A 113170-nucleotide genomic window follows, 5' to 3' on the forward strand; every position below is an offset into this window, starting at 1 on the left:
TGTTTACCGTGTTTTTCCAACACGAAAATAGGTTCCGTTACAAGTTTTTCGATATTGTTCAATTTTCAAGGTCCTGTGAGCGCCTCAGCCTTTCGGCTGACGACTCGATTATTTTATCACAGAAGTGATTTTTTGTCAAGCTCTTTTTTTCGAAGCTGTCGAACTTCCTGAACTTGGAGCGTCCCGAAACCTCTCAAATCTCTTTGGTGTTTCTTGACGTCTATTGGTTCTTTTCTTCGGCTTCTTGCTGAGGCTTCGGAAGTCATTCTTTTGCCTCAGCGCTTGGCGCTCACATATAGTACCATATTCAAGGGGCTTTGGCAAGTCTTTTTGCAAAGTTTTTTGTCATTTTTTGTTCTTTGTATGCAACAGCCAGTTTTTCGGCATAAACGATCCGAGTTTTGGCTATATTTCAGGTTTCTTCCTATTTATATATAGAAAACTCCCGGCAGCACACACCGCCGGGAGTTCGAGTCTCAATTCATTTCTTCTTGTTTTACCTGCCGCAGAGTCAGCCAGACGGCTGCTGCCAACATGGGCAGCATTCCGATCAAACCAATGGGCGTCGGGCCCAGCACATTATAGTAGGCATCTGCCGGGTAGGTCAACACCGTAAACAAAGCTGCCACCGCATTGAACGCCCCATGCGCGATGGCTGACACCCAGATGCAGCCGGTCTTTTCGTAGAGCCAATCCAGCAGGGTGTTCAGTGCAAAGCAGACCACGCACCACACCACAAGGCCCAGCACCGGGGCGCCCAGATAATTGGTGCCATATTCATAGCCGGTGAGCAGCATGATAGGCCAATGCCACACGCCCCAGATGACGCCGCCCAGCAGACGGCCATTGAGCAGACCGAAGCGTTCCTTGAGCTGGGGCATCATATATCCGCGCCAGCCCGCTTCTTCCCCTACTGCAAACAGCATATTGATGGGCGGGGCCAGCGTGATCGCGAACAGACCCGTTTCCAGCATGTAGCTGAGGCTGGATACACCCAACTGGCTGCGCAGAGTCTCGGCATCCATCTCGCCTCCGTAGGCTGTCACCAGCCAGCTTCCGGAGAGGTCCAGCCGGGACGAAAACACTGCAAAGTAGAGCAGCGCCGCCAGTACGGTGAACACCGCCGGGCCAAACCACGCCGCCAGCCAGTAGCGGCGCTTGCCCCGCACTTTCCAGCCGATGCCGGTGGGCTGATGCAGAACAATCCGTTTCGCTGCCAAGACCGCAACAAGCGGGCAGAACATGCTCACGGACAGCAGGGCGCGGTAAACCGCGGCATTGCCGTCCCGCAGGAGCAGCAGACTTCCATACACCTGACACAGCCATGCCAAACCAAAGGCAAGGAGGAAATAGAGTGCAAAGCTCTGTTTTTCTTTCGTACTCATACAAACTTCACCGCCGTTCCGTAAGCAATGACCTCTGCCGCGCCCTGCATGACGCTGGCAGAAGCGTAGCGCATCCCGACCACGGCATCAGCACCCAGCTCCTCCGCATTTTTGACCATGCGGCCAGTGGCGATCTGCCGGGCTTCGGTGAGCATCTCGGCGTAGTCGGTCACTTCGCCTCCTACCAGAGTGCGGAACCCGGCCATAATGTCGTGGCCGAAGTTGCGGCTCTGCACGGTGCTTCCCCGCACCACGCCCAGCGCTTCCAGCTTTTTGCCCGGAACTTCGTTAATAGTTACGATAAGCATCTTCTTCTCCCTTTCCGATCTCCTTGAGTCGATCCACCAGAACCTTCAGCGTTCCTATGATGCACGCCGCCGGGATGCCGAACAGCACCACCAACAGCGGCAGCGGCGGCACATCCTGCGGGTCGACGCAGAACGACCACGCCATGATGCCGATGGTCAGCAGCATGATCGCAGTAAACAATCCGGCTCCCACCAGCGCACCCTTGATGCGCTCGGCTTTCCGGTCCACCTGTTCAATATCCACAAATGTTACCCCCTGTTCCTCTTTTGCGGCAAGGCGCGCCAGCGTCTGCTCCACATCCAGTTCATTGAGGCTGACCGGCTCTTTCTGGAGCAGCGTGCAGAATTCCACTGCTTCGTTGAGGTCGGCGCGGCGGGTGTTCAAGCGTTCCAGCTGGCGGGTCATCCCGTCGGCCAGAGTACACTCTCCCTCCAGCATCTGCCGGATCTCCGCCAGCGGCACGTCCAGCTTGCGCAGCAGCTTGATCCGGCGCAGACGCTCCACATCCGCCGCCGAGTAGCTGCGATATCCATTGCCCGGCTCCCGACCGGGGTGGATGAGCCCTTCTTCCTCGTAAAAACGGATGTTCTTTTTGGTCACGCCCACAGCGGCTTCTACTTCGTTGATCTTCATCGGTTCCGCAGCCTCCTTACACGCTTACTTTACACCCTCCAGAAGGGGGAAGGTCAACAGCTTTTTGAAAAAAATCCCCCAGTCTGCTTCGCAGACAGCCCCCTCGGAGATGGGGCCTGACAAAAGGCTCCCTCTTAGAGGGAGCTGGCGAGCGAATGCGAGACTGAGGGAGTGGATTCAAATTAAAAGTAACATTTGATCTGGAACCGGTCCGCATTGTCCTGCTTTTTTTCCACCACGATGTGCTCATGGTTGAAGTCAAAGTGGACCGGGGTACACAGCTCCGTATTGCGGGTCAGGCGCAGCAGCTCCTGCACCCGCTTTTTCTCCTCCGGCACGTAGAACAGGTAGCTGACGCCCTCCTTCTTGGCGCGGCCGGTGCGGCCGATCCGGTGGGTGTAATGTTCGTTGTCGCCGGGGACATCGTAGTTGATGACGGCATCCACATCCGAGACGTCGATGCCGCGGGCAGCCACATCGGTGGCCACAAGGATGGCCAGCTTGCCGTCCCGGAAGTTCTGCATGATCTGGTTGCGCTCTTTCTGGGAGAGGTCGCCGTGGAGGCAGTCCACCGAGAAGCCGAGGCGGGCCAGCTGGTTGGCCAGCGTGGCGGTGTTGAACTTGGTATCACAGAAGACCATGACCCGCTTATAATGTTCGCCGATGATGATCTGGGCCAGATCGGACAGCTTGTTGCGGCCGGAGGTCTCCAGCATGTACTGGGTGATCTTGGGCTGGCTCTCCTCCTTGGGCTGGACGGTGATTTCCTCGGCGTTCTTCTGGTACAGCCAGCCGATGTCCATCACCTCGCGGCTGATGGTGGCCGAGAACATGGACAGGTGCTTGCGGGCCTTCATCAGTTCGATGATATGGCGGACATCCTTATAGAAGCCCATGTTCAGCATCTCGTCCGCCTCATCGAGGACGATCTGGGTCACATGGGAGAGGTCAATGCTGTGGTGTTTGTAGTGATCCATCAGGCGGCCCGGCGTCGCCACCACGATCTGACACCCTTCTGCGAGGCGTTTGGCCTGTTTTTCCATATTGGCGCCGCCGTATACGCATGCGACCTCCACGCCCGGCATAAAGGCCGTGAGAGCCGCCAGCTCGTCGGCGATCTGCTGGGCCAGCTCACGGGTGGGGGCCATGATGACCGCCTGCGGCACTTTCCGGGCCGGGTCGATCTGCTCCGCCACCGGGATGCCGAAGGCGCAGGTCTTGCCGGTGCCGGTGGGGGCCTTGGCGATGACATCCCGCCCCGCCAGCATGACGGGAATCGTCTTTTCCTGAATCTCAGTCATTTCCGCAAAGCCCATCTGTTCCACAGCCTTGTGGATCGCTTCGCTGCATTGCAATTCACTGTACAGCATGTTCCTTCTCCGTTCCGTTCTGATTTTCTTACAGTATACCATGAAATGCGCCGCTTGTCAGTAACAAAAAGAGCCGTGCTCCGGTTTGGGGGGCACAGCTCTTGGATTTGAGTTCCTATGTAGGAAATCAGGCAGTCTCTTCGACGCTCTTGTCAGCGGCACGGCCGGCTTCGAGCTTCTGCTTGAAACGGCCGCTTGCCTTGAAGCCGGGGATGGAGGTGGACTCCAAACGGCTGGAGACCTTGGTCTTGGGGTTGGTGTAAGCCTTCGGCTTGCGGGGGCGCATCTCGAAACGGCCAAAGCCGGCGATGGTCACCTTCTCATCTGCGCGCAGACAGTCAGCGATCTGGTCAAACAAAGCGTCCATCGTGGTCTCGACCTGCGCTTCGGTAAAGCCGGTCTTGCGTGCCACAGTCTCAATCATCTGGGAACGAGTCATGTTTATCGATATCCTCCTGGAACGTCCAAAAGTAACGTCTTTTGGCAAATTTTGCGTTGTTGATTATAACAAATGCGGCCCTCCATTACGATGGATTGCGCACGAAACGCATCTTTTTGCGCACGAGTTACCTTGAAGCGGTCAATTTTTATGATACAGCGTTGCAATATCCACCAGAGGGATACCCTTCAGGTCATGCTCGCTGCGCAGACATTCCACCAGTGCATTGGCGGTATCCACGGCGGTGATGCAGGGGATGCTCAGCTCCACGGCCTTGCGGCGCAGCCGGACGGAATCGCGCTTGGGGTCGCGGCCCTTGGCGCTGGTGGAGAAGACGTAATCCACCAGACCGCTCTGGAGCAGGTCCACGATGTTAGGCGACTCGCCGGACATATTGCGCACCTCGTTGCAGGGGACCATGTGCTTGTTCAGCCAAGCGCAGGTGCCGGAGGTGCCGTACAACTTATAGCCCATGCTCTTGAGCTTCCACGCGATATCCACGAATTCCGGCTTGTCGCTGTCCTTCACGGTGAAGATGCAGCAAGAGGCCGGGCCGGGGGTCTTGAAGGTGTAGCCCGCGCCGATGAGGCCCTTGAGCAGGGCGTCGTGGAAGTTGGGGGCAATGCCCAGCACCTCGCCGGTAGACTTCATCTCCGGGCCGAACTGGGTATCGACGCCGTGGAGCTTTTCAAAGCTGAACACGGGCACCTTGACGGCCACATAAGGCGCATTGGGGTGCAGACCGGTGCCGTAGCCCATATCGGTGAGCTTCTCGCCGAGGCAGCAACGGACGGCCAGATCCACCATCGGCACGCCGGTGACCTTGGAGATGTAAGGCACAGTGCGGGAGGAGCGGGGGTTGACCTCAATGACATAGACCTTGCCGTTGGAGACCGCGTACTGGACGTTCACCAGACCGGTGACGTGCAGTTCGCGGGCGAAGCGGCCGGTGTAATCCACCATGGTATCGATCTCGGCCTTGGTCAGGTGCTGGGCCGGGTAGACGCAGATGGAGTCGCCGGAGTGGACACCGGTGCGCTCGATCTGCTCCATGACGCCGGGGATCAGGAAGTTTTCACCGTCACAGATGGCGTCCACTTCGCACTCGGTGCCCATGATGTACTTATCCAGCAGGACGGGGTGGTCCATATCCACGTGCTCGGTGATGACGCCCATGTACTCGATGACGTCGGCCTTGGTGTAGGCGACGATCATGTTCTGGCCGCCGAGGACGTAGGAGGGGCGCATCAGGACGGGCAGACCGATCTCATCGGCTGCGGCAAGGGCCTCTTCCAGATTGAAAACGGTGCGGCCGGGGGCGCGGGGGATGTTGCAGCGCTCCAGCAGCTCGTCGAAGCGCTCGCGGTCCTCGGCCTCGTCGATGGCGTCTGCCGGGGTGCCCAGAATGGGCAGACCGATCTCGTCCATGTGCTTGGCCAGCTTGATGGCGGTCTGGCCGCCGAACTGGACCACACAGGCGTCGGGCTTTTCGGTGGCGATGATGTTGTCCACGCTCTCCGGGTTCAGCGGGTCGAAGTAGAGGCGGTCGCCGGTGTCAAAATCGGTGGAGACGGTCTCCGGGTTATTGTTGACGAGGATGGCCTCGCAGCCGTGCTTTTTCAGCGTCCAGACGCAGTGGACCGAGCAGTAGTCGAACTCGATGCCCTGACCGATGCGGATGGGGCCGGAACCGAAGACGAGGACCTTCTTTTTCTTTTCGGGGTTCTGGGCTTCCTTCTCGGCGATGAACGCGGCGGCCTCGTTGTCGCCGTCGTAAGTGGAGTAGAAGTAGGGGGTGTTGGCCGAGAACTCGGCGGCGCAGGTATCGACCATCTTGAAACCGGCGCGGTAGTTCTCGATGGGGAGCTTGTCCACCTGTGCCAGACGCTTGATGGTCTTATCTTGGAAGCCGTACTTCTTGGCTTCCTTGTACTGCTCCACGCTCAGAGTGCCGTTGCACTTGGCCAGACCCTTTTCGAGGTTGGCGAGGTGCTGCATCTTATCGAGGAACCACCAGTCGATCTTGGTGATGTTCCAGATGGTCTGGTGATCGATGCCCCGCTTGAGGGCCTCGTAGACGCAGAAGACGCGCTCGGCATCCTGCACATGCAGATGTGCCACGATCTCGTCATCGGTCAGCTCCTCGAAGGGCTTGTGGGTCAGGGTATCCATGCCCAGCTCAATGGAGGAGACGGCCTTCATCATGGCGGCCTCGAAGCTGTTGCCGATGCTCATGACTTCGCCGGTGGCCATCATCTGCGTGCCCAGAGACTTGTCGGCGTAGACGAACTTATCGAAGGGCCACTTCGGGTACTTGACCACGATGTAGTCCAGCGCGGGCTCGAAGCAGGCGCAGGTCTTGCCGGTGACGTCGTTGGTGATCTCGTCCAGCGTATAGCCGATGGCGATCTTGGTGGCCACCTTGGCGATGGGGTAACCGGTGGCCTTGGAGGCCAGCGCAGAGGAGCGGGACACACGGGGGTTGACCTCGATGACCGCGTAATCGAAGCTGTCGGGCTTCAGGGCGAACTGGCAGTTGCAGCCGCCCTCGATGCCCAGCTCGGTGATGATGTCCAGCGCAGCGGTGCGCAGCATCTGGTACTCGTGGTCGGTCAGGGTTTGGGACGGAGCCACGACCACCGAGTCGCCGGTGTGGATGCCGACGGGATCAAGGTTCTCCATGTTGCAGACGGTGATGACGTTGCCCTTGTGGTCACGCATGACCTCGTACTCGATCTCTTTCCAGCCGGCGATGCACTTTTCCACCAAGATCTGATGGATGGGGGAAAGGCGCAGACCGTTGGTGCCGATCTCGATCAGCTTTTCGCGGGTCTCGCAGATGCCGCCGCCGGTGCCGCCCATGGTGAAGGCCGGGCGGACGATGACCGGATAGCCGATGCGGTCGGCACAGGCCAGTGCGTCCTGCAGCGTCTCCACCACCTCGGAGGGGATGATGGGCTGGTGCAGCTTTTCCATGGTCTCCTTGAACAGCTCCCGGTCCTCGGCGCGGTCGATGGTCTCCGGCTTACAGGCCAGCAGACGGATGCCGGTGCGGTCGAGGTAGCCGGAACGGGCCAGCTCCATGGAGAGGTTCAGACCCATCTGGCCGCCGAGGTTGGGCAGCACAGAGTCCGGCTTTTCGATCTCAAGGATCCGCTCCACCACCTCAAGGGTCATGGGCTCGATGTAAACATGGTCGGCCACGTCCGGGTCGGTCATGATGGTAGCGGGGTTGGAGTTGAGCAGAACGGTCTCGATGCCCTCTGCCTTCAGCGCGCGGCACGCCTGTGTACCAGAGTAGTCAAACTCTGCGGCCTGACCGATGATGATGGGGCCGGAGCCGATGACCAGTACCTTTTTGATTCTGGGGTCCTTAGGCATTTCAGCGTGCCTCCTTTTTTGCAGCTTTGACGTTGTTCAGGAAGCGGTCAAACAGGAACTCGGTGTCCTTGGGGCCGCCGTTTGCTTCCGGGTGGAACTGGACGGTAAAGCAGTTCCACTTCTTGTACTTGATGCCCTCGCAGGTGCCGTCGTTGGCGTTCACCTGTGCCACCTCGCCCATCTCGGCGGGCAGCTCATCCCCCACCACCGCGTAGCCGTGGTTCTGGCTGGTGATGAAGGTGCGGCCGGACTCGAAATCGGTGACGGGCTGGTTGGCGCCGCGGTGGCCGTATTTCAGCTTCATGGTCTTGGCACCGGCGGCCAGCGCAGAGAGCTGGTGGCCGAGGCAGATGCCGAAGGTGGGGATGCCGAGGTCAAAGATGCGGCGCAGGTTCTCGATGACCTCCACCGGTTCGGCGGGGTCGCCGGGGCCGTTGGAGAGCATGATGCCGTCCGGGTTTAGAGCGGCCACTTCCTCTGCCGTAGCAAAGGCGGGCATGACCGTCACCTTGCAGCCGCGCTTGACGAGGCAGCGCACGATGTTCCGCTTGCAGCCGTAGTGCATCAGCACGATGTGGGTCTCGCCCTTTTCGTTGTAGACTTCGGGCTTTTCGCAGGTCACGCTCTTGACGGCGTCGGTCACCGCATAGGCGCGGATGGTCTCCAAGAGCTTGTCCGTCTCAGCCTTGTTGGCGGGGTCGGCGGGGTCAAAGGTGGTCAGGATGGCACCGTTCATGACGCCGCTTTCCCGGATGATGCGGGTCAGGTGGCGGGTGTCGATGCCCTCGATGCCGATGGTATCGTTTTTCTTCAGGAAGCTGTCCAGCGTTTCCTCACAGCGCCAGTTGGAGGGGGTGGTACAGGCTTCGCGCACGATGTAGCCCTTGGCCCAGATCCGGTCGGACTCCATATCGTCCTTGTTCATGCCATAGTTGCCGATGAGGGGGTAGGTCTGGGTGATGATCTGGCCATAGTAGCTGGGGTCCGTCAGGGTCTCTTCAAAGCCCACCATGCCGGTGGCAAAGACGACTTCGCCCACGGTGACGCCCTCTGCGCCAACCGACTGGCCCGCAAAGACCATGCCGTTCGCCAAAAGAAGATAAGCGTTCATAGGTACTCCTTGTTTCAACACAGATGCGCGGCCTTTACAGGGTCTGCTTTGCTTCCTGCTTCATCTTGCGGCTGCCCAGATGGACCAGCGGCAGCTTGCCCTCCTTGCAGATGGGGCACTCTTCGGGGGCGTAGTTGGGCAGGTCCAGCTTGAGGGCGCTGGCCACGATGGGGATGGGCGACGGAGCTTCGGGCTTGGTGCGATCCACCACGCAGGTGATGCCCACGCAGATGCCGCCGTTCTCCTCGATGACGCGCTTGGTCTCCAGAGAGGAGATGCCGGTGGTCACCACGTCCTCCGCGATGAGGCACTTCTCACCCGGATGGATGGCGAAACGCTTCAGGGTCATCACGTTATCGACGCGCTCGGTGAAGATGGCACGCTTGCCGGTCTGGCGGGCCAGCTCATAGGCGTAGACGATGCCGCCCATGGCCGGGCCGACGATGACGTCCACATCCATCTTTTTGACCTGATCGGCCACAGCCTTCATGACCTCGGCGCAGCGGTCGGGGTACTGCTGCAAATAAGCCATCTGGCAGTAGGCGCTGGAATGGCGGCCGGAGGAGAGCAGGAAATGGCCCTCCAGAAATGCGTCACAGCTCTTCAGAATTTCAAGTGCTTCACTCATTGTACTTCTCCCTCTCTTTTCAACAGTTCGTGTTTTTTCGTACTTATCACGCAGTATTGTACCACGCTTTTTATGGAAACGCAAATTTATTCATTCAATTTTATTATTTCGTGAATATTTGCATTTTTATGCGTTTATTTATTGCTTTATTCGGCGTTCCGGGCACAGCCGCGGATCTCGTCCAGCGTCTTGACGCCGTTTTTGTCCATCCATGCGGCCATCTCGTCGGCGATGGTCTCCATGGCGCGGGGGTTCGCGAAGTTGGCCGCGCCCACCTGCACGGCGGTGGCACCCGCCATGATGAACTCCAGTGCGTCGCGGCCGGTGGCGATGCCGCCCAGACCCACCACCGGGATGTTCACCGCGCCCACTGCCTGCCAGACCATCCGCAGCGCGATGGGCCGCACCGCCGGGCCGGACAAGCCCGCGAAGATATTGTTGAAGACCGGCTTGCGCTTTTCCAGATCAATGGCACAGGCTTGGAAGGTGTTGGTCAGGCTGATGGCGTCCGCACCGGCAGCTTCTACCGCCTTGCACATCTCCGGGATGTTCTCGGCTTGGGGGCTGAGCTTGACCATCAGCGGCTTTTTGCAAGCGTCGCGGACCATCCGGACCACTTCGCCCGCCGCCTCGGCCTTGACGCCGTAGGCCATGCCGCCCACCTTGACGTTCGGGCAGGAGATGTTCAGCTCCACGATGTCCACGGCGCTCTCGCTCAGCAGGGCGGCACCCTCGACATACTCTTCCTCGCTGTGGCCGCCGAGGTTGGCGATGGCCACCGTGCCGTATTTCTGCTTGAGTTCCAACATCTCGTTCAGCTCCACGTCAATGAAGTGCCGGACGCCGGGGTTCTGCAAGCCAATGCTGTTGATCAGGCCGGAGGGCGTCTCCCACAGGCGCTCACCCTTGTTGCCGTACTGGCCGTGCAGGGTCAGGCCCTTGCCGGAGATGCCGCCGATCTTGGAAAAATCGGCCAGCTCCTCGTACTCGACGCCGTAGCCCACGGTGCCGGACGCGCCGATGACGGGGCTGTTCATCACAAAGCCCAACAGGTTCGTTTTCAGGTCTGCCATCAGAAGAACACCTCCGTTGCATCAAAGACCGGGCCATTCTTGCACACGCTCTTGCCCTCGCCGCCCTTGGTCTCGCAGGTGCAGCCGAGGCACGCGCCGATGCCGCACGCCATCTTCTTTTCGAGACTGACGAAGCAGGGGGTGCCCCTCTCGGCGCAGAGGCGGGCGGCGTTCTTCATCATGACGGTGGGGCCGCAGATGAGGACCGCGTCGTAATCCGCCGGGTCATAGAGCTGGGTCACGAAGCCGTGGAAGCCCACTGCACCCGTGTCGGTGGAGACTTTGACAAGGTTCGCGATGGAGCGGTACTCCTCCATGCAGTAGGGCGCATCCCGGAAGCCGAAGAAGACGTCGGGTTTGACGCCCGCTGCCGCCAGCTCGCGGGTGACCTGATACATCGGCGCGGTGCCGATGCCGCCGCCCACGACGGCGATCTTCCGGTACTGCTTCACCAGCGCCGGGATGTCAAAGCCGTTGCCCATGGGGCCGGTCAGCTGGAAGCTGTCGCCCTTTTTCAATTGGGCGATCTTCTGGGTACCCTCGCCGATGACCTGATACAGGAACTCGATGGTCTGGGTCTTCGGCTCCCACTTATGGACACTGATGGGCCGGGAGAGGAAGGGTGCTTCGTCGGCTCCCCACGCCCGCAGGGTAAAGAACTGGCCCGCATGGGGCAGATGCTCGCGGTCCGGCCAGAGGGCGCGGAGCAGACGGATGTCCCCCGCCACGACCTCGTGGCTCAGGACGGTGGCCTCACAGCAGGCTGCACGCATGGGCAATGGCCTCCTTCATGTTCACGCACTCGTTGTAAGCGGCCTCGTCGAAGGCGACGCCGGGCTGCTTCTTGTAAGCCAGCAGGATGCCGCGGCTGGAGTTGACCACGCCGCCGTTGCCGCGGGTCAGGTACTGGGCGATATCCTCGGCCTTGCCGCCCTGTGCGCCGTAGCCGGGGATCAGGAAGAAGCTGTCCTGATACTTGGCGCGGATCTCGGTGGCCTCCTCGATGTGGGTGCCGCCGATGACCAGACCGATGGAGGAGTAGCCGTGCTCGCCCATGTAGTCCTTGCCGAGGGCATTCAGCTTGTCGCCCACCAGATCGTAGACGTGGCGGCCGTCGGCCAGCTTCTCGTACTCAAAGTCCTTGGCACCGCCGTTGGAGGTGCGGCAGAGGACGAACATGCCCTTGCCCTGCTTCTCGGCGTAGGGCAGGTAGGGGCTGATGGAGTCGAGGCCCATGTAGGGAGCCAGCGTGACGAAATCGGCCTCAAAGTCGCCGGTGAAGTGACCCATAGCGTACATCTCGGCCGTCTTGGCGATGTCGCCGCGCTTGATGTCGGCGATGACGGGCACGCCAGCCTCGCGGACAGCCTTCAGGGTGTCGGCGTAAGCCTTCAGGCCCTCCAGACCCAGCGACTCATAGTAAGCGATCTGGACCTTGTAGCAGCCCGCAACGGCCTTGGTGGCGTCGATGAGCTTCTTGTTGAAGCGGACGATGTTCTCGCCCTTGGACAGGGTGCTGTCCACAAAATCCGCAGGCAGGTAGCCGAAATCGGTGTCCAGACCCACGCAGACCGGGCCGCGGGCCTCGACTGCTTCGTACAGTTTATCCATGTTCGTCATTTTTGGTTCCTCCGTTGCTTTCTGATTTCTTTCGGTTTTCTCTATCGAATACTCCCCCAGCCGCCTTGGGCGGCAGCCCCCTCGGTGAGGGGGCCTTTTGCCTCCCTCCGAGAGGGAGGTGGCATCGCGCAAGCGACGCCGGAGGGAGTCAGTCTGCTTGGTACGTCAGCTCGCCGCCCTTGATGGTCGCGCACACCTTGCCGTACAACTGCACACCGTCGTAGGGGCAGTTGTGGGATTTGGAGTGGAGCTTCTCCTTCTCCACGGTGTAGGGGGTGTCCAGATCGACCAGCACGAAGTCGGCGTCGCAGCCCGGCTCCAGTCGGCCCTTGGCCAGACCCAAGATCTCCGCCGGGCGGGTGCTCATCAGGTGGACCAGCAGCTCCAGCGGCAGACCCTCCTCCTTGCAGAGCTTGGTGTAGCAGACGCCGAAGGCCGTTTCGCTGCCCACCATGCCGGCCATGCCCTTGAGCTTGTCCTCCTCAGAGTGGGGGGCGTGGTCGGTGGCGATGGCGTCCACCACGCCGGTGCGGATGCCGTCGATGAGGGCGCTCACATCGTCCGCCGTGCGGATGGGCGGGTTGACGCGGTAATCGCAGGTGTCGTTCGTGAACCACAGGTGGTGGGGCGTCACCTCGCAGGTGACGGGGGCCCCCCGCAGCTTTGCCATCTGGATGGCGTCCAGCGCGCCGCGGGTGGACACATGGCACATGTGGAGCTTGGTCTGGTAGTACTCGCTCAGCCAGCAGTTGCGGACCGTTTCGATGTCCTCGGCCAGCCGGTAGTCCCACGGGCTGATCTCCATATCCTCGGCGTGGCTCATCACGGTGATGTCCCGCTGGGTGCAGATGGCGAAGGCCCGCGCCATGGTGGCATTGTCCTGCACGCCGTGGCCGTCCTCGGTGATGAACTTGACCGTGGCGGGCAGGGTCTTGAGGTGATCCAGCGTCTTGCCGTCGAAGTTCTCGGTGATGGAAACCGTCTGGTTCACGTCGCACAGGCCGATCTCCGCCGCCTTCTGCTCCACCATGGCCGCCTGTGCCGCCGAGGAGCAGACGGGCTTGGTGTTGGGCATCAGGTTGACGAAGGTGTAGCCGCCCGCCGCTGCGGCGCGGCTGCCCGTCTCGATGTCTTCCTTATATTCGAACCCCGGCGTGCGCCAGTGGCAGTGCAGATCGACGAAGGCGGGCAGAATGGTCAGCCCCCCGGCGTCGAGCACGACTTCGTTTTCCCCGGCCAGAGCCTCCAAGCCCTGACCGACGGCCGCGATCTTTCCGTCCCGGACATAGACCTCAACGGCCCGGCCCTCTGCGTTGACAGCGTTTACAAGCAGCATGGTAAAACCCTCCCTGTGTTTGGTGTGCGCTCCAATGGGCAAAAAAAAGAACTTTTCCTCAAAGGGAAAAGTTCAGACCACGAAAAAAGGAAACACCGAACCCACCGCAAAAACGGCTGCAAACTGCTTTTTCAGATTTGCGTACATTTTGGGCAGCATTCCGGCGTCTCCTTTTTTCGTGTGTTTTATTTTCATTATATTTTATCATAGAAACGCGAAATGTGTCAATGCTTCCGGGCTTTTTTCTTTGTAAAAAGGTTTCGCTCCGAACTCGGCAAATTTTAGCTACTCTACCGAAAAATCAAAATCCCTCTGGGCAGGCGGAATTTTGGAGCGCAATTCCTAGCAAAACGCTGTACATTAAAGTTTGGATGTGTTATCATAATACCCAGAAGAGAGTACCGCCGCAAGAGGGGCGGGGTTTTGGAAAAAGGGAGGTTTCCCCATATGGGTTTATTGGAGGATGCACGGAACATCCAGCGCAAGGACCCCGCCGCACGCAGCGTGCTGGAGGTCGTTCTGCTGTACCCCGGCTTTCACATCTTGGTCTACCACCGCATCGCGCACTGGCTGTATGAACACGATCACTTTTTCTTGGCCCGCTGGGTCAGCCAGCACGGCCGTCATAAGACCGGCATCGAGATCCACCCCGGCGCAAAGATCGGCAAGTGCCTGTTCATCGATCACGGCATGGGCATCGTCTTCGGCGAGACCACCGAGATCGGCGACAACTGCACCATCTATCACGGCGTCACGCTGGGCGGCACCGGCAAGGACACCGGCAAGCGCCACCCCACCTTGGGCAACAACGTCCTGATCGGTGCGGGCACCAAGGTGCTGGGCCCGGTCTACATCGGCGACAACGCCCGCATCGGCGCGGGCAGCGTGGTGCTGAAGAACCTGCCCGCCAACTGCACCGCCGTCGGCGTGCCCGCCGAGGTCGTGCGGATCAACAACAAAGCGGTCAACCCCGCCGACGACCTTGACCAGCAGGACCTGCCCGATGTGGTCGCCCAGCGCATCACCGATCTCGACCGCCGCATCAGCGCCCTCGAACATTCCGAGCAGGGCGATGTGCCGCCCTCGATCCACGAAATTCAGAAGCGAAACCAAAAATCATAAGTTGCAAAACAAAAGAGGCTGTTGCACAACTCCTTCCGTCATCGCTGACGCGATGCCACCTCCCTCAATGAGGGAGGCTTTCACAGCTTACCGTTACGCCAAGGCTCCCTCCGAGAGGGAGCTGGCACGGCGAAGCCGTGACGGAGGGAGTTCGTTGCAACAGCCTCTTCGATTTTTAGCAGGTTTTTCCTTCGCACAGGGCTTTGACTTTCTGTGCGGCGGCGCTCACGAGCTGGCTGACGGGCTGTTCGGGCACGCCGACCACATAGTTTTCGCAGTGGTTGATGGGCACGAGCACCCGCTTGGCACCGCTCTGGCAGACGGCGGCGGCCATCGCCGGGGTGATCTCGCCCAGCAGGGCGTCCGCGATGACGATGCCGATAGGCCCCACGATGACGTCCGCATGGCGGCAGTTGACGACCACGGCGTTCTCGCCGGTGGCCGCGCGGGCCGCGCCCGCCTTGAGCATCGCGTTGGCAGCCAAGCTGTTGGTGCCAACGGCGGTCAGCTCCGCCTCCGGGCAGGCCGCCGCGATGGCCGCCACCAGCTGGCGGCCCAGTCCCCCGCCCTGCCCGTCAATGACCAGAACGTTTGCCGCCATCAGAAGTCGATCTCCTCAAGACGCAGCAGCGCGAGGATGTAGATCTTCATGGCCTCCAAGAGCTTGTCGATGGGGGCAGACTCGTTGGCACCGTGCATCGGGCCGCCGAAGGAGGGCAGCTGGACGTCGTTGTGCTCCGGGCCGAAGCTGACGGCATAGGGGAAGTGGCGGGCGTAGGTACCGCCGCCCATGGTGAACGGGGTGGCGTTCTCGCCGGTGACCTCGTTGTAGGTGTCGATGCAGGCCTTGATGGCGGGGGTGTCGGCCTCAATGTAGAAGGGCTTGGCGCTCTCGACATTCTCCAGCGATGCACCGGAGCCGATGGCGGCGCGGATCTGCTCGGCCATCTTGTCGCCGGTGGTGCAGGTGGGGTAACGGCTGTCCATGGTCTGCACCATCTTGCCGTCCTGCATGTAGATGCGGCCGCCGATGACGGTCAGTGGGCCGAAGGGGCCGTCGGCACAGGCCACGCCGATGCCCTCACCGGCGGTGGAGGCGTGCAGCTTTTTCAGCGCTTCCAGATAGGCGCGCTCGGCGTCGTTGCACAGGCCGTTGTCCAGCAGGTAGTTCACCACCAGACCGATGGCGTTGACGGTACCCTGCGGAGATGCCGCATGGCCGGACTTGCCCCAGCCGCGGATGCGCACGCCGGTGCCCTCCGGCTCCAGCGTGATGTTGGGGGCATTCTTCAGCTTGGTGATGTCGGTCTCGACCAGTGCGCTGGCGCGGTCGGGCACGGCATTGTTGGCCACGCCGCCCACGAACTCCTTGATGACGCCGTTGCAGACCGGGCTGACCAGCTCGGCACCGAAGTGGCCCTTCTCACCGTTGCAGACCGGGAACTCGGCGTCCGGGGTAAAGCAGAAGGCCGGGGCCGGGTAATTCTTCAGGTAGTACTCCACATCCTGCATGGAGGTCTCCTCGTTGTCGCCCACGAGGGCGCGGATGGGATAGCGCAGCGGATAGCCCTGCTCCTTGAGGAACTTCAGGGCATAGAGGATGGTGATCATCGGGCCCTTATCGTCGGCCACGCCGCGGCCGATGAGCCAGCCGTCCCGGACCTCCATCTTGAACGGGTCGCCCGTCCAGCCGTTGCCTTCGGGCACCACATCCACATGGCAGATCGTTGCCAGATACTTCTCGGCATCCGCGCCGGGCAGCTCCGCATAGCCGATGTGATTTTCGCAGTTGCGGGTGGCAAAGCCCATCCCTGCCGCCAGCTCCAGCGTCTTGTCCAGCGCAGCGCGTGCGCCCAGACCATAGGGGGCACCCTCGGCAGGGGCACTCTCGACACTGTTGATGGAAACGAGCGTCTCAATATCCTTGAGCCACCGGTCCTTGTTCGCCGCAATGAATGCGTCGATCTTCTGGTTCAAAGCCTGATCCATGGTTGGTTCGTCCTTTCTTTGTCGTAACAGACACTTCGTCGTCTATTCTAACACACTTCCCTAGAGATTGCCAGTGGTAACGAACAGTTCCCCCGGCCGCACGAGGGGAGTTTCTCCAGCAAGTGTCCGACGGGTGGGACCCTGTTGCCGAAGGCAATAGGGCGGGGTATGGAATCCCCGACTCACTTGCGGGAGAAAGCTCCCGGAGATGCGGCCACTCTCAGCCTACTGCAAACAAGCCGCTTGCCGCGCCCAGAACCCCCATGCTGGCCAGCCCCATGATGATGCCGGCCAGCAGCACACCGCCCATGCAGGCAATGAGGACGTCCTTGAACTTCATGTCGAGAATGGACGCCGCCAGTGTGCCGGTCCATGCGCCGGTGCCGGGCAGCGGGATGCCCACAAAGAGCAGCAGAGCCGCGGTCAGGCCCTTGCCCGCCTTTTCCTCCAGCTTGCGGCCGCCCTTTTCGCCCTTGACGATGAAGAACTTGCAGACCGGCCCGATGACCGGCTTGTGGTAGCCCCAGATGAGGAACCGCCGGGCAAACAAATAGATGAAGGGCACCGGCAGCATATTGCCCAGCACGCAGATGATATAGGTGGGCAGCACCGGCAGCCCCAGACTCAGACCGATGGGGATGGCACCGCGCAGCTCCACCACGGGCACCATGGAGACGAAAAAGACGATCAGATAGTTTTTCAGCATGAAAAGCTCCTTTATAAACAGGTGTTACAGGTCGATGACCAGCTCGACCGGGCAGTGGTCCGAGCCGAAGATCTCGTTGTGGATCTCCGCCGCTTGGATCCTGTCGGCGATGCGGCGGGAGACGAGGAAGTAGTCGATGCGCCAGCCCGCATTCTTCTCGCGGGCATGGAAGCGGTAGCTCCACCAGCTGTACTTCACCTCGTCCGGGTGGATGACGCGGAAGCTGTCGGCAAAGCCCGCCGCCAGAAGTTCGGTCATCTTGGCCCGCTCCTCGTCGGTGAAGCCCGCGCTCTTCCGGTTGGTCTTGGCGTTTTTGATGTCCATTTCGGTGTGGGCCACGTTCAGATCGCCGCAGAGGATGACCGGCTTTTTCGCGTCCAGCCCCAGCAGATAGGCCCGGAACGCGTCCTCCCACTCCATCCGGTAGTCCAGCCGCTTCAGCCCGTCCTGACTGTTCGGCGTATAGCAGTTGACGAGATAAAATTCCGGGTATTCCAGCGTCAGGACCCGCCCCTCGTGGTCGTGCTCCTCGATGCCGATGCCCATCGTCACGGCCAGCGGCGGCTGTTTGCACCAGCACGCTGTGCCGGAGTAGCCCTTCTTCTCGGCGGAGTAGGTGTACTCGGTGTAGCCCTCCGGGGCGAAATCCGCCTGACCGGGCTGCATTTTCGTCTCCTGCACCGAGAAGATGTCGGCGTCCAGCGCCGCAAAGCTTGCGGCAAAATCATGGGTCAGACAGGCCCGCAGACCGTTGACGTTCCAACTGATGAGTTTCATCTCGTCGCTCCTTTTGATGTTATGCTTGATATTTCGTCTTCCATGCACCGCTGTGGAAGCGGGCAGTAAAGCAGATGACACGGCAGGTCCAGTCCACCACCATGGCGATCCAGACGCCCACAGCGCCCCAACCCATCCGCACACAGATCAGGTAGCTGAAACCCAGCCGCCAGACGGCCATGCTCAGGATCGAAACGACCATCGTGAATCTCACGTCGTTGGCTGCGCGCAGGGCATTGGGCAGCACGAAGGAGGCGGGCCACAAAAAGAGGCCGCAGCCAGAGTGGATCTGTACCAGCAGAATGGCCAGCTCCATGGTCGCGCCGGAAAGCGCATAGATGCCCACCAGCGGCTTCACCAGCAGGAAGATCGCGCCGTTGGAAAGGCCCATGGTAAGGTAGGCCCAGAGCAGCAGCTTGCGGGTGTAGTAGACGGCCTGTTCGTTGTCCCCCGCGCCGACGCAGCGGCCCACCACCGTGATCATGGCCAGACTGATGGCCTTGCCGGGGATGACGCCCATGCCGTCGAGGTTGTTGGCCACGGCGTTGGCCGCGATCTGCACTGTGCCAAAGGTGGAGATCATGCTGACGACGAGGATGCGGCCCGCCTCAAACAGGCTGTTCTCGAAGGCGGACGGGATGCCGATGCCCAGAATGCGCCGGGTCAGGCCGCCGTCCAGCCGCAGGGTCTTGGGGACGTTCAGCAGGCTGTCTTCTTCCTTTTTATAGCACTTGCGCAGGATCAGGGCCGCCGCCACCACGCGGGAAACGACGCTGGGCCATGCGACGCCATCGACGCCCATTTTCAGGCCGAAGATGCAGACGGCGTTGCCCACGATGTTGATGATGTTCATCAGAAAGCTGATCTGCATGGAGATCTTGGAGTTGCCCATGCTGCGGAACAGCGCCGCGCCGCCGTTGTACAGCGCAAGGAACGGGTAGCTCAGGGCGATGATCTTCAGGTAGAGCACACCGGCTTCCAGCACGTCGGCATCAATGGAGCCGTAGAATAAGCGGATCATGGGCCGGGCCAGCACAAAGCAGACCACGCCCACCAACACGCCGAACAAGCCGCTGAGCAGGAGGAGCTGGCCGGCGCTCTGGTCGGCGTGTTTCTGCTCCTTGGCCCCTAAGTACTGGCTGACCACCACCGCGCCGCCGGTGGCCAGCGCCGCAAACAGCACGATGATGAGGTTGTTGACCATATCCACCAAGCTGACACCGGAGATGGCCGCTTCACCGCAGCGGGAGACCATCATCGTGTCCGCCATGCCCACCGTGACTTCCAGCAGCTGCTCCACCAGCAGCGGCCCGGTCAGAACGAGCAGGTCGCGCTCGGAAAACAGCGGTTTCCGTCCGCCGAACCGAGGCGCATTTTTCAGTTTCGTTGCTTCCATTCGTTTTTCCTCTTTTTGGATTTGGGCGCAAAAATCCCGCTTCCCACCTACTTTGCTGCCAAAAGGCCGCAAATGCACATTTTACCATGCTTGTATTCATCTTAGCACAGCCCGTCTGCCTTGTAAAGAATCCTTCCACAGATTTCAGTGATTCTTTTCATCGGCACGTGGTTTTGCCAGCAGTTTCCAGCGGAGCAGAGCTTGTTTTATCACTTTTGCCAAGTTGAAGCTTTCAATTTTGTGCGTTGTGACAAAATATCGAATTTTTGCTCGATTAGGAGAACTTTTTTCAAAAAAGCTCTTGCATTTTCTTCTGAAAAGTGCTATCTTGTATCCAACAAGAGCGGCAGTAGGATACAAAGGCTGCGACGAGCTTTGCACCTCCCCGCTCTTGGGTTCATCCTTCTAATTATTATGCTATTTTCTTCATTTACCTTCTTATCATTTACCCTGTCCCGCAAGGGACGGAAAAAGCGCCTCCCCAACCTGCATGGGGAAGCGCTTTTTTCCGTTTTGAGGTTCTTATTCAAGGATAGACCTTACTCCATACAACCTCTCCGGCAATGCGAAGCATTGACGGAGAGGTTGTACGAAGGATCACTTCTGAAGCTGTCCAAACGCCCTTCGTACCTCTCCCGAAAAATACAGCGTCCCCAGCGCGCAGACGGGGCCGCTGCCGCCCAGCTCCACAGCGCGGGCCACACCCGCTTCGATGGACGGAGCCGGTTCGGCGATGCCGCCGCGCACACGGATGTGCTCCGCCAGCGTCTCGGCGGGCATAGCGCGGGGGGTGTGGGCCGCCACTGTCACGAACTGCTTTGCCAGCGGCAGCAGCAGGGCCAGCATCTCGTCCACATCCTTGTCCGCCATGATGCTGAGCAGGAAAACGAAGTTCTGGCCGGGGAAGCGGTCCTTCAGGCTCTGCACCGTGGCCCGCATCCCGTGGGCATTGTGGCTGCCATCCAGCAAAAAGGCGGGCGAATGCCGCAGCAGCTCGAACCGGCCCGGCCAGCTCACCGTCTCCAGCCCCTTGCGGATGGCTTCTTCCGGGATGTTCCACCCCCGTTCCCGCAGCACCCGCAGCGCCGTGATGGCGACGGCGGCATTCTTGGGCTGGTAGCTGCCGATGAGCGGCAGCCGCACCCCGTGGAGACCGTCAAAATCGAAGGTCACCTCGTCGAGACCGCCGCCCTCCACGGTCAGCTTGGAGAAGTCCACGATCCGCAGCGGGGCGTGCTGCTCCGCTGCCACGCGGGCAATGACGGCGTCGGCTTCGGGCACGCCGCCGTAGCTCACCACCGGGCTGCCGGGCTTGATGATACCCGCCTTGGCCGAGGCGATGTCGGCGATGGTGGGGCCCAGCTCCTTGACATGATCCATTCCCAGCGCCGTGATGACCGCACACTCCGGCGGGTCGATGACATTGGTGGAGTCCAGCGTGCCGCCGAGGCCCACTTCCAGCACCACGATATCGCACTGCTTTTCGGCAAAGTAGAGCATTCCCAGCGCTGTGATGACCTCGAACTCAGTGGGGACGTCCGCCATCGCGTCGGCGGCGGGCCGGATCTTCTCCACCAGCCGCACCAGCTCTTCGTCGCCGATCTGTTCGCCGTCCACTTGGATGCGCTCGTTGAACCGGTTGATGAAAGGCGAGGTGTACAGCCCCACGCAATAGCCCGCCGCCCGCAGACAGGACGCCAGCATGGCTGCGGTGCTGCCCTTGCCGTTGGTGCCCGCCACATGGACGAACTTCAGCCTCTTGTGGGGGCTGCCCAGCGCGGCCAGCAGGGTGCGGGTGCGGCTCAGGCCGGGCTTGTGCCCCGCCCACTGCACCGCGTGGATGTATTGCATTGCTTCTTCGTAGTTCATAGCGCTCGACCTTATCTAAAAGATTCTGTGTGTTCAGGTTTTTGCTTTGATCATCGCTGCCAGTGCCTTATTCTCCAGCAGGATGCGGACCAGCACGGTGTTGACCGCGCTCAGCACGATGGCGTTGGGGATGCGGGCCGCCAGCACCGGCCACTGGTATCCATAAAAAATGTGAAGTGCCAGCGAGTTGATGACCACCGAGCCCACCAGATGCCCGGCCAGTATGCTGATCTGGAGCCGCAGTCCCAGCCGCAGACTGCTGAGCTTCTGGAACAGCAGACCCGACACCAGACCCACCGAACCGGCTCCCAGCGTGATGAGCGGGTTGATGGAATAGCCGGACAAGGTGCCGCCGATCAGATCAGCCACCGCTCCCACGGCGAAGCCGCCCGCCGGGCCGAACCAGACCGCCGCCAAGTGGGTGGGCAGCGCGCCCAGATTGAACCGCAGGAAGCCGGTGGAAACGGTCAGCACGCGGGCAAAGATGATGCTCATAGCCGTCAGAAGGGCCAGCATCGTCAGGGTACGGACGGATAATTTGGAATGATTCATCGTTCATCCTCCATTCAGGATAAGCAGAGGTGGACGCAAAAACGCCCTCCCCTGTGACGAACCGCACAAAGGAGGGCGTGAATCCAACAAATTTCACTTCCAAACGAAGCCGCGCAGACGGCCTCGCCTGCACCCAAGTCCATGCAGCAGCGGGATGCAGACCACGCACCGCGGGTCTCCCTTCGTCCGCAGCACAACTCCCCGTTGATGCGGCACTTAACGCGCGTGGCCTTACTCTGTTGATAGTGTTATTATATGCTTTTTTTCGCCCTGTTTCAATCGCCCCCTTGCAACAGGATCACTAGTTTATCTCGTGGATTTTTAGCAGATATGTCTAATAGCTATGGAACCTATCTGCGTTGCTTTCCGTCGAATTTTATGTTATTCTGTAAATGCCGCTCCACTCCGGCCCATTTTCTATGGAAAGGAGGTGAGGTCGATGGAAACGATCCTTAATTTCCTTCTGTCCGTCGTAGCAGGTGTCGCAGCTGACGCCATCTGCAAGTGGCTTGACGAACAGTTCCGCAGCGGCAAGCACTAACCCTTAGGCAAACAGGAAGCCCCTCGGTATTAGCGGTACCGGGGGGCTTCTTGCTGTTTTGTGAGGCCGATGGATTCCTCAATTTCCTTGTACCCTTATTATACGCGCCTATGCGAAAATGTCAAGACGTTTTCGGTTTCCTTTGACTGTACCGATAAAAAGTGATAAGATGGAGCAAACATCACTCAGAAAGGACGTATCCGTCTATGAAATTCAGCGAGATGAACTACACCCGCCCCGACATTGACGCGCTGCTGGCCCGCTGCAAAGAGCTGGCCGCCAAGGCCGCCTCTGCCGCTTCCGGCGAAGAACTGGTCGAGGCCTACTACGAGCAGAGCCGCGCCTTTGCCGACTACAACACCGCCGCCAATCTGGCAAACATCCACTACACCTGCGACACCCGCGACGCCTATTGGAAGGCTGAGCAGGACTTCTTCGATGCCAACGGCCCCGCCGTGCAGAATGCCAGCGTCGAGATCAGCCGGGCGTTTCTGGCCAACCCCCATGTGGACGCGCTGACCAAAGCCTTCGGCACCACCTGCGTAGCCGGGATGAAGAACGCCGTCCTCGGCATGGACGACCGCACCGTGGAGCTGCAGAAGGAGTACAATGCCCTCGTCAGCCAGTATCAGCAGGTGTACGGCGGTGCACTGGTGGAGCTGGACGGCAAGCAGCTGACCATCCCCCAGCTGGGCCCCTACAAGGAAAATCTGGACCCCGCCGTCCGCCGTGCCGCCTACGAGGCCGAGGCTGGTTACTTCGACGCCCACCGCGCCGAGCTGGATGAGCTGTACACCAAGATCGTCAAGAACCTGAACGAACAGGCCCGCATCCTCGGCTACCACGACTACAGCGAGCTTTCCTATGTGCGGATGAACCGCATCGGCTACGGCCCGGAGGAGATCAAGCGCTTCCGGGATCAGGTCGCCAACGATGTGGTGCCCCAGCTGCAGAAGGTCATTGAGCTGCGCCGCAAGCGCACCGGCATCGAGCACCCCACCTTCGCCGATCTGCCCGTCACCTTCAAGGACGGCAACCCCTCCCCCATCAAGGGCTACGACGCCCGGATGGCTGCGGCCCGCACCATGTACCATGAGCTGAGCCCGGAGACCGCCGAGTTCATCGACTTCATGCAGGACAACGAGCTGTTCGACGTGGAGAGCCGCCCCGGCAAGATGTCCGGCGGCTATATGACCAGTCTGCCCGCCTACAAGGCCCCCTTCATTTTCGCAAACTGGAACAACACCTCTGCCGACGTGGACGTGCTGACCCACGAGTGCGGCCACGCCTTCGAGGGCTACGTCGCCGAGCGGAACCCGAAGATCCCCGCCGACCTCGAATGCCCCGGCATGGAGAGCGCCGAGATTCACTCCATGGCCATGGAGTTCCTGACCGCGCCGTGGCACCACCTGCTCTTCGGCAAGGACACCGAGAAGTACGCCCTCGTCCACGCCGAGGACAGCTTCCTCTTCCTCGCTTACGGCTGCGCTGTGGACGAGTTCCAGCACCTGATGTACCAGAACCCCGACCTCACCCCTGACGAGCGGAACAAGGTCTGGCTGGATCTGGAGCACAAATACCGCCCGTGGATCGACTTCGACAACCTGCCCTTCTACGGCCGCGGCGCGGGCTGGCAGCGTCAGCTCCACATCTATGAGTGCCCGTTCTATTATATCGACTACTGCCTGTCCACCATGGCCGCGCTGCAGTTCTTCCTGCTCAGCCTGAAGGACCACAAGGACGCATGGCAGCGCTATCTCAAGCTGGTCCGCCGCGCGGGCACAGCCAGCTACTCCGAGCTGTGCGAGACGGCGGGCCTGAAAGTTCCCTTCACCGACGGCTCCATCAAAGCCATCGCCGAAGAGATGGAAGCTTGGATCGCCGCGCACCAAGCATAAACCTCTGGGGGAGTTGGCGCGAAGCGCCTGAGAGGGCAAGGACGCTGACAAATGCTATTATCATAATGATGAATCCGTCCCCCTGCGGACGCAAAAAAGGAGCGGTATTGCTATGGCAGAAAAAGAGATCAAGGGCATCCAAAAGTTTTTTGAAGAGTTCAAAGCGTTCGCCATGCGCGGCAACGTGCTGGACATGGCCGTCGGCGTGGTCGTCGGCTCGGCGTTCACGGCCATCGTGAACTCGCTGGTCGGCGACATCATCTCTCCCCTCATCGGCCTGTTCTTCAACGCCGACTTCTCGGACGTTGTGATCCAGATCGGCGATGTCGGCATCGGCATCGGTTCCTTCCTCAACGCCATCATCAACTTCCTGATCGTGGCGTTCGTGCTGTTTGTGGTGCTGAAGGCATTCAACGCCCTCTTCAACAAGAAGAAGGCCGAAGAGGAAGCTCCCGCAGAGCCGACCACCAAGGTCTGCCCCTACTGCCAGAGCGAGATTTCCATCAAGGCCGTCCGCTGCCCCCACTGCACCTCCAAGCTGGAAGGTTTCCCGGAGATCCACGATTGATCTTTACGTTTTAACGAAGCAAAGCGCCCGGCAGCTCCATCTGAGCCGCCGGGCGCTTTTTGGGGCGATGCGTAGACCGTGCCGCCCCCTCCTCCCTGCCGTCTCAGCAAGGAAAAAAGGGGGCGGAGTCTTTTATTTTTAGGGTATTCCGGCCTTACTGCACGCCGGTCAGCTCAGCGAGCTTATGATAGATCTCGGTGTTGTCGAACACGCCGCGGAACTTCTCGGCGCCGACGCCCTTGGCATAGATGTTGACCATTGCGCCGGTGTGGGCGTAGGTGGTGTGGTCCATGCCGGACTTATGGTTGATGGTATGGCAGATGGCCATAGAGAAGGGGATGTAGGTGCCGTAGAGTTCATAATCCTGCTGGCTCATCTTGCTCTGGGAAGACGCGCCGACCTCCAGCGTCCGCTCGTAGGCCTTGCGCAGGTTCTCCACCTCGTAGTCGGTCAACAGCAGCTTGCCCGCGCTGGCAGCATCGGGGTCAGTGGGCAGGGTCAGGCCGAAGTTGGCCTTGACGTCGGCCATGGCCGCCTCAAAGGGGGTCTTGTTGGCGATGTAATTTTCCACGTAGGTGGAATCAAATTTCGCATAGGACATCTTCTGGTGGGTCAGGTTGGTCAGGAAGGTGTCGTAGTTGGTGGTCTTGTAGCCGATGGCCATGCCGCCCGTCTCGTGGTCGGCCGTGACGAGGATCAGGGTCTCGTTGGGGTGGGCGTTGTAGAACTCCTCGGCGGCCTGAACGGCGTTGCTCATCTCCAGCACGTCGTGGATGGAGGCGGCGGCATCGTTGGCGTGGCAGGCCCAGTCGATCTTACCGGATTCGGTCATCAGGAAGAAGCCCTTCCTGTTTTCCAGCAGCTCGATGCCCTTTTTCACGTAATCGGTCAACTGCCACTCGCCGTTGGCGGCGTCCATGGCGTAGTTCATCGCCTTGCCGTCGGCGAGGTTCTCGGCGATGATGAGGGTCTTGCCAGCCCCGGCCGTCAGCGCCGCCGCGCCCGCCTGTGTGGTGACAACGTTGTAGCCCGCCTGTGCGGCGACCTCGTGGTTGTTGGGGCCGGTGCCGTCGCCGTTCACCTTCTGGAACTCGCCGCCCGCAAAGTATTCGAAGCCGGAATTGGCCAGCTCTACGCCGATCTGGTAGTAGTTCTTGCGGGTGCTCTGGTGGGCGTAGAAGGCGGCAGGGGTGGCGTGGTCGATGTTGACGGTGGACACCACGCCGACCTTATAGTTTTTCTGCTTGTGCAGCTTCTCGGCGATGGTCTCGTAAGGCACATCGCGGGTCCACGGGCACATGTTGATGACGCCGCTCTCGGTCTTATTGCCGGTGGCGATGGAGGTCGCGGTGGACGCGGAGTCCGGGCAGAAGGATGTGCTGTCGTAGGTGGTCACGCTGCCGACTTCGGGGAAGGAGGTGAAGCTCAGCTCCCCCTCGGTGATGGCCCCGTTGTTCTCGGTGGTGCCCTTATAGAAGCGGGCAGACTGGATCTGGGCAGTGCCCATACCGTCGCCGATGAACAGGAAAATGTACTTTGGTTTCTTCAGAAAATCCAGCAGACCGTTCTCTTCTTCCGCAGCGCCGACGGCATCCGGCTGGGCTGCGCTGGCCGCCACCGGGGCAGCACTCAGCAGACCGGCAGCCGATGCCGCAGCACCGACCTTCAGGAAATTGCGGCGGGTGATCTTGTTCTCTTTCATACGGAAATCCTCTCTTTTGGTGCCCCTTGGGCCCTTCTTTCATGCTTCTCTCGGAACGGTTTTATTGTACCGAACTTCCCCGCCGCCCGAAACCATGGAGAGGAAAAGCTTGTGTAAAAGCTTCGCGCCGCCGACGCCGCAATTGTAAAGAGAGGATATCTCTTGTAAAATTGAAACCACCCAACCACTGATCCCCAGCAAACAGGAAGCCCCTCGGTACTCGCAATACCGGGGGGCTTCTTGCTTTGCTTTTGTGAGATCAATGGACTTCTTACCTTTGTGCCTTTGTTATACGCACCTGTGGGCAAAAAGTCAAGGAGTTCCTTTTGTCTCGCTCTTACTTATTATAGACGTCCTCTTTCAGCAGCCCTTCGCTCTTGGCGACGCAGATGCTGGCGACGGCATCGCCGACGACATTCAGGGAGGTGACCAGCATCTCGATGGGGCGGTTGATGGCAAGGATCAGGGAATAGGCCAGCAACGCGCCGTCATTGACGAAGCCCATGCCGGACAGGATGGTGAAGAGGATGACCGCCCCTGCACCGGGAGCTGCCGGGGTGCCCACCGAAGCCAGCAGCGCCAGCAGCGCTACGACCACCAGTTGACCGGGCGTGACGGTATAACCGGCGCAGCCCGCAATGAACACCGTAGCGATGACCTGCATGATGGCGGTGCCGTCCATGTTGATGGTCATGCCCAGCGGCAGAACAAAGGAGGCAATGCTCTCATCCACGCCGAACTCTTCCTCGCTGACCTTGATGTTCAGGGGCAGGGTCGCAGCGCTGGAAGAGGTGGAGAAGCCGAAAACGGCCACGTTTGCGATCTTTTTGATGAACTTGATGGGGTTCAGCTTGGCGCCCAGTGCCACGACCAGCGGATAGGCCACCACAAGGAAGACCAGCAGCAGGATCACCGTGACCACCACATAGACCAGCGCGGGCTTGAGGTAATCGATGCCGTAGATGGCAAAGGTGCGGGTCAGCAGCACGAAGACGGCGAAGGGCGCGAAGTTGCTGACGATGAAGTTCAGGAAGACCACCACCACATCGTTGACCTCGCCCAGCAGACGGCGGAGGGTGGCGGTGCGGCTCTCACCGAGGGTATTCATGCTCAGCCCGGTGGCCACAGCAAGGAAAACTGCGCTCAGCACCGCACCGTTGCTGCCAAAGGCCGTGATGATGTTGGAGGGGATGATGTTCAGCACCACATTCAGGGGGTTCGAGCCGGTGGAGCCGGTGGCCTCGGTCAGGCCCTCAATGTGGGTATTGAACAGCCCCATGGAATAGGTGGTGTAACCCACGACGCCCGCCAGCAGCAGCGCCAGAAAAGAGCACAGCAGGAACCAGAACAGGGTCTTGGCCGAGATGCGGCCCATGGTGCGGGTGTCCGCAATGCTGCCGATGGCCAGCGCAATGGAGGTGAAGACCATCGGGATGATGACCAGCTGCAGCGCCTTGATGAAGAGCTGGCCGATGATGTAGAAGAGGCCGAAGGCGCGCTCGGCCCCTTCCGCCGTGATGTCTTGGAACAGGAGGTTGTTGATGGTGGCCCACACCTCTGCGCGGCCGCCGGAGATCAGGCTCTCCCGCAGGAACATGAAGGCAATGCCGGCTGCCAGACCACACACCAGCGAGATGGCCATTCGCTTGGCAAGAGATAACTTCGGTTTTTTGGTTTTCGTTTCCATGATATACTTCCTCACTTTTTCTAGATTTGCTCAAAAAAACACCCGGAAGAAAATCTTCCGGGCGGAAACACTTACGCCTTGAACTTCAACAGCGGCACGCCGACGGCGGTATCACCGGCGGCAACAACACTCATTTCGGGGAGATCATCGCCATTGGTCACGATGATGGCCGTTGCGGTGGGATGGCCAGCGGCACGGATGGCGTCCAGATCCACCTTCAGCAGCGGGGTGCCGGCCTTGACCTTGGTGCCCTCCTTGACGAGAGAGGTGAAGCCATTGCCCTTCATCTCCACGGTGTCCATGCCAACGTGGATCAGAAGCTCGATGTTGTCGTCGCTCATCAGGCCGACGGCGTGGAGAGTTTCCGGCACCTGCGTCACAGTGCCGTCGAACGGAGCATACACGGTGTCGCCGGTGGGCTCGATACCGCAGCCGCCGCCAAGGATCGCCGAAGCAAAGGTCTCATCCGGCAGCTCTTCCAGCGGGATGACCTTGCCTTCCAGCGGCATCATGACGGTCATTTTCTCGCCCTTGAATTTCGTCTCGGCAGCCTTGCCGCCAAACAGCTTATCGAAAAAGCCCATAGTCCATTTCTCCTTCTCTTTCTGCGCTGCATCCCAGCGCGATCTTCATCTAAATAAAGATACCATACCGCGCCAAAAAAAGCAAGCCATTTTCTGCACAAAGCCTATGAGATCTTTGGCGCTCACAGTAGCTCCAGCAGCTGTTCGATCTCCTCCATCTTGGTGGCCCAGCTGGTCGCGATCCGCATGACGGTGTGGGCGTCGTCGTACTTCTCCCAGAAGCCGAACTTGGCCTTGCCCTCCAGCGCGGCCAGCTGCTCGTTGGGGAAGACGATGAAGAGCTGGTTGGTGGGGGAATCCATGAAGAACTGGTACCCCTTCGCCGCAAGGCCCTTCTTGAGGGCGTTGGCGGTGGTGATGGCGTTCCGGCTGATCTTCTCATACAGGCCGTCGGTGAACAGGACGTCGAACTGCAGCCCCAGCAGGCGGCCTTTCGCCAGCAGCGCGCCCTGCTGTTTGACCATGGTCATGAAGTGGGCCGGCGCACCGTGGGGGAAGACAACGGCCTCGCCGCAGAGAGCACCGACCTTGGTGCCGCCGATGTAGAACACATCGGCCCACTTTGCGAGGTCCGGCAGGGTGACGTCCGTGCCATCCGCCGCCAGACCGTAGCCCAGCCGTGCGCCATCCACGAAGAGGGGCATCTTGTACTCCTGACAGACCGCGTGGAGAGCTTCCAGTTCGGCCTTGGTGTAGAGGGTGCCGTACTCGGTGGGGTGGGAGAGATACACCATGCCGGGGAAGACCATGTGGTCATGGTTGCTGTCGGCGTAGAAGGTGGCGCAGAAATTCCGGACCGTGGCGGCGTCCAGCTTGCCGTTTTTGTGGGGCAGCCCCATCACCTTGTGGCCGGTGAATTCGATGGCCCCGGCCTCGTGGCCGTTGACATGGCCGGTGGCTGCTGCCACAACGCCCTCCCACCGGTGCAGCATCGACGCAATGACGATGGCATTCGTCTGGGTACCGCCGGAGATGAACGTCACGTCCGCTTCCGGGCACCGGCACGCCGCGCAGATCTTTTCCTTCGCGCTGGCGCAGTAGGGGTCGGTGCCGTAGCCGGGCACCTTCTCGAAGTTCGTTTCCATCAGCTTCTGCAAAATGGCCGGATGGGCACCTTCGCAGTAATCGTTCTCAAAATAAAGCATTTTCCCTCGTCCTCTCTATTAAAGGTATCTTTATTATGAGCTTTCGGGCGGAAAATGTCAATTGCGGCCGATTCCCCTTTTTCCTCCGGTCAAGAATCTTGATTCCTTAGCTGTTTCTTAAATAAAAATATGGTATACTTTTAGAGTGGGATCGAATACAGTTCAGGAGGGATCACATTCCATGAAGCAGACCATCCGCAAAACAGACATCCTCGTGCTGCTGGGCGTATTTGCGCTGGCATTCCTCGTGATGTTCGGCATCCAGCGCATCAGCGGCCGCATCGACGGCGTGGCGTCCATGGTATTTGTTCTGGCGGTATTTTTAATATCAATCTATACTGACGGTTACTTCTGGGGCGTCATGGCATCGCTGCTCAGCGTGCTGGCGGTCAACTTTGCGTTCCGTTCGCCCTACTTTGCCTTCAACTTCACCCTGCCGGAGAACCTGTTTTCCGGGCTGGTGATGCTGGTGGTCTCCATCATGACCAGCACCCTGACCACCCGGATCAAGATGCAGGAGCAGCTCCGGATGGAGAGCGAGACTGAAAAAATGCGGGCCAACCTGCTGCGGGCCGTCTCCCACGACCTGCGCACCCCGCTGACTTCGATCTACGGGGCTTGTTCGACCGTCATTGAAAATTATGACTCTTTGGACAAAGAGCAAAAAGTTAAACTTCTTGGCGAGGCTTGTTCGGACGCCCAGTGGCTGAACCGGATGGTGGAGAACCTGCTCTCGGTCACCCGGTTCGACAACGACAAGGTGGCGGTGCAGAAGACCCCCACCGTGCTGGAAGAGCTGATCGACACGGTGCTGGTGCGGTTCCAGAAGCGCTACCCGGACGTGAACGTAAAGCTCGAACTGCCGGACAGCTTCATCGTCATCCCCATGGACTCGATGCTGATCTCGCAGGTGCTGACGAACCTGTTGGAAAACGCGGTGCTCCACGCCGAGGGGATGACCCAGTTGACGCTGAAAGTCTTCACGGTGGGCAGCCACGCTGTGTTCGAAGTAACGGACAACGGCTGCGGCATCCCCAAGGAACGGCTGAAGAAGCTGTTTTCCGGGATGCTGCCCGCCGAGGACACCGCCGACCACGGCAAGCACAGCATGGGCATCGGGCTTTCGGTCTGTGCCGCCATCGTAAAAGCCCACGGCGGAGAGATCAAGGCCGAGAGCCGCCAAGGCGAGGGCACGACCATCCGCTTCTGGCTGGAAACCGAATCCATTGAGACGGAGGAAAATCAAGATGAGCAATAACAAATTCAAAGTGCTGGTCGTAGAAGACGAGGCCAATATCTGCAGCTTCATCTATACCCTGCTGGAGACCAACGGCTACCAGACGTTTGTGGCCCCCTCCTGCGAACTGGGGCAGTCGATGTTCGGTTCCTGCAACCCAGACCTGATCATCCTCGACCTCGGTCTGCCTGACCGGGATGGCGTGGAGCTGATCCGGTATGTGCGCCAGAAGTACCTGACCCCCATCATCGTGCTGTCGGCCCGCACCACCGAGGCGGACAAGATCGAGGCGCTGGACCTCGGTGCCAACGACTACATCACCAAGCCCTTCGGCACCGGCGAGCTGCTGGCGCGGGTGCGGGCGGCGCTGCGCACCAACCGCTACAGCTCCAACCCCACGGGCACCTTCCGTGCGCAGGACCTCACCATCAACTACGAGCGCCGCAAGGTCTTCGTGGGGGAGGAAGAGATCAAGCTGACCCAGACCGAATACAACATCGTCGCGTTTTTGTCCGAGCACGCCGGCCGGGTGATGACCTACCCCGCCATCGTCAAGGCCATTTGGGGCGACACCGACTGCGGCAGCACCAAGAAGCTGCAGGTCAACATGGCCAACATCCGCCGCAAGCTGGGTAGCCGCCCCGGAAAGAACACCTACATCTTAAATGAGCTGGGCGTGGGCTACCGGATGATCGACGAAGACCGCGACTCCCATACCGAGGAGGACGCATGATCCTTGCGCTGATCTTATTTGCGCTGATCTACATTCTGATGCTGGCTTTGCCGCAGCAGCGGCCCTTTGTGGCGCTGGGCGGCAACCTGACCCCCATCGGCGCTTCGGCCAACATCGCAGCCATCGGCATCCTGCGCAAAAACGGCGAGACCGTCCGCACCAAGGACTTTCTGCGCATCGGCATTCCCTTCACGCTGGCCGCCGTGCTGACGGGCTACGGCTGCCTGTGGTTGGTGTGGGGGTAAGCACCCGTTTGTCTCAAAAAACAACGTAGGGATAGTCAATTATAACAAACTCCCGCAAAAAAGTTTCTATGTGCTAACTTTATGCAAACTACTTGCATTTTCCAAATTTCGTGCTACAATAACGGCAGCAATACGGAGCGTCCCGCTCCCTCAAACCGGCCCTTTTGGGCCATACAAGCAACACGAAAAAAGGAAGGTATATCGATATGGTCAACATGAAAAAGATCGCCCTGTTCGCCGCTGGCACCCTGTTTGGTTCTGCCGGTTTCAAGCTTCTGTCCAGCAGCGATGCCAAGAAGGTCTACACCCAGACCGCCGCTGCCGTTCTGCGCATGAAGGACTCCACCATGGAGACCGTGAACAAGGTTCAGGAACAGGCCGGTGACATTCTGGCAGACGCAAAGGCTATCAACGAGGCCCGCGCTGCCAAGGCTGAGGCCGCTGTCATCGAGGACGCTGCTGAGGAGACTGCATCCACCGAGGCTGCCGAATAATCCAAGGCCCTATGGGAGCCGCCTGCGGGCGGCTCTTTTTCATGGTCAGAAAGGGAACGAGTATGAAATGCACCATTTTGCATGAAGGCCGGGGCCGGATGCGCGTCCATGTCTGCAACGTGCGGATGACGCTCCACCGCGCCGATGTGCTGGAAGCTTATCTCAACCACCACGACGCCATCGAAAAGGCCACCGTCTACGAGCGGACCGGCGACGTGGTACTTTATTATAATGGCAAGCGTGCCGACGCCGTCCGGGCGCTGAGCACCTACAAGTTCGACCGGCCGGAGCTGGACGCCCTTGTGACCTCCGCCGACAGCCGGAAACTCAATCAGGAATATCAGGAAAAGATGTACAGCCTTGTGGCAGGCCACTGCTTCCGCAAGTTGTTCCTGCCCGCCCCCATCCGCGCGGCCTACACCATCTGGCGCTCCATCGCCTTTGTGTGGAAGGGCGTCAAATGTCTGTTCCAGCGCAAGCTGGAAGTCGAGGTGCTGGATGCGCTGAGCATCGGCGTCTCGGTGCTGCGGGGCGATTTCAACACCGCCGGCTCCGTCATGTTCCTGCTGAACCTCGGCTCCCTGCTGGAAGAGTGGACCCGCAAGAAGAGCCTCGATGATCTCGCCCGCAGTATGGCGCTGAATGTGGACAAGGTGTGGGTGCGCAGCCAAGGCACCGAAGTGCTGCTGCCGCTGACGAAGGTCCAGCCCGGCGACGAGATCGTGGTGCGCTCCGGCAACATGATCCCGCTGGACGGCACCGTGATCGAAGGCGAAGCCATGATCAATCAGGCCGCGCTGACCGGCGAATCCATGCCGGTGCGGAAGATCGAGGGTGCCACCGTCTACGCGGGCACCGTCGTGGAGGAGGGCGAGTGCGTCTTCTTGGCCAAGGCTGCGGGCGGCTCCAACCGCTACGACAAGATCGTGGCCATGATCGAGGAATCCGAGAAGCTGAAGTCCAGCACCGAGAACCGTGCGCTGGAACTGGCCGACAAGCTGGTGCCGTGGTGCCTCGCGGGCACCGTGGTCACCTACGCGCTGACCCGGAACGTCACCCGCGCCATCTCCATCCTGATGGTGGACTTCTCCTGTGCGCTCAAGCTCTCGATGCCGCTGGCCGTCCTCTCCGCCATGCGCGAGTGCGGCACGGCCCACATCACCGTCAAGGGCGGCAAGTATCTGGAAGCGCTGGCCAAGGCCGACACCATCGTCTTCGACAAGACCGGCACCCTGACCCGCGCCACCCCGCAGGTGGTGGACGTCGTCCCCTTCAGCCAGAGCGAGAAGGACGACGTGCTGCGCCTTGCCGCCTGCCTTGAGGAGCACTTCCCGCACTCGATGGCCAACGCCGTCGTCCGCGCCGCCAAGGAGCGGAACCTCGCCCACGAGGAGGTGCACTCCGAGGTGGAGTACATCGTGGCCCACGGCATTGCCAGCCGGGTCAGCGGCGAGCGGGTGGTCATCGGCAGCTACCACTTCGTCTTTGAGGACGAGCACTGCATCATCCCCGCCGACGAGCAGGAGAAGTTCGACTCCCTCGCCCCGGAGTATTCTCACCTGTACATGGCTGTCTCCGGCCAGCTGGTCGGCGTCATCTGCATCGCCGACCCCCTGCGCCCGGAAGCCGCTTCCGTCCTGCACCAGCTGCACAAGCTGGGCATCCGGAACACCGTGATGATGACTGGTGACAGCTACCGCACCGCCGAGGCCATTGCCAAGCAGGTGGGCGTGGACCAGTTCTACGCCGAGGTTTTGCCGGAGGACAAAGCCAACTTCGTCCAGAAGGAAAAGGCTGCGGGCCACACCGTCGTCATGATCGGCGACGGCATCAACGACTCCCCCGCCCTCTCCGCCGCCGACATCGGCATCGCCATCAACTCCGGTGCTGCCATCGCCCGCGAGATCGCGGATGTGACCATCAAGGCCGACAGCCTTGAAGAACTGGTCTTCCTCAAGACGGTAGCCAACGCCCTGCAGCACCGGGTCAGCGCAAACTACCGTTTCGTGCTGAGCTTCAACTCCACCCTCATCCTTTTGGGTGCGCTGGGCATCCTGCAGCCCGCCGCTTCGGCCATGCTGCATAACCTCTCCACCCTCGGCATCAGCCTCAAGAGCATGACGAATCTGGTGCAGACGCCCTCTTCCGTGCCGCAGATCGCGAAATAAGATTTCTCCCCCCAAAACGCCGAAAGCCCCCTGCACATACCGCGTGCAGAGGGCTTTCTTTCTATGCTTTCTCCGGGGGAAGAAATTACAGGATGTCGATGTACTCGCCGGCCAGCGCTTTATTCATGCTGCGGACGGCGCAGAACTTGCCGCACATGGAGCAGGTGTCGCTGTGGTCGTCTTCGGGCAGACGGGCGTCGCGGATGGCCTTGGCGGTCTCCGGGTCGATGGCACAGGCGAACTGTGCGTCCCAGTCCAGCACGCGGCGGGCGTCGCCCATCTTGTCGTCGATGTCGCGGGCGTGGGGGATGCCCTTGGCGATGTCGGCGGCGTGGGCCGCGATCTTCGAGGCCACGATGCCCTGCTTCACGTCGTCCACGTTGGGCAGAGCCAGATGCTCCGCCGGGGTGACATAGCACAGGAAGGCGGCACCGCTGGCGGCAGCCACGGCACCGCCGATGGCGGCGGTGATGTGGTCATAGCCGGGGGCGATGTCGGTGACGAGGGGTCCCAGCACGTAGAACGGGGCGCCCATGCAGATGCTCTTCTGCACCTCCATGTTGGCGGCGACCTGATTCAGGGGCACATGGCCGGGGCCTTCCACCATGACCTGCACGTTGTGGGCCCAAGCCCGCTTGGTCAGCTCGCCCAGACGGACCAGCTCCTCGATCTGGCAGACATCGGTGGCGTCGGCCAAGCAGCCGGGGCGGCAGGCGTCGCCCAGAGAGATGGTCACATCGTGCTCTTCGCAGATGTCCAGAATTTCATCGAAGTGCTCATAGAACGGGTTCTCGTTGCCGGTCATGCACATCCATGCGAAGACCAGCGAGCCGCCGCGGCTGACGATGTTCATCTTCCGCTTGTGCTTGCGGATCTGGTCGATGGTCTTGCGGGTGATGCCGCAGTGGAGGGTGACGAAATCCACACCGTCCTCCGCGTGGAGGCGGACCACGTCGATGAAGTCCTGTGCGGTCAGGGTGGCGAGGTCGCGCTGGTAGTGGATGACCGAGTCATACACCGGCACGGTGCCGATCATCACCGGGCACTCGTGGGTCAGCTTCTGGCGGAAGGGCTGGGTGTTGCCGTGGCTGGACAGGTCCATGATGGCTTCAGCGCCCATGTTCACGGCGCTCATGACCTTCTGCATCTCGATGTTGTAATCCTTGCAGTCGCGGGAGACGCCGAGGTTGACGTTGATCTTGGTGCGCAGCATGCTGCCGATGCCCTCCGGGTTCAGGCAGGTGTGGTGCTTGTTGGCGGGGATGGCGACCTTGCCCTCGGAGACCAGCTGCCGGATCTCTTCGGTGGTGCGGTACTCCTTCTTGGCGACGATCTCCATCTCCTTGGTGACGATGCCCTTGCGGGCGGCGTCCATCTGGGTGGTATAGGTTTGCATAGTCAGTTCCTCCAGTTTGGTCTAAAATACTCTCTACCATTTATATACAGAGGGGCCGGATATTTCAGATGATACTGGATTCCGGCGCCTCCGCAAAACAACATTGCGGTCTTCATGAAAATCTCCTTGCATGAGTTTTCTAACGCGGCCGAAGGTGGTGCCCCCGGTCGGCCGCGACTCCCTCAGTCTGCTTCGCAGACAGCCCCCTCAAAGAGGGGGCCTTTCAGCCTCCCTCCCAGAGGGAGGTGGCATCGCGCAGCGATGACGGAAGGAGTTATAGCATCTCCGCTAACCTTCTCAATTCCCTGCACTCCTCTTCAATATCCTCCGCCGCGAAGATGGCGCTGACCAACGCAACGCCCGCTTCGCCGCAGTGGGCGAGGGAGAGCAGGTTCTGTTTGCTGATGCCGCCGATGGCCACGACCGGCACGGGGACGGCGGCGCAGATGGCCCGCAGCGTCTCCTTGGGCAGGGCGGTGACGTTCGTTTTCGTGGTGGTGGCGAACATCGCGCCGCAGCCGAGGTAATCCGCCCCGGCCGCCACCGCGGCCTTGGCTTCGGCAACGTTATGGGCCGACACGCCGATGATGGCGTCGGGGCCGAGGATGCGCCGCGCCTCTGCGGGGTCCATATCCTCCTGCCCCAGATGCACCCCGTCCGCGCCGCACTGCGCCGCCAGCGCCACGTTATCGTTCAGGATAAAGGGCACGCGGTACTGTTTGCACAGGGCGGAAATCTCCCGCGCCTCCGCCAGAATAGACGAATCCGCGAGTTTTTTCTCCCGCAGCTGCACACAGGTCGCGCCGCCCTTGAGGGCCGCTTCGACCTGCTGGGGCAGGGTGAGTTTCCCGACCCATGCGCGGTCGGTGACGGCGTAAAGCCGCAGCATCTCAGCAGTACAGTTCATAGTTTGCTCCTTGGTCCAGCTCTTCGCCGGTCATGTTGGAAACGGCGTCCATCAGGCGGATGCGCAGGGTGCCGGTGCCCTCGCCCCCGGTCAGGGAGGCGGCGGCCCGCTCCCCGCACAGACCCATCATGCAGACGGCGGCAGCGGCGGCTTCCAGCGGTGCTTCGGGGTTTGCCCCCACGAAGGCTGCCGTCAGCACCGACAGCATACAGCCGGTGCCGGTGACTTGGCGCAGCAGCGGGGTGCCGCTGCGGATGCCGTAGGCCGTGGTGCCGTCCGTTACGATGTCCTCGGCCCCCGTCACCGCCACGATGCAGTGGTGGGCGGCGGCGAAGCGCCCCGCCAGCGGCAGCAGCGTTTCCAGCTCCGGGGCCTTGCCCGCATCCACCCCGCGGGAGACGAGGCTCTGGCCGCTCAGGGTCTGCAATTCCGAAGCGTTGCAGCGCAGCACCGTCAGGGGAACGTCCTGCAAAAGCTTTTGGGCGATCTTTTGCCGGTACGCGGACGCGCCCACGCCCACGGGGTCAAAGACCACGGGCAGACCCAGCTCAGCGGCCTTACTCCCCGCCAAGAACATGGCGTCGGCCTTGCGGGGGTTGGGGGTGCCAAGGCTCAGGCAGAGCGCCCGGCTCAGGGCCGTGATCTCCCGGACCTCCTCCGGGGCATCCGCCATGATGGGCGAGGCCCCTGCCGCCAGCACGATGTTGGCACAGTCGTTGGCCGTGACGAGGTTCGAGATGCAGTGGACGAGAGGGGAGGCTTGCCGCACTCGGTCCAGCCGCTTTCCAAACGCAGCTTCCACAGCGGCCTCCTCAGCTCAGGCTGGTCTGCATCGAGTGCAGAGCGCCGGAGCGCTGCAGCGCCGCCAGCAGCACGCCCGCGATGACCGCGCCGCCCGCCGTGGAGACGAGGAAGGGCACGATGTAGGCGTAGAACGCGATGTCGCCCGCGCTCTTGCCCATCAGCAGGATGGCGACGGGGTAGGCGCACAGGCCGCCGAGGATGGAGGTGCCGAACACCTCACCCACCAGCGTGGGCAGCAGCTTCTGGGTCTTGTGGTAGACGACGCCGCACAGCAGCGCGCCGAACATGCTGCCGGGGAAGGCCATCAGGCTGCCCAGACCCAGCAGGTTGCGCAGCAGCGAGGCCACAAAGGCCACGCCGAGGCCCCAGTAGGGCCCCAGCAGCACCGCGCACAGGATGTTGACCATGTGCTGCACCGGCGCGCACTTGCTGCCGAAGATGGGGAAGCTGAACACGCTGCCCACCACAGCAAGCGCACACAGCATTCCGGCCAGAGCCAGTTTTTTCACCGAGAGATTTTTCATAGGGATCGCTCCTTTCGATTTTCCGGCAACAAAAAACAGGAGTTCCCGCTGCGGAAACTCCTGTAAAAACTCATACACCCTATGACTTCCTACGGCGGCATTATCCGCATCAGGTGAAAGGGTCGAAGTTTGAGTACTTCCTCTCAGCCCGCGTCACGAGCTCCCCTGTATTTTGTTGTCGGGTGTATTCTACACCATTCGGGCTGAAATTGCAAGAGGGAGTTTCCCTTCGGGGGGAAACTGTGCTATACTGGGGACAATGTAACTCCCCCAGCCGCCTGACGGCGTCAGCCCCCTCTGGGAGTGGGCCTAGGCTCCCTCTTTGAGGGAGCTGGCACGGCGGATGCCGTGGCTGAGGGAGTTGATACCACAACAAAGGAGATTTGGTTTATGGGTCTTGTAAAAGCAGCAATCAGCGCAGCTTCCGGCGTGATGGCCGACCAGTGGAAGGAATATTTTTACTGCGACGCCCTCCCCGCAGACGTGCTGGCCGTCAAAGGCCAGAAGCGCACGGACCGCCGTTCCTCCAACAAGCACGGCAGTGAGAACATCATCTCCGACGGCTCCATCGTGGCCGTGGCCGACGGCCAGTGTGCCCTGATCGTGGAGCAGGGCAAGGTGGTGGAGCTGTGCGCCGAGCCGGGCGAGTACACCTACAGCACCGGCACCCAGCCCTCCCTGCTCAGCGGCGGACTGAAGAACATTGACGACGCCTTTGCCGAGATGGGCAAGCGGATTGGCTTCGGCGGTCAGGCCGCCACCGACCAGCGCCTGTACTACATCAACACCAAGGAGCTGGTGGGCAACAAGTATGGCACCCCCAACCCCGTGCCCTTCCGGGTAGTGGACCAGCGGGCCGGCATCGACATCGACATCGCCATCCGGTGCTTCGGCGAGTACAGCTACCGCATCGTCAACCCCATCCTGTTTTACACCAATGTCTGCGGCAATGTGGAAAACGCCTACACCCGCGACGCACTGGACGGCCAGCTCCGGACCGAGCTGATGACCGCGCTGCAGCCCGCCTTCGCCCGCATCAGCGAGCAGGGCATCCGCTACTCCTCCCTGCCCGCCCACACCACCGAGCTGGCCGATGCGCTGAATCAGGCCCTGAGCGCCAAGTGGAGCAAGCTGCGGGGCATCGAGATCGTTTCCCTCGGCGTGTCCGGCGTCAAAGCCAGCGAGGAAGACGAGCAGATGATCAAGGACTTACAGCGCAGTGCCGCCTTCATGGACCCCACCCGCGCGGCCGCCCACCTCGTCGGCGCACAGGCTGCGGCCATGCAGTCCGCTGCCGCCAACACCTCCGCCGGCCCCGCCATGGCCTTTATGGGGATGAATCAGGCTGCCGCTACGGGCGGCGTCAATGCACAGACCCTGTACCAGATGGGCGCCCAGCAGCCTGCTCAGCCCGCTGCCCCGGCGGCGAACGGCTGGACCTGCTCCTGCGGCCAGAGCGGCAACACCGGCAGGTTCTGCACCTCCTGCGGCAAGCCGAAGCCCGAAGCCCCGACGGTCTGGGTGTGCAGCTGCGGCGCGAAGAACAGCGGCAAATTCTGCTCCGAGTGCGGCAAGCCGAAGCCCGCCGCCAAGTGCCAAAACTGCGGTTTTGAGCCCGCCGACCCCGCAAACCCGCCGAAGTTCTGCCCCGAATGCGGCAAGCCCTTCGGCGCATAAGAAAGGCAACTGTCCATGGCTGATAAAGTAACGAACTACCAATGCCCGGCCTGTACCGGCCCGCTGCACTTCGACAGCACCACCGGCAAGCTGGTGTGCGACTACTGCGGCTCGGCCTATGAGGTCGCCGACATCGAGGCCCAATACGCCCAAAAGCAGCAGAAAGCCGACGCGGCCGCCGCTTCCGACGAGAAGAAGGCTGCGGCCCGCCGCGCAAAAGCGGCCGGCGAAGACCCGGTCTGGAGCGAAGCGGAGGCCAGCGGCCTTTCCAGCTACTCCTGCACCACCTGCGGCGCGGAGCTGGTCTGCGACGCCACCACGGCGGCCACCACCTGCCCCTACTGCGGCAATCCCACCGTGCTGGGCGGCAAGCTTTCGGGCAAGCTGAAGCCCGAATACATCCTGCCCTTCAAGATGGACAAGAACGCCGCCATCGCCCAACTGACCAAATATTATAAGGGCAAAGCCTTCCTGCCCAAGGCGTTCAAGAGCCAGAACCACATCGCCGAGATTCAGGGCGTCTACGTGCCCTTCTGGCTGTTCGACGCCGAGGCCGACGCCCGCGGCAGCTACGACGGCCAAGTGAGCGAGAGCCACCGCGAGGGCGACTACCGCGTCACCACCACCCAGCATTACGACGTCCGCCGCGAGGGCACGGCCACCTTTGCCCGCGTGCCGGTGGACGGCTCCAGCAAGATGCCCGACGAGCACATGGACTCCATCGAGCCCTTCGACTACAGCGAGCTGAAGCCCTTCTCCACGGCCTACCTGCCGGGCTTTCTGGCCGACCGGTACGACGAGGACGCCAAGACCTGCGCCGACCGGGCCAAGACCCGCATCGAGAACTCCACCGCCGAGGCTCTGCGCCAGACGCTGTCCGAGTACGCGGTGGTGGACACGCGGGAAGAGAACATCAACGTCCGGATGAAAAAGGCTCACTACACCCTGCTGCCGGTCTGGATGCTCCACACCCGGTGGAAGGAGCAGGACTTCCTCTTTGCCATGAACGGCCAGACCGGGCGGCTCATCGGGGACCTGCCCGTGGACAAGGGCCGGGTGGCCGCGTGGTTCGCCCGCATCGCCCTGCCGCTGATGGCCATTCTCATCTGGCTGCTGTACTTATAAGGAGGTGCGCGGAATGAAAACTCTGACTTGTTCTCTCCGCCGCCTCGGTGCGGCGCTGGCCGCCGCTGTGCTGGCGGTCTGCCTCAGCCTCCCGGCCATGGCTTCGGCCCCGCTGGTGCGGGATGACTACGGCCTGTTCGACGGCGACACCCTCAGCGCGCTGGAAGCTGACGCCGAGGAGGCCGCCGACGGCCACGACTGCGATGTGTATTTCCTCACCGTGGACAGCATCGGCGACGAAGACCAGCGTGCCTACGCGAAGAACTACTACCGCGACAACGATCTCGGCTCCGGCAGCGACCGCAGCGGCATCCTGTTCATGATCGCCCTCGGCTCCCGCAAGTACGTCACCATCACCTACGGCGGGGGCGTGACGGCCTTTACCGATTACCGCATCGAGCAGATCGAAGATGAGGTCGTGCCCATGCTGTCGGACGGCGACTACGCCGACGCAGCCCAGACCTACATCGACCTGTGCGCCGATACGCTGGATTTCTACGCCGAGAACGGCGAGCCGCTGGATTATGACAACGACCCGGACGGCGACCTCGGCATCTTCGGCATCCTCATCGTGGTGGGCATCCCGTCCCTCATCGCCGCCATCGTGTGCAGCATCCTCTATGCTCAGATGAAGACGGCCAAGCGGAAGACCGAAGCCGATGACTACATCGGGGCCGGGCTCAAGCTCCGGGTCCAGCGCGACCACTACACCCACACCGACCGCGTGGAGGTCTACGACCCGCCCCACGAGGAAAGCTCTTCCTCCGGCGGCTCGTCGGTGGACAGCGACGGCTTCGGCGGTTCGTCGGGCGGCTCCTTCTAAAGCGCAAAAAGGCCGGTTTCGCAGCTTGCGAAACCGGTCTTTTTCTTTATCCTTGGGTTGCAATACTGTATCAGCGTCATGAAGGGGGAAAAGCCCCGCCCGTCCGCGAGGAATCCGTTCACCCCGCGTTAGCCTCCAAATAATCTGCCACATCGCCGATGGTCACGAAATTGCGCAGTTCCTTTTCGGGGATGCGCAGACCAAACATTTCCTCAAGATCCGCCACAACGGTCAGGATCTCCATGGAGGACAGGTCGAGGTCGTCCATCAGGACGCTGTCTTCCCTCACGTCCTCCGGGCTGATCTCTGCCACGTCCTCAAGGATCGCGAGGATCTGGGACACGATTTCTGCTCTTTGCATCAAAAAATCTTCCTTTCCATGATGGATTTCAGCGTCGCTGCAAGGGCGCGCTTCTCCGGCGCGGCCCCCTGCGGCCCGGTCTCCCATTCTGGTCCCGGCCTTACCCGACGTCATACAGTTTTATAATACCCGTTTTCCGGGGCAATTGCAACATTTCGCCGGTCAGGTTTACAGATTTTCTACAAAAGCGTTTCTTACCTGCGCAGCAGCTTGCCCAGCGCGTTGCGGGGCAGGGGCTCTGCGGTGCACTCCACGGCGCTGATCCGCTTGTACAGCGGCAGGGTGCGGTTCAGCTCGGTGACGAAGGTGCGGACAGTCTGCTCCTTCTCCGGCTCACAGCAGATGACGGCACCGATCTTCTTGCCCATCTCCTTCACGATGCACTCCTTGATGTCGGCGCACTTGCCCAGCAGCTTTTCCAGCTCTTCGGGGCTGACGTTCTCGCCGCTGTCGAGGATGATGAGGTTTTTCTTACGGCCGGTGATGTAATAGAAGCCGTCCTCATCCACGCGGGCGAGGTCGCCGCTGTGGAGCCAGCCGTCCTTGTCGATGGCCTCGGCGGTGGCCTCCGGGTCCTTATAATAGCCCAGCATGACCGCGCCGCCCCGGACGCAGATCTCGCCGGTCTCGTCCAGCTTGACCTCGCAGAAGCCGTCCGGCTTGCCCAGTGCCCGGAGGTGTTCGCCCTCCTGCACCACGTTCAGCAGACCGTAGCCGGCCAGCTCGGTCATGGAGTAGCACTGGTTGATGTAGATGCCGTGCTCCACGAGGTAGTGCAGGATCTGCGGGTCGAGGATGGCGGAAGAGCAGCTCAGGTTCCACAGGCCGTTCAGCTTTTCCTGATTGCCGCGGCGGATCTCGTTGTAGATCATCTCCACCAGCACCGGCGGAGTGGACATGGCGTCGCTGTGCATCATGCTCATGTCCCGGCGCATATCGCGGGGGTCGGCGCAGAGGTTCAGCGTCCAGCCCTGAATGCCGTAGGCGAAGTAGCAGATGAAGCCGGACAGGTGGAACATGGGCACCAGCGTGAAGTGGCTGAAGAGCTGATTCATCTCCTTCGGGGCCACTTCAGGCATGACCTTCTGGCCGTCGATGTACATCTTTATGGCGGTGAAGTAGTTTTTCTCGCTGAGCATGACGCCCTTGCTGCGGCCGGTGGTGCCGGAGGTGAATAGCAGCATCCGCAGCCCGTCGGGGTCGATGCGGTTTTCAAAGGCGGCGGGTGCGCTGCCCTCGTAGGCGTTCATGGGGCGGAGCTTGTCGCCGTAAACAGCCTTCAGCTCCTCGGCGTAGCCATAGTCGATGCCGTCGGTGAAGATCAGGGCGGGCTCGCTGAGGCCCAGCTCATATTCCAGCTCCGGCCAAGTCTTCTTCTGGTTCAGGGTCACGATGACAGCCCCGGCCATCATGGTGCCGAAGGTCACCACGCCGTACTCATAATTGGTGCGGCTCAGGATCGCGATCCGCTGGCCCTTGAGATCGGCAACAGTTTCCTGCAGATAGCCGGTCATCTTCCGGATGTCGGCCACGAACTCGCCGTAGGTCTTCTCCTTCACGGTGGTGGTGGCGTCGTCCACCCAGCGGAACGCCGGGCGGGACGCAAACTTCTCCTGCATGGCAGCGACCATATCATAAACCGTCATCGGCATCTCTTTTTCCGAAACCACGGCACAGCACTCTTCTCTGGTCATCTTTTGCACACTCCTTATTCGTTCGGTGTTCCCCGGCCCCCGCCCAATTTCAGCGGCAGCACAGCTTTCGTCTCCCAGTATACAGCACAGCGGGGACAAATGCAAGTTTTAATTGCACAAATATGCAATTTAAACTTGCGCTCAACTTGTGCAGGGAGATGGGATTTGCTCCCATTCGTTGCGCAGGGGCGGCTGCTGTGGTACACTTTGCACAGCCTTGGGGGCTTTTTTTGTTCTGCCCGCTTTCATTGACAGAACCTCAGAAAAGCATTATACTTATTTATAACGATTTTGTAACTTTTAACATCTTGCGCCCGAATTTCGGCAATCAGCCACCCTCAAGGTGATCTGGCGCAAAGGAGGGCTTTTCATGGAGGGTACCAAACCCCGCACGGCCAATTCGCTTGGCATGTTCGACCTGCTCAAGGGCATCGGTATGTTGACCATCGTGTTCGCGCACACCGGTGAGCTGTATCCGATGGGTTCCGGCAGCATCAACCTGCTGACCTTTTTTATGTTCGCCTACCGCGAATCCCTGATGGCCGCGTTCTACATCGCCAGCGGCTACGGCTTCCGCAAGCGTTCCATCGGCAAGTGCATCGACCAGCAGGTGACGACTCTGCTCAAGCCTTACATTTATACGGGCATCGCCACCACGGTGTTCCACTTCCTTATCCACTATCTCTGCTACGGCTCCCTCCACAACGCCACCTATGAGACCGGCAAGGTGCTGGGCGGCTTTGCGCTGGGGCTGCCCCACACGGCGGAGTATTTCGGCCAGACCTTCTTCTCCTGCGGGCCCATGTGGTACTTACTTTCCCTGATGATCGCGTGGGTCCTGCTGGATCTGATCCTGAATATCTTTCCTGAAGCCTACACAAACTGGGCAGTGCTGGGCACCATGCTGCTGGGCTGGGGCCTCTGCATCACATGGGAGGCTCCCTTCTGCATCGGGCAGGGCATGGTCACCGTTCCGGCGCTCTACGTGGGCTACCTCGCCAAGAAGCATAAAATTTTCGACAAACCCCTGTCCCGCAGGTTGAAAAACACCCTGATGGGCTGTGCGGCCGCCGTGGCAGTCCTTGTGCTGCTCACCCAGAGCACCGACTGCGTTTCCATGGCCCAGTGGAACTTCGGCCCGGTGAGCATCCTGCTGGACGCCGGGGCCGGCCTTGGCATCCTGTCCATGGTCCTCTGGTTCCAGCGCCGGGTGGACAACTTCGTGACCCGCGGCATCCAAGCCATCGGCCGCCGGTCTCTGTATATCTTCTGCATCCACACCGTTGAGCTGACCGCGATTCCGTGGTATCTGATGCCCCAGAAGTTTGCGGCCCACCCGGTGCTGGGCGTGGTCCTGCAGTTCACCCTCTCCATGGGGTCGGTGCTGCTGTTCTGTGAGCTGCTGCTCCGCTGGAAGGATCGGAAATTCCGGCGCACCGTGGCAGCCAAGAGCCGGGAAGCACAGCCCCGGCAGTATGCGGCAAAACACTGATTTTTTGCGGGTCTTTCCCGCTGAAGTGAAATATATTATGATGAGGAGAATCCAGTCATGACCAACGAAGCTCCTGCCACCACGGCGGCCCTGCAGGGCCGGATCGCGGACCTCGAACAGCAGCTCAAGCTCTCGGACGAGGGCGTTTCCCGGCTGGCCCAGCGGTGCCTTGCGCTGGAACAGGAGGTACAGGCCTGTGCCGCCGCCCACCCCCAGCGCGAGATGCGCACCGACTCGCCCACCCTGCTGCAGCCGCTGCTCTATTACGATACCGGCTTCGGCTTTTCCGAAAAGGATACGCTGACCGCCCCCGACTGCACCACCGACCAGCTGACCGGGGCCGTGACGGCTACGTTTGAGCTGCCGGTGGCGGCCCAGAAGCTCCGCTTCGATCCGGGCGAGCTGCCCTGCTGCGTGACCCAGCTCCTGTTCTCCGACGACCGCATCGTCTGGGAGCCCGCCAACGGCACCAATCTGCAGGGGGACACCACCCTCTTCCTCGGCGATGACCCCAACTACCGGCTGGAGGGCCTGAGCCAGTACCCCGCCGGGATGAAGCTGGTGGTGAGCTACTGCTACTACCCGCTGGAAAAGCTGGCGGACGAGCCTCTCTTCTGCGCCCTGCTGGAAAGCGTCCAGCTCCTGCAGAAGAATAAGGACGGCGAAAAGCAGCACATCGCCGAGCTGGAACAGGCTGTGGCCGCCCAGCAGCAGACCGTAGCCCTGCTGCACCAGCAGATCGCCGAACTGCACCAGAAAAACGCCGAGGTCGCCGCCCGCTGCCAGTCCTACGAGACTTCCTTGGAAGGCGTGCTGAACAGCAGCAGTTGGAAGCTGACCCTGCCGCTGCGCCGTCTGCTGGGGTTGTTCCGCCGCAGCCATTAACGGGAGGGACGCCATGTACAGCAGTTACAGCCCCCTGCAGCAGAGCCAACTGGCCGCGCAGGGTTATTACGATACCCAGAGCACCTATCTGCTGGTCTACGCGCCGGGGCGGAACACCGCGCTGCGCGCCACCCTTGCCGACCAGCTCCACCGCAAGTTCCGGCTGGCGGATACCCTTGGCTCCGCCTTGACCGAGGGGGTGGACGGCGTGCTCCTCGTCAGCGAGGACGTGGAGTGCATGTCCACCGCCCTGATGTGCTTTGCAAAAGCCTTGCAGGACGGCGCAGATTACGCGGTCTGCAACGCCGTCTTCGGCTTCGGGGGGGCCACGGCCCTCTACCAGAGCCGGGCCCATCTGGCCCAGAACCGCTGCGCCCTCGTCAGCCGCCCCCTGCTGGAGCGCTGCCGCGCCGCCGCCAAGGACCCCGAAAACGTCACGGAGCTGCTGGCGCTGGCCGCGCAGTTCTGCGCCCACCCCGCCCGCATCCCACAGGCTCTGCTCCACTACGAGCGGGACATCTGCGCCGAGGATGCGTTCTCGGCCACGGGCAAGCGGGCCTTCCTCATGAGCCATGTCCTCGACATGACCGGTGCTCCCATCGTGCTGGTCAGCGCCGTGCCGGTGCTGCGCAGCATGGGCTACGAAGTGGTGGTGCTGGGCCCCAGCGATGGCGGGGCGCTGCAGCTCTTCGTGGACGCCGGGGCCGCCGTCATCACCCGGCCGGGCATCCGCGCCACCCCGAACCTCTGGGGGCTGGCCCTCTGCACCGACCTCGTCCTCGTCAACACCGTGGTCATGGCCCGGACGGTGCGGGCCCTCAGCGGCACCGCCGTGCCGGTGCTGTGGTGGCTCCACGATGCCTTTGCGGGCTACCCCCACATCGCCCACCAGATCCCCACGAAGCTGGCCGAGAATGTCCGGCTGTACTCGGTGGGCCACCACGCCGCCAACGCCATGCACGCCGTCCGGCCCGATTTCCAGATCGGCCAGCTCATTTACGGCTTGCCCGACTATGCGGCGGAGGATTTCCCCCGCTGCGACCTCGGCTACCCCGCCGACAAGCCCCTCTTTGCCACCGTGGGCTCCTTTGAGCGCCGGAAGGGCCACGACATCTTCTGCGCCGCCATCCGGCTGCTGCCGGAGGAAGTGCGGAACAAGGCCACCTTCCTCTTCGTCGGCATGGCGGCGGACAAGGAGATGATGGACGCCGTCCGCTCCCTGACCACCGACTGCCCGGAGAATGTCTTCTACTGCAAGCGGCTCAGCCGGGACGAGATCAAGAACCTGATGGAGCAGTGCACCTGTCTGGTCTGCGCCTCCCGCGACGACCCCATGCCCACCTTCGTCACCGAGGGCCTCATCTTCGGCAAGCCCTCCATCGTGTCGGAGCACACCGGCACCGCCGGGGTCATCACCGAAGGGGTGGACGGTTTCACCTACCCCGACGACGACCCGCAGAAGCTGGCCGCGCTGCTGGAGTGGGCCATCTTCCACCCGGAGAAGCTGGCCGCCATGAAGGCCGCCTGCCGGAAGCTCTACGAGACCCATTACTCCAAGCAGTCCTTTGAACAGACCCTCACCGCAGCGGTGAAGGACTTGACTGCTAATCACTGATCTACGTTTTCCTTCGTACAACCTCTCAGTCTCGCTACCGCTCGACAGCTCCCCTAGTAGGGGAGCCTCTGGCGAAACCATAAACTTTGCATGGACTGCCAAGGCCTCCCCTACAAGGGGAGGTGGCAATGCGAAGCATTGACGGAGAGGTTGTACGGAGGATTTTTTATCATTTTTCTCCATTTGCTGAGAAAAATTCGATACAAGTTCACAAAACCGGGGTGCTGGCGTGGTATACTTCAACCAACAGTACGAAAGGAGCTCCTCATCCATGAATCGACCCGCCCCCCGGCAGCCATCCCGCAAAAAGGCGGCCCTGTCCATCACGATCCTCGTGGTGCTGACCGGCGTCGTCTTCTGGATCTTCAAGAGCCACTGGGCCGAGATCTCCTCGGCGCTGGCGCAGTTGAAGTTCTGGCAGGTGGCCGTAGTGCTGGCCGTCGGCCTGACCTACCCGGTGCTGGAGGGCCTTGTCAGCTACGTCATCGTCCGGAGCCGACTGCCCCGGTTCACCCTGCGTCAGGCGCTGGAATCGGCGTTCATGGGCAGCTTCGGCAACGTCATCTGCCTTGGGGCCGGGTCCATGCCGATGCAGTCCTACTACCTCTACCGCAGCGGGCTGCCGCTGGGCCCCGGCGTGGGCCTGATGACCCTGCAATACGTTTTCCACAAGACCACGGTCCTGCTCTACGCCACGGGGATGCTGCTGCTTCAGCGCCAGTGGCTGGCGGCCAACACCTCCGGCGTGATGAACTACCTGCCCATGGCCTACTTCGTGGTGGCGGCGATCATCGTGGGGCTGGTGCTGCTCTGCGTTTCGCCCCTCATCCAGCGGCTCGCCCGCTGGGCGCTGGGCTGTCTGCCCAAGACCGAACAATGGCAGACCCGCCGGGAAACATGGCTGGAGCAGCTGGACACCCTCGGCACCGAGAGCCGTCACCTGCTGGCCGACAAGGGCCGCTGCGTCAGGATCTTCGCCCTGCACACGGTCAAGCTGTTCCTGCTGTTCACCCTGCCTTACCTCTGCATCCGGTTCATGGGGCTGCCCTGCGGCCTGAGCTTCTGGCAGGTGCAGCTCCTCACCAGCCTGATGCTCTTCCTCTCCAACGCCCTGCCCAACGTGGCGGGCATGGGTTCCATCGAAACGGCCTTCCTCCTCGTCTTCAGCTCCTTTCTGTCCAACGGCGAGGCCATGAGCACCCTGATGCTCTTCCGCATCGCCAGCTACTACTTCGTCTTCGGCTTCAGTGCCGTTGTCTCCCTCTTCGCCCAGAAGCATTTGGAGGAGCAGCCCCGCTGACGCGGCGGCGCGGTTCGCTTCCCCGCGAACTCAGCCAGCCTCCTAGACAAGCAAGTTAAATGGCCAAGTTCGGTTTTTATAACGCAGCTTCGTTCAGAATCGAATTTCGCCAGCTTGGCCAACTTCGAAATGGCTGGCCAAGTTCGAACTTGGCCACCAAACCGAACTTCGCCAACTTGGCCAACATCGAATATAGAACGTAGCTATATTATTATTTTTGAACTTGGCCATTAGATTTTCTACAGTAAGGGCAAAAATGCAGACCATCGCACTTCTGATTCTTGTTGACATAATTGCCTTACCAGCGTATAATAATAACAGAAGACAGCAATGTCTCAAAATAGTGCCCGCTCCCCGATACGCGGCCGATAAATGGTCGGGATCACAAATATTGCCGCTCCCCGGTATGCGGCTGATAAATGGCTGGGACAAAAATGTTTGCAGGGCCTCGTCGAAAGACGGGGCTCTACATTTATGGGAGGTTTTTATGCTGGATGCACAGCTTTATTTCTTGTCCGATCAGTATTACATAGATTTTCCCGATGATAAACTGATGCAAAACAAAGATATGATCGATGGCATCCGCCGCAGCCGCCCCTGCTTTCTCGCCTTTCCGGATTCCAAAAATCCGTTGATCTACTGGCTTGTCCCCATTTCCTCCCGGTATGAGAAGTATCAAAAGATCGCGCAATCCAAAATTGAAAAATATGGCCGCTGCAACACGATTCGCTTTGGCACTGTCCTTGGCCGGAATGCGGCCTTCCTGATTCAAAACATGTGCCCTGTCACCGAGTTTTATCTGACAGCTTATATTGACAAGAATAAAGTCCCCATCCGTTTGGATGACCGCATCGTGGAAGATGTCACAAAAAATGCCCGCGAAGTACTTGCCATCGCCCGGCGAGGCGCAAAGGTCATCTTCCCGGATGTATTCAAACTTTATCAGGAGCTGGAAAAGGCACTATAAAAACAAAAATCGGGGCACGTCGGTGGTCAAGCGACATGTCCCGTTTTTGTTTTCTGTTTTCGTGAAGGCCGCCGTACCAGAGCCGCCTTCACCGCGCAGGAGGGAGCGGAGCAAACCAGAATGCCGCGCCCTGCCAAAAGAAAAAGAGAGTATGGAATGGAGGAATCGGAACCCTTTGCAGAAGGTCCCGCAGTCTTGGTTAGATTTAACTAACCTTGCCGTGACAACAGGATACCATAGTTTGTCATGACTGTCAAGCCCCCTTTTGAACTTTTTTCAGAAAAAGTTTTTTCCGGAAAATTGGGCACTTGTGCTAAGAACCTTTTGCCGCTTTTGTGTAAAATCCATCCATTCCCTCTTGCTTTTTCGAGGGATCATTGCTATTATAGTGTCAAGGCTGCCGGGCGCGGAACGTCACGCGCCTCGCCGCCTATTCGCCCGCCCCCAGAAAGCCGCATTGGATGCGGTTTTTCAAAGGCTCAATAGTTAGATAATGCTAACTGCCAATGGAATGGCAAGGAGCAAGGAGGTTCCAATGATCGATTTTGAACAGTGGGAAGGCTTTGAGGGCCGTATCTGGAAAGAGGAAGTCAATGTACGTGACTTCATCCAGAAGAACTACACCCCGTACGACGGCGACGAGTCGTTCTTGGCCGGTCCCACCGAGGCGACCAACAAGCTGTGGGGAGCTTTGCAGAAGCTCCAGAAGGAAGAGCGCGCCAAGGGCGGCGTGCTGGATATGGAGACCGAAGTGGTCAGCAGCCTGACCGCATACGGCCCCGGCTACATCGACGAGGAGCTGAAGGATCTGGAGCAGGTCGTCGGTCTGCAGACCGACAAGCCCCTGAAGCGCGCTTTCATGCCCTACGGCGGCATCAAGATGGCCGAACAGGCCTGCACCACCTACGGCTATCAGCCCAGCGAAGAGCTGCACAAGATCTTCACCGACTACACCCGTACCCACAATCAGGCGGTCTTCGACGCTTACACCCCGGAAATGAAGAAGGCCCGCCACACCCACATCATCACCGGTCTGCCCGACACCTACGGCCGCGGCCGCATCGTCGGCGACTACCGCCGCGTGGCCCTGTACGGCATCGATGCGCTGATCCAGTTCAAGCAGGAGGACTTCGCCAACTGCGGCGACGGCACCATGACCGATGACGTCATCCGTCTGCGGGAGGAGATCGCCCGCCAGATCAACGCCCTGAAGGGCATGAAGAAGATGGCCGAGGCCTACGGCTTCGACATCTCCCAGCCCGCCAAGAACGCCAAAGAGGCTTGCCAGTGGCTCTACTTCGGCTATCTTGCCGCCATCAAGACCCAGAACGGCGCTGCCATGAGCGTGGGCCGCATCTCCACCTTCCTCGACATCTACATCCAGCGGGATCTGGACAAGGGCATCCTTACCGAAAGCGAGGCACAGGAGCTGATCGACCACATGGTCATGAAGTTCCGCATGGTCAAGTTCGCCCGCATCCCCAGCTACAACCAGCTCTTCTCCGGCGACCCCGTCTGGGCAACGCTGGAAGTGGGCGGCATCGGCATGGACGGCCGCAGCATGGTCACCAAGAACTGCTACCGCTTCCTGCACACGCTGGAGAACATGGGCCCCGCACCGGAGCCGAACCTGACCGTTCTGTACTCCTCTGCCCTGCCCGAAGCCTTCAAGAAGTACGCCTCCAAGGTCTCCATCCTCACCAGCTCCGTCCAGTACGAGAACGACGATGTGATGAAGCCCGTCTGGGGCGATGATTACTCCATCTGCTGCTGCGTGTCTGCCACCCAGACCGGCAAGGAGATGCAGTTCTTCGGTGCCCGCGCCAACCTCGCCAAGTGCCTGTTGTACGCCATCAACGGCGGCGTGGACGAGAAGTACCACGAGCAGTGCGGCCCCAACTACGCCCCCATCACCAGCGAGTACCTGCGCTATGACGAAGTGCTGCCCAAGTACGTGCAGATGCTGGACTGGCTGGCCGGCCTGTACGTCAACGTGCTGAACCTCATCCAGTATATGCACGACAAGTACTACTACGAAGAGGCCGAGATGGCCCTCATCGATACCGATGTCCGCCGCACCTTCGCCACCGGCATTGCGGGCTTCTCCCACGTCATCGACTCCCTGAGCGCCATCAAGTACGCCAAGGTCAAGGTCCTCCGCGACGAGACCGGCCTTGCCACCGGCTTTGAGGTGGAGGGCGACTTCCCGAAGTACGGCAACGACGACGACCGCGCCGACGAGATCGGCGTCTGGCTGCTGCGCACCTTCCTTGAGATGATCAAGAAGCGCCACACCTACCGCAACTCCGAGGCCACCACCTCCATCCTGACCATCACCTCCAACGTGGTCTACGGCAAGTACACCGGCGCCCTGCCCGACGGCCGCGCCGCCTTTACCCCCTTTGCCCCCGGTGCAAACCCCAGCTACGGCGCAGAGCAGAACGGTCTGCTGGCTTCCCTGAACTCCGTGGCAAAGCTGCCCTACCACTGGGCGCTGGACGGCATCTCCAACACCCAGACCATCAATCCCGACGCGCTGGGCCACAGCGAGGGCGAGCGCGTGGAGAATCTGGTGCAGGTCATGGACGGCTACTTCGATCAGGGTGCCCACCACCTGAACGTCAACGTCTTCGGCAAGGAGAAGCTGCTGGACGCCATGGAGCACCCCGAAAAGGAAGAGTACGCCAACTTCACCATCCGCGTCTCCGGCTACGCGGTCAAGTTCATCGACCTGACCCGCGAGCAGCAGATGGACGTTATCTCCCGCACCTGCCATGCAGCCCTGTGACCTCATCGGCCGCATTCACTCGCTGGAGAGCTTCGGCTCGGTGGACGGCCCCGGCGTCCGGTTCGTGGTCTTCCTGCAAGGCTGCGCTCTGCGGTGCAAATACTGCCACAACCCGGAGACATGGGCCGACGGCGGTGAGGAGTGGACGCCGGAACAGTTGTTCCAGCGCGTCTACCGCTACCGCAACTACTGGGGCAGGAAGGGCGGCATCACGGTCAGCGGCGGCGAGCCGCTGCGGCAGATGGACTTCGTGACGAAGTTCTTCCAGCTTGCCCGCGCCAAGGGCGTGCACACCGCGCTGGACACAGCCGGTGAGCCTTTCCGCCCCGACGACCCGGCGTATCTGGCCAAGTTTGATACCCTGATGCAGTCCACCAGCCTCGTCATCCTTGACCTGAAAGAGATCGACCCCGAAAAGCACCGCCGCCTCACCGGCAAAGACAACGCCAACATCCTTGCCATGGCCCGGCACATCTCGGAGCTGGGCGTTCCGCTCTGGATCCGGCATGTGCTGGTGCCCGGCCTGACCGACGACGAAGAGGGTCTGCGCCGCACCGCAGACTTCATCCGGTCGCTCCAGACCGTGCAGCGGGTGGAGGTGCTGCCCTATCACACCTTGGGGCTGTTCAAGTGGCAGAAGCTGAACATCCCCTACCCCCTGCCCGACGCTGTTCCGCCCACTGCGGAGCAGCTCGCGCGGGCCGAGGAGCTGCTGGAGGTCCGGAGATACCCCGGCTGATGCTCCTTTCCTGAATACGCAAAGGCCCCCCGGAACGTTGCAGCGTTCCGGGGGGATTTTGTGTGAAAGTACCCTTGTTTCTCTGCCTAAAAAAAGGTACAATAATCCTATAAACGAGTGGGAGGGCTGACGCCATGGAATTTGTTCTAAAGCAATACGATGATACGCTGCTTTCCTTTACAGCACAACGAACATTGGACGGCACGGATATTCATATCACTTCGCTCAACAGCGAAAAGAAGCGCCAGCTTCCCCTTGGAATGACTGCGGACGATCCATCCCTGACCCGCTGGCTGCGGCACCGCACGATTCCTGCCAACCGTGCTTATGTCCAGAATTTTCTTTCCAAAAACGGCCTGAATGAAAACGATTTTATCGGCATCCTGTCCGTCTGCAAAGGTCTCTCTCTGATCGACAGTTACTGGGTCACCACGCCGGACGATTCCAAGACCTTCGCGCAGGTCAACCTGTACGACAACCGGTTCAGCCAGATTTTGTCTCAGATTGCGTTCACGGGCTACGGGAGTTCCCCCCTTTCCCGATTCCGCTCCTCGCCGGAGTTCACCACCAACGGGATGCTCCCGAAAGCATGGCGCCGCATCCGGGGCGAAATCTACCTTTACAAAGGCGGCACCAGCGGCTTTGCCAACACCGGAAAAGAGCCTTTCTCGGAGTTTTACGCCGCGCAGGTCGCTGAGGCCATGGGCATCGCGCATATTCCCTACGGCCTTTCCATGTGGAAGGGTCAGCTCTGCTCGACCTGTAAGCTTTTCACCAGCAAAGACACTGCATTCGTTCCCGCCTCGACCCTGATCGAAGATTCCAAGATCACACAGATTATCGCTTGGTACGAAGCGCATGGATGGCGGGAGGAGCTGGCGGATATGCTGGTTCTGGACGCCGTCATCCGCAATACCGACCGCCACCTCGGCAACTTTGGTTTTCTGGTGGACAGCCACACCAACGAGCTGCTTCGCCCGGCCCCGATCTTCGACAACGGCCTTTCGCTGTACTGTTATGTCATGGACGATGAGCTGGACAACATCCCCCAGCAGGAAGCCTCTCTGCCGCCCGCACTTTACGCAAGCTTTGACGAAGTCGCCCGGCATGTCCTCGGCCACCGGCAGCGGGATGCCCTGCGGCATCTGCTGACCTTCCGGTTCCAGAAGCATTCCCGCTACAATCTGAGCGCCCCACGTCTGGCCGCCTTGGAACAAGCCGTTCAGGCCAAGGCCCGCACGCTTTTGGACGGCTGATTCTTCGACGCAAAAAAGGGTCTGTTGCATAGAACTCCCTCCGTCATCGCTGACGCGATGCCACCTCCCTCAATGAGGGAGGCTTTCACAGCTACCCGTTACGCCAAGGCTCCCTCCGAGAGGGAGCTGGCACGGCGAAGCCGTGACTGAGGGAGTTTTGCAACAGCCCTTTGCTTTTTCTCAGTCCTCCGCCTCACTCTCGGCGGCGGTGTTCTCCTCGTCCAGCAGAGAGGATGCTTCGGTCTGCTTGGTCATCTGGTCAGCGGTCCAGTCCAGCTGGGCATTGCTGTCCAGATTCAGGGTGTAGCTGCATTCCTGCTTCATGCTGCCGGTGTGCAGCTCCTCGCTGTCCGCCACCTCGATGCCGTCATAAAAGAAGGTCACGCCGGTGGGCTGGGCAGTCTGCTGCCGGATGATGTCGGTGATCTTCCGGCAGTCCATGGCGAAGGCCGCTTTCTGCTCATAGGGGCCGAACAGCTCGATGTTCACCCGCAGCACGCCAAGGCCGCTGTTGAGGTCGCTGGCGGCGGCGGCGGCCGTCTCGGCGCTGCCGTAGTAGTCGTACAGCCCGGCCCGGAGGTCCTTCAGCGGGATGTCCGGGGCCTCGTCCCGGATGGCGGCATAGAGGGTATTTTCGTAGTCCGTTGCGATCTTGGCCACCCGTGCTTCGTTGGCCGGGTCGATGCGGTCCAGCACCATGGGCAGAGCGCTCATGCACAGGCAGACCGCCATCAGGCACAGGCAGAAGAAGACGGACAGGAAATCGTACTTCCACTTTCCCGGCTTTGCGGCAAAGTAGAGCACCTCACCGCCCAGCAGACACAGCCCCGCCGCCGGGGCGATCTTGAGGGCCAGCTCCCAGTTGAAATGGGGCAGGAAGTAGTAGCACAGGAAGAACGCTCCTGCTGCCATCAGGCAGACCCCCAGCGTCAGGCTGCCCACCCGGCGCACGGGGAGGCTTTTCGGTGTCTGGGGCGTTTGGGGCGCTTCCGGCGCGGCAGCCTCTGCCGTCCGCTCAGTTTTGTTCGGTTCCATCGTCGTCCTCCTTGGTGTCCTCCGGCTCCCCGTCGGCCTCGGCGTCCCGATGGCCGATGCTGTTCAGGATGGCCTGTACGTTGACCTTCTTATGCTCCTGCGGCTGGTACTCAGTGAACTCCTCGTCCGCCGTGTCGGCGGGCTGGGGCTTCTTGGCGGTGCGGGGGCCTTTCACCAGCCAGATGCCGCAGACGATGAGGGCCACGCAGACCACCACCTCCGGCAGTTGGTCCATGACCAGATAGAGTGCCCGGAAGACCGGGCTCGTCTTGCCCCAGCGCCAGAGCAGGTCGCCGAGGGTGTTCATGAGGATGTTCTGGTAGCCCACCAGCGCACCGAAGGCGATGAGCGCCCAGCCCAGCAGCTTGTGGCTGTCGGCCAGAAACTGCGCAAGGCGCTTATCATGGAGGTTCATGTGGACAAGGTAATCGTCCTCCGGGGCGGTGCCCATCCCGATCTGCGCCCGCAGGTTGAAGGTATCGAAAAAGCTGTACATATAGACGATGGGCAGTCCGATATATAATACTTCGATCCGCGTCATGGCACCAAGGGCAGCGGACAGGCTGAACATGGTAATGAGCGACAGGCCGCGCTTCATATAGCCCTGATACATCTCCCCCGCGCCCGGAATCAGCGCGAACAGCAGGGTCAAAATCCCGTTTTTCTTCATAAGTCCAGTTCCTCGTTTCTCAAGTTGTAGCGTTTGATTCGGTGGTGTGGGGCACGGTGTCCAGCAGCCGCTGCAGCGGGCCGGAGAGCTTCCCGGCGTTGTCCCGGTCGGCCCGCGTTTCTACCGGCTTGCCCTGCGGCTCCGGCACCGCCGGACGGTCTTCTTCCACCGGCTGTGTCTGGCTCGCGGGCAGCACCGTGTTGAGTTCGGAGCCAAGGCGGGTGATCTGGCCGAGGGCACCGGTCTTCCACATGGTCAGCGCCAGCACCGCCGCCACGCTGGCCACGGCCACCCGGCCATAGGTGTTCTGCATCAGCCGCACCCAGATATTGCTCATCACGGCCCCGCGCAGCGGCTTTGGCGGCGTTTCCAGTGCATCCGCCGTCAGCAGCGCCGTGTAGCGGTCCATGCAGCGATCGCAGTAGGACAGGTGTTCGGCGGTCTCCAGCCGCCCCAGCTCATCCAGCCCGCCCTTCGTCACGGCCAGAAGGCCCTCGTCGGTCAGGCAGCCGTCCTCACGAAACAATTCCATCTTCGCTCCTCCTTTCCTGACGGATCTTTTCCGCCAGCATCTTTTTGGCCCGGTAAATTTGCGCCTCCACCGTCTTCTGCGGTCGGCCGCAGAGCCGGGCGGCCTCGGCGGCGGTGTGCTGCTCCAGCAGCATCAGGCGGCAGGGCGTCTTGTAAGGCTCCCGCAGGTTCAGGATCATCTGGGTCAGGGTCTCCTCGCTCAGGGCGTCGAGCACCCGCTGTTCGGGGTCGGAGCCGGGCGGGGCGCCTTCCAGCGCCAGCACCTCGTCGCCGGGGGTGTTCACCCGCCGCACCCACGCGCTGCGCAGATGATCCTTCGCCTTGTTGGACGCAATGCGCGCCAGCCACTGCTTTTCGTAGCCGGGCGGGCAGCGGTCCATGGCACGCCACGCCGCCAGAAACGTTTCCTGCGCGAGGTCTTGTGCATCGCCTTCGTCCGGCACGAGCTGGTGGCAGACGGTGTAGACAAGCCCCTGATACTTCTGCACCAGCGCGCTGAATTCCAGTGTAGTCAACGGTCTGCAGGACCTCCTTTCGCAGCATTCGGGGCAGCCTTGGGCGGCCCTTCTGTACTCTTATACGGATCTGCCGGGCGGTTTCCTGCAAAAATCCGGAAAATTTTTTCAGCAAACGGCGGGCACATCTGGTATAATGGTATCATAACACAAAGTTCGCAGGAGGAAAAGGCCATGGCGCAAAGTACGAAACAGGCCCTGCTGGCGGCGCTTTCCGCTGCCGAGGGCGGGTACATCTCCGGCCAGCACCTCGCCGAGGCGCTGGGCGTGAGCCGGGCGGCCATCCACAAGGCGGCGCTGGCCCTCACCGCGCAGGGCTACGCGCTGGACTCGGCCCCCCGCCGGGGCTACCGGCTGGCGGGCGGCGACCCCTTCTGCGCCGAGGCCGTAGGCGAATACCCGGCCCCCATCTACATCTACGACACCCTCGAAAGCTCCAACCTGACCGCCAAACAACTGGCGCTGGCCGGTGCCCCCCACGGCACGCTGGTGCTGGCGGGCCAGCAGAAGGCCGGGCGCGGGCGGCTGGGCCGCAGATTCGAAAGCCCCGCCGGGAAGGGCGTCTATTGTTCCCTGCTGCTCCGCCCGGCCCTTTCCGCCGCCGACGCCCAGACCGCCACCATCGCCGCGGCGGTCTCCGTAGCGCGGGCCGTGAAAGCGCTCTGCGGGCTGGAACTGGGCATCAAGTGGGTGAACGACCTGTATTATCAGGGCAAAAAGGTCTGCGGCATCCTGACCGAGGCGGGCACCGACATTGAGAGCGGCCAAGTGGAGTGGCTGGTGGTGGGCATCGGCCTGAACCTGACCACCACCCCCGCCGACTGGCCGGAGGAGCTGGCCCCCACGGCGGGCAGCCTCTTCCCCGGCGGCCCGTCCCCCGTCAGCCGCACCGCGCTGGCCGGTGCCATCGCGCGGGAGCTGCTGGCCCTCTGCCCCGCCTTCGACTGTCTGGACGAGTACCGCGCCCGGTGCTTCGTGCCGGGCCACTGGGTCACCGTCTGCACCGGCAGCGAAAGCTACGCCGCCAAGGCCCTTTTCATCGATGACCACGGCCAGCTCGTCGTCGAGCGCGAGGGCGGCCGCACCGAGGCCCTCCGCCACGGCGAGGTCAGCACCCGCCCCGCGAGGACGGAGTAAAAACTTTTTTTGCAAAAACGCTTGACTTTTCCAAGATCCGTGGTATAATTATCAACGTTCCGAGCCAAACAGCTCGAACGAAAACAGAATATGCGGATATGGCGGAATTGGCAGACGCGTTAGATTCAGGTTCTAATCGGGGCAACTCGGTGGAGGTTCAAGTCCTCTTATCCGCACCAAACCATGAAAATCCGAACCTTTTCTCGATAGGAGAAGGGTTCGGATTTTTTGTTTTCTTTGGAAATGAGAACAACGGCTCTTCCCTGATGGCTGTGTGTCCAAAACCTTATCAGAAAAAACGTGTAACGAAGGTCACAACTGTAAAGGTGCCGTAAGGCAGAAAGGACACAAACATGAAGTACGATGAAAGAACCTGCAAATTCAACATGGACACCGGCTGCGTGGAACTGCTGCTCCGGGATGGAAGAGAAATCTCCATTGACTGTACCGGGGTTGAGGGTGCACTGGATGTGACCATGGCGCAGTGATCGGAGCTGGACTATCTTATTTACAATGACCCGCTTGGCTATTCGGATTTGATTCTGAACGGTGACCCAGAGGGATACTTGAAAAACGTAACAGGGAACCATGGGCTAGAAGATTGATCTTCCCATAAAATCGTATTGAAAAAACACCGCCTATCTGCGTAATGAAACGAATGAAACGCAGGTGGGCGGCGTTTTGCGCTATCGGCTCAGAGACTGTCGGAATTTACAACTTATGCAAGGCTTTCGATGATCTCTGCGCTTTTTTCAATGCCGATAACCCCGCTGTCCAGTGCAATATGATAGTTGGCGGCATTGCCCCAGTTCATATCGGTGTAGAAGCGGTAGTAGGCGGCGCGGCGCTTGTCCTTCTCCTTCAGCCGGGCTTCGGGCGATTTCTCCCGTTCCCCATAGACCCGCACGATGCGGTCAGCCCGGAACTTCATGTCCGCGTGGACAAAGACCTTCAGGCAGTCGGTGCGGTCCTGCAGGATAAAATCGGCGCAGCGTCCCACAATGACGCAGGGCTCTTTTTCTGCCAGTTCCCGGATGATCCGGTATTGCAGCTTCCAAAGCAGGTCCTCGTTGGTGGGGCCGAAGCTGCGGTTGGTGAAGGCGGAAGCAAGGAAGCCGCCGGGGGTATACTCTCCGGCCTCCTTGATGTAGTTTTCGTCAAAGCCGCTTTCGGCAGCCAGTTTCTGGATCAGTTCGGCGTCGTAGCACCGGATGCCCAGATGCTCTGCCACCAGCTTGCCGATGGTTCTGCCGCCGCTGCCAAACTCGCGGCTGATGGTAATGATATGTTTTTCCATTAGACTTCTCCTTTCTGGTTCAGTTCACGGTAGGTTTTGCAGATCAGATAGCCTGCAATCAGGAAGGTGAGGATATCCGACATGGGCATGGAGTACAGCACGCCATCCAGCCCGAAGAACTGGGGCAGCAGCAGGGCAAAGCCCACGCCGAACACCACCTCACGCACCATGGACAGGGCGGTGGATTCCGCTGCCTTGCCCATGGCCTGCAAAAAGATGAAGCACGCCTTGTTGACACAGGCCAGAATGATCATGCACAGGTAGATGCGGAAGGACTTCACGGCAAAATCGGTGTAGTAAACGCTCTCGTTGGCGGCACCGAACAGGGCAATCAGCTGACGCGGGAAGCCCTCCACCAGCACCAGTGCAATGGCACCCACGGTGGCTTCTGCCAGCAGCAGTTTCGTGAACAGCTCCTTCACACGGGCGGGCTTTTTAGCACCCATGTTGAAGCCCACCACGGGGATGCAGCCAGCCGCCATGCCCACTACGATGGAGATGACGATCTGGAAGAACTTCATCACGATGCCAACAACTGCCATAGGGATCTGGGCGTACTGCTCCTGCCCGAACACAGCATCCAGTGCGCCGTATTTGCGGATCATGTTGTTGATGGCTGCCATTGCCGCCACAAGGCTGATCTGGGACAGAAAGCTGGTCATGCCAAGGGTCAGGGTACGGCCGCAGATGGAGCCTTTCAGCCGGTAGTCACCCTTTTCAGGACGGATGATCTTCATGTGCAGCAGATACCACACTGCCAGCGCTGCGGTGACCAGCTGACCGATGACGGTAGCCACCGCTGCGCCCATCATGCCCCAGCGGAAGCCGAAAATGAAGATGGGGTCCAGAATGATGTTCAGCGCCGCACCCGCAAGGGTGGAGATCATGGCAAAACGGGGGCTGCCGTCGGCGCGGATGATGGGGTTCATGGCCTGCCCAAACATATAAAAGGGCACGCCCAGCGTGATATAGAAGAAATATTCCTGCGAGTGGTGGTAGGTCTCGGCGTTCACCGTTCCGCCGAACATGGCGAGAATGTTGTCTGCAAAGATCAGATAGAGCGCGGCCAGCACAATGCTGCTGGCCAGACACATGACCACCGCATTGCCGACGCTCCGCTTTGCCTTGGGGACCTCGTTCTGTCCAAGGCTGATGCTGACGAAGGCGCAGCAGCCGTCACCGATCATCACGGCAATAGCCAGTGCCACCACCGTCAAGGGAAAAACGACCGTATTGGCGGCGTTGCCGTAGGAGCCCAGATAGCTGGCGTTTGCAATAAAGATCTGGTCCACGATGTTATACAGCGCACCTACCAGCAGCGAAATAATGCACGGGATCGCATACTTCTGCATCAGCTTGCCGATGCGCTCCGTGCCGAGAAATTGATTGGAACTTTCCATGGGATTCACCTTTACCTTTCCATTTTGGGGCAAATAAAAACAACGGGCAGCCCTCATGCAACCGGTTTTACGCATGAGTGCTACTCGTTGTACGAAATCATTATAGCCTGCCTGTCTGGAATTTGCAAAGGCAGTTTTGCACAAGAATTGTACTGGGCATTCTGCGCAGATTGCACGAGGAAAACTTTGTGAAAGATGCCCTTTGAAGCCCGCCGCCCAGTCGTGATACAATATAATGGAGAACAAAAGTACGCTGGAAAGTCTGTTTTTGCAGCCTTTCCATACAAGGGAAAGAGGCAATACCATGTCACGGTTTCAAGCGGGGGCGCTGGTGGTCTACGGAAATCTGGGAGTGCACGAGGTGGAAGGGGTCGGGCTGCGGCGCTTTTGCGATGCGTCCGCCAGAGAGTATTACACCCTCCGGCCTTATTTTTCGGATTCCCACGACCGCAGCTATATCCCCACGGAAAAGGAAGCGGCGCTGCGCCCGGTGACCCCGGCACAGCAGGCGGAAGCCGACCTTGCACGCATCAAAGCGGAGAAGCTGCCTATCCCGGCGGGGGTACAGACAGCGCTGGCAGAACACTATCAGGCACTGCTCCACACCAATGATTTTTACCAGTACCTGACCCTGTTCAAGGAGCTGGGGCAAAAGCAGACCCAGCAGCAAAGCCGCGGCCGAAAGATCAACGCCATGGATGCCTACTTCTACCAGATGGTAGAGCGTGTCCTGCGAGAGGAGCTGGCGGTGACCTTCGGGGAATCGCAGCAGGAAGCCGGCAGACGGCTGCTGGAGGTTTTGCGCTGAAGCCGCATGGTGATTTTTACCAACAAATGCAAAGGCTCTTTTTGTTCGGAGCAACTTTGTAGGAATCAACAAAGAAGGATGGTTTGCCATGTAAAACCTTCGTGAGAGTTTGCCACTTGAAACCCATCAATGTCCTATGATATAATCCCTCCATCAGAACGCGCTGTGTGTGAACACGTAAGACCAGTTTCTTCACACACAGGCGTTCTCTTTTTATTTTCAAAAAGTTAGTTTGTACTAATCTTGAGGAGGGCTTTTCATTCGTAATCATCGTTCCACCGTTTTTCTCGGCGTTCTGCTGATGATTCTTTCGGTTTGTTCTTTGTTTGTCGGGGTGCTGGACATCCGGCCTTCCGACCTGTTTACAGGCAGCGTGGAAACATGGGAGATCTTTCTGATCTCCCGCCTGCCGCGTCTGCTTGCCATCCTCTGCACAGGCATCGGCATGAGCGTGGCGGGGCTTATCATGCAGCAACTCTGCATGAATAAGTTTGTTTCGCCCACCACAGGCGCAACGATCTCTTCTGCGCAGTTTGGCATTCTGCTGGCTTTGCTGTTTGCACCGGGTTCTACCCTGTGGGGACGTGCTGCCTTTTCCTTCGTTTGTGCCGTTCTCGGTACATGGGTCTTTGTCTGGTTCATCCAGCGTATCCAGTTCAAGGATGTTGTCATGGTCCCGCTGGTCGGCATCATGTTCTCCAACATCGTAATGGGCGTTACCAATTATCTTGCCTACAAATATGAGATGACACAGGCTCTTTCCAGCTGGCTGGTCGGTCATTTTTCCACTGTCATTCGTGGGCGGTATGAGCTTGTCTGGCTGACGGTACCGCTGGTGATTCTGGCATTTGTATTTGCCAACCACTTCAATATCGTTGGCATGGGAAAGGATTTTTCCCAGAACCTCGGCGTTCCGTATGATCTGGTGCTGTTTATGGGGCTGACCATTGCTGCCATGATCACAGCATCCGTTGTCGTTGTGGTCGGCTCGATCTCCTACATCGGTCTCATCGTGCCCAATATCGTAGCAATGTTCAAGGGTGACCAGATCCGCGGAACGCTGGTGGATACCGCTCTGTTTGGTGCAGTGTTCGTGCTGGTCTGCGATATGATCGGACGGGTTGTGATCTATCCCTACGAGCTGCCCATCGAGCTGATCGTTGGCATTATCGGCAGTATCCTGTTTGTCGGTCTGCTGCTGTATCGGCTTCGGCATGGACGCAAGGCAGTCCGGTTGGATAAAGCTGCCAAGAAAACCGGAGGTGCAGCATGAAAACGCACAAAAATCATCTGCGCCTGCTGATCCTTCTGCTTCTTGTTCTGCTGGCCTGCGCGGGCTATATGACAGTGGGCGTCCATTTTGAAAACCAAAAATTATTTGCCTACGCCATGCGCATCCGCACGCCCAAGCTGATCGCCATGCTCATCACGGCCTTTGCCATTGGAAGTGCCTCCATCGTGTTTCAGTCCATCATCAACAACACCATCGTCACGCCCTGCCTGCTGGGCATGGACCAACTTTATTCGCTGATCCACACAGCGGTGTTCTTTGTGGCGGGTTCGGGCAGCTTTCTGGCGGTCAATGCCAACGCAGCCTTTGCGGTAGACCTTGCCATTATGGGCGCTGTTGCCACCATGATTTACAGCTATCTGTTCCAGAAAACGAACCACAATGTTCTGTACGTCCTGCTTATCGGCACGGTGCTGACCTCGTTCTTTTCCAGCATCCAGACGACCTTGACCCGTGTGATGGACCCCAACGAATACGACACGCTGCTGACGGATCTGGTCGCCAGCTTTTCCAATGTCAATTCGGCGATTCTGGTACTGTCCGTTGCGGTTCTGGTGCTGGTCGCCTTTGCCTTCCGGAAAGAACTTGCGCTGCTGGACGTTCTGACACTGGGCAAAGATCAGGCCATCAATCTGGGTGTGGACTATGACCGCTGCATCCGCCGGCTGCTGCTGGGGGTCACACTGTACATTGCAACAGCCACCGCTATGGTTGGGCCGCTGGCATTTCTGGGGCTTATCATTGCCAACCTTTCCCGGCAGTTCCTGCGCACCTACCGGCACAGCCAGCTCATCACCGGCTCTGTTTTGTTCGGTATGGCTGTTCTGATCGGCGGACAGCTTCTGGTGGAGCGGGTGTTCGTTTACTCGGTTCCGGTCAGCGTGTTCATCACCGTGGGCGGCGGCGTGTATTTCCTGTATCTGCTGCTCACCCAGAGAAAGGCATAGCACCATGTTTGTAAAAGAGATCACCAAACGCTACGATGGCAAAGCCGTTGTCGATGGCGTGAGTTTTGAGATTCCGAAAGGCAAAGTCCTTTCCCTTATCGGCCCGAACGGTGCGGGAAAATCCACCGTGATGGGAATGCTGTCCCGGCTAATTGCACGGGACAGCGGAATTGTGGATTTTGAGGGGACGGAGATCACGCGCTGGAAAAGCCGGGAGCTGAGCAAGCGGCTCGCCATCCTGACCCAAGCCAACAATGTCCAGATGAAGCTGACCGTCCGGGAGCTGGTTGCATTTGGCCGCTTTCCGTACTCCGGCGGGCGGCTGACCCAAGAGGACAACGAGATCATTGACCGTGCCATTGCCTACATGGAACTGGGCGATTTTGAGGAGCAGTTCATCGATGAACTGTCCGGCGGTCAGCGGCAGCGTGCCTATATTGCCATGGTCATTGCGCAGGATACCGAGTATATCCTGCTGGATGAACCGACCAACAATCTGGATATTTACCACGCAACCAACCTCATGCGCATCGTCCGCCGCCTGTGCGATGAGCTGGGCAAGACGGTGATCCTTGTTCTGCACGAGATCAACTATGCTGCGTTTTATTCCGACTACATCTGCGCCTTTGTGAATGGAAAAATCGCAAAGTTTGGCACCGTGCAGGAAGTGATCACCAAAGAAAACCTGTCCGATATCTACAAGGTGGACTTTGAGATCATGCAGATCGAAGGCAAGCCTTTGTCGATATATTATTGATTTCAGTACTTTTTAAAAGGAGCATTCTTATGAAGAAAATTTCTCGTCGTTCGTTTTTGACCGCTATGGCCGCTGTGAGTGCAGCGGGTGTTCTTACCGCCTGTGGTGCTTCCTCCTCCACGGCAAGCTCCGTGGCATCCTCTGTGGCAGCATCCAGCGAAGCTACCACTTCCTCGGAAGCGGTGCCGGAGTCGGTGACTATCAAGGCGTTCAACGGTGCAAAGGAGTTAGTGGACGTGGAAGTGCCCTTTGACCCGCAGCGCATTGCGATCCTCGACCTTGCATCTCTGGACATTCTGGATGAACTGGGCGTTGGCGACCGTGTGGTCGGCACGGCATCCACCTCTCTGGACTATCTTCAGAGCTATGTCACCAATGACAGCATTGCGAACCTTGGCAACATCAAGGAAGCCGATATGGAAGCAGTCATGGCCTGCGAGCCGGACATCATCTTTATCGGCGGACGCCTCTCCAAATCCTATGATGCCCTGTGCGAGATCGCACCCGTTGTTTTCCTTGCGACCGACGCCGAAAAGGGCGTTGTGGAAAGCACCCGTGAAAACGCCATGACCATTGCTTCCATCTTTGGTCTGGAAGATCAGGTGGAAAGCCTGATGGCAGACTTTGACAGCCGCATTGACGCACTGAAGGCCTTTGCGGAGGGCAAGACTGCCATCGTCGGCATGACCACCAGCGGCAGCTTCAATGTTCTGGGCAACGATGGCCGCTGCTCCATCATCGGCAAGGAGATCGGCTTTGAGAATATCGGTGTGGATGCCAATATCGACACCTCGACCCACGGCAACGAGGCTTCCTTCGAGTTCATTGTGGACAAGAACCCCGACTACATCTTCGCCATGGATCGTGATGCAGCCATTGGCACCGATGGCGCACAGATGGCGCAGGAGATCCTGGAAAACGAGCTGGTCAAGAGCACGGACGCTTACAAGAACGGCCACGTCGTTTATCTGGCACACCCGAATGTCTGGTACACCGCAGAGGGCGGCATTCAGGCACTGAGCGAAATGCTGAGTGATCTGGAAAACGCACTGCTGTGATTTTTTCAAAATCCTTCTTGCAATTTTGAAAAAACTCCGGTATAATACCTTCCGTTAAGAATACAAAAAGCCGGCTTACAAAGCGTGAAATCCTGAGGGAAAGCTACCCCTCAACGATTTCACGCTTTTTTGTTTGCCCGAAAAGGAGGATCTATGAACCCGAAAAACAAACTGGCGGAAATGCCCGTCCGCCCCCTGCTGTACACCATGGCGGTACCGCTGATGCTGTCGCTGCTCATCCAATCGCTGTACAACATCGTGGATAGCATTTTTGTGGCACGGCTGTCGGAAACGGCCTTGACTGCCGCCTCTCTTGTATATGCCATCCAGTTTTTGATGATCGCCATTGGCGTGGGCACTGCCGTTGGTCTGAACGCCCTGCTCTCTCGCAAGCTGGGGCAGAAAAAGCCGGAGGAAGCCTGCCGTGCCGCCACCACCGGGCTGTTTCTGATGCTGGGCACCTCGCTGGTGTTTACGCTGGTGGGGCTGCTGTTCTCGAACCGGATCGCTGCCGCCTTGACCAACGATCCCGAATTGCGGCAGCTCTGCCGGGAATACCTGTCGGTGAACCTCGTGTTCTGCTGGGGCATCTTTCTGCAGACCTACGGGCAGCGGCTCTTGCAGGCCGTGGGTGACACGGTGCTGTCTATGGTCTCCCTCATCATCGGCGCAGTAGTCAACATTATTCTCGACCCCATTATGATCTTCGGTCTGCTGGGCTGCCCGGCCATGGGCATCCGGGGCGCAGCCATTGCTACCGTCATCGGGCAGCTCATCGGTGCAGCGGCGGCGCTATGGTTCAATCGGGTCAAAAACCCGGTCATCCATGTCCGACTGAAGGGCTATCGTTTTTTGTGGCAGGATGTGGCCGACATCTACCGGGTGGGTCTGCCCACCATCGTGATGCAGGCCATCGGCAGCGTGATGACCTTTGCGGTCAACGGCATTCTGCTGGGGGTGTCCTCCACGGCGGTAGCGTTCTTCGGCATCTACTATAAGCTGCAAAACTTCCTGATGATGCCGGTGAATGGTCTGGGACAGGCAGCCATCCCGGTGGTAGGCTTCAACTACGGCAGTGGGCAGTCCGACCGGGTAAAGCAAGCATGGAAGGTGTTGCTGCCCACCGGCGTGGTGTTTGCCCTGTGCGGCACGGCGGTGTTCCTGTTGTTTCCGGCGCAACTGCTGGGGCTGTTCTCTGCCAGTGACGAGATGCTGGCTTTCGGCGTGCCCGCCCTGCGCATCATCTCGGTGACCTTCCTGTTTGCGGTCCTCACGATCTTGTGCGGCTACTTCGCCTCCGGCCTTGGCAACGGCGTGGTCAATATGATCGGCGCTGCCTTGCGGCAGCTGGTGGTGCTGGTGCCCTGCCTGTGGCTTCTCATCCGCACCATGGGCATCGAAAAAGCGTGGTTTGCGTTCTGGGTGTCCGAGGTGATCGCCTGCGCTTACAGCCTGTGGGCAACGAAAAAAGAACTGCGGAATAAGGGGAAATAAGGCAAAAAAAAAACAGGGTGCGCCCCTGAATAGGACGCACCCTGAAAAATCCACATGCGATAGCGATATGTACAACAGGGCGTTCCCCGTCGGGAACGCTCTGTTTCTCTTTGCTGGTAGTGTGATGAGCCTGTTCCGCCTGCCATGTAGCAAACTCCCGCTGGCCTTCCTCGCTGTTCCAGCAGGCAAGGATGGCTGGGTAGAATGCCCGTGCCAGACGGTCGATAACTTCATCGGGATAGGGGAAAGTGTTTGTGGACTTTTTCTTTTTGTTCAAACGCACGCTCCTTTGGACATCTGTGAACAGCATACCATGTGCCTGATGTTATGCTGTCTGATCTTTAACATCTGCGAGTGCGGCTTCCAGAGAAGTAAGATAGTCCTTATGCTTGTGAATGATCTCCAGAATCACATCACGCTGTGCATTATCGGGCATCTGCTCCAACTGGTAGTTGAATGAAATACGGAAACGAGTAGTGAGTTCTTCCAACGCCACATATTCGTACCGTACATCCTCCGGGTAAGCATCGCTGTCGTAAACCGATTCAAACTTTCGGAATGGCATGACAGGCGCTTTGCCCGGAACGCGGATCACACCGTCAGCGTCAGGTGTCGGTTCTGCCTTCAACTCCGGGTGCAGAATATCCTGCAAAGTTTGTGCACGGTCATTGTAGGCAGCCTTGGCGAGGCGGTGCATATCAGCTTTGGACACTTTCGTCTGTCCGGACAGGATGCTCTGCTTTAAGCCCGGTATCAGTTCTTCCGCAATCTCTACGCCTCTCATATACCTCGAAGCGCGGATAACGGTGTCCTTACTCACTCTGTTTTCTTCTGCGATTCGGTCGCAGGTTTTGCTGCTGTCGATCAAGTTCGCTTTTAGCGAACTTGATTTTGCATCGGTGCTTTTGCGGTCACCGCCATGCGCAGCTTTTTCAGCTTCGTACTGTTTGCCCATCAGGTAGTACTTCTGCTCCGGTGTAAGGTTACGCCGCCCCAACTGATTCTTGCAGATCCATGCGAGGACTTCTTCTCTGCTTTCAAATGGGAGCGGCATCGTGGAGAAAGAGATTTCGGGATGCTCCTGAACGATTTCATAACGGTTGTGTCCATCAACAAGGGTATTACCCCAGACAATCAAAGGAGAGAGCAGCTTGCCCTCTTTGAGGATATTTTCTTCAAGCTGCTTAAATTCATCATCGGTCAAAGGGGGAATCTGGGACTGAAACTCCGGGTCGATTTTCAAGTTGATCATATGCACACTCCTTTATCTCTCCTGCTGTGCCTGCTCTTCCTCCCGGAAAAAGGACGCAACATTCTGCTTTGCGGTTTTCAGTTTGAGCAGTTCCTCTTTAGCTTCCTTGTACTGCTCGTAGAACTTTGCCTTTTCGGATGCCAGCTGCGCATACTCGACTTCCAGCTTTTTCGGGCTGGGCAGCTTGGTGATGTCGTTTGCCTTGAAATAGGCTGCTGCCACCCGGTATGCTGTCAGCTCTGCATGGTGCTGCTCCTCAAAGGCTGCGGGTCGCTTGGCGGTCTTTAACTGCTGTGTGATGTTCTTGGTGCTGGTGTAGGCTGCGACCTGATAGCGCAGCTCTTTGTTGGCCTTCATGCGACCTTCGAGGTCTTTCACCACCGCCAGCGAGTCGTGATACTTGGTTTCCAGTTCGGTGATGCGCTGGTTCAGGGCGTCCTCGTCGGTCAAGTTCTTTTCCTGCAGAAGCTTCACGGTCTGTGCCATAACTTTGAGATTGTGTTTCGTGAGCCAACGCTTATAGCCAATGCCTTTGCCCTCGGTCGTTCTCGACTGGATGTCGATCAGTTTCCCGATGGTATCCTGCTTGAACTGCGCCTTGGGTTTGCGCTCGACGTTTGCCTGCAATGTGGCAAGCACTGCCGCCTTGTCGTAGTTGTCACCGAGATGTTTCGCCCGGACAAACTTCGTTCTGCCAGCGGGCAGATAGCTGAGCTGCCCACGGCTTTCCTTGACGGCAATACCATACTTCTGCATGAGCCTGTCAGAAAATTCTTCAAAGCTCGTGGCACGGTACAATACAGACGAAATCTGTCTCCGTAAAGTATCCTTCACAGTTTCAAACTTCTTCTGCCGGGGCTGCTGTCCAGTTGCGGTGAGGGCTGCGTTCTCACGGTCAAGTTTCAACTGGCCGCGTCTGCGCACCCAATACTCGGCTTCGCTCACGCGCTCTTTCGAGCCGTTGAGCAGATCGATCTGGTACAGTCCAGCACCTTCGCACAACTCCATGACCTCGACACGCAAGTGCCGCATGGTCTGGGCAGTGCTGGAGTGCTTCATGCCCTCTAGCCAGTCACGGGGCTTCTGCATATAGGGCTTGCGTTCCACCTCGCGCATTCGGATGCTGCCGATCACGATGTGGACATGGATGTTCCCCGAATGGTTGTGCCCATCCGGGTGGGTGCAGACGATGGCAGGATGACCGGGGAAGTTTTCTTCGCAGAATTTCAGGCCAAGAGTCTGTGCCGTTTCCATGGTCAAGCCGTTGTCGGCTGCATCTCTGGGGTCAAAGCTGATGATATACTGGTGGCTCTTAATATCACCATGCCGGGTGTTCTTGCCATACTTGCGGTTTGCCAGCAGACAGGCAGTTGCAAACGAGAAATCGCCACACTCAAGGGTGTCGAGCAGGTAGGATTCCCGCAGCATGGGTCGGCCTTGTTCGTCCAGAATTACCTTGCCGGAAAATTCATCGTGCTGGTAAACGAGGTACGCTTCGATGGCGGTGTAGTCCGAGTTTTTAGAGGCGATATGCTTGAGCGTTGCCATACAGTTCACCCAGAACTTTCTCGGCGTGCAGCCGAAATGCGGTCAGGTCTGCAAGTTCGTCAAGGATTTTCGCCCGGATCTGCGCGGTGTCTGCACCGCCGGAATTGAAGTGCCTTGCAAGCTGGTTGAGGTTGGTGCCCACCTTGCTGCACTGGGCAAGCAGGGTGGAAACAGCGGTCAGGGTTTCTTCTCCGCCACCTGCAACGATGACCGCTTTCTCGATCTTGACGTTGTGGATGGCACGGCGGATAAAAGTGGAGAGGGAGAGATTCAGGAGTTTGCAAGTGAGTTCCAGTGACGCTTTTTCCTCCGCTGTCACACGGAACTTGATGACGTGCGTTTTGCTGTTCGGCGTGTCGTGGTGCTGGGAATTGCTAGGGGTCGATTGAACATTCGTTTTGGTCATTGTACCTCCTGTCTGTTCGATAACTCCTCGGTGAAGTTATGTAAAGCACGACACGCCGTTGCTGTTCGCACCGTCAGGTGCGAACCATGAGCAGGGTTTGGGGCAGGCACGCCCCAACAAGATCACTTGGAAAACTCGCAAGAGTTTGAGAAGTGAAGTCCCGGATGGACAGAACATTTTCAAGAATTGAAAATTTGTGGCCACGGGACGGTTCTTGCCCTCTACCGCTGCGCTCAAAACGCTTCATCAGCAAATGTTTCCGAATTGTTAAGACGCAAAAAATAAGTAGCGGGGCTCTGCTCATGTAATGGTGTCGCCGTTTACTCCGAACGAAGTTCCTGCCCCTGTTTGTGCAGCGGCGTTTTCCGGCTCGCTCACAGAAAGTGTGAGGTCGTGGCACGGTATCACGTTCAGACGGCTTATGAAGGAATCAAGGTGCGGTATGAAGAAAGCCGGGCGCAGTGCGGACACTACGTTCTGCTTCTTTCAAGCACAAGAATAACACTTTGGAGTTGTATAGTCAACAACTAAAAACAAATTTCAGAGACTTGTACAACCACATAAGATTTTATTTGTGAAAAAGAAAAATACCGCCCACGCAGCGCAGCGATGGATTTTGTCGGGGGAATCGGCGGCAAAATGAATCGGGTGTGTTGCGGGGCGGTAAATTCTTCGTGGACTTTTCCTCACGGAAGTGGTGGGTCTCACGGTGATAACCAACCACTTTCTGTGGCTGTGTTCAAAATGAACACGACCACATCTTGTGGATGGATTTGAACCAATCCACAAAATCAATGGGATTTACAAGAAAAATACCACGGCATGTAAAATGCGTCAAGAGGGTTTTGAAAAATTTATTGAAGTGAAGCAAGAAAAGTATGACACATCTTGTAGCTTTAGGAAAAAATACGCTATGTGAATCAGAACAAACCCCATTTTCTGTCTGCGGTAGATCTTTCTATTGCCGGCAGCAACAGGATGTTGCATTTTTGACCATTGTCTAACAATCGATGCAAAAAAATGCAGGGGAAAAACCCCTCAGATGGTTAGGCAAAACAAATTCATGAAGTAAAAATAGCACTCCCACCGGGCGTTGTCAAGCAGAGACAGACAAGTTTACAGGGGCGAATTTTTTTCGATGCGGGAAACGTTTTGCTTCCTCTATGCCGCAGGGGAGGCTCCAATAACGAAATCTTTTTCAAAATCTCCGAAAATGGCTAAACTTCTTGACAGAGGAGACGGCAGGGCGTATTATTTTGGCAGAAGGACCGCTGAGAAGCGGCTTTTTATAAGACTGAAAGTTAGCTTTACCTAACTCAAAACTCTACCCTATACGAAGAAATATATCTCTTCTATTTACAGGTGGAAAATAAATAGAGAAGGAGCGTATCAGGATGAAAATTTACCATTTTGGTGCAGAGGATGCCCCGGTGCTGTTGCTGCTGCCGGGCACCTGTTGCCATTGGAAAAGCAATTTCGGTGCGGTGATCCCGCTTCTGGCTGACAGCTTCCGGGTGCTGTGCGTCAGCTACGATGGCTTTGATGAGACGGAACAGACCGAATTTCCCACCATGCTGGAGGAGACCGAAAAGATCGAGGCCTACCTCAAGACCCACTGCGGCGGTCACATCCGGGCGGCCTACGGCTGCTCTCTGGGCGGCTCGTTTGTGGGGCTGCTGGCGGCACGGCAGAACATCCACATGGACTTTGGCATTCTGGGCAGCTCCGATCTGGATCAGGCATCGCCGCTGGCGGCAAGATTGCAGACTGATTTTCTGCTGCCATTGATCTACCCTGTGGTGCGGGACGGAAAGTTCAAGGCAAAATTTCTCCAAAAGCGTCTGGATAAGCGTGCCAGAGAGTCGGGGGATTATGTCAAAGCCTTTCTGAAAATGTTCGGTGAGGCCCGCCCTTATGTGACCATGCAGAGCTGTAAAAATCAGTTCTACTCCGATCTTAGCACTCCGCTGCCGGATAAGATCCATGTGCCCGGTACCGAGATCCATATTTTTTACGCCCTGAAAATGGGCGCAAAATATCGTGCCCGGTATCAGCAGCATTTTGCACATCCTGTTCTCCATGAGCAGAACTTGCAGCACGAGGAATTGCTGGCCTGTCACCCGGAGCAGTGGGCGCATCTGGTAAAAAGTATTGCATTGTGAACGGTAAATAGAAAGAGGGTGGCGTTATGTCCTTTTTTGAAAACACCCGAAAGCCCGTAGGCCTTGGCGGGAAGATCATGGTTGCTATGATGAACTTTGGACACAGCGCAATGGCAGAATGGGGGCTGCGCTTTTTACAGCCTGCCCCGGATGCCATGGTGCTGGACTGCGGCTGCGGCGGTGGAGCGAACATTAAGACACTGCTGAAACTGTGCCCCAACGGCAAGGTGCAGGGCATCGACTACTCAGCTGTCAGCGTGGAAAAAACGCGAAAGGTCAATGCCAGAGCCATTGCGGCAGGACGGTGTGCCGTGCAGCAGGCAAGTGTGGCAGAGCTGCCGTTTGAAGCGGAGCAGTTTGATGCGGTGACCGCCTTTGAAACGGTCTATTTCTGGCCGGAACTTGCGCAGAATTTCAGAGAGGTCTATCGGGTGCTGAAGTCCGGCGGGGTCTTTTTCATCTGCAATGAAGCAAACGGCGAAACGATAAAAGACGACAAATGGACGCAGATCATCGATGGCATGACCATCTATACGGACACTGCACTGAAAGAGTATCTGGAAAAAGCAGGATTTTGTCAGATCCAGAGCCACAAAAACAAAAAGGGCTGGCTTTGCATCACAGCACAGAAATGAGGTGTAATCATGTCGAAAAAAGCAACGGAATTTCAAAGAAAAGCAATGAGCTGGATGTACCGGGGCAAGGAAATCTTCAAGCCTTTGAACACCGGCTGGATCGACGAGAATGTTGCCTGTGTGCGCGAATGGGTGGCGAACATCTTCTTCTACCGCAAAGGCGATACAACCATTATGGTCGATGCAGGCTATAACTACGACCGCCTTGCCGAAAAAATGAGCTGGCTTGGGATTGATCCGAAGTCGATACACCATATCCTTATCACCCATCAGGACACCGACCATGTAGGTGCGGTGGAAGCAGACAGTCCGGGGCTGTTCCGGAATGCGAAGCTGTACATCGGCGAGATCGAGAACCGGTATCTCACCGGCGAGGTGCGGCGAAAAGTCATCTATCATCTCTATAAATTGCCGCAGGTCACGATCAACAACGAAAAGGTACTGCTGCACGATGGACAGGTACTTGACATTGACGGCGTCAGGATCGAGTGTTTTCTGGTTCCCGGTCATACATGGGGACATATGGTCTACCTCATTGACGATAAGTACCTTTTTACCGGCGACACGCTGTGGTTTGGTGCGGACGGCGGATACAGTTTTATTTCTTCGCTGGCAGAGGATAACAAGCTGGCGGTGAAGTCTTTGGCTTTGCTGGAGAAAAAGCTGAGAAAACGTGGGCTGCATCCGCTGTTCATTACCGGTCACACAGGTTGGACGGACAACATGGAGTTTGCCTTTGCGCACAAAAATGAGCTGTGCTCGCCTTTCAAGAAAAGAGCCCACGACCCCAATGCGCTTTACGATGCCTATGATGAATCCGATGATACTGAGGAAAACTCAAAAAGCGGGTACTTGAAGGGCGTGGGAAGATAAGGAAGTGCAGGCGGCGCACCGGCACTCTTTGACGCGATGACAGAGCGTGATCCGAAAAAATAATGCTGCAAAAACCAAGGGGCGGATGGTATGAGAACTTTGGAATATGGAACAGGACATGAAAAGACGCTGCTGTTTCTGCCGTGCACGGCAGAGCCGGAGTGGGCGTTCACCGACTCGGTTGGTCTGCTTTCGCAGGATTACCATGTGATGCAGATCGTCTATGACGGTCACGGCGAAACGGGAGAAGACTTTATCTCTGTGGAGACGACAGTAGACGAGGTAACAGATTGGCTGCAAGCGCGCGGCATTACCCACTTGAACGCGGCATATGGCTGTTCTCTGGGCGGTGCGTGTCTGACACGCTTTCTCGCCTTGGGAAAAATCCCGGTCGAGCGCGCCGTTATTGATGCAGGCATTACGCCGTATCGGATGCCGCTGATTTTGCGCCGTCTCGCCTGCCTGCGTGACAATCTTGGTTTCAGGCTCATAGCGAAGAGCCGCAAGGTCCTTGAGACGGTCTATCCGCCAGAGCGCTGGACGATGCCGGGGCGCGATCCAGTGAAGGAGTATGATGCGCTGGCGGCGTATCTGAAAACCTATTCAAAACGCACCGTCCGCAACATTTTCTGGTCGGCGAACAATTATACTCTGCCGACGAAGCCGGCTGAAATGGGCTGCCAAATCACATATTGGTACGGCGAAGAGGAAAAGCAGGCACGACACAGCAATATCTGCTTTATAAAGCAATATTTTCCACGGGCGCAACTGCATGAAATTCCGAAGATGGATCACGCGGAGCTTGTGATGATGTATCCGCAGGATTTTTATCGGAGAATCATGGAGTTCCTGACACACACATCGGCAGCTCAAAACAAAAGAAGCTGAAAGAAAGGAAAAATCAGAATGCTCTATCCGCAGCTTTTTGGATTCAACGGAGATATAGGCTGATGAAAATCATCGTTGCAATTGCTTTTTATTTTCTGTATTGGGGCGTATGTTTTCTTGGAACAGGCACGGACAAGAAAAATCTCATGGGGCTGCGTTCTTATCCCGAAGAAGTTCAAAACCGTGTGCGAAGCGACCATCAGCTTGGAAAGGCTGTTCCGAAGAGGAAATCCACCGCTGCCGTTTGGCTCAGCAATCTTTTGCTTTTCACAGTCGTGTTTTCCGCTTTAGGACTTACGCTGAGAGGCGTGCTGAACTTGGACGGTTATCTGTCGGCATTTTGGTACTTTCTTGCGTTCAGCGAGGGGCTTGGGTTGTTCGATCTTTTGGTGATCGATCTTCTCTGGTGGCGCAACACAAAACGTACCCGCTTCTCTTTCCTGCCGGAGAAGAAATACTATCAAAATCCGAAAAAGCATATCGAATCGTTTTGGCGCGGTATCCCGTTGTTTGCCGCAGTCGCTGCACTGTCAGCCTTGATCGTCACGGCGTTTTGAACCATACATTGTAGAGGGATGGCTGTAAGTGTGATTACACCATCTGCGGCGATCAGGATCTATACTTAAAGGAACATCCCGAATACCGGGACGAAAACGGATACAGGAGGAACAAGTAATGCTTTTACAGGTGATTTTGGAAGGTCTTGGGTTGGGTGCTTTGCTATTTCTTGTCTGTGCCGTGGGCATCCGCAAAGGGGCTGTTGGGATGGTGCATCTTTACCCCATGGGACAACCGTTTGCGAGTATCCAGTCGGGGCTATATGTTAGGTTACAGCGACCTGAAAGACCCTTCCGTCAGCGGTTTTTTCCGGTTTCTCGCCAAGGTCGGTGACAATGGAATGAAAATGCAGATCGTGAAGATCGGATTTGGAGGCAAGCTATGAAAATTCTGGTATATGGTGCAGGCGTTCTGGGGTGCAATCTGGCAAGAAATCTGCTGCGCGCCGGAAAGGATGTCACTCTGCTTGCGCGGGGAAACTGGGCTGCGGAGATCAAGCAGAACGGCCTGCGGATCAAGGACAAATTTTCGCTCCGCACCTCGGTCAGCCGCATTCCGGTGGTGACTGAACTTGCACCGGATGCAATGTACGATGTGATCTTTGTGGTCCTGCGCTATACACAGCTGGATTCCGTTCTGGACACGCTGCGGGTGAACCGGACGAAGAACATCGTTTTTGTGGGCAACAACGTACAGACAAAAGCATTGGCGGCGGCACTTCCGGAAAAGAACGTCCTGTTTGCCTTTGCGCTTTCTGCCGGGCATCGGGAGGCTGACCGGGTGGTCTCCATCGACCTGAAAAAGATCACTATCGGACAGCTGCCGGGTGCAAAGTCCAATAAACAGTTGATCGGGCGCATCTTCCACGGCACAAAATATAAGGTTGTTTACGAGCCGAACATGGAGGACTATCTGCTCTGCCATGCCGCGTTTGTGATGCCTGCGGCCTTCGCCTGCTATAAGACAGACGGTGACCTGAAAAAGCTCAGGGGAGATACCGCGTACCTGAACCGTGTGCTGGATGCCAACATCGAGGGATACCGCGCCATCCGGGATGCCGGGCACACCATTCTGCCCAAGGAGGATGCAGACTTTGAAGGGGAGAAATACCGCAAGACCTGCCTGCGCTTTTTCAAGCTGATGTGCGCCACTTCGCTGGGCAAGCTCTGCGCCTCCGACCATGCCATGAACGCCATCGACGAAATGAGCGCACTAAACCGGGATCTCAAAAAGTTTTTCGATGAGCATGGTGCAGCCTATCCGGTGTGGCAGGTGCTGGAAGCGGAAGCCGGGAGGTATCTGCGATGAAGTATGCCGGAATGCCCTTTGGAATGTGGGCGCTGTTTGCTGGCTCCTTTCAAAAGCAGCTGACCGCTGTGCTGGGCTATGATGCAGCCACCGCAAGAGCCATCACAAAAAAGGCAAAGCCGCAATACCGGCAGATCATCCGCAGGCTGCCGGAGTTTGAAAAAGCGGACCGCTTCAAGATGAACATCGTCAACTGCGCAATGCTCGGCGCGTTCATTCTCTCCATGCCGCAACGCCCAGAGGTGGACAGGCTGACGGATTACTACGCAAGATCCATGATGACAAAGCCCATGCAGTGGTTCTGCCGCAAGAGCGGAAAAAGCAAGTTTACCGCAAAGGATATAGCCGCCATGAAAGCCACTGCCGCCCTGAAAGCCGCCGACCGCAACCCCTATTCGTGGAACATGGAGTTTTACGAATACCCGGATGGCAGCGGCTACGAGGGACGCTTTACAAAATGCGGCATCTGTGTGCTGATGAAAAAGCTGGGGCTATATGACCTGACCCCTGCTTTGTGCCGTCTGGACTACACCATGAGCGAAGCGGGCGGTGTGACAAATTTTGTGCGGCAGTATACCCTTGCCTCCGGCGGACCCTACTGCGACTGCGGGTACAAAAAGAAAGGGTAACGGACGATGAAGAGGAAGGAAACCGATCTTTCCCGTGACTTTCGGGAGACTGCGGCGCAACGCTTTCCCACGCAGGCAAAGCAGCTGAACGCCGCTTTTGATATGCGCCTGAATGCGCTGCTGGCTGAAAACGCGGGTGCAAGCAAGGAAAAGCAATACCACCTCAAGCGGCAGATATTGCCGGGCATTTCGGCCTACGAGACCTTGCAGCGGGTCATGCCGAAAGAAGAAGCACTGCAAACCGTTCACGGCTATGTGGAGCACTTGGCGAGAACGAGCCACAAACAGCTTGCCGCCCTGCTGCACATACCGGGGCTTTACCGCCTTGTTCCCGGCGTTTTCGTCAAATCCACCCGGAGCGTTTTTGGCCCGGCGGCGGGCTTTGCCCCAAAAGAACTGCAGACCGGTAACGGCATCTGGCGTGTGGATATGATGAAGTGTCCCTATCACGACACCTGCGCAGAATACGGCTGCCCGGAGCTGTGCCGCTGCTTTTGCGACAGCGATGACGTCAGCTATACCGGGCTGCATCCGAAGCTGATCTGGGAGAGAAGCATGACGCTGGGACGCGGCAATGACCGATGCGATTTTTGCATGAAAACCATAAAATAGATGCACAGGAAGCAAAGAAAATGAAGAAAGAAGAAACAAAACCGTTCATCCGCTGGTGCATCGCGGCTGCGGTGTATGAGAAAAAGCACTCTGCGCACCTCGCAGGCTGACGGCGATTGCTGAATTGTCTGTGTTTTTTGCAGAAAGTGCATCCATAGCTTCCGGTGTGTATATATGCTGAAGGATTACCCGCCTTTCCAAGAAAATGATTTTGAATATCTGCGGGGGAGGATTCTGATCCTTCTCCCGGAAAATGACATTTTCAAAAAAGAAGATCAGAAACGGTTCGCAGATCTGTTCCGGAAACTGGATGCAGAGATCCGCATGGTTCCGGGCGGTCATGTGGGCTTCGTTGTTCAGGCGGAACGGTATCTTGATTTGATGGAAACATTTTTGCAGAGAAATGGAATTTGACAGTTCACGTCTGTGAATCAGTAAGAAAAATCGAATCTTCAGGAAAAGAGAATGGCTATGTATAAATCATTTTTTGATCTTCCCCCGGAGCAAACTGCTTCCACGGCGATGCCCCGCACCGTCGTGTTCTCCAACGGAACGGGGAGCGGGAGTATGACCATCTGTCCACTGTTTTTGGGTGCAGAGCTGTATTATAACGATATGCACCTTGCATTCTTTGAGGAAGCCACGGCACCAATGCGGAATGTCATTGAAATCAACCACTGCCGCGTGGGGCGTTACGAGTGCAGTTTTGGGGCAAATAGCTGCTGCTATCTGGCAGCAGGGGATTTTGCGGTGTGTGCAGCAGCGCGCAAAAAGTCGTCCTCCTGCTTTCCGCTGCGGCACTACCACGGCATCACCATCCTACTGGATCTGGATGCGATTTCGCCGGAAATGCGGAAACAAATGGAATGGTACGGCGTAGACCTTGATGTCATACGGCGGTACATCTGCACGGAAAACCGCTGCTGTATTCTGCGGTCAGAACCGACCATTGCCCATATTTTTTCAGAGCTTTACACAGCGCATTCTGTGCCGGACACCGGCTATCTTCGGCTGAAAGTGCTGGAGTTGCTGCATATTCTGACCCGGCTGAAAAACAGGGAAGATGTGCAGCAGACAGAGTATTTCAATCAGCATCAGGTGGAGTGTGTGAAGCAGGCTGCGGCTCTTCTCACGCAGGAACTGACAGTTCACCGTACAATCGAACAGCTTGCACAGGAGGTCGGCCTTTCGCCTACGGCATTAAAAAGCTGTTTCAAAGGCATTTACGGAAGCTCGGTCTATGCGTATCAGAAAGAGTACCGGCTGCAGCTGGCACAGAAACTACTACTCGAAACCGATTGCACGGTTGCTGAAATCGCCCATCGGGTCGGGTACGAAAATCCGAATAAGTTTTCTTCTGCATTTCGGGAAGCAGCCGGCATGACGCCTACGGAGTATCGGAAGATGCGTCCGATTGGATAGATTCTGTCGATTTGGTTCTTGCGCAGAAAGTCCGGTTCCAGTAAAATCAGTATCGTGATTAGTTGAGACTAACGCCGATATTCTGATTTTGTGGAGGAAATTGATAATGCGTTTGATGAAAAGAATTCTGAGTGCAGCTGCTGTGCTAGCTCTGTCTGCTTCTCTTCTGGTTGGCTGCAGCAGCGGCACGGCGAGCTCTGTTCCCGTTTCTGCAAGTTCTGCCGCAGGAAGCACTGTTTCTTCCGTAGAAGAGACCGCCTCTTCTGCTGCGGATGAAAACGAAGCTGCCGCTGCACAGCTGCTGAACGACCTAACAGGCAGCTATCAGGAACTGTGGCCGGTGATTCTGGCGGACGAATATAAGCAGACATGGCTGGATGATTGTACCGCTCTCGTGGGCGAGGACAATGCCGAAGCTGCTTTTGAGAAGCTGTCCTCTATGGTGACAGGTGATGTTTACGGCGAAGATGCAGTTAAAGCGTATGCCAACGGCGGCGGAGCCTATTTCTGCGGCTTTACCAATAGCCTTGCGACCTTGACCTTCGATGGTGAAACTTCTACCATTTCCGGCACCGATAAGGACGGCAATGTGCTGTTCTCCCATACCTATCACTATATTGGCATGGAGCCTGTGCGTGGGCTGTATGAGTTTGAAAGCGATGATGCCGATTCCGGCGAGTTCACCTACTTCTTCCTTGCGCCGGACACCAGTGCGGAAACTTACCATATTGAGTTCCGCTATGGTTCGGATGCAGAAGCTCTGAGCCAGTACGATGCAGGCGAATATGCTTACTGGCTGGCCTCCGGCATTTCCACCGACTGTGACCAGACGATGATCAACAACTGCATTGAGCTGTTCTGCACCGAAAATCTGGCGGGTTAAAACGCAGAATGTGCTGTGGAGTTGAAATACCACAGCACATTTTTGCCGCAATCTGATTTGAAGGAGGTCTCTTTTGTGAAAAAGCAATCCGATTTATCCCGGCTGATGGGTTATGCCGGAACGTATCGGTACCTGACCTATGCCTCATGGGGATTGTCTGCGCTCAGTGCACTGATGGCACTGGTGCCATTCGTGTACATCTGGAAGATCCTGCGTGATGTGTTGAACGCCGCGCCGGACTATGCGCAGGCGGTGAACATCCCCCATTACGGCTGGATGGCAGTGCTGTTTGCGGTGCTGGCTTACCTCATTTACATTGCGGCACTGATGTGTTCCCATCTGTCGGCGTTCCGAGTGGCGACCAATCTGCGGCTGGAGGTTTCCGAACACCTTGCCACACTGCCGCTGGGCTTTACGGAGACGTTTGGCAGCGGTAAGCTGCGCAAGATCATCCACGAGAGTACTGGCGCAGCGGAGACATTTCTCGCCCATCAGCTGCCGGACAAATATAATGCAATGGCAACACCCATAGGTCTGTTGGTTCTTTTGCTTGTGTTCGACTGGCGGCTGGGTCTGCTGAGTCTCGTTCCGGTGGCACTGGGCTTCGTCATCATGTCCGCCATGACAGGAAGGCGGATGGCAGACAAAATGCGGCAATACGGTAATGCGTTGGAATCAATGTCTAACGAGGCCGTGGAGTATGTCCGCGGCATCCCGGTAGTCAAGACCTTCGGGCAATCCGTCTTTTCGTTCAAAAAATTCAAAGCGACCATTGATGAGTACGAAAAGTGGGTCATTGCCTACACCAAAGAGCTGCGGATGCCGATGATGCTCTATACTGCCGCAATCAACGGTGTGTTTGCTTTCTTGATTGTAGGTGGGCTTCTGTTCACCCGGAACGGTGTGACTTCGAAATTTCTGCTGAACCTGCTGTTCTACATCATCATTACCCCGGTAATCTCCCTGACCCTGACCCGCATCATGTACATGAGCGAAAATGAACTCGTTGTGGCAGATGCGTTGGCTCGTGTGGATTCGGTTCTGGATGCGGAACCTGTGCCAGAAAACGATCATCCGCGGCATCCGAAAGATGCCTCTGTGTCCCTGAAGGATGTGCATTTCAGCTATGATGGCAAAACGGATGTTATCAAGGGCGTTTCGCTGAAAATTCAGCCGGGTCAGATGGTGGCTTTCGTTGGCCCCTCCGGCGGCGGCAAATCCACACTGGCAAACCTGATTTGCCGGTTCTTTGATGTGCAGAGCGGCAGCGTCCGGGTGGGCGGAGCGGATGTGCGGGACATCCCCAAGGAAGAGTTGATGGACACCATCTCCTTTGTGTTCCAGAACAGCCGCCTGCTCAAGGGCAGCATTCTGGACAACGTCCGGCTGGGCAGAGCGCAGGCCACCGAAGCCGAGGTGCTGGCGGCGCTGAAAGCTGCACAGTGCATGGATATCGTGGAAAAGTTCCCGGAGGGCATCCATACCGTCATTGGCACAAAAGGCGTGTATCTGTCCGGCGGCGAGCAGCAGCGCATTGCCATTGCCCGCGCCATGCTGAAAAATGCGCCCATCCTGCTGCTTGACGAGGCCACCGCTTTTGCCGACCCGGACAATGAAGCAAAGGTGCAGGCAGCCTTTGCTCAGCTTGCCAAGGGCAAAACCGTGCTGATGATCGCACACCGTCTGTCCACCGTAGCCAACGCCGACTGCATCTATGTGGTGCAGGATGGGCAGATTGTGGAATCCGGCACAAAGGACGAACTGTGCGCGCAGAACGGCCTGTTTGCCCGGATGTGGCAGGACTATCAGGCCTCGGTGCAGTGGAAGGTCGCAAAGGAGGGGTAAGGAATGATCGAAAAAATTCAACACGCCACAGCCAGTTCCCCGGAGGGCGCAAAGGGTCTGGTGAAGGGCGTTCTGGCCTGTGCGTTCCAGAACATGGCGTTCATGCTGCCCACCTGTCTGCTGTATTTTTTGGTAAAAGACCTGCTGAATGGCACAACTTCCGGCAAAGCCGTTTTTTATCTGCTGGGCTGTATCGTCTGCTTCGGGCTGATTCTCCTGACAACATGGTTCCAGTACAACGGAACCTATTTTACGACCTATAAAGAAAGCGGTATCCGCCGTCTGGCTCTCGCAGAACGTCTGCGTAAGCTGCCACTGTCTTTCTTTGGCAAACGAGATCTGGCCGATCTGACCAGTACCATCATGTCGGACTGTGAGGTTTTGGAAAAGACCTGCTCTCACTTTATTCCCGGCCTGTTCGGTTCCTTGATCTCCACCGTGATCATTGCGCTGAGCCTGTTTGCGTTCGACTGGCGGATGGCACTGGCAGCTCTGTGGGTCATCCCGGTGTCCATCGCCATCGTGCTTGGCAGCTATCGGGTGCAAGATCGCATTCAGGTCAGAACGATGGCGGTCAAGATGGATTGCGCCGATGGGATCCAAGAGTACATTGAAACGCTCCGGGATCTGAAAGCGAGCAATGCGGAACAAGGCTATCTTTCCGGCCTTTCCAAAAAGATTCGTGCGGTGGAAAAACAATCCGTTGCGGCAGAACTGGAAACCGCCCTGTTTGTATCTTCGGCAAGCATGGTTCTGAAACTTGGCATTTCTTCGGTTGTGCTGACTGGATCGGTCTTGCTGGTCAATGGCAGCATTGATGTACTAACGCTGTTTCTTTTCCTGATGGCAGCTTCCCGGATGTACGATCCTATGCAGGGCGCTTTGCAGAATCTGGCAGCCGTCATTGCCATGCGCACCAACGTGGGCCGGATGAATGAGATTCTGGAATACCCAGTCCAGACCGGCAGCGAAACGATGACCAATCAGGGCTGCGACATCGTGTTTGATCATGTGGGTTTTGCCTACAACTCTGGTGAGACAGTGCTGAAAGACGTTTCCTTTACGGCAAAGCAAGGCGAGGTCACTGCACTGGTCGGACCCTCTGGCGGCGGTAAAACTACCGTTTCCCGTCTGGCCGCTCGATTCTGGGACAATCAGAAGGGCTGTATTACCGTGGGCGGCATGGATATTTCCAAAATTGACCCGGAAAAGCTCATGAGCCTGTATTCCATCGTTTTTCAGGATGTGACGCTGTTTGACAACACGATTCTCGAAAACATCCGTCTGGGCCGCAAGGGAGCCACCGACGAGGAGGTTCTTGCGGCAGCAAAGCTGGCAAACTGCGAGGAATTTGCCGAAAAGCTGCCGGACAAGTGGAACACCAACATCGGCGAGAATGGCTGCGCTCTTTCCGGCGGTGAGCGTCAGCGCATTTCCATCGCCCGCGCCTTCCTGAAGGATGCGCCCATCATCCTGCTGGACGAGGCCACCGCCAGCTTGGATGTGGAAAACGAAACTGCCATTCAGGAGGCTCTATCCCGGCTCATAAGAAACAAAACCGTCCTCATCATCGCCCACCGGATGCGCACCGTGGCAGGTGCAGACAAGGTTGTTGTGCTGAAGGATGGCATCGTAGCGGAGCAAGGCAGACCGGATGAGCTTTATGCTCGGAACGGATTGTATGCGCACATGGTTGATTTGCAATCAGCAAGTCAGAATTGGACGATTTAAAGCTATAATAAGAGAAAGCTGTTTCAAAAGGATGCTCTGTCATGGGATAGAACATCCTTTTTGAATACCGTTCAGCCGAAATTTGTACAGGAGTCCATCATAAAAATGACATTCTATAAACCTATTGCAATAGGATGAAAAGTATGGTATATACATTATACGAAACATTGCTTTGAAATGAACACTCTACCGTCCATTGATGCATAAAAGAGAGGTGCTTGCCATGACCGCCGTGATCTATGCCCGCTATTCATCGGATAACCAGCGCGAAGAATCCATTGAAGGCCAGATTCGTGAATGCACTGCCTATGCGGAAAAGAATGGCATCACCATCGTCAAGCACTACATTGACCGTGCCATCTCTGCCAAAACGGACAACCGCCCGGAGTTTCAGCAGATGATAAAAGACAGCGACAAAAAGCTGTTTGATATTGTTCTGGTCTGGAAACTTGACCGCTTTGCCCGGAATCGCTACGACAGTGCCCGGTATAAGACCCAGCTGAAGAAGAACGGTGTCAAGCTCATGTCGGCTACGGAGATCATCTCCGAGGGGCCAGAGGGTATCATTCTGGAATCGGTTCTGGAGGGCTATGCAGAATACTACTCTGCCGACCTTGCCGAAAAGGTTGTCCGTGGACAGACAGAGAACATCCTGAAAGGCCGCTGCAACGGTGGTCGTGGAACGTTTGGATATACGCTGGATTCCGAGCGGAAATTTCACATCGACCCGCTTGCCTCCCCTTTCGTGCTGGAATCGTTCACGAAGTATCGGGATGGCCTCACGATGAAAGAGATTCGGGACTGGCTGAATGAAAACGGCATCAAGAACCCGGTGGGCGGTGCGTTTACCTATAACAGCGTCGAACATATGCTCAAAAACCGGCGGTACATCGGAGAACTGAAATTCCGGGATGTGGTCGTACCGGATGCTATCCCGCCCATCATTCCGCTGGAACTGTTTGAGGATGTGCAGGAGAAAATCGCCAAAAACAAGAAAGCCCCTGCCCGTAGAAAGGCAGAGGATGACTACCTGCTCACCACCAAGCTGTTCTGCGGCTACTGTGGGGCGTTGATGTTTGGCGAAAGCGGCACGAGCCGGACGGGTGAAGTCCACCGCTACTATAAATGTGCCACTGCCAAAAAGCACAAGGGCTGCAAGAAAAAGACCGTCCGTAAACAGTGGCTGGAAGATCTGGTGGTCAACCAGACGATGCAGCTTGTCAAAGACGATGCCGCCATGGAATCTATCATCGCCAAGGTGATGGAACTGCAAAACAAGGAGAACACCAACATTCCCCTCTATGAGAAACAGCTTCGGGATGCTGAATCTGGTATCCAGAATATGCTCAATGCGATTCAGGCCGGTATCCTGACCAGCTCCACCAAGGAGCGGCTGGAGCAGCTGGAAGAAACCAAGCGTGAGCTTGAAGCCCGCATTGCGGAAGAAAAGCTGGCAAAGCCCAAGGTTACAGAGGAGTTCATCCGGTTCTGGCTGCTGCGGTTCCGCAAGCTGGACATGAGCCTGAAAGACCAGCGGCAGGCATTGGTGGATACCTTCATCAATGCGATTTATCTATACGATGATAAGGTTTTAATAACCTTCAACTATAAGGAAGGTACACAGACCGTCACCTTTGGAGAAGCGACAGAAGTTGCATCCGAGGGAAATGGTTCGGATTTGGATTGCTTTACTGCACTGAAAACACAGCACACTTTGTGTGCTGTGTTTTTTTGTGCGGATAAGGGGACTTGAACAGGGCGGCGGTGCGAAGCACCGTAAGCAATCAGCCCAGTGGGCTGCTGCGCAAGCCCCAACCAAAGAGACCGGAGTTGTTTGGCCAAACGGCTTTACAACTCCGGTCTTTTGCTGCCGCACGACAAAAACACAGCCCCGCTTTGGTGAAGGAGAAGCCAAAGCGGGGCTGTATTTTAATGAAGGAGAAAGGAAGGGAAAATCAGGTTACAGATTCAGCTCAAACTGTTCTGCCGTGATGGTTGCTTTGCCATCGGCAGCAAAGGTGATGCCGTCGGCAGACTGGGGGGTGTAGATCCATACGGTCATGGTCTGCTCGCCATCGTTGGCGAAAACTTCGATGCTGTTTTTATCCAGCAGGATGCGGAGCTTCAGCGCACCATTCTGGCTGCGGACCTTGCAGCTGCGGCGGTGCACGATGTCGGCACGGGAACCGGCATAGCTGCGGTCCAGCGTCAGCTCGGAGGTGTGGGGGTCGTAGGTCAGGCTGGTGTGATGGTCTGCATCGGCGGCCAGCTTCAGGGTGAAGGAGCGGTATTCGCCGGGCTGCACCGTAACGGTCAGGTCGGCCACACGGCCCTTGATGCCTTCCAGAGAAGTTTCGCTTTGCACCGTCACATTTTCGTGGAAGGTGCGCTTGCCGTGGGCGGCATCCAGCTCCCGCACGGGGGTCTGGAAAATGCGCCCGTCCTTGATGTGCAGCTCGCGGGGGCAGATGGTCTGCCCGAACCACTTGCAGCCCTTGGGCTTATCCTCGGTGTCCGACCATGTTTGCAGCCATGCGGTCATGATGCGGCGGCCATCCGGGGCAAGGGTGGTCTGGGTGGCGTAGAAGTCGATGCCGCCATCCATCAGCTGCACATTTTCTTTCGTGAAGGTGTGGGTGGCTTGGTCATAGCTGCCGATGAAGGCAATGACGTTGTGCCCGTTGTGGAACTCGCCCTTGGGCAGCATCTCCATGGGGCCGAGCATTAAGACCTGCTTGCCGTCCAGCGGGAAGAAGTCCGGGCACTCCCACATTTTGCCGTACTGGTTGTTGCAGCGTTCCAGCACCGTGACAAAGTGCCAGTCGAAGCCGTCTGCGCTCTGGAACAGTGCTGCTGCGCCGCTGCCATCCTCGGCGAGGCAGACCGTAACGACGGAGTAGGTGCCGTCGGCCTCACGCCAGATCTTGGGGTCCCGGAAGTCGAACTTGCTGAAGCCTTCCGGCAGGTCTTTCTGGGTCAGCACCGGGTTGCAGGCGGGCTTTTCGTAGTTGAGACCGTCACCGATGGCAATGCTCTGGGTCTGGATGTCCCGCATCTCCCCATTGGGCTGCTTTTCTGCCACCACGCTGGTGTACATCAGCAGCTGCTTGCCGTCATCCATCTGGGTGGCAGAGCCGGAGAAGCAGCCGGGGCCGTTGTCCGCCGGGGAATCCGGGGCCAGCGCACAGGGCAGATACTCCCAGTGCAGCAGGTCGGTGCTGACGGCGTGGCCCCAGTGCATAGGCGCCCACCGCACATCGTAGGGATTATACTGATAGAACTGATGGTACTGCCCCTTATAGTAGGAGAAGCCGTTGGGGTCGTTCATCCAGCCCACATAAGGAGTCAGGTGGTAGGCAGGGCGTTCCGCCGGGGAAATGGCAGCGCCGTGCTCGGCCTCGTAGGCACGGGCTTTTTGTAAGGTCAAATCGTTCATGGAATCCTCCAAAGGAAAGAACTCTTATGCGTAGTAAGCATCCAGATATTTCTGCATGATGGCCAGATAGTCGGACAGGCCGTAGGCTTCCAGCTTGCTCAGATATTCGTTCCACTCTGCATCCGTAGTGCCGTTCATGATCCAGTCCGCTTTCTGGGTATTCATGTAGGTCTGCAGATCTGCCTGCAGATTAGAGACCTGCTCGGTGTCCTCGTTGCTCATAAAGACATTGGGATAGACATAATCGTTGTTCATATCCGGGGTGTAGATGTCCTTGATCCAGTCCAGACGGTACTGTGCATCGTCCGGGCAGGTAACGTATACACCATAGTACTCATCCAGAACCGCCAGAGGCCCGCTGACACACTGGGCTTCACGGACTTCCACGGGAGAAGCATCGCCCAGAGGAGCGTGCTTCAGCATGGGCTCGCCCTTATCGTTGGTGGACAGTTCAAAAATGTTAAAGCCTTCCGCATCGCCGTAGGTGCCCCAGTTGTTCTGCGGAGACTGGAGGGGTGCGTACATCTGATCCAGCCATGCACAAACCAATGCGGGGTTTTCCGCCTTTGCGGTGACAACGCATCTGCCGCGGGCAAAACCGCTGGTGAAAGAGCCGTTCTGCGGGGTGATATTGCGGGTATCGGCGGTCAGGGCGGGCAGCGGCTCCCAGTCGGTCAGGTTGTCAATGTTGGCAACATCCCAGCTGAAGCAGACACCATAGCGGCCAGCCTTGCCCTTGGAAACATAAGTGGACCACTCCTGCGTGAAGCACTCCGGGTCGATGAGCTTCTCGGCATACAGTTTGTGCAGCCAGTCCAGACCATCGCGGTAGCCCTGCTGGGTGGCGGCACAGATGACTTTCCGGTCGTTGGTAACAGCGATATGGCGGTCCTTGTCTGCATCGCCGTAGCCTTCGCCAAAGCCATTGATGAGGATGCTGGGGTCCTGATCGCCGTTGTTGACGATGCAGGACATGGGGATGATGTCGCCGTCAATGCCATACTCTGCCTTGATGGAAGCGGCGTTATCACGGAATGCCATCAGCACCTGTTCAAACTCGTCCACTGTGGTGGGCATCGACAGGCCGAGGAAGTTCAGCCACTTGGTATTGATGAAGCTCATGTTGCCAATGGTCTGGATGGCGGTCTTTTCTGAGCCGAGCTGCTCGATCCAAGGCAGTGCCCAGATGTGGCCCTCGCTGTCGGTGCACATGGTGCGGTACTCCGGGTACTTCTCAAAGACCGTCTGGAGATAAGGCATATTGTTGTCAATGTAGTCTTCCAGATTGAGGATGACACCCTGATCTGCGTAGCGCAGCAGATTGCTGTCGCTAAAATCAGCAGTAAAAACAAAATCCGTCAGGGTGTTGGGGTTGGACATATTCAGGGTGATCTTATCGCTCCACTGGTCGGACTGGATGGCGGTCCAGTCGATGTGCACATTGGTCTGCTCTTCCAGACGCTTGAAGATGGTGCGGTTGTTCGGTTCGGGTTCGCTGCCCACAGGGAAGCTGGTCATGCCGGTAAAGGTGACCTTTTCGGGCAGCGGAAATTCAACGGCACCGGTCGTGTCCACAGCTGCGGCAGCAGAATTGTTGCCGCCGGTGGATTTGCCGCCGCCACAGGCAGACAGAGCAGCGGCAGAGCCCGCCAGAGCGCAGACCTTGAGGAAGTTGCGGCGAGAGATCAGCTTTTTCATGGTATTTTCTCCTTTTTTATGTTTCTTTCTTCGTGTAACAGATGAGCGTACCGGCTCATAAAATTCTGGAGTATCCTCAGCCTTTGATGGAACCAGCCATGATGCCGGCATCAAAATACTTCTGGAAGAAGGGATACATCACCAGCAGCGGCAGACTGGAAATAATAATGGTCGCATATTTGAGCAGCTCTGCCATCTTCGCACGTTCGGCCGTGCTCTGGATATCTGCGATCATGCCGGATTCCGGCTGGCTCTGGATCAGGATGGAACGCAGCACCAGCTGCAGCGGCTGCTTCGATGCGCTGTTCAGGTAGATCATGGCGTCAAAGTAGCTGTTCCACATTGCCACGAACTGCCACAGGGCCAGAACTGCCACCACCGGCATACAGACGGGCAGCAGGATCTTGAAGAAGTAAATCATCTCGCTGGCTCCATCCACATCCGCAGCTTCACGCAGCTCACGCGGGATGCCTTGATAATAGGTACGGGCAATGATCATGTTCCACACGCTGAATGCGCCCGGCAGAATGACCGCCCACATGGAATCCAGCAGACCCAGATTGTTGATGAGCAGGTAGGTGGGGATCAGACCGCCGCTGAAAAACATCGTGATCACAAACAAGGTGTTGAAGATCGCTTTGCCTTTGAAGTCCGGCAGCGACATGGGATAAGCGGCAAGCATGGTCACAGCTACCGAGATGATGGTAAAGATGATGGAGTAAAGTACCGCGTTCTTGAAGCCGACCCAGATCTGCTTGTCCGAAACGACACGCTGGTAAGCATCCAGACTCCACTTGCTGAAATCAAAGGAGATGCCCTTGTTTTGCAGAGTGACCGGGTCCATAAAGGACGCGATGACGATGTAGATCATCGGAACGATGATCGCCAGCAGGAACAAGCCCAAAAGTGCGTAGCCGCAATACAGGATGATCTTATCTTGTTTGGTGTAGAGGGCCATTTTTGATTTTTTCTGTTTTGCCATGGTAAACCCCTCCTTACAAGCCCTTGCCATCGTTCATTTTGGCAACGACCTTGTTCACTGCGATCAGCAGAATGACGTTGACAACGGTGTTGAACAGACCGACTGCCGTGGAAAAGCTGTAATCGCCGTCCAACAGGCCCTTTTTATAAACGTAGGTCGCAATGATCTCGGCAGTGTTCAGGTTCAGGTCCGTTTGCAGGGCATAGGCTTTTTCAAAACCGATGCTCATGATGTTGCCTACCTGCAGGATAAACTGGATCACGACCATATCCTTAATGGCGGGCCACTCTACCGTCATGATCTGCTGGATCAGGTTTGCGCCGTCGATCATGGCAGCTTCCTTCAGATCTTTGCTGGCGTTAGAAAGAGATGCAGTGTACATGATGGATGCCCAGCCGGCACCCTGCCAGATGCCGCTGATGATGTAGATGGGGCGGAATGCTTCCGGCAGCGTCATGAAGTTGATGCTGGTGTGGAACAGGCCGTTCACCGGGCCGGTGACACTCAGCAGCACCCGGACGATGCCGCACAGCACGATGACCGAGATGAAGTTGGGCATATACAGCACCAGCTGCACCTTCTGCTTGATCTTCTTGCTCTCGATACGGTTGAGCAGGAATGCCAGCAGGATGGGGATCGGGAAGCCCCACAGCAGACCGTAGACGCTCAGCTTCAGGGTGTTGATCAGATAACGCTGGAAGTCCGGCGAGGACATGAAGCGGGTAAAGTTTTTGAAGCCTACCCACTCGCTGCCCCAGATGCCCCTGAAGGGATTGTACTTCTGGAATGCGATCAGCACACCGCCCATAGGAGCGTACTTGAACACCAGCGTCAGCGCCACGGCAGGCAGCAGGAACAACAGGTAAAGCTGCCAATGCCGTTTGATGTAGACCCATGTGTTGTGCAGCTTGCGTTCCGCTGTCAGCACAGCCGTTTCCGGTGAGGCCGTCTTTGCTTTCATGAATCATTCTCCTCCTTTTGGTTTGTGTTTTACATTTGCACCTTTGGATTTTACGTTTTTGCTTCGATTGTGCAAATGTAAAATTCTTTAATTCATTTATACCACGCAAATAAGCGAATGTCAACGATAATTCATGGGATACATAAAGGAATACTGTGCATTTGTACAGGTGCACAAATTTGAACATGTGCAAATGTGCAAAATGATGATTTGCATTTTTACGTTTGACTAATTTGTGCATTTGCACTATACTGGAGCCATAAAGAATAAGATCCGTCACCAGACTTTATCTATAAAAGAAAGAACATCCGTCCCCTATACTATAAGGAAAGAGGTTGACTTATGGCAACCAAAGTCACCATTCAGGATATTGCAAACGAACTGCAGCTTTCCCGCAACACCGTTTCAAAGGCCATCAACAACACCGGTGTGCTGGCAGATGCCACACGAGAGAAGATCCTGCGCAAAGCCGCCGAAATGGGCTATAAGCAGTTCGCCTATCTGCCGCTGTTTCAGGAAGACGCTGCAAAAACAGCAGAGTCTTCTATTCTGCCGCGTGGCAAACGGGAGATCGCCATGCTGACGACCCAGTTTCTGAACAGCTCTCACTTTTCCTCCATGATGCTGGATCGTTTCCAGTCGGAAATCGACCATCTGCACAGCAGCATGACCATTCATCGCATTTCTCCCACAGAGCTGAAAGAGAAAAAACTTCCCTCTTCTCTCGACATCCAGCGCACAGCCGGCATCATCTGCTTTGAAGTATTCGACTATGACTACGCACAGATGCTGTGCGATCTGGATGTTCCGCTGCTGTTTGTAGACACCCCTGTGATGGATATGCGTCCTCCCCTGAAAGCCGACCGCCTTTATATGGAAAACCGCATTGAGACCCAGAATGCGGTGGCCCACATGGTCCAGCGCGGCAAAAAACGCATCAGCTTTGCGGGGGATAAAAACCACTGTCAGTCCTTCTTTGAGCGTTATATGGCTTATAAGGATGCAATGGAGTACTTTGGTCTGACAGAAGGCCTGAGCACCTGTGCGATGCCATCTGGACAGCAGAACTATCCGGTATCCCTGTACGAAACCATCCGTCGGTTCAAAACGATGCCGGAAGCCTTTGTCTGCGCCAATGACTTTGTTGCCATGGATCTGGTCAAGGCATTGAATGAGCTGGGGTATTCGGTTCCCGACGATATCTGGGTCTGCGGCTTCGATGACAGTCCGGAGGCTTCCTACTTTGCCCCCCATCTGACTTCGATCCATATCCATGAACAGATCATGGGCTACACCGCTGCCAATCTGCTTATGACCCGCATCGAAGAGCCATCGCTGAACTATCGCACCGTCTATACGGAAACCAGCCTGATCCTGCGCGAATCCACAGGAGATTGAGCGAAAGGAGAACCCCCATGCGTGACCTGTTCAATACGGACAAGCCGCTGTTTGCTGTGCTGACGAAATTGACTTACAGTGCTTACCTGAACATCTTATGGCTCGTGTGCAGTCTGCCCATCGTTACCATAGGAGCTTCTACCACCGCATTGTTCTACGTCACCCTCAAAATGGCGGAAGATCGGGACGATGGTCTGACCCGGATGTTTTTTAAGGCGTTCCGGGAAAATTTTAAGCCGGCCACAAAACTCTGGCTTATCCTGCTGGCTGTCGGCAGTTTCCTAGCTGCGGATGGCTTTGTGCTGCGCCGAATGTGGAGCGAAAACATTTTCTGGACGCTGCTCACTGCAGTGCTGATTGGTGCGGCAGTTCTGTACGGCATCGTTGTGCTGTATGCCTTTCCTCTGCTGGCACGGTTTGAAAACACCACCTTCGGCATCCTGAAAACAGCGTTTCTCGTGGGTGTCCGGTATCTGTTTTGCACCCTGCTGATGGCGGCGATCTATGGCATCATGGGGTACGTCATCGTGTTTGTGTTCACACCTGCCTTCCTGCTGGGCATGGGCTTCTGCGCCATGCTCTGCTCCTTTCTGATGCTTCGGATCCTCTATCTGATCGGTGGAGACCCTGATGCAGTACACGAGGAATCCGACCATGACGAAAACTGACCGGGATACGCTCCGCTCCCTCCATGGGCGCAAAAAGTGGGAGCACATCTGGGCATATTACAAGCTGCCCATTGCGATCGTGCTCATCGTCGTCTATATTCTCGGCTATGCAGCCTACCGCCATGTGACGAAAAAAGAGGATGTGCTTTACCTTGGTCTGGTAAATATCACTGCCGGGTCTGATCTGACGGAACAGCTTACCACCGGCTTTGCCGAGGCACAGGGTCTGACCAAAAAGCAACGGGTCGATCTGCTGTCCGGCTTGCTGCTCAGCGAGAGCGAAAGCGCAGAGGAGCAGTATGTATATGCTTCGGAGATGAAGCTGCTGGGTGCAGTCAGTGCCCAGCGGTTAGATGTTGTTCTGATGGACGAATATGCACGGGATCGGCTGTTGGCAGATGATTATTTTCTCGATCTGCGGACGCTGGATGCGTCTTTCCATGCACTGCCGGGTCTGAACGCCGGTGGAACCGTGCTGGATATTTCGGACACGCCGTTTGTCAGGCAGGCAGGTTTTTCGGGCAGGGTCTATCTTGGGGTGGTACAGAATGCACCGCACCCGGAGCGTGCAGCCGCTTACATTCATTATCTGTTCCAGCGGTGATCGTTGGGTTTCACATCAAGAATAAGGAGAATTATCATGGACATTGTAACGATTGGTGAAGTTTTGATCGACCTGACCCAGACCGGCAAGGATGCCCGCGGCATCCCTCAGTTTGCCGCAAACCCCGGCGGTGCTCCGGCCAATCTGGCGGTGGCTGCTTCCAGACTGGGCGCACAGACCGCCTTTATCGGCAAGGTGGGTGCGGATGCCTTTGGCCGCTACCTGAAAGAGGTTCTGGCGGAAAACAAGGTAGACGTTTCCGGCATGGCGGTGGATGCAGACCACCCCACCACCATGGCGGTGGTCTCGGTGGATGCCACCGGCGAGCGGGATTTCAGCTTCTACCGCAGCGCCAACGCTGACGTGATGCTGAGCAAAGAGGATATTTCGGACGAGGCTCTGAAAGCTGCCAAAATCGTCCACTTCGGCTCTGTCAGCCTGACCGCTGACCCCTCCCGCACTGCCACGCTGGATGCTGCCGCCCGTGCCAAAAAGCTGGGTGCTACCATCACCTACGACCCCAACTACCGTGCAAACCTCTGGAAGAACAAAGAGGACGCCATTGCTCAGATGAAAGCTCCCCTGCCGCTGGTGGATATTCTGAAAGTGTCCGATGAGGAGCTGCCCCTGCTCACCGGCACCACCGACTGCGAAAGCGGCACGGCACAGCTTGCCCAGAACGGCATCCGGCTGATTTTCGTCACCTTGGGTGCAAACGGCGTGTTCTACCGCTTTGGGGACAAGACCGGCCATGTGGCTGGCGTTCCCTGCAAGGTGGGCGACACCAACGGCGCAGGGGACACCTTCTTTGGGGCTGCCCTGTCCAAGCTCTGCAAGGAGGAGCTGGACACCCTGACGGTGGACAAGCTGGAAGGCATTCTGGCCTTTGCCAACAAAGCGGCCAGCATCACCACCAGCCGGCATGGTGCCATCCCTGCCATGCCCACCCTTGCAGAAGTGGAGGGCTGAACCATGGCAGCAAAACAGGAATTTGCGTCCCGGTTTGCCAAGCACAAGGACGAGCTGGAATGGCTGTTCATGGAGCTGTACCACAACCGGGAAGGGCTGGAAGTTCTGGAGCGGGAGATGGCAGAAGCCTACAACGCCCGCAGCGCCGAGCTGAAAGCACTGGACAAGGCACGCTCTGCCGACCCGGAGTGGTACAAGCGGGGCAATATGTTCGGCATGACCATGTACACCGACCTCTTTGCCGGAAATTTGAAAGAGCTGGCAAAGAAACTGCCCTACCTCAAGGAGCAGAAGCTGACCTATCTGCACCTGATGCCCCTGCTGCAGATGCCCCATCCCCACAACGACGGCGGCTACGCAGTGGAGGATTTCGATACCGTAGACCCGGCCCTTGGCACCAACAAAGATCTGGAAAACCTGACCCGTGAACTGCGGAAAGCCGGCATCAGCCTGTGTCTGGATTTTGTCATGAACCACACCGCCAGCACCCACCGCTGGGCCATGGCGGCAAAGGCGGGCGACCCGTGGTTTCAGGCCTATTACCATCTCTATGACGACCGCACCATTCCCGACCAGTACGAGCAGACGGTGCCGCAGGTGTTCCCCAACACCGCGCCCGGCAACTTTACATGGTGCGAGGAAATGCACAAGTGGGTGCTGACCACCTTCCACGACTACCAGTGGGACCTGAACTACGGAAACCCGGCAGTGTTCGTGGACATGACCAAGAGCATCCTGCACCTCGCCAACCTTGGCGTAGAGGTGTTCCGCATTGACGCCGTGCCCTACATCTGGAAGCAGTTGGGCACCACCTGCCGCAACCTGCCGCAGGTGCACACCATCGTGCGGATGCTCCGCATGGTGCTGGAATGCGTCTGCCCGGCGGTCATCCTCAAGGGCGAGGTGGTCATGGCGCCCAAGGAGCTGGCCGCCTATTTCGGCACCCCGGAAAAGCCGGAATGCCACATGCTCTACAACGTATCCACCATGGTCAACCTGTGGGGTGCCCTTGCCAGCCGGGACACCCGGCTGCTGAAGGCCCAACTGGATGCCCTGCACGCCCTGCCGGACAACTGCTGGTTCGTGAACTATCTGCGCTGCCACGATGACATCGGCTGGGGTCTGGACGAGGCGGTGGAAAACCGGCTGGGCATGGACCCCCAGAAGCACAAGGAATACCTGTACCACTTCTACGAGGGCAATTTCCCCGGCAGCTGGGCAAAAGGCGAGCTGTACAACTACGACCCCGCCACCGGCGATGCCCGGAGCTGCGGCACCACCGCCAGCCTGTGCGGTATCGAACAGGCACTGGACAAAAACGATAAAATTGCGCTGGATTATGCCGTGAAGCGTGATCTGCTGCTGCACACTGCTATGGCGTTTTTGCAGGGCTTCCCCATGCTGAACTGCGGCGATGAGATCGCTCAGCTCAATGGCTGGGACTACAAAAACGACCCCGACCGTGTGGAGGACAGCCGCAATTTACACCGCAGCAAATTCAACTGGGAGGACGCAAAGCAGCGCACCCGGAAGGGCACGCTGCAAAACGCCCTGTGGCAGGGCATGGAGCAGCTGCGCCAAATGCGGGCAGACCCCTGCTTTGCCCCGGATGCGTGGGTGACCACATGGGACAGCCACAACCCCGGCGTGCTGGCACTGGTACGCAAGCGCGGCGAGGAGACACTGGTGGGACTGTTCAACTTTACCGAGTACCCGGCAGGGGCCAGTCTGGACGCTCTGGGTGGCGAGTATCACACCCCGGAGAGCACTTCCGTCTGGCTGGCAGATGTGGAGCTGGAGCCCTATCAGGCGCTGCTGGTAAAAAATAAATAAGGAAAACGAGAACCACCCCGAACAGCAACGACCAAAGGCAGGGTATCATCATGGCGATGGTATCCTGTCTTTTGCTATTTTTAACTGCGTATGGTATACTCGGCTTAGTTCAACCAATCGGAATTCAAGGAGGTTCTGTTATGCACACGGAGAAGAAATCCCACCGGTCTAGGATGGATCCTATTGTTGCTTTAGTTTTGATTTTTGCTGTACTAAAAGTAACAGGATTGATTTCGTGGTCATGGCTATGGGTATTCAGCCCAATTTGGATCACCCTTTTGTTTTTCGCTGCTATTTTTTTTTCCATTTTGGTCGGTGGACGAATCGTTAAAGGAAAGTGGTAACTTCCAGTTTGCGCAGCGCAGCAATGAAAGCCCCAGTGGGGCTTTTACGCGACAGACCAGTCTGCGACAGCAGATGGACAACTTCGCGGATGTATATCCCCTAAACGCAAAGCGGCCGTTTCCTCTCCTGCGCGGAGAGGCGAAACGACCGCTCTTTATTTTTTCCGGTATTCCCGTGGTGTCATGCCGAAGTGTTTCTTGAACGCCCGGTTGAAATAGGATAAATTTTCAAACCCGCACCGGGAAGCGATGGTCAGCACGGTTTCGTCTGTAGTATGCAGCGCTTCGGCGGCGGCGTTCAGGCGGTACTCGTTCAAAAACGTGACGAAACTTTGTCCCGTCATCTGCCGGAACCACCGCATGAAATGGCTGGCGCTGCAGGAGCAGACCCCTGCAGCATCCGCGACCCGGAGTTCTTCGGCATAGTGGACAGAAAGCCATTGCAGAACCGTTTTTAACCGCTGGGTGTCGGCGGTCTCCGTGGGGAGCTGCTGTTTTCCCTGCGCAATGAGCAGGGCCAGAAAGTGTAGCAGCTCCCCTTTTACGACCAGTTCATAGCCGGGGCGTTTGGTGTGGTTGGCATCTTCCACCTCCCGCAGACAGGCCGCAGCGGGAAGATAGCACAGATCATTCGGCGTCAGATGCCCGGTCAGCGCCAGCCGCCCGCTTTGCAGCGGAAAAATATACTTTTCTGCGCACAGGTCTCCCGCACCGCCCAAAAGTTCCAGCTCAAAGATGATGTTTTCGTACTCCATGGACTGCCCCTCGGCTTGCCGCAGCGCATGAAGGGTGCCGGGCGTAAAAATAAAAATATCCCCCATGCGGGCCGGGTAGATCACAGCTCCCATCTGCACCAGCCCCGCACCTCGCTTGACAAAGACCAGCTCCATGCTGTCGTGCCAGTGGAGCGCCACCTGCGGGAAATCCCCCGGAATGGTACAGGGATAAAGGTTGAACGGGAACCGCACGGCTCCGTGCTGCTTTGTTTCCTGCAAAGATGCCTGATTTTGCATCGTCTCACCTCCCGATGATCGGATTGTACCACAATTTGCACCGATTCGGCAAGATTTTGATTGTTTTCTGTGGTATATCTTGTGGCAGAGATGTCAAACCTGCTTTCCGTATCAAAGGAGGATCTGTTTATGAACTTCACCGAAACGTTACAGAATCTCACCGGCAAGCCGCTGGCCGACTGCACGAATCAGGAACTGTACCTTGCTCTGCTGGAAGTCGTCCGGCAGAAGAGCGCAAACCGGATTCAGCCGGTCACCGGCCGCAAGCTGTACTATATCAGCGCCGAGTTCCTCATCGGCAAGCTGCTTTCCAATAACCTCATCAATCTGGGGCTGTACGATGAAGCCCGGAATGCACTGGCCGCCGCTGGCAAGAGCCTGTCCGACATTGAAGAATTGGAGCCGGAACCCTCTCTGGGCAACGGCGGTCTGGGCCGTCTGGCCGCCTGTTTCCTTGATTCGCTGGCAACCCTGAATCTGCCCGGGGACGGTGTGGGTCTGCGGTATCACTTCGGCCTGTTCCATCAATCCTTTGAAAACGGCATGCAGAATGAGAAGCCGGATCCGTGGCTGACCGCCCACAGCTGGGCAGAAAAGACCGACGTCACCTATCCAGTGGAGCTGGCCGGCAAGGAATACACGGCACGCCTGTACAAGCTGGCCGTTACCGGCTACGAGGGCCGTACCAACACCCTGAACCTGTTCGACCTCGACACCATCGACGAGAGCATCGTCCACGACGGCATCGCTTTCGACAAAACCGCCATCGATAAGAACCTGACCCTGTTCCTCTACCCAGATGACTCCGACGAGGCGGGCCGCCGCCTACGGGTGTACCAGCAGTATCTGATGGTCTCCGCCGGTGCCCAGCTGATCCTTGCCGAATGCGCCGCCCGCGGCTGCAATTATCACGACCTTGCCGACTATGCCGCCATCCAGATCAACGACACCCACCCCAGCATGGTCATCCCGGAGCTGATCCGGCTGCTGGGCAAAAAGGGCATCGAATTTGAGGAAGCCGTAGAGATCGTCACCAAGACCTGCGCCTACACCAACCACACCATTCTGGCCGAAGCGCTGGAAAAGTGGCCCCGCGCCTATCTGGATGCCGTGGTGCCCCAGCTGATGTCCATTATCGAAAAGCTGGATAAACTGGCCCGCACCCGTACCAAAGACGAGAGCCTTGCCATCATCGACAAGGACGACCGGGTACACATGGCTCACATGGACATCCACTTCACCCACTCCACCAACGGCGTGGCGGCGCTGCACACTGAAATTTTGAAAAACTCCGAGCTGCACGGCTTCTATGAACTGTACCCGGAAAAGTTCAACAACAAGACCAACGGCATCACGTTCCGCCGCTGGCTGCTGGAGTGCGACCCCCGCCTGACCGCTGAGCTGGAACAGCGCATCGGCTCCGGCTTCCGTAAGGATGCCGCCGAGTTGGAAAAGCTGCTCGCCTTTGCAGACGACGAGACCGTGCTCAACGAGCTGACCGCCGTGAAAAAAGCCAACAAGGAAGCCCTTGCCGACTGGCTGCTGCGCACCCAGAACGTAAAAGTAAACACCGAAGCCATGTTCGACATCCAGTCCAAGCGTCTGCATGAGTACAAGCGCCAGCAGCTGAATCTGCTGTACCTCATCCACCAGTATTACGAGATCAAGGCAGGACACCTGCCCGCCGTACCGCTTGTGAGCATCTTCGGTGCCAAGGCTGCCCCGGCCTACACCATCGCAAAGGACATCATCCACGCCCTGCTGACCCTCTCGAAGGTCATTGCCGCTGATCCGGAAGTATCCCGGTGGCTTCAGGTGGTGTTCGTGGAAAACTACAATGTCACCGCCGCCGAAAAGCTTATCCCGGCCTGCGACCTGTCTGAGCAGATCAGCCTTGCCTCCAAGGAAGCCTCCGGCACCGGCAACATGAAATTCATGCTGAACGGTGCGCTGACGCTGGGCACTATGGACGGCGCCAATGTGGAGATCAGCCAGCAGGTGGGCGAAGAAAACATCTATATCTTCGGCCAGACCTCGGATCAGGTCATCCACCGTTACGCCGTCGGCGATTATGTCGCTGCCCAGTGGTACGAGGGCGATCCCAATCTCCGCCGCGCCATCGACTTTCTCACCGGGCCGGAGATGCTGGCCGCCGGTCATGCCGAAAATCTGACCCGCCTGCATGACGAACTGATCCACAAAGACTGGTTCCAGACCCTGCCAGACTTCAACGCCTACGTGGTGCGCAAAGGGCAGGTTCTCAGCGATTACGCCTGCGACCCAATGGGCTGGCGCAAAAAGTGTCTGGTAAACATCGCCAAAGCCGGCATGTTCTCCTCCGACCGCACCATTGCCGAGTACAACCGCGACATCTGGCATCTGGGCAAATAATTCTCCTATCTGAACCCACGTTATCAGGAACTATGCCAAGACCCGCCCGGTCTATGATGTCTGCCGCAGGTCAGGGCACAGCCCAGCAAGCATTTTGCAATGCAAAATAGACTGGGATACTTGACCGGAGCGGATATTTTGTGCGCTGGCGGATGTATTGCAGGTGGAACAAGCACAATCAAACGCCAAAACGAAATTCTGATATCGGCCAACTCTGCAAGTTCTATCCACAGCTACATCATTGACATTGGTGCCGGTGGCTCCTGTGATGATAAGTCCCTAATGGCAAGTGCCTGTGCACAGGTACCCGCAGTCGCAGTAGGGCCCGCCGGAGGCAAGGGTGTACTGCCGCACAAAGTCGGTCACACCGCCCGCTTCGCTCATGGTGTAGTCCAGATGGCACAAAGCGGGGGTCAGGTCGTACAGCCCCAGCTCCTTCATCAGCACACAGATGCCGCATTTGGTAAAGCGTCCCTCGTAGCCGCTGCCATCCGGGTATTCGTAAAACTCCATGTTCCACGAGTATGGGTTGCGGTCGGCGGCTTTCAGAGCAGCGGTGGCCTTCATGGCGGCTATGTCCTTTGGGGTAAACTTGCTTTTTCCGCTCTTGCGGCAGAACCACTGCATGGGCTTTGTCATCATGGACTTTGCGTAGTAATCCGTCAGCCTGTCCACCTCCGGGCGTTGCGGCATGGAGAGAATGAACGCGCCGACCATGGCGCAGTTGACCAGATTCATTTTGAACCGGTCGGCCTTTTCAAACTCCGGCAGACTGCGGATGATCTGCCGGTATTGCGGCTTTGCCTTTTTCGTGATGGCTCTTGCGGTGGCTGCATCATAGCCCAGCACAGTGGTCAGCTGCTTTTGAAAGGAGCCAGCAAACAGCACCCACATTCCAAAGGGCATTCCGGCATATTTCATTGTCTGTCTCCAAATCCGATCTTCACGATCTGCATTTTCATCCCGTTGTCCCCGACCCTTGCAAGAAACCGGAAAAAGCCGCTGACGGATGGGTCTTTCAAATTGTTGTACCCCAACATATAGCCCCGGCTGGACACTTGTAAGCGATTGTCCCACGGGGAAAGCTCCCTTTCAGCGTCAGAAACCGCGAAATATGCCCCTACATCCTTGATTTTTGCCGTTCTGAGCCACGTTTTGGCGATCATCTTTACCGCCGTGCGGTTTGCGGCGTCAAATACCAACACGCCGCCGGGAAAAGCATCTGCCATCCCCTGCACCAGCGTCTTGACCTGCCGGGTCAGGAAGTAATAGAACACTCCGGAGGCAAAGAATACCGCCCCGCCAGAGGCATCGATCTTGTCAAACCATGCGGGTTCTTTCAGGTCGCAGGGGATATTTTGTTCCCGCTCCCCGGCGGGCAGAAGCTGCTGCCGCAGGGCGATCACATCCGGGAAGTCCAGATTGTAGATCTTGCATCTGCCGTTGTCACAGGCTCTGCCGGTGTTATCCAGCCCGCAGCCCAGATTGACCACTGCCGCACAGGGGTGGTTTTTCAGGTACGCCCGCACCTCAAAGGCAAGGTCATTCTGCCGCATGGCGACCTCCAGCGCACCGAAACGCTGCATCAGGCTGCGGGAATTTTTCTCTGCCTCTGAAAAGTCGTAGTCGATCTGGTCGAGCAGATGCACCGCCGTTTCGTCCCGGTAAAGGTTCGGGTACAGCTCCGTACACAGCTTCCGGGAATACAGCGGGAGGATCAGCGTCTCCTGCACGGTGTTTTTCTCGATTTTGTATTTCATAGGTTCCTCCCCGTTCTCCTTATTCTGCTTTCCGGCAGACAAACCATGCCATACTCTTCACGGTTCCAAGTGTTACGGTTACACTACTTCACCGCTTTTGCGCCGTAACGCACAGCCAGCCCTTTTTGTTTTTGTGGCTCTTGAGCTTACAAAATCCTGCTTGTTCCAGATACTCTTTCAGTGCAGTATCCGTATAGATGGTCATGCCATCGATGATCTGCGTCCATTTGTCGTCTTTTGTCGTTTCGCCGTTTGCTTCGTTACAGATGAAAAAGACCCCGCCGGGCTTCAGCACCCGATAGACCTCTCTGAAATTCTGCGCAAGCTCCGGCCAGAAATAGACCGTTTCAAAGGCGGTCACCACATCAAACTGTTCCGCTTCAAACGGCAGCTCTGCCACACTTGCCTGTTGCACGGTACACCGTCCTGCCGCAATGGCTCTGGCATTGACTTTTCGCGCTTTTTCCACGCTGACGGCTGAGTAGTCGATGCCCTGCACCTTGCCGTTGGGGCACAGTTTCAACAGCGTTTTCATGTTCGCTCCACCGCCGCAGCCGCAGTCCAGCACCATGGCGTTCGGGGCAAGCTGTAAAAAGCGCAGTCCCCATTCTGCCATTGCGCTGTGTCCAAAGTTCATCATGGCGACCATGATCTTCCCGCCAAGGCCTACGGGCTTTCGGGTGTTTTCAAAAAAGGACATAACGCCACCCTCTTTCTATTTGCCGTTCACATTGCAATGCTTTTTACCAGATGCGCCCACTGCACCGGATGACAGGCCAGCAATTCCTCGTGCCGAAAGTTAGATAATGCTAACTTTTCATTCTATAAAAAGCCGCTTCTCGGCGGTCCTTCTGCCAAAATAATACGCCCTGCTGTTGCCTCTGTCAAGGAGTTTAGGCATTTTCGGAGATTCCGAAAGAGATTTCGCTTTCGGGGACTCCAACCATCACCCCAGTGCCACATCCAGCACCATCATCACGCTGAAGCCCACCGCAAAAAATACCGTGCCAACGTTGGAGTGCTGTCCCTGCGACATTTCCGGGATCAGTTCCTCCACCACCACATACAGCATGGCTCCGGCGGCAAAGCTGAGCAGATAGGGCAAAGCGGGCACCACGATGCCTGCCGCCAGAATCGTTAGCACTGCCCCGATGGGCTCTACGATGCCGGACAGTACGCCGCCCCAAAACGCCCGGCCTTTTTTCATTCCTTCCGCCCGCAGTGGCATGGAGATGATGGCACCCTCCGGGAAGTTCTGGATGGCAATGCCAAGGGAAAGTGCCAGCGCCCCGGCGGCGGTGATCTGAGCAGTTCCGGCAAGGTATCCGGCATAGACCACGCCCACTGCCATACCCTCCGGGATGTTGTGCAGCGTCACCGCCAGAACCATCATGGTGGTGCGCTGGAGCTGGCTTTTTGGCCCTTCGGCCTGCAAACTGTTCTGGTGCAGATGGGGGATGAGATGGTCCAGCAGCAGCAAAAACAGGATACCCAGCCAGAACCCCACTGCCGCCGGGAAAAACGCCAGCTTGCCCAGATCTGCGGCCTGCTCCATGGCCGGGATCAACAGACTCCATACCGATGCCGCCACCATCACTCCGGCAGCAAAGCCGGTCAACGCCCGCTGAATGCCGTCGCTCAGGGACTTTTTTAAAAAGAACACACAGCCCGCCCCAAGGCTTGTGCCCAGAAAGGGGATCAAAATCCCCCAGAATGCGTCTTGTATCATGTAGTACCTCCTTGTGGTTAAACATAACTAACCATACAGGCAGTATACTGCGCTCCGGCAAAAAGGTCAAGGGCTTTGCGGTATAGAGGATGCAGATCATTTCCTGCACCGAAAAATTCACCTCTGTAAACTTTCCGGTTTCTACTTGACAACGCCCGGTGGGAGTGCTATTTTTACTTCGCGAATTCGTTTTGCCTAACCATCTGAGGGGTTTTTCCCCTGCATTTTTTTGCGTCAATTGTTAGGTAAAGCTAACTGTTTTTTCAAAACTGAGATAGAGGTGTGTTATCATGAGATTAAAAAAAGTATTTGCAGGTGCACTTGCGGCCGCTATGCTGGTATGCGCTGTGGCAGTCCCGGCCTTCGCTGCGGAAGAGGTGGAACAGGAGAACTGCCTGACCTCCAGCTATGTCCAGATGAACATCCCCTACGCCGACTTCTACAAGGCTGCCGGTGTGGACAACGCATCTAAGATCGACGCTGTGACCAGCGCCACCAAGAACAAGACCCGTGCGGGCAACCTTGCCGGCGGTTCCTACCACGTCAACGCGGACGGCACCGACATCACCGGCGTTTCCTTCCCGGTCAAGGTGCTGACCCCGTGGGCGCTGAAGAATGCAAAGCAGGTCACCGATGCCGACAGCTACGACATTACCGTTACCCTGAAGGGCAAGGAATCCACCACCACCTACACCGGCGCAGATGCCTTGTTTGAGAACGAGAGCTACGCTTACTACAAGCTCAGCGAGACCCCTGCCTACTACATCACCGCATGGTATAACCTGCTGAGCGGCAAGTGGGAGTTTGGCAAGGTCCACGCCACCGAGACCACCGTAGAGGGCACCACTGTGGAGCTGAATACCAACGGTCACCACACCACCTACGAGATGAAAATCTCCGGTTTTGATCTGGACTACAAGGCCAACAAGGTCTACGGCGTAGTTCTGACCACCGCCGATGGCAGTGAGTACGGCCTGCATCATGTGACCAACATCTGGCATGGTACCAAGCTGGGCTTCAATGCCGATGATCCTTACTTTGCATCCATCATCGGCAAGACGATTACTCAGATCACCTTCTACGCCGCCGACGGCGTGTATGTCCTGCCGGTCAGCGTGGCACTGTGAATACACGGGAAGCTGCCTAATTTATTGTAAAATATAACACAAGACGGCAAGGTTTCTTGATTGCGAGAGACCTTGCCGTTTTATAGCAGTCTGCGTCTTTAATGCACAAACAGAGGCACGAACTTCGTTCAGAGCGAACGGTGACCCCATTACATGAGCAGAGCCCCGCTACTTATTTTTTGCGTCTTAACAATTCGGAAACATTTGTGGGCGAGGCCCCTCCATCTGCTGTCGCAGACCGCGCTGCCGCTTAAAAGCCCCACTGGGGCTTTCATTGCTCCGCTGCGCTGCGCAAACGCGGTCCAACCCCAAAACCTGCTTAGAACGGACGAGGAGGAATTGTGTCAATTTGACATAATTCCTCCCACTACAGAGAGAAACAGAGCGTTCCCGACGGGGAACGCCCTGTTGTACATATTGCTATCGTATGTGGATTTTTCAGGGTGCGTCCGCAGGGGCGCACCCTATTTTTGTTTCATCATGGTTGGGTATCCGTCAAAACGCATTTACCAGTTCTTTTTCTCCTTGGCTGCAACGTGGTTGGTTTTGCGCTGTTCCACCATCTGGGCGAACCATTCCACCATTGCAGGGTCGTCGTGAGCAAAGAAGGCACTGGTTTTGGTATCCAGTGCGGCGATCCTTTCCATGTCCTCAGAGGACAGCGTAAAGTCGAACACTTCCAGATTTTCCTGCATCCGCTCCCTGTGGGTGGATTTGGGGATGACCACCACGCCCCGCTGCAAATGCCAGCGGAGAATGACCTGTGCCACGGTTTTGCCGTATTTTGCGCCGATTTCTGCCAGCACAGGGTTTGTGAACATCTGACTCCGACCTTCGCCAAAGGGAGCCCATGCCTCCATCTGAACGCCGTACTTTTCCATCCATTCCTTTGCCTTGCCCTGCTGGTGCAGCGGATGCACCTCTATCTGATTCACCATGGGTTTGATACGAGCAAAGCTGCACAGATCAACGAGGCGGTCAGGATAAAAATTGGACACGCCAATGGCCCGAATCTTGCCTACCTCATATAGCTCCTCCAAAGCGTGCCATGCGCCGTAGTAATCAGCAAACGGCTGGTGCAACAAACAAAGGTCCAGATAATCCGTTCGCAGCTTACGCAGGGATTCTAGCACAGATGCCTTGGCCTCCTTATAACCGTAATGCTCGACCCAAACCTTGGTGGTCAGAAAAATATCTTTGCGATCCACACGGGATTTTTCGATTGCTGTGCCCACCTGCTCTTCGTTGAAGTAGGCTTGTGCCGTGTCGATGGAGCGGTAGCCCACCTGCAAAGCATCCAGTACACAGCGCTCGCATTCCTCCTGTGAGACCTGATAGACCCCATAGCCAAGCTGGGGCATTTTTACGCCGTTATTCAATGTGATATAGTTCATATAAAAGCCTCCCTGCTGAGATGATCCTGTGTTTATCACCGCAACTCCTTATAGGTTTCTTCCGCCACCGGCTCGCACCACTCGTTAGAGGTGCCTTCGCCGGGCACTCCCACTGCCAGATGAGAGAACCAGCAATCGGGTGCAGCACCGTGCCAGTGCTTGACCTCCGGGGGAATATTCACCACATCGCCCGGATGCAGCTCCTGCGGCTCCTTGTCCCATTCCTGATAGTAGCCCCGGCCTGCCACGCAGACAAGGATCTGTCCGCCGCCCTTTGCGGCATGATGGATGTGCCAGTTGTTCCGGCAGCCCGGCTCAAAGGTGACGTTGTAAATGCCAACCTGTGCGGTGGACAAGGGTGCCAGATAGCTTTTTCCGCTGAAATATTGTGCAAAACCGTCGTTGGATGCACCGATGGGGAACACCATTTCGCTCTGGTGCTTTGCCTTGGCATCCTCTGCAGCGTCCTCTGCCCAGACCTCCTTTGCCATGCGGAAAGCCGCCCACGCCTTGGGCCAGCCTGCATAAAATGCCGCATGGGTCAGGATCTCTGCAATCTCAGTCCGGGTAATACCGTTGTTTTTCGCTGCCGTCAGGTGATACCGAAACGAGGAGTCCGTCAGTCCCTGCGCCATCAGTGCTACCACCGTCACAAGGCTGCGGTCCCGGAGGGAGAGTTTATCCTCTCGGCTCCACACCTGCCCGAATAGTACCTCATCGTTAAGTTCTGCAAATTTTGGTGCAAATTCGCCCAGAGCATCCCGCCCTGCTGTTTGTTTCACTGCCATTATACGTTCCTCCCCATCTCGTAAGCCTGTGCCATGGCAGAGGTGTTTCGCACTGCACCCGGCTCGTAAACGCCACCTGCTACAAGGACTCCCTTTTCCACGGCACCTTCCACACAGTCTGCATAGCCCCGGAAGCAGGCCAGCGTAGTGTCCGCAGAGGCTTTTTTCTCGTCTGCCATATCATCCTTGTGGACGCAGGCTCCGCCGTGGGTGCTACAGTAGTAGCAGCCGGAACAGGGAGCCACCTTTTTCTCAGCGACCCGGATCTTTTCTGCTTTGTGCCCGGCATCCTGCGCTCCACGCAGAAATTCATCGCATAGAATATCAGAGTTACCGCCCTTCCGGGGACTGCCAGACAAAATCAATACCTTCTTGCTCATAGGAACCTCCTTGACAGCAGAGTGCATCCGCATTATGATGTTGATAAAGTTTGATTTTATCATACAACTTAAAGCGCACTTTAAGTCAAGGGCTTTTTGAAAAAACGGAGGTTTCAGATGATCTATACCGTAGGCGAAATGGCACAAAAGCTGGGCGTACCTGCCTCCACCCTGCGCTACTACGACAAAGAAGGGTTACTTCCCTTTGTGGAGCGTTCCTCCGGCGGCATCCGGATGTTCCGGGAAAACGACTTCGAGTGGCTGCAGGTCATCCGCTGCATGAAAAAAGCCGGAATGTCCATCAAGGATATCCGGCAGTATATTGAGCTTTCCATGCAGGGAGACGACACCATTGACACCCGGCTGGAAATGTTCCGGCATCAGCGCGAGGTGCTCACCCAGCAGATCCAGCAGTTACAGCACACGCTGGAGACCGTGGAGTATAAATGCTGGTTCTATGAAGCCGCCAAAGCCGCTGGGACAGTGGATGTCCCCAGTGCGATGACCGATGCGGATGTGCCGGAGCAGTTCCGTGCCATCCGGCAGGAGCTGCGGGGACAGAAGATGCCGAATGGCGAAAAATAAGAAATGCCGTTCCAGTTGCTTTTGGAACGGCATTTTTCTTAATCTTCTAACCCATGGCTCCCGGTTACAGTTTTCAAGTATTTCTCCGGGGCGCCATTCAGAATCAGCTCGGCATACGCCAGCGGATCATTGTAGATGAGATAGTCCAGTTCCGTCTGCTGCGCCATAGTCATGTCCAGTGCATCCTCGACCCCGGTGCAGTCGATGGAAATTTTTCTCCCATCCCGGAGCAGCAGTTCCACGCAGTCGGTGTCCATGTTGAATTTGCAGGTTCTTTCATCGTACTTCATACTCGTGTCCTTTCTGCCTTACGGCACCTTTACAGTTGTGACTTTTGTGATACGTCTTTTTTGATAAGGTTTTGGACACACAGCCGCCGGGAAGGAGCCGGAGCTTGTCGGGGCAAGGCCCCTCCATCTTGCTGGCGCAAGACCACTCTGCCGCTTAAAAGCCCCACTGGGATTTCATTGCTGCGCAACCGCGGCATCCTGCTTTCCGAAGAACACAAAAATCCGAACCCTTCTCCTATCGGAAAAAAGTTCGGATTTTGTTGTTGTGGTGCACCTCCAGGGACTCGAACCCTTGGCCTACTGATTAAGAGAAACCAACGTGCAACAATCGTCAATTTTCAGAATTGCGTAAATTTGTGTTTTGTATCCGCTGCATTCTTTGCACCTATTATCCCCTCTTGCATCCGTCATCCAGCTGTTCCGGTGTGCAAAAAGTGTGCAAAAATGTGCAGAGCCAAAATCAGCCCCTTAAAACAGGGATCGGATTTTTATGCAAAGCTGGGAAAATGGGCTGGTTTGGCTCGAAAATGGCATCCGCAATTTCACCTGTTTAAACCAAGCATCAAATGTACATCAACAATTACGATTCATGGCAGGGATTTGGACAACTGCGATCTCTTATAAATCCAAAGCAGCTCTCTCTATGTGGACTTTTCTGGGTGGAAACACCTAAAAGGTTCACATTTTTTATTTTACCGGCAACCAGACCGTTGCTTTTGCTCCGCAGGGGGTGTTCTGCCCGAACACTGCCGTGCCGCCATGGGCGGCGGCGATCTGCTGCACTACATACAGACCAAGGATATGAGGCGCATTTTCGGTAGGCTCCGCAGCGTTCAGCGCCGCCAGAACGGCAGCCGGATAGCCGATGCCGTCATCCGCCACGGTCAGGCAGAAGCGCTCCCCTACCTGCCGGGTGTGCACGGTAATGTTCACCGGCTTTGGGTTATGCCGGACGCTGTTGTTCAGCAGGTTTTCCAGCAGCCGTGCCAGCAGCGCCTCATCCACCGAAAGCACGGTCTGCTCTGCTGGTTCTTCCTGTTCCAGTGTGATCTCGCAGCGCTCTGCCAGTGGGCTTTCGCAGAACTGCGCCACCAGCTGCCGGAACAGCGGCCCTGCCCGGAGGTCTTTCCGGCGCAGGGGTTGGGCACCGTATTCCAGCTTACTGGTCAGGTTCAGGTCATCAATGAGGGTGCGGAGCTTTTCGCACTGGGTGCGGATGCCGGTCGCTTTCTGCCGGGAGCTGTCCGGCAAAAGTGCATCCTGTTCCAGCTGCTCCGCCCAGCCTAAGATCAGCGCCAGCGGGGTGCGCACGTCATGGCTGACCCCTGCGATCCACTGGGTGCGGGCGTTGTCCCGCCGGGAAAGCATCTCATTTTTGGCTTGCAGCTGCGCCCCGGTCTGGTTCAGCTTTTCTGCCAGTTCCCCGGCAAAACCGTCGGTAGGCAGCCGGACGGTCTGCCCCTGCGCCAGTGCATCCAGACCGTTTGTCACGGTCTCCAGCCGCTTTGCCCCCCTCCAACTCAGCCAGAAGCAGAGAACCAGACCCAGCAGCAGCATTCCCAGCGCTGCTGCCGGGAGCACCCGCACCATGCTCAGGGCAAAGTCCGGTGAGCTGTAAATGCTGTACTTCCACAGGCTCCCCTTTGGCAGCCCGATGACGAACAGTCCGTAGGGTTCTGTCCAGCAGAACACCGGGTAATCCGCCAGATACCAGCGGGCAAATTTGGCGATATCGCCGGGAGTGTAGACATGGTTCAGATCCTGCGGCAGACCGTAGCTCCAGCGGATGTTTCCCACATCGTCCAGCACCATCGCCCACTCGTAGCCATTCATCCACTCCTGCGGGGTGCGTTCTGCCCCAAAGGCAAGCCCTTCGGCGGTCTCCACCATGGAATCCGCGATCTCGCTGGATGAATACTCCCGCTGCGGCAGGCGGCAGCCCTCCTGCCAGCCCAGCCAGCCCAGCACCGCAACACCGGAAAACAACAACAGCAGAACGATGCCCACCGCCGCCAGCACATACCGCCGAATCAGGCGCACAAAGGTTTTCATGCTTCTTCCCCCTTTGTCAGCTTATAGCCAATACCCCGCACCGTCCGCAGAAACTGCGGCGCACCGGGTTTGGCTTCCAGCTTCTCCCGCAGATGCCGGATATGTACCCCCAGACTGTTCTCGTAGCCATAGTAATCTGCGCCCCAGACCGCCGCACAAAGGGCATCGTAGGTAACGATGTGTCCCCGGTTCTCTGCCAATTTCCGCAGCAGCGCCAGCTCGGTAGCGGTCAGCGTCAGTGTTTTGCCCTCTGGCAGGGTAACAATGGCATCATTCAGGTCTACGCACCGCTCCCCCAGCTGCAAAGGTGCCGGCTTTGTACGGGACAGCTCTGCCCGGTACGCCCGCTGCAAAATATGCTGCACCCGCAGCAGTAGCTCCTGCATCAGAAAGGGCTTGGTCAGGTAGTCATCTGCGCCAAGACCCAGCCCGAACAGACGGTCGGCATCCGCATCCCGTGCGGAGAGGAACAGTGCCGGAACGTCCGCTTTTGCCCGCAACGCCCGGAACAGCGAAAAGCCATCCCCATCCGGCAGGTTGATATCCAAGATCATCAGCTCTGGCTGCTCTGCCGCAAAACAGGCGCGGGCAGCGGCGCAGCTTTGGGCGGTTTTCAGGCGGCAGTAGCCTGCGCCCCGCAGCTGCTCACACAGCAGTGCCAGCAGCTCGGCGTTGTCGTCCACAAGCAGGAGCTTTGCATCATAAACGGTATCCATAAGGGCAGTTCTCCTTTCCCGCCTTTACTATACCACACTTTTTGCGCCGCAGCGGAAAACACCTGCAAATTTAAGGGTAAATTAAGCTGCGCTTCCGGTCAGTTTAAGGCAGCGGGTGTATTCTGGCATCGTTCCGAAAACCATGAATGCGAAAGGAGACCATTTATGAAACCTGTGATCGAGACCCATGCCCTTTGCAAAAACTACCATGGCCGTCCGGTGGTGGATCATTTGAACCTGACCGTCCCGGAGGGATGTGTTTACGGCTTTTTAGGCCCCAACGGTGCGGGCAAATCCACCACCATGAAGATGCTGCTGGGGCTTGTACACCCCACCGGCGGCAGCGTGGAACTGCTGGGGCACACCCTAAACGAAGCAAACCGCATTGCCCTGCTGCGGCAGACCGGCAGTCTGATCGAATCCCCCTCCGGTTACCTGCACCTGACTGCCCGGGAAAACCTTTCCATCGTGGCTGACTTGAAAGATGTGGACCGGAAGGACATCAGCCGGGTGCTGGAGATCGTGCACCTGACCAAAGACGCTGACCGGAAGGTGGGGCAGTATTCCCTTGGCATGAAGCAGCGGCTGGGCATTGCCATGGCGCTGCTGGGCAGCCCCAAACTGCTGATTTTAGATGAACCCACCAACGGTCTGGACCCGGCAGGTATTCAGGAGATGCGCAGCCTGATTGCTTCCATGCCCCAGACCACCGGAGCCACCGTGCTGATCTCCAGCCACCTGCTGGGCGAGATCGAGCAGATGGTGGATCAGGTGGGCATCCTGAACCACGGCAAACTGCTGTTCGAGGGTTCTCTGCAGCAACTGCAAAAGCACAGCCGGGGCGGCATTCTGCTGCGGGTGCTGGACGCACCCAAAGCCGCAGCCGTCCTGCAGCAGCAGGGAGTAAAAGCCGCTGCACCGGCAAATCAGCCGGGCACCCTACAGCTTCCCCCGCTGCCGGACGAAGCGTTGGCGGCACTGGTCTGTACCCTTGCCGAAAGCGGCGTGGGCGTAGTTGGACTGACTGCACAGACAAAGAGCCTTGAGGACATCTTCCTCAGCCTGACCCAGACCAGCGGGGAGGTGGCGTAAGATGGCAGCTTTCCATGCAGAACTGCAAAAAGCCCACCGTAGGCACGATCTTGCTCTCTGCCTACTCATCCCCGGCATTGTCGTGCTATGGGTGGGCGGCCTTGCCCCGGCAGACCCGGAGGAGCTTGCCAACGGTTACAGCGCTCTGCTTTACAGCCTGCCCGTCATTGAAGCCATTCTGATGCCGGTGATGATGGCAGTGCTGGCCTCCCGGCTG

The 113170-nt window shown here is 57.7% G+C and carries 105 protein-coding genes, 1 tRNA gene, 3 pseudogenes and 2 riboswitches (1 of these 111 cut by a window edge); of the genes and pseudogenes, 54 read left to right on the top strand and 55 right to left on the bottom strand.

All coding sequences use genetic code 11. The annotated features are described in order from the left end of the window. Nucleotides 1–476: 476 nt before the first annotated feature. From C4N23_RS06640 to C4N23_RS06695, 12 genes are all read right to left on the bottom strand, one after another. A complete protein-coding gene (locus C4N23_RS06640; RefSeq protein WP_112144953.1) occupies nt 477–1385 on the bottom strand; it encodes a CPBP family intramembrane glutamic endopeptidase in 909 nt (302 codons plus the stop codon). Continuing rightward, nucleotides 1382–1693 carry a heavy metal-binding domain-containing protein gene (locus tag C4N23_RS06645; protein WP_055190831.1) on the bottom strand — a complete coding sequence of 104 codons (312 nt, stop codon included), beginning with the start codon at nt 1691–1693 and terminating at the stop codon, nt 1382–1384. The genes C4N23_RS06640 and C4N23_RS06645 overlap by 4 nt, the downstream gene beginning before the upstream one ends. After that, nucleotides 1674–2327 (bottom strand): MerR family transcriptional regulator, encoded by a 654-nt coding sequence (locus C4N23_RS06650; protein ID WP_055190834.1) that lies wholly within the window; start codon nt 2325–2327, stop codon nt 1674–1676. Before C4N23_RS06650 ends, C4N23_RS06645 begins: the two co-directional genes overlap by 20 nt. 182 nt (nt 2328–2509) lie before the next feature. After that, nucleotides 2510–3697 (bottom strand): DEAD/DEAH box helicase, encoded by a 1188-nt coding sequence (locus C4N23_RS06655; RefSeq protein WP_112144955.1) that lies wholly within the window; start codon nt 3695–3697, stop codon nt 2510–2512. A 127-nt stretch (nt 3698–3824) separates the two neighbouring features. Next, nucleotides 3825–4136 (bottom strand): HU family DNA-binding protein, encoded by a 312-nt coding sequence (locus C4N23_RS06660; RefSeq protein WP_055190838.1) that lies wholly within the window; start codon nt 4134–4136, stop codon nt 3825–3827. 141 nt (nt 4137–4277) lie between these two features. Next, on the bottom strand, nt 4278–7517 hold the full coding sequence (gene carB / locus C4N23_RS06665) for a carbamoyl-phosphate synthase large subunit (RefSeq protein ID WP_055190840.1): 3240 nt from the start codon (nt 7515–7517) through the stop codon (nt 4278–4280). Between the two features lies 1 nt (nt 7518). After that, nucleotides 7519–8628: a carbamoyl phosphate synthase small subunit gene (locus tag C4N23_RS06670; protein ID WP_112144956.1), complete on the bottom strand. Its 1110-nt coding sequence runs from the start codon at nt 8626–8628 to the stop codon at nt 7519–7521. A gap of 34 nt (nt 8629–8662) precedes the next feature. Then, entirely contained in the window at nt 8663–9256 is a 594-nt protein-coding gene (pyrE, locus tag C4N23_RS06675; protein ID WP_055190844.1) for an orotate phosphoribosyltransferase, read from the bottom strand. Nucleotides 9257–9402: 146 nt separating this feature from the next. Next, the gene (locus C4N23_RS06680) at nt 9403–10329 is read right to left on the bottom strand and encodes a dihydroorotate dehydrogenase (RefSeq protein ID WP_112144958.1); all 927 of its coding nucleotides are present in this window, start codon (nt 10327–10329) and stop codon (nt 9403–9405) included. Then, nucleotides 10329–11102, bottom strand: a complete 774-nt coding sequence (locus tag C4N23_RS06685; RefSeq protein WP_112144960.1) for a dihydroorotate dehydrogenase electron transfer subunit — start codon at nt 11100–11102, stop codon at nt 10329–10331. The genes C4N23_RS06680 and C4N23_RS06685 overlap by 1 nt, the downstream gene beginning before the upstream one ends. Further along, nucleotides 11083–11949: an orotidine-5'-phosphate decarboxylase gene (gene pyrF, locus C4N23_RS06690; protein WP_055190850.1), complete on the bottom strand. Its 867-nt coding sequence runs from the start codon at nt 11947–11949 to the stop codon at nt 11083–11085. Before pyrF ends, C4N23_RS06685 begins: the two co-directional genes overlap by 20 nt. A 148-nt stretch (nt 11950–12097) precedes the next feature. Further along, nucleotides 12098–13285 carry a dihydroorotase gene (locus C4N23_RS06695; protein WP_112144962.1) on the bottom strand — a complete coding sequence of 396 codons (1188 nt, stop codon included), beginning with the start codon at nt 13283–13285 and terminating at the stop codon, nt 12098–12100. Nucleotides 13286–13732: 447 nt separating this feature from the next. On the opposite strand from C4N23_RS06695, the gene epsC reads away from it, so the two are divergent. Beyond that, nucleotides 13733–14407, top strand: a complete 675-nt coding sequence (gene epsC, locus C4N23_RS06700; RefSeq protein ID WP_112144964.1) for a serine O-acetyltransferase EpsC — start codon at nt 13733–13735, stop codon at nt 14405–14407. 175 nt (nt 14408–14582) lie between these two features. Here the strand turns inward: epsC and C4N23_RS06705 are convergent, their stop codons facing one another. The 8 genes from C4N23_RS06705 to C4N23_RS06735 form a co-directional block, all read right to left on the bottom strand. Beyond that, a complete protein-coding gene (locus tag C4N23_RS06705; protein ID WP_112144966.1) occupies nt 14583–15008 on the bottom strand; it encodes a DUF3842 family protein in 426 nt (141 codons plus the stop codon). Then, on the bottom strand, nt 15008–16396 hold the full coding sequence (locus C4N23_RS06710) for a Sapep family Mn(2+)-dependent dipeptidase (protein WP_112144968.1): 1389 nt from the start codon (nt 16394–16396) through the stop codon (nt 15008–15010). The genes C4N23_RS06705 and C4N23_RS06710 overlap by 1 nt, the downstream gene beginning before the upstream one ends. Nucleotides 16397–16616: 220 nt before the next feature. Then, on the bottom strand, nt 16617–17102 hold the full coding sequence (locus C4N23_RS06715) for a COG2426 family protein (protein WP_112144970.1): 486 nt from the start codon (nt 17100–17102) through the stop codon (nt 16617–16619). 24 nt (nt 17103–17126) lie between these two features. Further along, nucleotides 17127–17879, bottom strand: coding sequence for an exodeoxyribonuclease III (locus C4N23_RS06720; protein WP_097840085.1), 753 nt, complete (start codon nt 17877–17879; stop codon nt 17127–17129). Between the two features lie 19 nt (nt 17880–17898). After that, nucleotides 17899–19275: an MATE family efflux transporter gene (locus C4N23_RS06725; RefSeq protein ID WP_112144972.1), complete on the bottom strand. Its 1377-nt coding sequence runs from the start codon at nt 19273–19275 to the stop codon at nt 17899–17901. A 144-nt stretch (nt 19276–19419) separates the two neighbouring features. Next, complete coding sequence (locus C4N23_RS14005; protein ID WP_181567082.1) at nt 19420–19635, bottom strand: hypothetical protein; 216 nt, start codon at nt 19633–19635, stop codon at nt 19420–19422. Between the two features lie 237 nt (nt 19636–19872). Beyond that, nucleotides 19873–21144, bottom strand: a complete 1272-nt coding sequence (locus tag C4N23_RS06730) for a bifunctional folylpolyglutamate synthase/dihydrofolate synthase (protein ID WP_112144974.1) — start codon at nt 21142–21144, stop codon at nt 19873–19875. A gap of 33 nt (nt 21145–21177) precedes the next feature. Next, entirely contained in the window at nt 21178–21696 is a 519-nt protein-coding gene (locus C4N23_RS06735; protein ID WP_055190867.1) for a folate family ECF transporter S component, read from the bottom strand. 145 nt (nt 21697–21841) lie between these two features. After that, nucleotides 21842–21937, bottom strand: a riboswitch (THF riboswitch). A 506-nt stretch (nt 21938–22443) separates the two neighbouring features. On the opposite strand from C4N23_RS06735, the gene C4N23_RS06740 reads away from it, so the two are divergent. Next, a complete protein-coding gene (locus tag C4N23_RS06740) occupies nt 22444–24135 on the top strand; it encodes a M3 family oligoendopeptidase (protein WP_112144976.1) in 1692 nt (563 codons plus the stop codon). 112 nt (nt 24136–24247) lie between these two features. Continuing rightward, complete coding sequence (gene mscL, locus C4N23_RS06745; protein WP_112144978.1) at nt 24248–24703, top strand: large conductance mechanosensitive channel protein MscL; 456 nt, start codon at nt 24248–24250, stop codon at nt 24701–24703. A 154-nt stretch (nt 24704–24857) separates the two neighbouring features. Here mscL and C4N23_RS06750 read toward each other — a convergent pair whose 3' ends face one another. From C4N23_RS06750 to C4N23_RS06765, 4 genes are all read right to left on the bottom strand, one after another. Then, nucleotides 24858–26405 (bottom strand): alkaline phosphatase, encoded by a 1548-nt coding sequence (locus tag C4N23_RS06750; protein ID WP_112144980.1) that lies wholly within the window; start codon nt 26403–26405, stop codon nt 24858–24860. A gap of 337 nt (nt 26406–26742) precedes the next feature. After that, the gene (locus tag C4N23_RS06755; RefSeq protein WP_112144982.1) at nt 26743–28092 is read right to left on the bottom strand and encodes a dicarboxylate/amino acid:cation symporter; all 1350 of its coding nucleotides are present in this window, start codon (nt 28090–28092) and stop codon (nt 26743–26745) included. A gap of 71 nt (nt 28093–28163) precedes the next feature. Continuing rightward, nucleotides 28164–28676: a PTS sugar transporter subunit IIA gene (locus C4N23_RS06760; RefSeq protein WP_112144984.1), complete on the bottom strand. Its 513-nt coding sequence runs from the start codon at nt 28674–28676 to the stop codon at nt 28164–28166. A gap of 122 nt (nt 28677–28798) precedes the next feature. Further along, on the bottom strand, nt 28799–29821 hold the full coding sequence (locus C4N23_RS06765; protein ID WP_097840094.1) for a threonine aldolase family protein: 1023 nt from the start codon (nt 29819–29821) through the stop codon (nt 28799–28801). Between the two features lie 181 nt (nt 29822–30002). On the opposite strand from C4N23_RS06765, the gene C4N23_RS06770 reads away from it, so the two are divergent. The 5 genes and pseudogenes from C4N23_RS06770 to C4N23_RS06790 all read left to right on the top strand — a co-directional run bounded on the left by C4N23_RS06770 (nt 30003) and on the right by C4N23_RS06790 (nt 34698). Beyond that, complete coding sequence (locus tag C4N23_RS06770) at nt 30003–31079, top strand: sensor histidine kinase (protein WP_112144986.1); 1077 nt, start codon at nt 30003–30005, stop codon at nt 31077–31079. Further along, nucleotides 31069–31791, top strand: coding sequence for a response regulator transcription factor (locus tag C4N23_RS06775; protein WP_055190886.1), 723 nt, complete (start codon nt 31069–31071; stop codon nt 31789–31791). The genes C4N23_RS06770 and C4N23_RS06775 overlap by 11 nt, the downstream gene beginning before the upstream one ends. A gap of 74 nt (nt 31792–31865) precedes the next feature. Next, nucleotides 31866–32036 (top strand): annotated as a pseudogene (locus C4N23_RS06780) (SLC13 family permease); the annotation flags it as partial. Nucleotides 32037–32242: 206 nt separating this feature from the next. Beyond that, complete coding sequence (locus tag C4N23_RS06785; RefSeq protein ID WP_055190890.1) at nt 32243–32530, top strand: DUF6110 family protein; 288 nt, start codon at nt 32243–32245, stop codon at nt 32528–32530. 62 nt (nt 32531–32592) lie between these two features. After that, nucleotides 32593–34698, top strand: a complete 2106-nt coding sequence (locus C4N23_RS06790; protein WP_181567083.1) for a heavy metal translocating P-type ATPase — start codon at nt 32593–32595, stop codon at nt 34696–34698. A gap of 85 nt (nt 34699–34783) precedes the next feature. Here the strand turns inward: C4N23_RS06790 and thiC are convergent, their stop codons facing one another. The 4 genes from thiC to thiW all read right to left on the bottom strand — a co-directional run bounded on the left by thiC (nt 34784) and on the right by thiW (nt 38329). Next, entirely contained in the window at nt 34784–36094 is a 1311-nt protein-coding gene (gene thiC, locus C4N23_RS06795) for a phosphomethylpyrimidine synthase ThiC (protein WP_055190893.1), read from the bottom strand. A gap of 274 nt (nt 36095–36368) precedes the next feature. Then, on the bottom strand, nt 36369–37001 hold the full coding sequence (thiE, locus tag C4N23_RS06800) for a thiamine phosphate synthase (RefSeq protein ID WP_112144988.1): 633 nt from the start codon (nt 36999–37001) through the stop codon (nt 36369–36371). Continuing rightward, on the bottom strand, nt 36985–37803 hold the full coding sequence (thiM, locus tag C4N23_RS06805) for a hydroxyethylthiazole kinase (protein ID WP_112144989.1): 819 nt from the start codon (nt 37801–37803) through the stop codon (nt 36985–36987). Before thiM ends, thiE begins: the two co-directional genes overlap by 17 nt. A gap of 10 nt (nt 37804–37813) precedes the next feature. Further along, on the bottom strand, nt 37814–38329 hold the full coding sequence (thiW, locus tag C4N23_RS06810) for an energy coupling factor transporter S component ThiW (protein WP_097840098.1): 516 nt from the start codon (nt 38327–38329) through the stop codon (nt 37814–37816). Nucleotides 38330–38398: 69 nt separating this feature from the next. Beyond that, nucleotides 38399–38506: riboswitch (TPP riboswitch) on the bottom strand. A 213-nt stretch (nt 38507–38719) separates the two neighbouring features. Here thiW and C4N23_RS06815 point away from each other — a divergent pair. From C4N23_RS06815 to C4N23_RS06825, 3 genes are read left to right on the top strand one after another with little or no spacing between them, the layout of a single operon-like run. After that, nucleotides 38720–40006 carry an SPFH domain-containing protein gene (locus C4N23_RS06815; RefSeq protein WP_112144991.1) on the top strand — a complete coding sequence of 429 codons (1287 nt, stop codon included), beginning with the start codon at nt 38720–38722 and terminating at the stop codon, nt 40004–40006. A 15-nt stretch (nt 40007–40021) separates the two neighbouring features. Beyond that, nucleotides 40022–41131 (top strand): Trm112 family protein, encoded by a 1110-nt coding sequence (locus tag C4N23_RS06820; RefSeq protein ID WP_112144993.1) that lies wholly within the window; start codon nt 40022–40024, stop codon nt 41129–41131. Between the two features lie 13 nt (nt 41132–41144). Next, complete coding sequence (locus C4N23_RS06825; protein ID WP_242983746.1) at nt 41145–41954, top strand: TPM domain-containing protein; 810 nt, start codon at nt 41145–41147, stop codon at nt 41952–41954. 118 nt (nt 41955–42072) lie between these two features. Here the strand turns inward: C4N23_RS06825 and C4N23_RS06830 are convergent, their stop codons facing one another. Further along, a complete protein-coding gene (locus C4N23_RS06830) occupies nt 42073–42315 on the bottom strand; it encodes an acyl carrier protein (protein ID WP_097840101.1) in 243 nt (80 codons plus the stop codon). Between the two features lie 194 nt (nt 42316–42509). Continuing rightward, complete coding sequence (locus tag C4N23_RS06835) at nt 42510–44009, bottom strand: class I adenylate-forming enzyme family protein (RefSeq protein ID WP_112144995.1); 1500 nt, start codon at nt 44007–44009, stop codon at nt 42510–42512. A 370-nt stretch (nt 44010–44379) separates the two neighbouring features. Here C4N23_RS06835 and C4N23_RS06840 point away from each other — a divergent pair, with 370 nt between their 5' ends. From C4N23_RS06840 to C4N23_RS06875, 8 genes are all read left to right on the top strand, one after another. After that, nucleotides 44380–45501: an acyltransferase family protein gene (locus C4N23_RS06840; RefSeq protein ID WP_112144997.1), complete on the top strand. Its 1122-nt coding sequence runs from the start codon at nt 44380–44382 to the stop codon at nt 45499–45501. A 57-nt stretch (nt 45502–45558) separates the two neighbouring features. Further along, nucleotides 45559–46386 carry a hypothetical protein gene (locus tag C4N23_RS06845; protein ID WP_112144999.1) on the top strand — a complete coding sequence of 276 codons (828 nt, stop codon included), beginning with the start codon at nt 45559–45561 and terminating at the stop codon, nt 46384–46386. 13 nt (nt 46387–46399) lie between these two features. Continuing rightward, the gene (locus C4N23_RS06850) at nt 46400–48001 is read left to right on the top strand and encodes a glycosyltransferase family 4 protein (protein ID WP_112145001.1); all 1602 of its coding nucleotides are present in this window, start codon (nt 46400–46402) and stop codon (nt 47999–48001) included. A 271-nt stretch (nt 48002–48272) separates the two neighbouring features. Then, the gene (locus tag C4N23_RS06855; protein ID WP_112145003.1) at nt 48273–49301 is read left to right on the top strand and encodes a lysylphosphatidylglycerol synthase transmembrane domain-containing protein; all 1029 of its coding nucleotides are present in this window, start codon (nt 48273–48275) and stop codon (nt 49299–49301) included. Between the two features lie 487 nt (nt 49302–49788). Continuing rightward, the gene (gene cptIN / locus C4N23_RS06860; RefSeq protein ID WP_112145005.1) at nt 49789–50268 is read left to right on the top strand and encodes a type III toxin-antitoxin system CptIN family toxin; all 480 of its coding nucleotides are present in this window, start codon (nt 49789–49791) and stop codon (nt 50266–50268) included. A gap of 535 nt (nt 50269–50803) precedes the next feature. After that, nucleotides 50804–53056 (top strand): formate C-acetyltransferase, encoded by a 2253-nt coding sequence (pflB, locus tag C4N23_RS06865; protein WP_112145007.1) that lies wholly within the window; start codon nt 50804–50806, stop codon nt 53054–53056. Further along, nucleotides 53043–53795 carry a pyruvate formate-lyase-activating protein gene (pflA, locus tag C4N23_RS06870; RefSeq protein ID WP_055190918.1) on the top strand — a complete coding sequence of 251 codons (753 nt, stop codon included), beginning with the start codon at nt 53043–53045 and terminating at the stop codon, nt 53793–53795. Before pflB ends, pflA begins: the two co-directional genes overlap by 14 nt. A gap of 134 nt (nt 53796–53929) precedes the next feature. Then, the gene (locus C4N23_RS06875) at nt 53930–55051 is read left to right on the top strand and encodes a HipA domain-containing protein (protein ID WP_112145009.1); all 1122 of its coding nucleotides are present in this window, start codon (nt 53930–53932) and stop codon (nt 55049–55051) included. Between the two features lie 180 nt (nt 55052–55231). Here C4N23_RS06875 and C4N23_RS06880 read toward each other — a convergent pair whose 3' ends face one another. From C4N23_RS06880 to C4N23_RS06895, 4 genes are read right to left on the bottom strand one after another with little or no spacing between them, the layout of a single operon-like run. Then, entirely contained in the window at nt 55232–56086 is an 855-nt protein-coding gene (locus tag C4N23_RS06880; protein WP_112145011.1) for a hypothetical protein, read from the bottom strand. Further along, entirely contained in the window at nt 56067–56756 is a 690-nt protein-coding gene (locus C4N23_RS06885) for a hypothetical protein (RefSeq protein ID WP_181567084.1), read from the bottom strand. Before C4N23_RS06885 ends, C4N23_RS06880 begins: the two co-directional genes overlap by 20 nt. A 19-nt stretch (nt 56757–56775) precedes the next feature. Then, on the bottom strand, nt 56776–57288 hold the full coding sequence (locus C4N23_RS06890; protein ID WP_055190924.1) for a hypothetical protein: 513 nt from the start codon (nt 57286–57288) through the stop codon (nt 56776–56778). Next, nucleotides 57272–57802, bottom strand: coding sequence for an RNA polymerase sigma factor (locus C4N23_RS06895; protein ID WP_242852824.1), 531 nt, complete (start codon nt 57800–57802; stop codon nt 57272–57274). Before C4N23_RS06895 ends, C4N23_RS06890 begins: the two co-directional genes overlap by 17 nt. A 174-nt stretch (nt 57803–57976) precedes the next feature. Between C4N23_RS06895 and C4N23_RS06900 the strand changes: the two genes are divergently transcribed. From C4N23_RS06900 to C4N23_RS06910, 3 genes and pseudogenes are all read left to right on the top strand, one after another. Further along, nucleotides 57977–58939 carry a biotin--[acetyl-CoA-carboxylase] ligase gene (locus C4N23_RS06900; protein WP_112145012.1) on the top strand — a complete coding sequence of 321 codons (963 nt, stop codon included), beginning with the start codon at nt 57977–57979 and terminating at the stop codon, nt 58937–58939. Between the two features lie 92 nt (nt 58940–59031). Then, a tRNA-Leu gene (locus tag C4N23_RS06905) sits at nt 59032–59118 on the top strand. A gap of 174 nt (nt 59119–59292) precedes the next feature. After that, nucleotides 59293–59544, top strand: a pseudogene (locus tag C4N23_RS06910) (DUF6061 family protein). A gap of 113 nt (nt 59545–59657) precedes the next feature. On the opposite strand, the gene C4N23_RS06915 reads toward C4N23_RS06910, so the two are convergent. Continuing rightward, nucleotides 59658–60236 (bottom strand): cytidylate kinase-like family protein, encoded by a 579-nt coding sequence (locus tag C4N23_RS06915; protein WP_112145014.1) that lies wholly within the window; start codon nt 60234–60236, stop codon nt 59658–59660. Continuing rightward, nucleotides 60236–61636, bottom strand: a complete 1401-nt coding sequence (locus C4N23_RS06920; RefSeq protein WP_112145017.1) for an MATE family efflux transporter — start codon at nt 61634–61636, stop codon at nt 60236–60238. The genes C4N23_RS06915 and C4N23_RS06920 overlap by 1 nt, the downstream gene beginning before the upstream one ends. A 304-nt stretch (nt 61637–61940) precedes the next feature. Between C4N23_RS06920 and C4N23_RS06925 the strand changes: the two genes are divergently transcribed. The 6 genes from C4N23_RS06925 to C4N23_RS06950 all read left to right on the top strand — a co-directional run bounded on the left by C4N23_RS06925 (nt 61941) and on the right by C4N23_RS06950 (nt 67991). After that, nucleotides 61941–62444 carry a CarD family transcriptional regulator gene (locus C4N23_RS06925; protein ID WP_112145019.1) on the top strand — a complete coding sequence of 168 codons (504 nt, stop codon included), beginning with the start codon at nt 61941–61943 and terminating at the stop codon, nt 62442–62444. A 301-nt stretch (nt 62445–62745) separates the two neighbouring features. Next, on the top strand, nt 62746–63717 hold the full coding sequence (locus C4N23_RS06930) for an ABC transporter permease (protein WP_112145021.1): 972 nt from the start codon (nt 62746–62748) through the stop codon (nt 63715–63717). After that, on the top strand, nt 63714–64682 hold the full coding sequence (locus tag C4N23_RS06935; RefSeq protein ID WP_112145023.1) for an iron chelate uptake ABC transporter family permease subunit: 969 nt from the start codon (nt 63714–63716) through the stop codon (nt 64680–64682). Before C4N23_RS06930 ends, C4N23_RS06935 begins: the two co-directional genes overlap by 4 nt. Nucleotides 64683–64686: 4 nt before the next feature. After that, nucleotides 64687–65439: an iron ABC transporter ATP-binding protein gene (locus C4N23_RS06940; RefSeq protein ID WP_055186431.1), complete on the top strand. Its 753-nt coding sequence runs from the start codon at nt 64687–64689 to the stop codon at nt 65437–65439. Nucleotides 65440–65468: 29 nt separating this feature from the next. Next, nucleotides 65469–66497: a siderophore ABC transporter substrate-binding protein gene (locus C4N23_RS06945; protein ID WP_112145025.1), complete on the top strand. Its 1029-nt coding sequence runs from the start codon at nt 65469–65471 to the stop codon at nt 66495–66497. A gap of 153 nt (nt 66498–66650) precedes the next feature. After that, a complete protein-coding gene (locus C4N23_RS06950) occupies nt 66651–67991 on the top strand; it encodes an MATE family efflux transporter (protein ID WP_112145027.1) in 1341 nt (446 codons plus the stop codon). A 325-nt stretch (nt 67992–68316) separates the two neighbouring features. Here C4N23_RS06950 and C4N23_RS06960 read toward each other — a convergent pair whose 3' ends face one another. The 3 genes from C4N23_RS06960 to C4N23_RS06970 are packed head-to-tail and all read right to left on the bottom strand — an operon-like array spanning nt 68317 to nt 71197. Beyond that, nucleotides 68317–69243: a ParB N-terminal domain-containing protein gene (locus C4N23_RS06960; protein ID WP_098924069.1), complete on the bottom strand. Its 927-nt coding sequence runs from the start codon at nt 69241–69243 to the stop codon at nt 68317–68319. A 12-nt stretch (nt 69244–69255) separates the two neighbouring features. Then, nucleotides 69256–70791 (bottom strand): relaxase/mobilization nuclease domain-containing protein, encoded by a 1536-nt coding sequence (locus C4N23_RS06965; protein WP_112145029.1) that lies wholly within the window; start codon nt 70789–70791, stop codon nt 69256–69258. Further along, nucleotides 70763–71197, bottom strand: a complete 435-nt coding sequence (locus C4N23_RS06970; RefSeq protein WP_112145031.1) for a plasmid mobilization protein — start codon at nt 71195–71197, stop codon at nt 70763–70765. Before C4N23_RS06970 ends, C4N23_RS06965 begins: the two co-directional genes overlap by 29 nt. 763 nt (nt 71198–71960) lie before the next feature. Here C4N23_RS06970 and C4N23_RS14010 point away from each other — a divergent pair. From C4N23_RS14010 to C4N23_RS07015, 10 genes and pseudogenes are all read left to right on the top strand, one after another. Next, nucleotides 71961–72116 carry a hypothetical protein gene (locus tag C4N23_RS14010; protein ID WP_181567085.1) on the top strand — a complete coding sequence of 52 codons (156 nt, stop codon included), beginning with the start codon at nt 71961–71963 and terminating at the stop codon, nt 72114–72116. Nucleotides 72117–72591: 475 nt separating this feature from the next. Next, nucleotides 72592–73359: an alpha/beta fold hydrolase gene (locus tag C4N23_RS06975; RefSeq protein ID WP_112145033.1), complete on the top strand. Its 768-nt coding sequence runs from the start codon at nt 72592–72594 to the stop codon at nt 73357–73359. 26 nt (nt 73360–73385) lie between these two features. Continuing rightward, nucleotides 73386–73994 carry a class I SAM-dependent methyltransferase gene (locus C4N23_RS06980; RefSeq protein WP_112145035.1) on the top strand — a complete coding sequence of 203 codons (609 nt, stop codon included), beginning with the start codon at nt 73386–73388 and terminating at the stop codon, nt 73992–73994. 9 nt (nt 73995–74003) lie between these two features. Further along, nucleotides 74004–74867, top strand: a complete 864-nt coding sequence (locus tag C4N23_RS06985) for an MBL fold metallo-hydrolase (RefSeq protein WP_112145037.1) — start codon at nt 74004–74006, stop codon at nt 74865–74867. 90 nt (nt 74868–74957) lie between these two features. Further along, nucleotides 74958–75755, top strand: coding sequence for an alpha/beta fold hydrolase (locus C4N23_RS06990; RefSeq protein WP_112145039.1), 798 nt, complete (start codon nt 74958–74960; stop codon nt 75753–75755). Nucleotides 75756–75817: 62 nt separating this feature from the next. After that, on the top strand, nt 75818–76312 hold the full coding sequence (locus tag C4N23_RS06995; protein WP_112145041.1) for an ABC transporter permease: 495 nt from the start codon (nt 75818–75820) through the stop codon (nt 76310–76312). Between the two features lie 221 nt (nt 76313–76533). Next, a pseudogene (locus C4N23_RS14205) lies at nt 76534–76698 on the top strand (class I SAM-dependent methyltransferase); the annotation flags it as partial. Then, nucleotides 76695–77621 carry a ketopantoate reductase family protein gene (locus C4N23_RS07005; protein ID WP_112145043.1) on the top strand — a complete coding sequence of 309 codons (927 nt, stop codon included), beginning with the start codon at nt 76695–76697 and terminating at the stop codon, nt 77619–77621. The pseudogene C4N23_RS14205 and the gene C4N23_RS07005, both read left to right, overlap by 4 nt. Beyond that, nucleotides 77618–78250, top strand: a complete 633-nt coding sequence (locus C4N23_RS07010) for an L-2-amino-thiazoline-4-carboxylic acid hydrolase (protein ID WP_112145045.1) — start codon at nt 77618–77620, stop codon at nt 78248–78250. The genes C4N23_RS07005 and C4N23_RS07010 overlap by 4 nt, the downstream gene beginning before the upstream one ends. 6 nt (nt 78251–78256) lie before the next feature. Then, on the top strand, nt 78257–78862 hold the full coding sequence (locus C4N23_RS07015) for an L-2-amino-thiazoline-4-carboxylic acid hydrolase (RefSeq protein ID WP_112145047.1): 606 nt from the start codon (nt 78257–78259) through the stop codon (nt 78860–78862). 45 nt (nt 78863–78907) lie between these two features. Here C4N23_RS07015 and C4N23_RS13805 read toward each other — a convergent pair whose 3' ends face one another. Further along, on the bottom strand, nt 78908–79204 hold the full coding sequence (locus tag C4N23_RS13805) for a hypothetical protein (RefSeq protein WP_146746474.1): 297 nt from the start codon (nt 79202–79204) through the stop codon (nt 78908–78910). Nucleotides 79205–79327: 123 nt separating this feature from the next. Here C4N23_RS13805 and C4N23_RS07025 point away from each other — a divergent pair, with 123 nt between their 5' ends. The 5 genes from C4N23_RS07025 to C4N23_RS07045 all read left to right on the top strand — a co-directional run bounded on the left by C4N23_RS07025 (nt 79328) and on the right by C4N23_RS07045 (nt 86496). Then, nucleotides 79328–80284 carry a helix-turn-helix domain-containing protein gene (locus tag C4N23_RS07025; RefSeq protein WP_112145051.1) on the top strand — a complete coding sequence of 319 codons (957 nt, stop codon included), beginning with the start codon at nt 79328–79330 and terminating at the stop codon, nt 80282–80284. Nucleotides 80285–80390: 106 nt separating this feature from the next. Continuing rightward, complete coding sequence (locus C4N23_RS07030) at nt 80391–81167, top strand: hypothetical protein (protein ID WP_242983747.1); 777 nt, start codon at nt 80391–80393, stop codon at nt 81165–81167. Between the two features lie 75 nt (nt 81168–81242). Next, a complete protein-coding gene (locus C4N23_RS07035; RefSeq protein ID WP_181567086.1) occupies nt 81243–83012 on the top strand; it encodes an ABC transporter ATP-binding protein in 1770 nt (589 codons plus the stop codon). A 3-nt stretch (nt 83013–83015) separates the two neighbouring features. Continuing rightward, a complete protein-coding gene (locus C4N23_RS07040; protein WP_112145053.1) occupies nt 83016–84743 on the top strand; it encodes an ABC transporter ATP-binding protein in 1728 nt (575 codons plus the stop codon). Nucleotides 84744–84966: 223 nt separating this feature from the next. Then, on the top strand, nt 84967–86496 hold the full coding sequence (locus C4N23_RS07045) for a recombinase family protein (RefSeq protein ID WP_112145055.1): 1530 nt from the start codon (nt 84967–84969) through the stop codon (nt 86494–86496). Nucleotides 86497–86703: 207 nt separating this feature from the next. On the opposite strand, the gene C4N23_RS07050 is transcribed toward C4N23_RS07045, so the two are convergent. The 4 genes from C4N23_RS07050 to C4N23_RS07065 all read right to left on the bottom strand — a co-directional run bounded on the left by C4N23_RS07050 (nt 86704) and on the right by C4N23_RS07065 (nt 91820). After that, nucleotides 86704–88179, bottom strand: coding sequence for a glycoside hydrolase family 32 protein (locus tag C4N23_RS07050; RefSeq protein ID WP_112145057.1), 1476 nt, complete (start codon nt 88177–88179; stop codon nt 86704–86706). 24 nt (nt 88180–88203) lie between these two features. Continuing rightward, complete coding sequence (locus C4N23_RS07055) at nt 88204–89877, bottom strand: extracellular solute-binding protein (protein WP_112145059.1); 1674 nt, start codon at nt 89875–89877, stop codon at nt 88204–88206. Nucleotides 89878–89953: 76 nt separating this feature from the next. Further along, nucleotides 89954–90889, bottom strand: coding sequence for a carbohydrate ABC transporter permease (locus tag C4N23_RS07060; RefSeq protein WP_112145061.1), 936 nt, complete (start codon nt 90887–90889; stop codon nt 89954–89956). After that, complete coding sequence (locus C4N23_RS07065) at nt 90873–91820, bottom strand: ABC transporter permease (protein WP_112145063.1); 948 nt, start codon at nt 91818–91820, stop codon at nt 90873–90875. Before C4N23_RS07065 ends, C4N23_RS07060 begins: the two co-directional genes overlap by 17 nt. A gap of 342 nt (nt 91821–92162) precedes the next feature. Here C4N23_RS07065 and C4N23_RS07070 point away from each other — a divergent pair, with 342 nt between their 5' ends. From C4N23_RS07070 to C4N23_RS07095, 6 genes are read left to right on the top strand one after another with little or no spacing between them, the layout of a single operon-like run. After that, nucleotides 92163–93218 (top strand): LacI family DNA-binding transcriptional regulator, encoded by a 1056-nt coding sequence (locus C4N23_RS07070; RefSeq protein WP_112145065.1) that lies wholly within the window; start codon nt 92163–92165, stop codon nt 93216–93218. 17 nt (nt 93219–93235) lie between these two features. After that, entirely contained in the window at nt 93236–93886 is a 651-nt protein-coding gene (locus C4N23_RS07075) for a YesL family protein (protein ID WP_112145067.1), read from the top strand. Beyond that, entirely contained in the window at nt 93873–94490 is a 618-nt protein-coding gene (locus C4N23_RS07080) for a hypothetical protein (protein ID WP_112145069.1), read from the top strand. The genes C4N23_RS07075 and C4N23_RS07080 overlap by 14 nt, the downstream gene beginning before the upstream one ends. 36 nt (nt 94491–94526) lie before the next feature. Then, nucleotides 94527–95459 (top strand): carbohydrate kinase family protein, encoded by a 933-nt coding sequence (locus tag C4N23_RS07085; RefSeq protein WP_112145071.1) that lies wholly within the window; start codon nt 94527–94529, stop codon nt 95457–95459. Nucleotides 95460–95462: 3 nt separating this feature from the next. After that, nucleotides 95463–97292, top strand: a complete 1830-nt coding sequence (locus C4N23_RS07090) for an amylosucrase (protein WP_112145073.1) — start codon at nt 95463–95465, stop codon at nt 97290–97292. A 50-nt stretch (nt 97293–97342) separates the two neighbouring features. After that, a complete protein-coding gene (locus tag C4N23_RS07095) occupies nt 97343–97636 on the top strand; it encodes a hypothetical protein (RefSeq protein ID WP_207657358.1) in 294 nt (97 codons plus the stop codon). Nucleotides 97637–97791: 155 nt separating this feature from the next. Here the strand turns inward: C4N23_RS07095 and C4N23_RS07100 are convergent, their stop codons facing one another. Then, nucleotides 97792–98649 (bottom strand): helix-turn-helix transcriptional regulator, encoded by an 858-nt coding sequence (locus C4N23_RS07100; RefSeq protein WP_097840134.1) that lies wholly within the window; start codon nt 98647–98649, stop codon nt 97792–97794. A gap of 90 nt (nt 98650–98739) precedes the next feature. Between C4N23_RS07100 and glgP the strand changes: the two genes are divergently transcribed. Continuing rightward, complete coding sequence (gene glgP / locus C4N23_RS07105) at nt 98740–101040, top strand: glycogen/starch/alpha-glucan family phosphorylase (protein WP_280953106.1); 2301 nt, start codon at nt 98740–98742, stop codon at nt 101038–101040. A gap of 279 nt (nt 101041–101319) precedes the next feature. Here glgP and C4N23_RS07110 read toward each other — a convergent pair whose 3' ends face one another. The 4 genes from C4N23_RS07110 to C4N23_RS07125 form a co-directional block, all read right to left on the bottom strand. Further along, on the bottom strand, nt 101320–101961 hold the full coding sequence (locus C4N23_RS07110) for an L-2-amino-thiazoline-4-carboxylic acid hydrolase (RefSeq protein WP_112145080.1): 642 nt from the start codon (nt 101959–101961) through the stop codon (nt 101320–101322). Then, nucleotides 101958–102800, bottom strand: coding sequence for a class I SAM-dependent methyltransferase (locus tag C4N23_RS07115; protein WP_112145082.1), 843 nt, complete (start codon nt 102798–102800; stop codon nt 101958–101960). Before C4N23_RS07115 ends, C4N23_RS07110 begins: the two co-directional genes overlap by 4 nt. Nucleotides 102801–102888: 88 nt before the next feature. Then, entirely contained in the window at nt 102889–103500 is a 612-nt protein-coding gene (locus C4N23_RS07120; protein WP_112145084.1) for a class I SAM-dependent methyltransferase, read from the bottom strand. 246 nt (nt 103501–103746) lie between these two features. Then, nucleotides 103747–104529: a ZIP family metal transporter gene (locus C4N23_RS07125; RefSeq protein ID WP_097840139.1), complete on the bottom strand. Its 783-nt coding sequence runs from the start codon at nt 104527–104529 to the stop codon at nt 103747–103749. Nucleotides 104530–104819: 290 nt separating this feature from the next. On the opposite strand from C4N23_RS07125, the gene C4N23_RS07130 reads away from it, so the two are divergent. Beyond that, nucleotides 104820–105656, top strand: coding sequence for a hypothetical protein (locus C4N23_RS07130; protein ID WP_112145086.1), 837 nt, complete (start codon nt 104820–104822; stop codon nt 105654–105656). Between the two features lie 506 nt (nt 105657–106162). Here C4N23_RS07130 and C4N23_RS07145 read toward each other — a convergent pair. Genes C4N23_RS07145 through C4N23_RS07155 form a run of 3 tightly spaced genes read right to left on the bottom strand, consistent with a single transcriptional unit; the run spans nt 106163 to nt 108218 of the window. Continuing rightward, the gene (locus C4N23_RS07145; protein ID WP_055190974.1) at nt 106163–107050 is read right to left on the bottom strand and encodes an aldo/keto reductase; all 888 of its coding nucleotides are present in this window, start codon (nt 107048–107050) and stop codon (nt 106163–106165) included. A gap of 35 nt (nt 107051–107085) precedes the next feature. Then, the gene (locus C4N23_RS07150) at nt 107086–107838 is read right to left on the bottom strand and encodes a carboxymuconolactone decarboxylase family protein (RefSeq protein ID WP_112145088.1); all 753 of its coding nucleotides are present in this window, start codon (nt 107836–107838) and stop codon (nt 107086–107088) included. Further along, nucleotides 107838–108218 (bottom strand): flavodoxin family protein, encoded by a 381-nt coding sequence (locus tag C4N23_RS07155; RefSeq protein WP_181567088.1) that lies wholly within the window; start codon nt 108216–108218, stop codon nt 107838–107840. Before C4N23_RS07155 ends, C4N23_RS07150 begins: the two co-directional genes overlap by 1 nt. A 117-nt stretch (nt 108219–108335) precedes the next feature. Between C4N23_RS07155 and C4N23_RS07160 the strand changes: the two genes are divergently transcribed. After that, the gene (locus tag C4N23_RS07160; RefSeq protein ID WP_112145092.1) at nt 108336–108803 is read left to right on the top strand and encodes a MerR family transcriptional regulator; all 468 of its coding nucleotides are present in this window, start codon (nt 108336–108338) and stop codon (nt 108801–108803) included. A 38-nt stretch (nt 108804–108841) separates the two neighbouring features. Here C4N23_RS07160 and C4N23_RS07165 read toward each other — a convergent pair whose 3' ends face one another. The 3 genes from C4N23_RS07165 to C4N23_RS07175 form a co-directional block, all read right to left on the bottom strand. Then, nucleotides 108842–109093, bottom strand: a complete 252-nt coding sequence (locus tag C4N23_RS07165; protein WP_055190982.1) for a DUF6061 family protein — start codon at nt 109091–109093, stop codon at nt 108842–108844. A gap of 687 nt (nt 109094–109780) precedes the next feature. Continuing rightward, complete coding sequence (locus C4N23_RS07170; RefSeq protein ID WP_112145094.1) at nt 109781–111145, bottom strand: sensor histidine kinase; 1365 nt, start codon at nt 111143–111145, stop codon at nt 109781–109783. Next, complete coding sequence (locus tag C4N23_RS07175; RefSeq protein ID WP_112145095.1) at nt 111142–111861, bottom strand: response regulator transcription factor; 720 nt, start codon at nt 111859–111861, stop codon at nt 111142–111144. The genes C4N23_RS07170 and C4N23_RS07175 overlap by 4 nt, the downstream gene beginning before the upstream one ends. Nucleotides 111862–112026: 165 nt before the next feature. On the opposite strand from C4N23_RS07175, the gene C4N23_RS07180 reads away from it, so the two are divergent. Next, nucleotides 112027–112953, top strand: a complete 927-nt coding sequence (locus C4N23_RS07180) for an ABC transporter ATP-binding protein (protein ID WP_112145097.1) — start codon at nt 112027–112029, stop codon at nt 112951–112953. Between the two features lies 1 nt (nt 112954). After that, nucleotides 112955–113170 carry the beginning of an ABC transporter permease gene (locus C4N23_RS07185; protein WP_112145099.1) on the top strand. Its footprint extends 534 nt past the window's final position, so the window shows 216 of its 750 coding nt (coding positions 1–216); its start codon is at nt 112955–112957; the stop codon falls past the right edge of the window.

The organism is Faecalibacterium hattorii, from assembly GCF_003287455.1.
GTDB classification, from domain to species: domain Bacteria; phylum Bacillota; class Clostridia; order Oscillospirales; family Ruminococcaceae; genus Faecalibacterium; species Faecalibacterium hattorii.

Bases quoted from the DNA above. Each gene is read 5' to 3' on its own strand.
- C4N23_RS07075 (WP_112145067.1), top strand. From the start codon at position 93,236: ATGCGTGACCTGTTCAATACGGACAAGCCGCTGTTTGCTGTGCTGACG.
- C4N23_RS06705 (WP_112144966.1), bottom strand. From the start codon at position 15,008: ATGGCGGCAAACGTTCTGGTCATTGACGGGCAGGGCGGGGGACTGGGC.
- C4N23_RS06750 (WP_112144980.1), bottom strand. From the start codon at position 26,405: ATGAAAGAGAACAAGATCACCCGCCGCAATTTCCTGAAGGTCGGTGCT.
- C4N23_RS06855 (WP_112145003.1), top strand. From the start codon at position 48,273: ATGAATCGACCCGCCCCCCGGCAGCCATCCCGCAAAAAGGCGGCCCTG.
- thiE (WP_112144988.1), bottom strand. From the start codon at position 37,001: ATGAACTGTACTGCTGAGATGCTGCGGCTTTACGCCGTCACCGACCGC.
- C4N23_RS06830 (WP_097840101.1), bottom strand. From the start codon at position 42,315: ATGCAAAGAGCAGAAATCGTGTCCCAGATCCTCGCGATCCTTGAGGAC.
- C4N23_RS06925 (WP_112145019.1), top strand. From the start codon at position 61,941: ATGTCACGGTTTCAAGCGGGGGCGCTGGTGGTCTACGGAAATCTGGGA.
- C4N23_RS07175 (WP_112145095.1), bottom strand. From the start codon at position 111,861: ATGGATACCGTTTATGATGCAAAGCTCCTGCTTGTGGACGACAACGCC.
- C4N23_RS06680 (WP_112144958.1), bottom strand. From the start codon at position 10,329: ATGGCAGACCTGAAAACGAACCTGTTGGGCTTTGTGATGAACAGCCCC.
- C4N23_RS06885 (WP_181567084.1), bottom strand. From the start codon at position 56,756: ATGAAGAAAAACGGGATTTTGACCCTGCTGTTCGCGCTGATTCCGGGC.
- C4N23_RS06990 (WP_112145039.1), top strand. From the start codon at position 74,958: ATGAGAACTTTGGAATATGGAACAGGACATGAAAAGACGCTGCTGTTT.
- C4N23_RS06850 (WP_112145001.1), top strand. From the start codon at position 46,400: ATGTACAGCAGTTACAGCCCCCTGCAGCAGAGCCAACTGGCCGCGCAG.
- C4N23_RS06985 (WP_112145037.1), top strand. From the start codon at position 74,004: ATGTCGAAAAAAGCAACGGAATTTCAAAGAAAAGCAATGAGCTGGATG.
- epsC (WP_112144964.1), top strand. From the start codon at position 13,733: ATGGGTTTATTGGAGGATGCACGGAACATCCAGCGCAAGGACCCCGCC.
- C4N23_RS07040 (WP_112145053.1), top strand. From the start codon at position 83,016: ATGATCGAAAAAATTCAACACGCCACAGCCAGTTCCCCGGAGGGCGCA.
- C4N23_RS07070 (WP_112145065.1), top strand. From the start codon at position 92,163: ATGGCAACCAAAGTCACCATTCAGGATATTGCAAACGAACTGCAGCTT.
- C4N23_RS06645 (WP_055190831.1), bottom strand. From the start codon at position 1,693: ATGCTTATCGTAACTATTAACGAAGTTCCGGGCAAAAAGCTGGAAGCG.
- C4N23_RS07150 (WP_112145088.1), bottom strand. From the start codon at position 107,838: ATGGCAGTGAAACAAACAGCAGGGCGGGATGCTCTGGGCGAATTTGCA.
- C4N23_RS06755 (WP_112144982.1), bottom strand. From the start codon at position 28,092: ATGGAAACGAAAACCAAAAAACCGAAGTTATCTCTTGCCAAGCGAATG.
- C4N23_RS07180 (WP_112145097.1), top strand. From the start codon at position 112,027: ATGAAACCTGTGATCGAGACCCATGCCCTTTGCAAAAACTACCATGGC.
- C4N23_RS06845 (WP_112144999.1), top strand. From the start codon at position 45,559: ATGACCAACGAAGCTCCTGCCACCACGGCGGCCCTGCAGGGCCGGATC.
- pflB (WP_112145007.1), top strand. From the start codon at position 50,804: ATGATCGATTTTGAACAGTGGGAAGGCTTTGAGGGCCGTATCTGGAAA.
- C4N23_RS06790 (WP_181567083.1), top strand. From the start codon at position 32,593: ATGAAATGCACCATTTTGCATGAAGGCCGGGGCCGGATGCGCGTCCAT.
- C4N23_RS07145 (WP_055190974.1), bottom strand. From the start codon at position 107,050: ATGAACTATATCACATTGAATAACGGCGTAAAAATGCCCCAGCTTGGC.
- C4N23_RS07160 (WP_112145092.1), top strand. From the start codon at position 108,336: ATGATCTATACCGTAGGCGAAATGGCACAAAAGCTGGGCGTACCTGCC.
- carB (WP_055190840.1), bottom strand. From the start codon at position 7,517: ATGCCTAAGGACCCCAGAATCAAAAAGGTACTGGTCATCGGCTCCGGC.
- C4N23_RS06840 (WP_112144997.1), top strand. From the start codon at position 44,380: ATGGAGGGTACCAAACCCCGCACGGCCAATTCGCTTGGCATGTTCGAC.
- C4N23_RS07080 (WP_112145069.1), top strand. From the start codon at position 93,873: ATGACGAAAACTGACCGGGATACGCTCCGCTCCCTCCATGGGCGCAAA.
- C4N23_RS06775 (WP_055190886.1), top strand. From the start codon at position 31,069: ATGAGCAATAACAAATTCAAAGTGCTGGTCGTAGAAGACGAGGCCAAT.
- C4N23_RS06720 (WP_097840085.1), bottom strand. From the start codon at position 17,879: ATGAAACTCATCAGTTGGAACGTCAACGGTCTGCGGGCCTGTCTGACC.
- C4N23_RS07130 (WP_112145086.1), top strand. From the start codon at position 104,820: ATGAGATTAAAAAAAGTATTTGCAGGTGCACTTGCGGCCGCTATGCTG.
- C4N23_RS06660 (WP_055190838.1), bottom strand. From the start codon at position 4,136: ATGACTCGTTCCCAGATGATTGAGACTGTGGCACGCAAGACCGGCTTT.
- C4N23_RS06715 (WP_112144970.1), bottom strand. From the start codon at position 17,102: ATGCTGAAAAACTATCTGATCGTCTTTTTCGTCTCCATGGTGCCCGTG.
- C4N23_RS07085 (WP_112145071.1), top strand. From the start codon at position 94,527: ATGGACATTGTAACGATTGGTGAAGTTTTGATCGACCTGACCCAGACC.
- C4N23_RS07055 (WP_112145059.1), bottom strand. From the start codon at position 89,877: ATGAAAAAGCTGATCTCTCGCCGCAACTTCCTCAAGGTCTGCGCTCTG.
- C4N23_RS06835 (WP_112144995.1), bottom strand. From the start codon at position 44,009: ATGACCAGAGAAGAGTGCTGTGCCGTGGTTTCGGAAAAAGAGATGCCG.
- C4N23_RS06875 (WP_112145009.1), top strand. From the start codon at position 53,930: ATGGAATTTGTTCTAAAGCAATACGATGATACGCTGCTTTCCTTTACA.
- C4N23_RS06710 (WP_112144968.1), bottom strand. From the start codon at position 16,396: ATGGATCAGGCTTTGAACCAGAAGATCGACGCATTCATTGCGGCGAAC.
- C4N23_RS07010 (WP_112145045.1), top strand. From the start codon at position 77,618: ATGAAGTATGCCGGAATGCCCTTTGGAATGTGGGCGCTGTTTGCTGGC.
- glgP (WP_280953106.1), top strand. From the start codon at position 98,740: ATGTCAAACCTGCTTTCCGTATCAAAGGAGGATCTGTTTATGAACTTC.
- C4N23_RS06670 (WP_112144956.1), bottom strand. From the start codon at position 8,628: ATGAACGCTTATCTTCTTTTGGCGAACGGCATGGTCTTTGCGGGCCAG.
- C4N23_RS06950 (WP_112145027.1), top strand. From the start codon at position 66,651: ATGAACCCGAAAAACAAACTGGCGGAAATGCCCGTCCGCCCCCTGCTG.
- C4N23_RS06735 (WP_055190867.1), bottom strand. From the start codon at position 21,696: ATGAATCATTCCAAATTATCCGTCCGTACCCTGACGATGCTGGCCCTT.
- C4N23_RS06965 (WP_112145029.1), bottom strand. From the start codon at position 70,791: ATGGCAACGCTCAAGCATATCGCCTCTAAAAACTCGGACTACACCGCC.
- C4N23_RS06730 (WP_112144974.1), bottom strand. From the start codon at position 21,144: ATGAACTACGAAGAAGCAATGCAATACATCCACGCGGTGCAGTGGGCG.
- pyrF (WP_055190850.1), bottom strand. From the start codon at position 11,949: ATGACGAACATGGATAAACTGTACGAAGCAGTCGAGGCCCGCGGCCCG.
- C4N23_RS06940 (WP_055186431.1), top strand. From the start codon at position 64,687: ATGTTTGTAAAAGAGATCACCAAACGCTACGATGGCAAAGCCGTTGTC.
- C4N23_RS06920 (WP_112145017.1), bottom strand. From the start codon at position 61,636: ATGGAAAGTTCCAATCAATTTCTCGGCACGGAGCGCATCGGCAAGCTG.
- C4N23_RS06945 (WP_112145025.1), top strand. From the start codon at position 65,469: ATGAAGAAAATTTCTCGTCGTTCGTTTTTGACCGCTATGGCCGCTGTG.
- C4N23_RS06980 (WP_112145035.1), top strand. From the start codon at position 73,386: ATGTCCTTTTTTGAAAACACCCGAAAGCCCGTAGGCCTTGGCGGGAAG.
- C4N23_RS06915 (WP_112145014.1), bottom strand. From the start codon at position 60,236: ATGGAAAAACATATCATTACCATCAGCCGCGAGTTTGGCAGCGGCGGC.
- C4N23_RS07015 (WP_112145047.1), top strand. From the start codon at position 78,257: ATGAAGAGGAAGGAAACCGATCTTTCCCGTGACTTTCGGGAGACTGCG.
- cptIN (WP_112145005.1), top strand. From the start codon at position 49,789: ATGCTGGATGCACAGCTTTATTTCTTGTCCGATCAGTATTACATAGAT.
- C4N23_RS07125 (WP_097840139.1), bottom strand. From the start codon at position 104,529: ATGATACAAGACGCATTCTGGGGGATTTTGATCCCCTTTCTGGGCACA.
- C4N23_RS07090 (WP_112145073.1), top strand. From the start codon at position 95,463: ATGGCAGCAAAACAGGAATTTGCGTCCCGGTTTGCCAAGCACAAGGAC.
- C4N23_RS07115 (WP_112145082.1), bottom strand. From the start codon at position 102,800: ATGAAATACAAAATCGAGAAAAACACCGTGCAGGAGACGCTGATCCTC.
- C4N23_RS06900 (WP_112145012.1), top strand. From the start codon at position 57,977: ATGGCGCAAAGTACGAAACAGGCCCTGCTGGCGGCGCTTTCCGCTGCC.
- C4N23_RS06970 (WP_112145031.1), bottom strand. From the start codon at position 71,197: ATGACCAAAACGAATGTTCAATCGACCCCTAGCAATTCCCAGCACCAC.
- C4N23_RS07045 (WP_112145055.1), top strand. From the start codon at position 84,967: ATGACCGCCGTGATCTATGCCCGCTATTCATCGGATAACCAGCGCGAA.
- C4N23_RS07060 (WP_112145061.1), bottom strand. From the start codon at position 90,889: ATGGCAAGGGCTTGTAAGGAGGGGTTTACCATGGCAAAACAGAAAAAA.
- C4N23_RS06695 (WP_112144962.1), bottom strand. From the start codon at position 13,285: ATGCTGCTTGTAAACGCTGTCAACGCAGAGGGCCGGGCCGTTGAGGTC.
- C4N23_RS06995 (WP_112145041.1), top strand. From the start codon at position 75,818: ATGAAAATCATCGTTGCAATTGCTTTTTATTTTCTGTATTGGGGCGTA.
- C4N23_RS06685 (WP_112144960.1), bottom strand. From the start codon at position 11,102: ATGCGTGCAGCCTGCTGTGAGGCCACCGTCCTGAGCCACGAGGTCGTG.
- C4N23_RS07050 (WP_112145057.1), bottom strand. From the start codon at position 88,179: ATGAACGATTTGACCTTACAAAAAGCCCGTGCCTACGAGGCCGAGCAC.
- C4N23_RS06935 (WP_112145023.1), top strand. From the start codon at position 63,714: ATGAAAACGCACAAAAATCATCTGCGCCTGCTGATCCTTCTGCTTCTT.
- pyrE (WP_055190844.1), bottom strand. From the start codon at position 9,256: ATGAGTGAAGCACTTGAAATTCTGAAGAGCTGTGACGCATTTCTGGAG.
- C4N23_RS06770 (WP_112144986.1), top strand. From the start codon at position 30,003: ATGAAGCAGACCATCCGCAAAACAGACATCCTCGTGCTGCTGGGCGTA.
- C4N23_RS06930 (WP_112145021.1), top strand. From the start codon at position 62,746: ATGATTCTTTCGGTTTGTTCTTTGTTTGTCGGGGTGCTGGACATCCGG.
- C4N23_RS07065 (WP_112145063.1), bottom strand. From the start codon at position 91,820: ATGAAAGCAAAGACGGCCTCACCGGAAACGGCTGTGCTGACAGCGGAA.
- C4N23_RS06640 (WP_112144953.1), bottom strand. From the start codon at position 1,385: ATGAGTACGAAAGAAAAACAGAGCTTTGCACTCTATTTCCTCCTTGCC.
- C4N23_RS06650 (WP_055190834.1), bottom strand. From the start codon at position 2,327: ATGAAGATCAACGAAGTAGAAGCCGCTGTGGGCGTGACCAAAAAGAAC.
- C4N23_RS06975 (WP_112145033.1), top strand. From the start codon at position 72,592: ATGAAAATTTACCATTTTGGTGCAGAGGATGCCCCGGTGCTGTTGCTG.
- C4N23_RS07120 (WP_112145084.1), bottom strand. From the start codon at position 103,500: ATGTCCTTTTTTGAAAACACCCGAAAGCCCGTAGGCCTTGGCGGGAAG.
- thiW (WP_097840098.1), bottom strand. From the start codon at position 38,329: ATGAAAAATCTCTCGGTGAAAAAACTGGCTCTGGCCGGAATGCTGTGT.
- mscL (WP_112144978.1), top strand. From the start codon at position 24,248: ATGGCAGAAAAAGAGATCAAGGGCATCCAAAAGTTTTTTGAAGAGTTC.
- C4N23_RS07100 (WP_097840134.1), bottom strand. From the start codon at position 98,649: ATGCAAAATCAGGCATCTTTGCAGGAAACAAAGCAGCACGGAGCCGTG.
- C4N23_RS07165 (WP_055190982.1), bottom strand. From the start codon at position 109,093: ATGAAGTACGATGAAAGAACCTGCAAATTCAACATGGACACCGACTGC.
- C4N23_RS06655 (WP_112144955.1), bottom strand. From the start codon at position 3,697: ATGCTGTACAGTGAATTGCAATGCAGCGAAGCGATCCACAAGGCTGTG.
- C4N23_RS07030 (WP_242983747.1), top strand. From the start codon at position 80,391: ATGCGTTTGATGAAAAGAATTCTGAGTGCAGCTGCTGTGCTAGCTCTG.
- C4N23_RS06825 (WP_242983746.1), top strand. From the start codon at position 41,145: ATGAAAACTCTGACTTGTTCTCTCCGCCGCCTCGGTGCGGCGCTGGCC.
- C4N23_RS06820 (WP_112144993.1), top strand. From the start codon at position 40,022: ATGGCTGATAAAGTAACGAACTACCAATGCCCGGCCTGTACCGGCCCG.
- C4N23_RS06740 (WP_112144976.1), top strand. From the start codon at position 22,444: ATGAAATTCAGCGAGATGAACTACACCCGCCCCGACATTGACGCGCTG.
- C4N23_RS07005 (WP_112145043.1), top strand. From the start codon at position 76,695: ATGAAAATTCTGGTATATGGTGCAGGCGTTCTGGGGTGCAATCTGGCA.
- C4N23_RS07025 (WP_112145051.1), top strand. From the start codon at position 79,328: ATGGCTATGTATAAATCATTTTTTGATCTTCCCCCGGAGCAAACTGCT.
- C4N23_RS06960 (WP_098924069.1), bottom strand. From the start codon at position 69,243: ATGATCAACTTGAAAATCGACCCGGAGTTTCAGTCCCAGATTCCCCCT.
- C4N23_RS06760 (WP_112144984.1), bottom strand. From the start codon at position 28,676: ATGGGCTTTTTCGATAAGCTGTTTGGCGGCAAGGCTGCCGAGACGAAA.
- C4N23_RS07110 (WP_112145080.1), bottom strand. From the start codon at position 101,961: ATGAAATATGCCGGAATGCCCTTTGGAATGTGGGTGCTGTTTGCTGGC.
- C4N23_RS06725 (WP_112144972.1), bottom strand. From the start codon at position 19,275: ATGGAAGCAACGAAACTGAAAAATGCGCCTCGGTTCGGCGGACGGAAA.
- C4N23_RS13805 (WP_146746474.1), bottom strand. From the start codon at position 79,204: ATGACCGCCCGGAACCATGCGGATCTCTGCATCCAGTTTCCGGAACAG.
- pflA (WP_055190918.1), top strand. From the start codon at position 53,043: ATGCAGCCCTGTGACCTCATCGGCCGCATTCACTCGCTGGAGAGCTTC.
- C4N23_RS06785 (WP_055190890.1), top strand. From the start codon at position 32,243: ATGGTCAACATGAAAAAGATCGCCCTGTTCGCCGCTGGCACCCTGTTT.
- thiC (WP_055190893.1), bottom strand. From the start codon at position 36,094: ATGCAAACCTATACCACCCAGATGGACGCCGCCCGCAAGGGCATCGTC.
- C4N23_RS06765 (WP_097840094.1), bottom strand. From the start codon at position 29,821: ATGCTTTATTTTGAGAACGATTACTGCGAAGGTGCCCATCCGGCCATT.
- C4N23_RS07155 (WP_181567088.1), bottom strand. From the start codon at position 108,218: ATGAGCAAGAAGGTATTGATTTTGTCTGGCAGTCCCCGGAAGGGCGGT.
- C4N23_RS06815 (WP_112144991.1), top strand. From the start codon at position 38,720: ATGGGTCTTGTAAAAGCAGCAATCAGCGCAGCTTCCGGCGTGATGGCC.
- C4N23_RS07170 (WP_112145094.1), bottom strand. From the start codon at position 111,145: ATGAAAACCTTTGTGCGCCTGATTCGGCGGTATGTGCTGGCGGCGGTG.
- C4N23_RS06880 (WP_112145011.1), bottom strand. From the start codon at position 56,086: ATGGAACCGAACAAAACTGAGCGGACGGCAGAGGCTGCCGCGCCGGAA.
- C4N23_RS07095 (WP_207657358.1), top strand. From the start codon at position 97,343: ATGGCGATGGTATCCTGTCTTTTGCTATTTTTAACTGCGTATGGTATA.
- C4N23_RS06890 (WP_055190924.1), bottom strand. From the start codon at position 57,288: ATGGAATTGTTTCGTGAGGACGGCTGCCTGACCGACGAGGGCCTTCTG.